The sequence below is a fragment of the Streptomyces sp. TRM70350 genome (assembly GCF_019219825.1).
Lineage (GTDB): Bacteria > Actinomycetota > Actinomycetes > Streptomycetales > Streptomycetaceae > Streptomyces.
Genome location: NZ_JAHUXH010000022.1, coordinates 1 through 115343 on the forward strand (window position 1 = coordinate 1; position 115343 = coordinate 115343).

93 protein-coding genes, 3 pseudogenes and 1 riboswitch (1 of these 97 running past the window's edge) are annotated in these 115343 nt (G+C 71.8%); of the genes and pseudogenes, 64 read left to right on the plus strand and 32 right to left on the minus strand.

Going from position 1 to position 115343, the window contains the following annotated elements; translation table 11 throughout:
- The 4 genes and pseudogenes from KWI83_RS26965 to KWI83_RS26980 all read left to right on the plus strand — a co-directional run.
- On the plus strand, window positions 1–583 hold a 583-nt coding region (locus tag KWI83_RS26965), incomplete at its 5' end, for an alpha-glucosidase C-terminal domain-containing protein (protein WP_218516985.1).
- 132 nt (window positions 584–715) lie between these two features.
- The gene (locus KWI83_RS26970) at window positions 716–2119 is read left to right on the plus strand and encodes a phosphotransferase (RefSeq protein WP_218516986.1); all 1404 of its coding nucleotides are present in this window, start codon (window positions 716–718) and stop codon (window positions 2117–2119) included.
- Between the two features lie 21 nt (window positions 2120–2140).
- The gene (glgB, locus tag KWI83_RS26975) at window positions 2141–5215 is read left to right on the plus strand and encodes a 1,4-alpha-glucan branching enzyme (RefSeq protein ID WP_218516987.1); all 3075 of its coding nucleotides are present in this window, start codon (window positions 2141–2143) and stop codon (window positions 5213–5215) included.
- 168 nt (window positions 5216–5383) lie between these two features.
- Window positions 5384–6131: pseudogene (locus KWI83_RS26980) on the plus strand (trans-aconitate 2-methyltransferase).
- A 5-nt stretch (window positions 6132–6136) separates the two neighbouring features.
- Here KWI83_RS26980 and KWI83_RS26985 read toward each other — a convergent pair.
- The 7 genes from KWI83_RS26985 to glgX form a co-directional block, all read right to left on the minus strand.
- Window positions 6137–6643: a DUF1990 family protein gene (locus KWI83_RS26985; protein ID WP_218516988.1), complete on the minus strand. Its 507-nt coding sequence runs from the start codon at window positions 6641–6643 to the stop codon at window positions 6137–6139.
- Between the two features lie 63 nt (window positions 6644–6706).
- Window positions 6707–8755, minus strand: a complete 2049-nt coding sequence (locus KWI83_RS26990; protein WP_374106387.1) for a M4 family metallopeptidase — start codon at window positions 8753–8755, stop codon at window positions 6707–6709.
- A 254-nt stretch (window positions 8756–9009) separates the two neighbouring features.
- Window positions 9010–10767, minus strand: coding sequence for an ABC transporter ATP-binding protein (locus tag KWI83_RS26995; RefSeq protein ID WP_218516990.1), 1758 nt, complete (start codon window positions 10765–10767; stop codon window positions 9010–9012).
- Window positions 10764–12482 (minus strand): ABC transporter ATP-binding protein, encoded by a 1719-nt coding sequence (locus tag KWI83_RS27000; protein WP_218516991.1) that lies wholly within the window; start codon window positions 12480–12482, stop codon window positions 10764–10766. The genes KWI83_RS26995 and KWI83_RS27000 overlap by 4 nt, the downstream gene beginning before the upstream one ends.
- Window positions 12483–12515: 33 nt before the next feature.
- Entirely contained in the window at window positions 12516–14381 is a 1866-nt protein-coding gene (locus KWI83_RS27005) for an ABC transporter ATP-binding protein (protein ID WP_218516992.1), read from the minus strand.
- Window positions 14378–16162, minus strand: coding sequence for an ABC transporter ATP-binding protein (locus KWI83_RS27010; protein ID WP_218516993.1), 1785 nt, complete (start codon window positions 16160–16162; stop codon window positions 14378–14380). Before KWI83_RS27010 ends, KWI83_RS27005 begins: the two co-directional genes overlap by 4 nt.
- A gap of 147 nt (window positions 16163–16309) precedes the next feature.
- Window positions 16310–18550, minus strand: a complete 2241-nt coding sequence (glgX, locus tag KWI83_RS27015) for a glycogen debranching protein GlgX (RefSeq protein WP_218516994.1) — start codon at window positions 18548–18550, stop codon at window positions 16310–16312.
- Window positions 18551–18700: 150 nt separating this feature from the next.
- Here glgX and KWI83_RS27020 point away from each other — a divergent pair, with 150 nt between their 5' ends.
- From KWI83_RS27020 to KWI83_RS27035, 4 genes are all read left to right on the plus strand, one after another.
- A complete protein-coding gene (locus tag KWI83_RS27020) occupies window positions 18701–19927 on the plus strand; it encodes an Ig-like domain-containing protein (protein WP_218516995.1) in 1227 nt (408 codons plus the stop codon).
- Window positions 19928–20110: 183 nt separating this feature from the next.
- Window positions 20111–21406: an Ig-like domain-containing protein gene (locus KWI83_RS27025; RefSeq protein ID WP_218516996.1), complete on the plus strand. Its 1296-nt coding sequence runs from the start codon at window positions 20111–20113 to the stop codon at window positions 21404–21406.
- Between the two features lie 75 nt (window positions 21407–21481).
- Window positions 21482–22249 carry an enoyl-CoA hydratase/isomerase family protein gene (locus KWI83_RS27030; RefSeq protein WP_218516997.1) on the plus strand — a complete coding sequence of 256 codons (768 nt, stop codon included), beginning with the start codon at window positions 21482–21484 and terminating at the stop codon, window positions 22247–22249.
- A 134-nt stretch (window positions 22250–22383) separates the two neighbouring features.
- Window positions 22384–22647, plus strand: coding sequence for a hypothetical protein (locus tag KWI83_RS27035; RefSeq protein ID WP_374106388.1), 264 nt, complete (start codon window positions 22384–22386; stop codon window positions 22645–22647).
- A 53-nt stretch (window positions 22648–22700) separates the two neighbouring features.
- Here the strand turns inward: KWI83_RS27035 and KWI83_RS27040 are convergent, their stop codons facing one another.
- Both KWI83_RS27040 and KWI83_RS27045 read right to left on the minus strand, forming a co-directional pair.
- Entirely contained in the window at window positions 22701–22913 is a 213-nt protein-coding gene (locus KWI83_RS27040; RefSeq protein ID WP_218517075.1) for an EF-hand domain-containing protein, read from the minus strand.
- Window positions 22914–22963: 50 nt separating this feature from the next.
- On the minus strand, window positions 22964–23878 hold the full coding sequence (locus KWI83_RS27045; protein ID WP_218516998.1) for a MerR family transcriptional regulator: 915 nt from the start codon (window positions 23876–23878) through the stop codon (window positions 22964–22966).
- Window positions 23879–23927: 49 nt separating this feature from the next.
- Between KWI83_RS27045 and KWI83_RS27050 the strand changes: the two genes are divergently transcribed.
- Window positions 23928–24494, plus strand: coding sequence for a GNAT family N-acetyltransferase (locus tag KWI83_RS27050; protein ID WP_308122201.1), 567 nt, complete (start codon window positions 23928–23930; stop codon window positions 24492–24494).
- Between the two features lie 281 nt (window positions 24495–24775).
- Here KWI83_RS27050 and KWI83_RS27055 read toward each other — a convergent pair whose 3' ends face one another.
- Window positions 24776–25279 carry an ATP-binding protein gene (locus KWI83_RS27055; protein ID WP_218516999.1) on the minus strand — a complete coding sequence of 168 codons (504 nt, stop codon included), beginning with the start codon at window positions 25277–25279 and terminating at the stop codon, window positions 24776–24778.
- A gap of 292 nt (window positions 25280–25571) precedes the next feature.
- Window positions 25572–27479 (minus strand): beta-N-acetylglucosaminidase domain-containing protein, encoded by a 1908-nt coding sequence (locus KWI83_RS27060; protein WP_218517000.1) that lies wholly within the window; start codon window positions 27477–27479, stop codon window positions 25572–25574.
- A 266-nt stretch (window positions 27480–27745) separates the two neighbouring features.
- Between KWI83_RS27060 and KWI83_RS27065 the strand changes: the two genes are divergently transcribed.
- The 6 genes from KWI83_RS27065 (at window position 27746) to KWI83_RS27090 (ending at window position 36210) form a co-directional block, all read left to right on the plus strand.
- Complete coding sequence (locus KWI83_RS27065; RefSeq protein ID WP_218517001.1) at window positions 27746–28633, plus strand: hypothetical protein; 888 nt, start codon at window positions 27746–27748, stop codon at window positions 28631–28633.
- Window positions 28630–30921: a hypothetical protein gene (locus KWI83_RS27070; RefSeq protein ID WP_218517002.1), complete on the plus strand. Its 2292-nt coding sequence runs from the start codon at window positions 28630–28632 to the stop codon at window positions 30919–30921. The genes KWI83_RS27065 and KWI83_RS27070 overlap by 4 nt, the downstream gene beginning before the upstream one ends.
- The gene (locus KWI83_RS27075) at window positions 30918–32675 is read left to right on the plus strand and encodes a hypothetical protein (protein WP_218517003.1); all 1758 of its coding nucleotides are present in this window, start codon (window positions 30918–30920) and stop codon (window positions 32673–32675) included. Before KWI83_RS27070 ends, KWI83_RS27075 begins: the two co-directional genes overlap by 4 nt.
- A gap of 67 nt (window positions 32676–32742) precedes the next feature.
- Window positions 32743–33420: a hypothetical protein gene (locus tag KWI83_RS27080; protein WP_256362875.1), complete on the plus strand. Its 678-nt coding sequence runs from the start codon at window positions 32743–32745 to the stop codon at window positions 33418–33420.
- Between the two features lies 1 nt (window position 33421).
- Window positions 33422–34561 (plus strand): protein phosphatase 2C domain-containing protein, encoded by a 1140-nt coding sequence (locus tag KWI83_RS27085; protein WP_218517005.1) that lies wholly within the window; start codon window positions 33422–33424, stop codon window positions 34559–34561.
- Complete coding sequence (locus KWI83_RS27090) at window positions 34558–36210, plus strand: hypothetical protein (RefSeq protein ID WP_218517006.1); 1653 nt, start codon at window positions 34558–34560, stop codon at window positions 36208–36210. The genes KWI83_RS27085 and KWI83_RS27090 overlap by 4 nt, the downstream gene beginning before the upstream one ends.
- 7 nt (window positions 36211–36217) lie before the next feature.
- On the opposite strand, the gene KWI83_RS27095 is transcribed toward KWI83_RS27090, so the two are convergent.
- The 7 genes from KWI83_RS27095 to gcvT form a co-directional block, all read right to left on the minus strand.
- Complete coding sequence (locus KWI83_RS27095; protein WP_218517007.1) at window positions 36218–36895, minus strand: Crp/Fnr family transcriptional regulator; 678 nt, start codon at window positions 36893–36895, stop codon at window positions 36218–36220.
- 2 nt (window positions 36896–36897) lie between these two features.
- Complete coding sequence (locus KWI83_RS27100) at window positions 36898–37395, minus strand: Pycsar system effector family protein (protein WP_218517008.1); 498 nt, start codon at window positions 37393–37395, stop codon at window positions 36898–36900.
- A gap of 15 nt (window positions 37396–37410) precedes the next feature.
- Complete coding sequence (locus tag KWI83_RS27105; protein WP_218517009.1) at window positions 37411–37968, minus strand: glycoside hydrolase family 25 protein; 558 nt, start codon at window positions 37966–37968, stop codon at window positions 37411–37413.
- 69 nt (window positions 37969–38037) lie between these two features.
- Window positions 38038–39405 carry an L-serine ammonia-lyase gene (locus KWI83_RS27110; RefSeq protein WP_218517010.1) on the minus strand — a complete coding sequence of 456 codons (1368 nt, stop codon included), beginning with the start codon at window positions 39403–39405 and terminating at the stop codon, window positions 38038–38040.
- A gap of 64 nt (window positions 39406–39469) precedes the next feature.
- Window positions 39470–40732, minus strand: a complete 1263-nt coding sequence (gene glyA, locus KWI83_RS27115) for a serine hydroxymethyltransferase (RefSeq protein WP_218517011.1) — start codon at window positions 40730–40732, stop codon at window positions 39470–39472.
- A gap of 14 nt (window positions 40733–40746) precedes the next feature.
- Entirely contained in the window at window positions 40747–41124 is a 378-nt protein-coding gene (gene gcvH / locus KWI83_RS27120; RefSeq protein ID WP_218517012.1) for a glycine cleavage system protein GcvH, read from the minus strand.
- A gap of 135 nt (window positions 41125–41259) precedes the next feature.
- Complete coding sequence (gcvT, locus tag KWI83_RS27125) at window positions 41260–42378, minus strand: glycine cleavage system aminomethyltransferase GcvT (protein WP_218517013.1); 1119 nt, start codon at window positions 42376–42378, stop codon at window positions 41260–41262.
- Window positions 42379–42530: 152 nt separating this feature from the next.
- Window positions 42531–42630, minus strand: a riboswitch (glycine riboswitch).
- Between the two features lie 241 nt (window positions 42631–42871).
- Between gcvT and KWI83_RS27130 the strand changes: the two genes are divergently transcribed.
- The 3 genes from KWI83_RS27130 (at window position 42872) to KWI83_RS27140 (ending at window position 45605) form a co-directional block, all read left to right on the plus strand.
- Entirely contained in the window at window positions 42872–43540 is a 669-nt protein-coding gene (locus tag KWI83_RS27130) for an AAA family ATPase (protein ID WP_218517014.1), read from the plus strand.
- 361 nt (window positions 43541–43901) lie between these two features.
- Window positions 43902–44681, plus strand: a complete 780-nt coding sequence (locus KWI83_RS27135) for an enhanced serine sensitivity protein SseB (protein ID WP_218517015.1) — start codon at window positions 43902–43904, stop codon at window positions 44679–44681.
- A gap of 138 nt (window positions 44682–44819) precedes the next feature.
- Window positions 44820–45605, plus strand: coding sequence for an enhanced serine sensitivity protein SseB C-terminal domain-containing protein (locus tag KWI83_RS27140; RefSeq protein WP_218517016.1), 786 nt, complete (start codon window positions 44820–44822; stop codon window positions 45603–45605).
- 111 nt (window positions 45606–45716) lie between these two features.
- On the opposite strand, the gene KWI83_RS27145 is transcribed toward KWI83_RS27140, so the two are convergent.
- Window positions 45717–45926, minus strand: a complete 210-nt coding sequence (locus KWI83_RS27145; RefSeq protein ID WP_218517017.1) for a hypothetical protein — start codon at window positions 45924–45926, stop codon at window positions 45717–45719.
- Between the two features lie 636 nt (window positions 45927–46562).
- Between KWI83_RS27145 and KWI83_RS27150 the strand changes: the two genes are divergently transcribed.
- From KWI83_RS27150 to KWI83_RS27180, 7 genes are all read left to right on the plus strand, one after another.
- Complete coding sequence (locus KWI83_RS27150) at window positions 46563–48230, plus strand: ABC transporter substrate-binding protein (protein ID WP_218517018.1); 1668 nt, start codon at window positions 46563–46565, stop codon at window positions 48228–48230.
- Between the two features lie 120 nt (window positions 48231–48350).
- Window positions 48351–49355, plus strand: a complete 1005-nt coding sequence (locus tag KWI83_RS27155; protein WP_218517019.1) for an ABC transporter permease — start codon at window positions 48351–48353, stop codon at window positions 49353–49355.
- Between the two features lies 1 nt (window position 49356).
- Entirely contained in the window at window positions 49357–50313 is a 957-nt protein-coding gene (locus tag KWI83_RS27160) for an ABC transporter permease (protein WP_218517020.1), read from the plus strand.
- Between the two features lie 6 nt (window positions 50314–50319).
- On the plus strand, window positions 50320–51324 hold the full coding sequence (locus KWI83_RS27165) for an ABC transporter ATP-binding protein (protein WP_218517021.1): 1005 nt from the start codon (window positions 50320–50322) through the stop codon (window positions 51322–51324).
- Entirely contained in the window at window positions 51321–52460 is a 1140-nt protein-coding gene (locus KWI83_RS27170; RefSeq protein ID WP_218517022.1) for an ABC transporter ATP-binding protein, read from the plus strand. The genes KWI83_RS27165 and KWI83_RS27170 overlap by 4 nt, the downstream gene beginning before the upstream one ends.
- A gap of 94 nt (window positions 52461–52554) precedes the next feature.
- A complete protein-coding gene (locus tag KWI83_RS27175) occupies window positions 52555–53250 on the plus strand; it encodes a trimeric intracellular cation channel family protein (RefSeq protein ID WP_218517023.1) in 696 nt (231 codons plus the stop codon).
- A 25-nt stretch (window positions 53251–53275) separates the two neighbouring features.
- The gene (locus KWI83_RS27180; RefSeq protein ID WP_218517024.1) at window positions 53276–54121 is read left to right on the plus strand and encodes a thioesterase family protein; all 846 of its coding nucleotides are present in this window, start codon (window positions 53276–53278) and stop codon (window positions 54119–54121) included.
- Between the two features lie 23 nt (window positions 54122–54144).
- Here the strand turns inward: KWI83_RS27180 and KWI83_RS27185 are convergent, their stop codons facing one another.
- Window positions 54145–54768: a TetR family transcriptional regulator gene (locus KWI83_RS27185; protein ID WP_218517025.1), complete on the minus strand. Its 624-nt coding sequence runs from the start codon at window positions 54766–54768 to the stop codon at window positions 54145–54147.
- Window positions 54769–54884: 116 nt separating this feature from the next.
- Here KWI83_RS27185 and KWI83_RS27190 point away from each other — a divergent pair, with 116 nt between their 5' ends.
- The 3 genes from KWI83_RS27190 to KWI83_RS27200 all read left to right on the plus strand — a co-directional run bounded on the left by KWI83_RS27190 (window position 54885) and on the right by KWI83_RS27200 (window position 56608).
- Entirely contained in the window at window positions 54885–55052 is a 168-nt protein-coding gene (locus tag KWI83_RS27190) for a hypothetical protein (RefSeq protein ID WP_167529661.1), read from the plus strand.
- A 16-nt stretch (window positions 55053–55068) separates the two neighbouring features.
- Window positions 55069–55335: a DUF4190 domain-containing protein gene (locus KWI83_RS27195; protein WP_218517026.1), complete on the plus strand. Its 267-nt coding sequence runs from the start codon at window positions 55069–55071 to the stop codon at window positions 55333–55335.
- A gap of 109 nt (window positions 55336–55444) precedes the next feature.
- On the plus strand, window positions 55445–56608 hold the full coding sequence (locus KWI83_RS27200; RefSeq protein ID WP_218517027.1) for a cysteine desulfurase family protein: 1164 nt from the start codon (window positions 55445–55447) through the stop codon (window positions 56606–56608).
- A 7-nt stretch (window positions 56609–56615) separates the two neighbouring features.
- Here the strand turns inward: KWI83_RS27200 and KWI83_RS27205 are convergent, their stop codons facing one another.
- Complete coding sequence (locus KWI83_RS27205; RefSeq protein WP_218517028.1) at window positions 56616–57284, minus strand: N-acetylmuramoyl-L-alanine amidase; 669 nt, start codon at window positions 57282–57284, stop codon at window positions 56616–56618.
- Between the two features lie 60 nt (window positions 57285–57344).
- Here KWI83_RS27205 and mnmA point away from each other — a divergent pair, with 60 nt between their 5' ends.
- A complete protein-coding gene (gene mnmA, locus KWI83_RS27210; RefSeq protein WP_218517029.1) occupies window positions 57345–58475 on the plus strand; it encodes a tRNA 2-thiouridine(34) synthase MnmA in 1131 nt (376 codons plus the stop codon).
- A 10-nt stretch (window positions 58476–58485) separates the two neighbouring features.
- Here the strand turns inward: mnmA and KWI83_RS27215 are convergent, their stop codons facing one another.
- Window positions 58486–58821, minus strand: coding sequence for a DUF427 domain-containing protein (locus KWI83_RS27215; RefSeq protein ID WP_218517030.1), 336 nt, complete (start codon window positions 58819–58821; stop codon window positions 58486–58488).
- Window positions 58822–58872: 51 nt separating this feature from the next.
- On the opposite strand from KWI83_RS27215, the gene KWI83_RS27220 reads away from it, so the two are divergent.
- From KWI83_RS27220 to gatB, 9 genes are all read left to right on the plus strand, one after another.
- Window positions 58873–59412: a TIGR00730 family Rossman fold protein gene (locus tag KWI83_RS27220; protein ID WP_218517031.1), complete on the plus strand. Its 540-nt coding sequence runs from the start codon at window positions 58873–58875 to the stop codon at window positions 59410–59412.
- A 21-nt stretch (window positions 59413–59433) separates the two neighbouring features.
- Window positions 59434–60132 (plus strand): SDR family oxidoreductase, encoded by a 699-nt coding sequence (locus tag KWI83_RS27225; RefSeq protein WP_218517032.1) that lies wholly within the window; start codon window positions 59434–59436, stop codon window positions 60130–60132.
- Between the two features lie 184 nt (window positions 60133–60316).
- Window positions 60317–61273, plus strand: coding sequence for a methionine synthase (locus KWI83_RS27230; protein ID WP_374106390.1), 957 nt, complete (start codon window positions 60317–60319; stop codon window positions 61271–61273).
- A 15-nt stretch (window positions 61274–61288) separates the two neighbouring features.
- Window positions 61289–63484, plus strand: coding sequence for an NAD-dependent DNA ligase LigA (gene ligA, locus KWI83_RS27235; protein ID WP_218517034.1), 2196 nt, complete (start codon window positions 61289–61291; stop codon window positions 63482–63484).
- 259 nt (window positions 63485–63743) lie between these two features.
- On the plus strand, window positions 63744–65978 hold the full coding sequence (locus tag KWI83_RS27240; RefSeq protein ID WP_218517035.1) for a bifunctional diguanylate cyclase/phosphodiesterase: 2235 nt from the start codon (window positions 63744–63746) through the stop codon (window positions 65976–65978).
- Between the two features lie 220 nt (window positions 65979–66198).
- Entirely contained in the window at window positions 66199–66495 is a 297-nt protein-coding gene (gatC, locus tag KWI83_RS27245; protein WP_004925108.1) for an Asp-tRNA(Asn)/Glu-tRNA(Gln) amidotransferase subunit GatC, read from the plus strand.
- Window positions 66496–66500: 5 nt separating this feature from the next.
- Window positions 66501–67997 carry an Asp-tRNA(Asn)/Glu-tRNA(Gln) amidotransferase subunit GatA gene (gene gatA, locus KWI83_RS27250; RefSeq protein ID WP_218517036.1) on the plus strand — a complete coding sequence of 499 codons (1497 nt, stop codon included), beginning with the start codon at window positions 66501–66503 and terminating at the stop codon, window positions 67995–67997.
- Complete coding sequence (locus KWI83_RS27255) at window positions 67994–68233, plus strand: hypothetical protein (protein ID WP_196459077.1); 240 nt, start codon at window positions 67994–67996, stop codon at window positions 68231–68233. Before gatA ends, KWI83_RS27255 begins: the two co-directional genes overlap by 4 nt.
- Before the next feature lie 15 nt (window positions 68234–68248).
- On the plus strand, window positions 68249–69763 hold the full coding sequence (gene gatB, locus KWI83_RS27260) for an Asp-tRNA(Asn)/Glu-tRNA(Gln) amidotransferase subunit GatB (protein WP_218517037.1): 1515 nt from the start codon (window positions 68249–68251) through the stop codon (window positions 69761–69763).
- A gap of 48 nt (window positions 69764–69811) precedes the next feature.
- On the opposite strand, the gene KWI83_RS27265 is transcribed toward gatB, so the two are convergent.
- Complete coding sequence (locus tag KWI83_RS27265) at window positions 69812–70591, minus strand: cyclopropane-fatty-acyl-phospholipid synthase family protein (RefSeq protein WP_218517038.1); 780 nt, start codon at window positions 70589–70591, stop codon at window positions 69812–69814.
- 74 nt (window positions 70592–70665) lie between these two features.
- Here KWI83_RS27265 and KWI83_RS27270 point away from each other — a divergent pair, with 74 nt between their 5' ends.
- From KWI83_RS27270 to KWI83_RS27300, 7 genes are all read left to right on the plus strand, one after another.
- A complete protein-coding gene (locus KWI83_RS27270) occupies window positions 70666–70935 on the plus strand; it encodes a hypothetical protein (protein WP_218517039.1) in 270 nt (89 codons plus the stop codon).
- A gap of 193 nt (window positions 70936–71128) precedes the next feature.
- Window positions 71129–73387: an MMPL family transporter gene (locus KWI83_RS27275; RefSeq protein WP_218517040.1), complete on the plus strand. Its 2259-nt coding sequence runs from the start codon at window positions 71129–71131 to the stop codon at window positions 73385–73387.
- Window positions 73365–73940, plus strand: a complete 576-nt coding sequence (locus tag KWI83_RS27280) for a GNAT family N-acetyltransferase (protein ID WP_218517041.1) — start codon at window positions 73365–73367, stop codon at window positions 73938–73940. Before KWI83_RS27275 ends, KWI83_RS27280 begins: the two co-directional genes overlap by 23 nt.
- Before the next feature lie 35 nt (window positions 73941–73975).
- Entirely contained in the window at window positions 73976–74542 is a 567-nt protein-coding gene (locus KWI83_RS27285; protein ID WP_218517042.1) for a hypothetical protein, read from the plus strand.
- Between the two features lie 1036 nt (window positions 74543–75578).
- Window positions 75579–75764: a hypothetical protein gene (locus tag KWI83_RS27290; RefSeq protein ID WP_218517043.1), complete on the plus strand. Its 186-nt coding sequence runs from the start codon at window positions 75579–75581 to the stop codon at window positions 75762–75764.
- A gap of 80 nt (window positions 75765–75844) precedes the next feature.
- Entirely contained in the window at window positions 75845–78886 is a 3042-nt protein-coding gene (locus KWI83_RS27295) for a helix-turn-helix transcriptional regulator (protein WP_218517044.1), read from the plus strand.
- A 37-nt stretch (window positions 78887–78923) separates the two neighbouring features.
- Window positions 78924–79130 carry a DUF6191 domain-containing protein gene (locus KWI83_RS27300; protein ID WP_218517045.1) on the plus strand — a complete coding sequence of 69 codons (207 nt, stop codon included), beginning with the start codon at window positions 78924–78926 and terminating at the stop codon, window positions 79128–79130.
- A gap of 46 nt (window positions 79131–79176) precedes the next feature.
- Here the strand turns inward: KWI83_RS27300 and KWI83_RS27305 are convergent, their stop codons facing one another.
- Together KWI83_RS27305 and KWI83_RS27310 are read right to left on the minus strand one after the other, a co-directional pair.
- Entirely contained in the window at window positions 79177–80379 is a 1203-nt protein-coding gene (locus KWI83_RS27305; RefSeq protein ID WP_218517046.1) for a sorbosone dehydrogenase family protein, read from the minus strand.
- A 102-nt stretch (window positions 80380–80481) separates the two neighbouring features.
- A complete protein-coding gene (locus tag KWI83_RS27310; protein ID WP_218517047.1) occupies window positions 80482–81480 on the minus strand; it encodes an aldo/keto reductase in 999 nt (332 codons plus the stop codon).
- 76 nt (window positions 81481–81556) lie between these two features.
- Here KWI83_RS27310 and KWI83_RS27315 point away from each other — a divergent pair, with 76 nt between their 5' ends.
- The 6 genes from KWI83_RS27315 (at window position 81557) to serA (ending at window position 91599) form a co-directional block, all read left to right on the plus strand.
- Window positions 81557–82507: a 2-hydroxyacid dehydrogenase gene (locus KWI83_RS27315; RefSeq protein ID WP_218517048.1), complete on the plus strand. Its 951-nt coding sequence runs from the start codon at window positions 81557–81559 to the stop codon at window positions 82505–82507.
- A gap of 417 nt (window positions 82508–82924) precedes the next feature.
- Complete coding sequence (locus KWI83_RS27320) at window positions 82925–85954, plus strand: bifunctional diguanylate cyclase/phosphodiesterase (RefSeq protein ID WP_218517049.1); 3030 nt, start codon at window positions 82925–82927, stop codon at window positions 85952–85954.
- 243 nt (window positions 85955–86197) lie between these two features.
- Window positions 86198–88045: an acetolactate synthase large subunit gene (locus tag KWI83_RS27325; protein WP_218517050.1), complete on the plus strand. Its 1848-nt coding sequence runs from the start codon at window positions 86198–86200 to the stop codon at window positions 88043–88045.
- Window positions 88046–88067: 22 nt separating this feature from the next.
- The gene (gene ilvN / locus KWI83_RS27330; protein WP_166002432.1) at window positions 88068–88592 is read left to right on the plus strand and encodes an acetolactate synthase small subunit; all 525 of its coding nucleotides are present in this window, start codon (window positions 88068–88070) and stop codon (window positions 88590–88592) included.
- A 120-nt stretch (window positions 88593–88712) separates the two neighbouring features.
- The gene (ilvC, locus tag KWI83_RS27335) at window positions 88713–89711 is read left to right on the plus strand and encodes a ketol-acid reductoisomerase (protein ID WP_218517051.1); all 999 of its coding nucleotides are present in this window, start codon (window positions 88713–88715) and stop codon (window positions 89709–89711) included.
- Between the two features lie 298 nt (window positions 89712–90009).
- On the plus strand, window positions 90010–91599 hold the full coding sequence (gene serA / locus KWI83_RS27340) for a phosphoglycerate dehydrogenase (protein ID WP_218517052.1): 1590 nt from the start codon (window positions 90010–90012) through the stop codon (window positions 91597–91599).
- A 170-nt stretch (window positions 91600–91769) separates the two neighbouring features.
- Here the strand turns inward: serA and KWI83_RS27345 are convergent, their stop codons facing one another.
- The 6 genes and pseudogenes from KWI83_RS27345 to KWI83_RS27365 all read right to left on the minus strand — a co-directional run bounded on the left by KWI83_RS27345 (window position 91770) and on the right by KWI83_RS27365 (window position 98230).
- On the minus strand, window positions 91770–92459 hold the full coding sequence (locus KWI83_RS27345) for a dipeptide/oligopeptide/nickel ABC transporter ATP-binding protein (protein ID WP_256362877.1): 690 nt from the start codon (window positions 92457–92459) through the stop codon (window positions 91770–91772).
- Window positions 92456–93409, minus strand: coding sequence for an ABC transporter ATP-binding protein (locus KWI83_RS27350; RefSeq protein ID WP_218517053.1), 954 nt, complete (start codon window positions 93407–93409; stop codon window positions 92456–92458). Before KWI83_RS27350 ends, KWI83_RS27345 begins: the two co-directional genes overlap by 4 nt.
- Window positions 93399–95162, minus strand: coding sequence for an ABC transporter permease subunit (locus KWI83_RS27355; protein WP_218517054.1), 1764 nt, complete (start codon window positions 95160–95162; stop codon window positions 93399–93401). The genes KWI83_RS27350 and KWI83_RS27355 overlap by 11 nt, the downstream gene beginning before the upstream one ends.
- On the minus strand, window positions 95159–96655 hold the full coding sequence (locus KWI83_RS27360) for an ABC transporter substrate-binding protein (protein ID WP_218517055.1): 1497 nt from the start codon (window positions 96653–96655) through the stop codon (window positions 95159–95161). The genes KWI83_RS27355 and KWI83_RS27360 overlap by 4 nt, the downstream gene beginning before the upstream one ends.
- A gap of 98 nt (window positions 96656–96753) precedes the next feature.
- Window positions 96754–97023 (minus strand): annotated as a pseudogene (locus KWI83_RS39075) (MFS transporter); the annotation flags it as partial.
- A gap of 28 nt (window positions 97024–97051) precedes the next feature.
- A complete protein-coding gene (locus KWI83_RS27365; protein WP_218517056.1) occupies window positions 97052–98230 on the minus strand; it encodes a helix-turn-helix domain-containing protein in 1179 nt (392 codons plus the stop codon).
- Window positions 98231–98394: 164 nt separating this feature from the next.
- On the opposite strand from KWI83_RS27365, the gene KWI83_RS27370 reads away from it, so the two are divergent.
- From KWI83_RS27370 to KWI83_RS27400, 8 genes and pseudogenes are all read left to right on the plus strand, one after another.
- Window positions 98395–99321 (plus strand): proline dehydrogenase family protein, encoded by a 927-nt coding sequence (locus tag KWI83_RS27370; protein ID WP_218517057.1) that lies wholly within the window; start codon window positions 98395–98397, stop codon window positions 99319–99321.
- Window positions 99322–99358: 37 nt separating this feature from the next.
- The gene (gene pruA, locus KWI83_RS27375) at window positions 99359–100990 is read left to right on the plus strand and encodes an L-glutamate gamma-semialdehyde dehydrogenase (protein ID WP_218517058.1); all 1632 of its coding nucleotides are present in this window, start codon (window positions 99359–99361) and stop codon (window positions 100988–100990) included.
- Window positions 100987–101127 (plus strand): annotated as a pseudogene (locus KWI83_RS40420) (hypothetical protein); the annotation flags it as partial. The gene pruA and the pseudogene KWI83_RS40420, both read left to right, overlap by 4 nt.
- Window positions 101128–101490: 363 nt before the next feature.
- Entirely contained in the window at window positions 101491–102024 is a 534-nt protein-coding gene (locus KWI83_RS27385; RefSeq protein ID WP_218517059.1) for a GNAT family N-acetyltransferase, read from the plus strand.
- A 249-nt stretch (window positions 102025–102273) separates the two neighbouring features.
- Window positions 102274–102405, plus strand: coding sequence for a hypothetical protein (locus tag KWI83_RS39080; RefSeq protein WP_256362880.1), 132 nt, complete (start codon window positions 102274–102276; stop codon window positions 102403–102405).
- A 208-nt stretch (window positions 102406–102613) separates the two neighbouring features.
- A complete protein-coding gene (locus KWI83_RS27390; RefSeq protein WP_218517060.1) occupies window positions 102614–103657 on the plus strand; it encodes a 3-isopropylmalate dehydrogenase in 1044 nt (347 codons plus the stop codon).
- Between the two features lie 249 nt (window positions 103658–103906).
- On the plus strand, window positions 103907–104995 hold the full coding sequence (locus KWI83_RS27395) for a branched-chain amino acid aminotransferase (RefSeq protein ID WP_218517061.1): 1089 nt from the start codon (window positions 103907–103909) through the stop codon (window positions 104993–104995).
- A 173-nt stretch (window positions 104996–105168) separates the two neighbouring features.
- Window positions 105169–108081 (plus strand): SpoIIE family protein phosphatase, encoded by a 2913-nt coding sequence (locus KWI83_RS27400; RefSeq protein ID WP_256362881.1) that lies wholly within the window; start codon window positions 105169–105171, stop codon window positions 108079–108081.
- Here the strand turns inward: KWI83_RS27400 and KWI83_RS27405 are convergent, their stop codons facing one another.
- Entirely contained in the window at window positions 108082–109512 is a 1431-nt protein-coding gene (locus KWI83_RS27405; protein ID WP_218517063.1) for a cytosine permease, read from the minus strand.
- 131 nt (window positions 109513–109643) lie between these two features.
- On the opposite strand from KWI83_RS27405, the gene ureA reads away from it, so the two are divergent.
- The 5 genes from ureA to cimA form a co-directional block, all read left to right on the plus strand.
- Entirely contained in the window at window positions 109644–110348 is a 705-nt protein-coding gene (gene ureA, locus KWI83_RS27410) for an urease subunit gamma (RefSeq protein WP_218517064.1), read from the plus strand.
- Window positions 110345–112057 carry an urease subunit alpha gene (locus KWI83_RS27415; protein ID WP_218517065.1) on the plus strand — a complete coding sequence of 571 codons (1713 nt, stop codon included), beginning with the start codon at window positions 110345–110347 and terminating at the stop codon, window positions 112055–112057. The genes ureA and KWI83_RS27415 overlap by 4 nt, the downstream gene beginning before the upstream one ends.
- An 8-nt stretch (window positions 112058–112065) precedes the next feature.
- Entirely contained in the window at window positions 112066–113106 is a 1041-nt protein-coding gene (locus KWI83_RS27420; RefSeq protein WP_308122205.1) for an agmatine deiminase family protein, read from the plus strand.
- A gap of 11 nt (window positions 113107–113117) precedes the next feature.
- Window positions 113118–113729, plus strand: a complete 612-nt coding sequence (locus KWI83_RS27425) for a TetR/AcrR family transcriptional regulator (RefSeq protein WP_218517066.1) — start codon at window positions 113118–113120, stop codon at window positions 113727–113729.
- Window positions 113730–114065: 336 nt separating this feature from the next.
- Window positions 114066–115343: the 5' portion of a citramalate synthase gene (gene cimA, locus KWI83_RS27430; protein WP_218517067.1), read on the plus strand. 327 nt of this gene lie beyond the right edge of the window; only the first 1278 of its 1605 coding nucleotides appear in the window; it begins with the start codon at window positions 114066–114068; its stop codon lies beyond the right edge, outside the window.

Here is a 115343-nt window from a genome sequence, read left to right on the forward strand (position 1 = left end):
CAACCAGATCGAACTGTTCACCGCCCTGCTGCTGTCGCTCCCCGGGAGCCCGATCCTCTACTACGGCGACGAGATCGGCATGGGCGACAACATCTGGCTCGGCGACCGCGACGCCGTCCGCACGCCGATGCAGTGGACCCCGGACCGCAACGCGGGCTTCTCGTCCTGCGACCCGGGCCGCCTGTTCCTTCCGGCCATCATGGACCCGGTCTACGGCTACCAGGTCACCAACGTCGAGGCGTCCATGGCGTCACCCTCGTCGCTGCTGCACTGGACCCGCCGGATGATCGAGATCCGCAAGCAGAACCCCGCCTTCGGACTCGGCTCGTACACCGAACTCCCGTCCTCCAACCCGGCCGTACTGGCGTTCCTGCGGGAGCACGGCGACGACCTCGTGCTGTGCGTGAACAACTTCTCCCGCTTCCCGCAGCCGACCGAACTCGACCTGCGCGCCTTCAGCCGACGCCACCCCGTCGAGCTGATCGGCGGGGTCCGCTTCCCGGCCATCGGTGAACTGCCGTACCTGCTCACCCTGGCGGGGCACGGCTTCTACTGGTTCCGGCTCCGCAAGGACGCCGCCTAGAACGTCCGGGGCGGGGCGGTTTCTCCCGTCCCGCCCGGGGCACGCATCAGTAACACCCCGTCCGCCCGCGTGAGCCGACACCGGCTGACCGCGCCCCGTAGGCGAACCGGAGAAGGGGAAAGGACGCACGCCATGTCGGAAGCCGTCATCCGCCCCGCCACGACGACCAGCCCCGGCCTCCTCGCGTCGCTGGATCCGCTGCTGCGGGACTGGCTGCCACGCCAGCGCTGGTTCGCCGGCAAAGGACGTCCGGTCACCGGATTCTCGCTGGTGGCGGCCACCGAACTGCTCCCGGTCGGCGGCAAGCTGGGCCTGTACCACCTCCTCGTCCAGGTTTACCAGCCGCCCACGCCGGTCCACGGCACGGGCGCCGCCCCGGCTCCCGGCGACTGCTACCAGCTCCTCGTAGGCGTGCGCGAGGCCCTGCCTCCCCGGCTGGCACCCGCACTGATCGGCCACGTCACCGAGGGCCCGCTCGCCGGACACACGGTCTACGAAGCCCTGTACGACCCCCGGCCCGCCGAAGTACTCCTCGAAGCACTGCGCACCCGGGCCCGCATCGGCGGCCTCCGCTTCGAACGCGACCCGCACCAGGAGATCCGGCCCGGCCTGCTGAGCCGCGCGGTGACCGCCGAGCAGTCCAACTCCTCGGTCATATACGGAGATACGTTCATCCTGAAGGTGCTCCGCCGCATCGTCCCCGGCGTCAACCCCGACCTGGAGCTGCCGCTCGCGCTGGCCCGCGAGGGCTGCCCCCGGGTGCCCGCGCCGACGGCGTGGCTGGGGGCGGAGCTGGCCGGGCAGTCGTACGTCCTCGGTGTCCTCCAGCCCTACGTCCAGGGCGCCACCGACGGCTGGGAGCTGGCCCTGCGCGAGCTGGCCAAGGGCGAGGACTTCGGCGCCGAGGCGCGGGCCCTCGGCCGGGCCACCGCCGAGGTGCACACGGCGCTGGCCCGCGCCCTGCCGACCGTCACCCTCGGCCACACCCAGCTGCGCTCCATGGTCGACGGCATGATCGGACGCCTCGACCTCGCCGCACAGGCGGTGCCCGCGCTGCGGCCGTACGTCCCCGGGCTGCGCTCCGCGTTCGAGGCGCTCGCCGACCTGGCCTCCGAGGGGCAGACCTGGACCGCCCAGCGGATCCACGGCGATCTGCACCTCGGGCAGTGCCTGCGCTCACCGGCCGGCGAGTGGTCGCTGATCGACTTCGAGGGCGAACCGGCCCGGCCGCTCGCCGAACGCCGGATGCCGCAGCCGGCCGTGCGGGACATCGCCGGGATGCTGCGCTCCTTCGACTACGCGGCCCACTCCGTGCAGCCGACGGTGGCGGGCTGGGCGGAGCACTGCCGGGCCGCGTACTGCACCGGATACGCCGAGATATCCGGGCGCGATCCGCGAACCGACCCGGTGCTGTTGCGTGCCCATGAGACCGACAAGGCCGTTTACGAGGTCGTCTACGAGGCCCGGCACCGCCCCGACTGGCTCCCCGTGCCGCTGTCGGCGATACGGCGCCTCGCCTCGAACCAACCGACCTGACCCTCCCAGGAGGCTCCGCCCGTGACCCCCCGTACCACCACCTCCTCCAGCGGCTCCGACCCGAACGTGACGGCCGAGGACACCACGGCCCACGAGGAGAAGGCCGCCGTACCGAAACAGGCGACCCCACCCGAGGAGACGGCCGCGCCGAGGCCGACGGCTGCCGCGGAGAAGGCCGTCGCTACTGCCGTCGCGAAGGAGGCCACGGCACAGACGGCTGCCGCGGAGACGGCCATCGCGGAGACGGCGGCCGCACAGACGGCTGCCGCGGAGACGGCCGCGGCACAGACGGCTGCCGCGGAGACAGCCACCGCGGAGACAGCCACCGGGAAGAAGGCCACCGCCAAGAAGGCCGTCGCCAAGAAGGCCGTCGCCAAGAAGGCCGTCGCCAAGAAGGCCGTCGCCAAGAAGGCGGCCGCGAAGAAGACGGCGGTGCAGACGGCTGCCACGAAGAAAGCCCCGGCGCAGACGGCTGCCGCCAAGAAGGCGCCAGCCAAGAAGGCGACCGGCGAGAAGGCGACCGGCGAGACGGCTGTGGCGAAGAAGGCCACCGCGAAGAAGGCCACCGCGAAGAAGGCCACCGCGAAGAAGGCCACCGCGAAGAAAGCCACCGCGAAGAAGACGGTTGCGAAGAAGGCCGCGGCGCAGACGGCAGCGGCCAAGACAGCAGCCGCCAAGGAGACAACGGGCTCGAAGAAGGCCACGTCCGCGAAGAAGACCGCGCCCGCCAAGAAGACGACGGCGGCCAAGAAGACGACGGTGGCCAAGAAGACCCCAGCCGCCAAGGCCCCAGCCGCCAAGACCACCGCACCCAAGGCCACCGCACCCAAGACGACGGCCGCCAAGAAGACGGTCGTCAAAAAGGCCGCCCCCCAACCCCCCGTCGCCCCCGCCGTACCCGCCGTCTCCCCTGCCCTCGACCCCGTCGACCGCGACCGCCTGCTCACGGGCACCCACCACGACCCGCACTCCGTCCTCGGCGCACACCCGGCGCCGGACGGCGGCGGCGTGATCTTCCGTGTCTTCCGCCCCTACGCCCTCTCCGTCACCGTCGTGGCCGACGACCGGCGCGCCGAGCTGCACGACGACGGCGACGGCTTCTTCTCCGGGCTGCTGCCGCTCACCGAGGTCCCCGAGTACCGGCTCAGCGTGGCGTACGAGGGCACCGTCCTGGACACCGAGGACCCGTACCGCTTCCTGCCCACCCTCGGCGACCTCGACCTGCACCTGATCGGCGAGGGTCGGCACGAGCAGCTGTGGCGGGCGCTGGGCGCGGAGCCGATGACGCACCAGGGCGTGACCGGCACCCGCTTCACGGTGTGGGCGCCGAACGCGCGCGGCGTGAGCCTGGCCGGTGGCTTCAACTACTGGGACGGCACGGGCTTCCCGATGCGTTCACTGGGCGGCACCGGCGTCTGGGAGATCTTCGTGCCCGGCATCGGCGAGGGTGAGCTGTACAAGTTCGAGATCACTCGCCCCGACGGTTCGAAGACCCTGCGCGCGGACCCGCTGGCCCGCCGCACCCAGGCTCCGCCGGACACCTCGTCCATCGTGCACGCCTCGCACTACGAGTGGGGCGACGCGGCGTGGCTGGCGCGCCGGGGGGAGATCCCCGTGCACGAGGCCCCGCTCTCCGTCTACGAGGTCCACCTCCCGTCCTGGCGGCCCGGATTGACGTATCGTCAGCTCGCCGATCAGCTCCCGGCGTATGTCAAGGACCTCGGCTTCACGCACGTAGAGCTGATGCCGGTCGCCGAGCATCCCTTCGGCGGTTCCTGGGGCTACCAGGTCACCGGCTTCTACGCGCCCACGGCCCGCCTCGGCACCCCGGACGACTTCAAGTACTTCGTCGACGCCTGTCACCGCGCGGGCATCGGCGTCCTCATGGACTGGGTCCCGGCCCACTTCCCCAGGGACGACTGGGCGCTGGCCGAGTTCGACGGGCGTCCGCTGTACGAGCACGAGGACCCGCTGCGCGCCGCGCACCCCGACTGGGGCACGCTGGAGTTCGACTTCGGCCGCAAGGAGGTCCGCAACTTCCTGGTCGCCAACGCCCTCTACTGGTGCGAGGAGTTCCACATCGACGGCCTGCGGGTGGACGCGGTCGCCTCGATGCTCTACCTCGACTACTCGCGTGAGCCGGGCCAGTGGACGCCGAACGAGCACGGCGGCCGGGAGAACCTGGACGCGGTGGCGTTCCTCCAGGAGATGAACGCGACCGTCTACCGGCGGAACCCCGGCGTGGTGACCATCGCCGAGGAGTCCACGGCCTGGGACGGCGTCACGCGCGCCACCCACCACAAGGGCCCGAGCGGCTTCGGTGGCCTCGGCTTCGGCCTGAAGTGGAACATGGGCTGGATGCACGACTCGCTGCAGTACATGGCGCACGAGCCGATCCACCGCAAGTACCACCACCACGAGATGACGTTCTCGATGGTGTACGCGTACAGCGAGAACTACGTCCTGCCGATCTCCCACGACGAGGTGGTGCACGGCAAGCGGTCGCTGGTGTCGAAGATGCCGGGCGACTGGTGGCAGCAACGCGCCAACCACCGCGCGTACCTGGGGTTCATGTGGGCCCACCCGGGCAAGCAGCTCCTCTTCATGGGTCAGGAGTTCGCGCAGGGCGCGGAGTGGTCCGAGGCGCACGGCCCGGACTGGTGGCTGCTCGACCCGGAGTACGGTGCCGAGGCCGACCACCGCGGCGTCCGCGACCTGGTCCGCGACCTCAACACCGTCTACCGCCACACCCCCGCCCTCTGGCAACGCGACACCCATCCGGAGGGCTTCCAGTGGATCGTCGGCGACGCGGCCGACGACAACGTCCTGGCCTTCCTCCGCTACGACGCCACGGGCACCCCGCTCCTCGCGATCAGCAACTTCTCCCCGGTGGTCCGCCACGACTACCGCGTGGGCGTCCCCGACGACATCCCGGCCTGGCACGAGACCCTGAACACGGACGCCACCCGCTACGGCGGCAGCGACGTGACGAACCCCGACCCGCTCAAACCGGAGGCAATGCCCTGGCACGGCCGCCCGGCCAGCATCCGCCTGACCCTGCCGCCGCTGGCGACGGTGTGGCTGCGGCCGTCGTAGAGGGGCACGCCTCTCGGCCGACTGAGCCGGGTGGTGGTGCGCATAGGCCCGGGGTGTGGGGGTGGTGTGCTTGTGCCGTGACCGCCAGGCATGATCCGGGCGCACAAGCAAGCGCCCCCAGCTGCGGGGCGCTTGATGCGAGCCTTGGATGGGACTGCGAAGCCTCATGTGACCAGCCCCAGCACGGAAGCCGAGCACGTGGAAGCCACAAACCTCCTGTACCGCGATCCGGCACTTTACGACATGGTCCAGTCCGACAGCACGGGCGCCGGAATGTGCCGGACCCTGATCGAGCTGCACCGGCCGGACGCGCGGACTCTGGTCGACTTCGGATGCGGTACCAGCAGGGACCTGGAGATTTTGGCCAAGCGCTTCGACTGCATCGGCGTGGACCTCCAGCCCGGCATGGTCGACCACGCCCACCAGGCCCGGCCGGGACTGGACATCCGCACCGGCGACATGCGCACCGTACGACTCGGCAAGCGCATGGACGTGGTGACCTGCGTGGGCAACAGCCTCGCCTACGTGCACGACAACGAGGAGATCAGCCAGGTCTTCGCCACCTTCGCGGCCCACGCCCGGCCCGGCGCGCTGCTCGTACTGTGTTTTCCCGTCGCCCCCATCACCCGGACCCAGCCGACCCATCGCCACGGTCGACACCCCCGACGGACCCGCGACCGTCACCATCCGGCACGAGTGGGACCTGCGGACCCAGATCAACACCGTGTACCGGCACTGGGTGCTCTCCTCGGGCGACGAGGCCCAGGACGAGATCCGCAGGCGCGTCCTGTTCCCCCGCGAACTTGAGCGCTACGCACAGTGCGCAGACTTCGAGGTCCTGGACATGCTCGACGGCACAGGGACAGAACTCACCGGCCCAGCCGCGTACACGGCGGCCCGATACACCCGGCGGTGACCGGGTCAGTCGTCGAGCGGCGCGCACAGGCGGCGCAACGTCGTGCCGCACCTGCGCGCATACGCCGCCTGCACCCCCCGAGTCACCGCCCCGCCCGCCCGCGCGTACCACTTCGCGCCCCGGCTGAACGCCGACACCGTCAGCCAGACCGTGCCGTCCCCCGTCCGCTCCACCACGAACGCCTCCTCGCCGCACTCGGGGTGGCCGGTCAGTGTGCCGTACGCCCAGCCCGCGCGGCGGTATTCGGACAGCGTCCAGACGACGCGGCAGGGGGCCTTGATCAGGCCGGCGAGGGTGACGGTGACGTCGACGCCGGGAGCGGCGCGGTCGGCGGTGGCCTCGATGCCGACGCCCATCGCGCGATGCACCTCCCAGGTGCACAGGGCCTCGGCGGCCCGGTGGAACACCCGCTCGCCCTCGCCGATCCGGGTCCGCACGTGCAGGGGGTGGAAGCCGGGCGGGCAGAAGCCCGTCTCGCGGGTCGCGCCGACATCCTCGTACGTGAACGACATGCGCCAAGAGTAGGGCGGCACCCGGCGTCGCCTTCCCGCCGGGTGCCGCCGTCACCAACGTGCTTACGGGAACGTCAGTTTCCAGCTGTTGATGTAGCCGGTGTCGTACCGTGCCTGGTCCTGCACCCGCAACCGCCAGGTGCCGTTGGCGGTTTCGGAGGAGGCGTTGACCGTGTAGGTCGTCTGCACGTTGTCCGCCGAGTCCGAGGAGCTGAAGTTCTTCAGGCGGTACGCCGTCCCGTCCGGGGCCAGCAGATCGATCACCAGGTCACCGCGCCAGGTGTGGATGATGTCCACGCCCACCCGGAGGTTCGCCGGGGCGTTGCCCGCCCGTCCGGACACGGCGATCGACGAGGTCACGGCCGCACCGTTGTCCGGGATCGACACGTCGGTGGTGTTCTCGAAGGACGTACCGTCGCCCCCGCCGGGGCGCGAACCGACCGCGACGCCCGCCCAGGCGTCCTGCACCGCCTTGTACTCGGCGCTGGTGGTGCCGTACAGCTCACCGGCGACCGCCAGTGTGCCGGTGCGGGCGCCCGCGTAGTTGGTGGTGGACGTGAACTTCGTGGTGAGCGCCTTGAACCAGATCTGCTCCGCCTTCGCCCGGCCGATCCCGGTGACCGGAAGCCCGTCCGCGGTCGGCGAGTTGTAGCTGACGCCGTTGATGACCTTGGCGCCGCTGCCCTCGCTCAGCAGGTAGAAGAAGTGGTTCGCGGGACCGGACGAGTAGTGCACGTCGATCGAGCCGATGCCCGAGTACCAGTTGTCCTTCGACGCGCCGTCCTTGCTGGGCTGGTCCATGTACCTGAGCGGCGTGCCGTCGCCGTTGATGTCGATCTCCTCGCCGATGAGGTAGTCACCGACGTCGGAGGAGTTGTTCGCGTAGAACTCGACGGCCGCGCCGATGATGTCGGAGGTCGCCTCGTTCAGGCCGCCCGACTCACCGCTGTAGACCAGGCCCGCGGTGGCCGAGGTCAGGCCGTGGGTCATCTCGTGCGCGGCCACGTCGATCGAGACGAGCGGGTTGGCGTTGCCCGCGCCGTCGCCGTACGTCATGCAGAAGCAGCTGTCGGACCAGAAGGCGTTGACGTAGTTGTTGCCGTAGTGGACCCGGGAGTAGGCGGCCACGCCGTCGCCGCGGATGCCGTTGCGGCCGTGCACGTTCTTGTAGTAGTCCCAGGTCAGCGCCGCCCCGTAATGGGCGTCGGCGGCGGCGGACTCCAGGTTGGACGGGCTGCCGTTGCCCCAGACGTCGTCCGGGCCGGAGAACAGCGTGCCGGTGCCGGAGGTGCCGCGGTTCAGGTTGTACGTGCGGTGGTTGCCGCGCGCTCCGTCGGTGAGGTTGTACGTCGAGCCGGACTGGGTCGTGGTGAGCGGGACCGTGCCGCTGTACACCGTGTGCCCGGTGCCGTTCTTGACGGCCTGCCACTCGTACAGCTTCTCGCCGGTGGTGGCGTCGGTGACGACGTGCAGTTCCTGCGGGGTGCCGTCGTGCTGGAGGCCGCCGACGACCGTCTCGTAGGCGAGCGTGGGCTTGCCGCTCGCGGCCCAGACGACCTTGCGGGGCTCGCGGCTGACGTCCGGGCTCTTGGCGTCCTCGGCGCGGGCGACGCCGAGCGCCTGCCGCTCCGCCGCCGCGGGGGCGACGGCCGGCTGCAGCGAGGGCACCTTGATGGTGGCGCGGGTCGCCTTGGTGACGGCCTCGGTACGGCCGTCCTTCGCCGTCTCGACGACCAGGTCGCCGCCGAGGACCGGCAGACCGGCGTACGTCCGCTCGTAGCGGGTGTGGATCGTGCCGTCGGCGTCCTTGACGACGTCCCGGACCAGGAGCTTCTCCTGGGCGCCCAGGCTCAGCTCCCGTGCCGTGTCCGCCTTCCCGGCGTCCGCCTCGCGGATCAGCGCCGCGCGCTGGGCCGGGGTGAGTTTCACGGGCAGGGCGCCCGGGTCGGCCTGGGCCGCCGCCGACGGTGCCTTCTCCGGGGCGGCGGTCGCGGCGCCGGACTGCACGGCGGCGGCGAGGAACGCGGCGACGCCGACCAGGGCGACGGCCGCTGCGCGGGGGGTGCGTCTGTGGGAGGAACCGTTGCTCGATGAGGAACTGCTGCTCAACACTGACTCCTTCTGCGTGGCCGCGGATCGCGCGGCCAGGGGAGATCCGGAAACGGCGAGGGGGCCGTCCGGGCAGAACGCGAAACCAGGTGCACGCGGCCACGGGAACAACACAGCGGTGTGGACGTGGGGTTGCTGTGGAGTGGCCGTGAGAAGCGTGACACCGTGGGCGTGGACTGTCAGGAGCGCGTCAAAATTTTGGCCGGAAATCGTTCGTTGTCCGGGAGTTCGTGTTCGGTATACGAACAGGACGCCCGTTACCCGGCGGGCTCCCCGTGCCACGTCCGCCACAGCCGTGCGTACGCCCCGTCCGCCGCCACCAGCTCCTCGCGCGTGCCGAGTTCGGTGATCCGCCCGGACTCCATCACCGCCACCCGGTCCGCGTCGTGCGCGGTGTGCAGCCGGTGCGCGATGGCGATGACCGTACGGCCCTTCAGTACGGCGGCCAGGGCGCGCTCGGTGTGCCGGGCGGTCGTCGGGGCGAGCAGGGCGGTGGCCTCGTCGAGGATCAGGGTGTGCGGGTCGGCCAGGACGACGCGGGCGAGGGCCAGTTGCTGGGCCTGTGAGCCGTCGGTGCGGCACGCCCCCGTACCCAGCTCGGTGTCGAGACCGTCGGGGAGTTCACGTACCCAGGCGTCGGCGCCGACCGCGGTGAGCGCGGTCCACACCTGCTCGTCCGTGGCGGCCGGTTCGGCGATCAGGAGGTTGTCGCGGACCGTGCCGAGGAAGACGTGGTGCTCCTGCGTCACCAGCACGACCTGGCGGCGCAGCCGCTCCGGCCCCAGACCGGCGACCGGCACCCCGCCCACCGTCACACTGCCCGCGCCCGGCGTGTCGACACCGGCCAGCAGCCTGCTCAACGTGGACTTGCCCGCGCCGGACGGGCCGACCACCGCGAGCCGCTCCCCGGGCCGGATCGTCAGGTCGACGCCGCGCAGGACCTCGCCGCCCCGGTCGTAGGCATAGCGGACGCCGGTCACGTCGATGCGGTCGTCGGCCGGGTCGGGGGAGTCGGCCGGAGCCGTCCGGGGCGCCAGCGCGAGCCCCTCCACGCGGGCGAAGGAGGCGTTGCTCATCTGCAACTGCTCGATGCGGACCAGGATCACGTCCAGCGGCTCGGTGACCTGCCGCAGATACAGCGCGGCCGCCACCACCGCACCCAGGGTCACCGTCCCCCGCTCGTGCAGAAGGCCCCCGACCAGCAGCACGGCCACCACCGGGAAGGCGTACGCGAAGTCCGCGGCCGGGAAGAACACGCTGCGCAGCCGCAGAGTGTGGAGCCGGGTGCGCCGGGCCTCCGCCAGCGCGTCCCGGCTCGCCGCGATCCGGCGCTCCCGGAGCCCGAACGCCTCGATGGTGCGGGCACCGGCCGCCGTGGCCGCGAGGACCTCGGCGACGTCCGAGGTGGCCGCGCCCTCGGCGAGGTAGGCGGAGCGCGCCCGGCGCAGGTACCAGCGCAGCGGGAACCAGATGCCGAGCCAGCCCAGCAGGGCGCAAGCGCCCAGCAGCGGGTCCAGCGCGACGACCGCGCCGAACAGGAACAGCACCTGCAACGAGGCGATGAGCAGCTCGGGACCGGCGTCCCGCAACGTGGTTCCGACGGCGGTGACGTCGGCGGTGCCCCGCGCCGTCAGATCCCCGGTCCCGGCCCGCTCCACCACCGACGCGGGCAGCGACAGCGCCCGGTCGACGAACCCCTCCCGGATCCGTGCCAGCGTCCGCTCCCCGAACCGGTGCCCGGCGTACCGCGCCCACCGCGACAGCAGCAACTGCGCCAGCGCGCACCCTACGAGCGCGAGCGCCAGCCGGTCGACGACCTCGACGCCGCCGCCCGCCCGGACCTCGTTGATGATCAGCCCCAGCAGCCACGGCCCCGCCAGCCCGACCCCGGCCGCGAGCGCGTTCAGGGCCACCACGGCGGCGAACGCCCGCCCGTCGACCCGGATCAGCCCCGCCATGGCCCGGCGCACCTCGGCGGGCCCGGCGATGGGCAACTGGCCCGGCTGCCCGCTCATCGCACCGCCTCCGCCGTGTCGGCATCCGCGTCGCGCGCCACCAGCGCCCGGTACCCGGGCGCGTACGCCAGCAGCCCCTCATGGGTCCCACTGGCCGCGACCTTGCCCTCGACCAGGAAGTACACCGTGTCCGCCCGGTCCAGCACCAGCGGCGAGGTGGTGGTGACGACGGTCGTACGGCCCGTGCGCGCCTTGCGCATCCGCTGCGCCACCGCCGCCTCGGTGTGCGCGTCGAGCGCGGACGTCGGCTCCACGGCGAGCAGCACCTCGGGGTCGGCCAGCAGCGCCCGCACCAGCCGTACCCGCTGCTGCTGACCGCCGGAGAGGTTGCGCCCCTGGGCGTCGATCCGTGAGTCCAGCCCGTCCGGCAGGCCCCGCACGATGTCGTCGGCCACGGCGGCGTGCACGGCCCGCGCCACGGCCGTGTCGTCAGCGTCGGTCCGCCCGCGGACCACGTCCCGCAGGGTCCCGGCGAACAGGTCGGCCTCGTGGTCCGCGACCAGGATCCGCTCCCGCACCCGCGCGAGCGCGATCTCGTCCAGCCGGACGCCACCCCAGGTCGCGTCCGACGGCGCGTACCGCCCGAGCCGGTCGACGACCTCCGCCGCGTCACCGGGCCGCTCGCACGCGAGCGCGGTCAGCCGCCCGGGCAGCACCCGCACGCCCGACGCCGGGTCGTGCAGCACGGACGGCTCGGCCGGGGCGTCGTACGCCCCGCCGTCGTCCAGCGGGTCGAGCCGCAGGAACCGTACGACCCGGCGCGCGGCCACCAGCCCCCGGCTGACCTGCTGGCCGAACTCCAGGAAGTACGCCACCGGCACCACCAGCACCGCGACATAGCCGTAGACGGACACCAACTCGCCCACGGTGATCTCCCCCTGGGCCACCAGCCGGGCCGCGAGCCAGGTCACCACGGCCAGGAACACCGTCGGCAGGCCCAGGCCCAGCGCCTGGATCCAACTGGTCACCGCGCCGACCCGGTACCCCTCCGCGCGCAGCCGCCCCGAGTCGCGCCGGAAGGCCTCGGCGACCAGTTCCTTGCCGCCGAGCCCGCCCAGCACGCGCAGCCCGCCCGCCAGGTCGCCGATGCGCGCGGTCAGCGCACCCTGCCGTTCCCGGTAGGTGGTCTCCGTGCCCTGCAGACGGCCCATCAGCGGCCCGACCAGGACGCCGATCACCGGCACGCCCAGCAGCACCACGGCGGCCAGCAGCGGGGACACCGCGAGCAGCAGCGCGGCGACGACGGCGTACCCGACGACCGCGCCGACGCCGGGGCCGATCACGGTCAGGGAGGTGGCGATGGTCTGCACATCGCCCACGCCGATCGTGACGACCTCCCCGGCGGCGACCTGCCGACGCAGCGAGGCACCGAGCCGGACCGCCTGCCCGACCACCACCTTGACCGTGCGGAAGTTGGCGTCCATCCGCACCCGGGTCATCGTGCGGTGCCGGGCGATGTTCAGCCAGGCGTCGAGCGCCCCGGCCGCCAGCACGGCCGCCGCCCAGCCGAGCAGCGCCGCCCGGTCACCGGGTTCCAGACCGTCGTCGACCGCTCGGGCCAGCAGATACGGCACCACCGCGGGCAGCGCCAGCGACACGATCCCCAGCACCGCCCCCGCGGCCGACCGGCCCGGCTGGCTGCGCACCAGCCACCACAGATAGCGGGCGGGGCTTCGGCTGTCGGGCGTGCCGGGATCCTCGTACGCGTCGATCATCGCTCCCCGTTCCCCGGTCCTCGTCAACCGTGCTCACGCCAGACTGTCCCGCCACGCCCGGTGCAGCCCCGCGAACCGCCCCGTGCCCGCGATGAGTTCGGCCGGGCTGCCGTCCTCCACGATCCGGCCGTGCTCCATCACCAGCACCCGGTCCGCGATCTCCACCGTGGACAGCCGGTGCGCGATCACGACGGCGGTACGGCCCTTCAGTACGGTCGCCATCGCCCGCTGCACGGCCCGCTCACCCGGGATGTCCAGCGAGCTGGTCGCCTCGTCGAGGATCAGCACCGCCGGGTCCGCGAGCAACGCCCGTGCGAAGGCGACGAGTTGACGCTGACCGGCCGAGATACGGCCGCCCCGCTTGCGCACGTCCGTGTCGTACCCCTCGGGCAGCGCCGCGACGAAGCCGTGCGCGCCGATCGCCTTCGCGGCGCCCTCGATCTCCTCGCGGCTGGCGTCCGGCCGCCCGATGGCGATGTTCTCGGCGACCGTGCCGGAGAACAGGAACGACTCCTGCGTCACCATCACCACCCCGCGCCGCAGCTCGGGCACGGCCAGCTCGCGCAGGTCCACCCCGTCGAGCAGCACCCGCCCGTCGGTCGGGTCGTAGAAGCGGGCCAGCAGCTTCGCGAGCGTCGACTTGCCCGCGCCCGTGGAGCCGACCACCGCGACCGTCTGCCCGGCCGGGATCGTGAGGTCGAAGCGGGGCAGCACCTCGCCGCCGGTGCGGTAGGCGAAGCGCACGCCGTCGAAGACGACCTCGCGGCCGGGGTGTTCGGAGGCCAGGGGCGGGAGCTCCTTGGGTGCCGACGGCTCGGGCACCGACGGCGTCTGGGCCAGCAGCCCGGCGATCTTCTCCAGGGAGGCCGCCGCCGACTGGTAGGAGTTGAGGAACATGCCGAAGCGGTCGATCGGGTCGTACATCCGGCGCAGATACAGCACCGCCGCCGCGAGCACGCCGAGCGCGAGCGTGCCGTCCGCGACGCGGTACGCGCCCCACAGCACGATCAGCGCGACCGCCGTGTTGCCGACGATCCGCGAGCAGACGACATAGCGGGCCATCTCCAGCAGCGCGTCGCCGTTCGTCCGCTCGTGCCGCCGGTTCAGCACGCGGAACTCCGCGTCGTTGGCGGCCTCCCGGCGGAACGCGCGCACCGGGCGGATGCCGTTCATCGTCTCCACGAACTTCACGATCACCGCGGCGATCGCGGTCGACCGCGTCGTGTACACCCGCCGCGCCCGCCGCCGGTACAGCCGTACGAACCACCACAGCGGCCCGAACGACGCCACCGCCACCGCGCCCAGGCCCAGATCGAGCCAGAGCAGGATCGCCGCGACGTACACGCAGGACAGGATGACCATCACGAGCTCCTGCAGGCCCTCCTCCAGCAGCTCGCGCAGCGACTCGACGTCCGTGGTGGAGCGGGAGATCAGGCGGCCGCTCGTATATCGCTCGTGGAAGTCGACGCTCAGCGCCTGCGCGTGGCGGAAGATCCGGCCGCGCAGATCCAGGAGCACGTCCTGGCTGACCCGGGCGGAGGTGACGACGAAGGCGTACTGGAGCCCGCCGGAGGCGCCCGCGCACAGCAGATAGCCGACCGCCACCGCGATCAGCGGGCCGCTGTCGTGGGCGCGGAACGCGGGTACGGCGTTGTCGATGGCGTACGCCACCAGCAGCGGGCCCGCCTGCACGGCCGCCTGCTGCAGAAGCAGCAGGAGCGTGGTCAGGGCGACCCGGGCCTTCATCGGCGCGAGCAGGGAGCGCAGCAGGGCCCCGGTGGCGCCGGGCGGGGCGGGCAGGACGTCCTTGTCGAACGGGTCGTCGGCCGTGCCCGGCTGCTGCGGCTCCTGCGGCTCGTCGTCGGCGACCGGGACGGGGGTGGATGTGGACGCGGTCATCGGGCTGCCTCCAGTTCCGTCCCGGACATCAGATGGGCGTACTCGGCGTTGTCACGCAGCAGTTCGTGGTGCGTGCCGACGGCGGCGATCCGGCCGCCGGACAGCAGGGCGACCCGGTCGGCGAGCAGCACCGTCGACGGGCGGTGCGCCACGATCAGGGCGGTGGTGTCGGCGAGCACGTCCCGCAGCGCCGCCTCCACGGCGGCCTCGGTGTGCACGTCCAGCGCGGACAGCGGGTCGTCCAGGACCAGGAACTCCGGCCGTCCTACGACCGCCCTGGCCAGCGCCAGCCGCTGCCGCTGACCGCCGGACAGGCTCAGCCCCTGCTCACCGACCTGGGTGTCCGTGCCCTGCGGCAACGCGTGCGCGAAGTCGGCCTGGGCGACGGCCAGGGCGCGGTTCACCTCGGCCGTCCCGGCCTCGTCGGCGGCGCCCATGAGGACGTTCTCCCCGACGCTCGCCGAGAACAGCGTCGGCTCCTCGAAGGCGACGGCGACCTTGGCGCGCAGCTCCTGGCGGGACATGGTGGCGATGTCGACACCGTCGAGCGTGATCCGCCCCGAGGTCACCTCGTGCAGCCGGGGGATGAGCGCGGTGAGAGTGGTCTTGCCGCTGCCGGTCGCGCCGACGAGCGCCATGGACTCGCCGGGGCGGATGTGCAGGTCGATGTGCTCGAGGACGGGCGGGGAGTCCGCCGGGGCGTCGGGGTAGCGGAAGCCGACGGCGTGGAAGCGAATTCCCCGGTCCGGGCCGCCCTTGGAGACGCGCGTCGGCGCGGTGGCCGTCTCCGGTTCCGCGTCCATCACCTCGAAGTACCGCTCCGTCGCCGTCGCCGCCTCCTGGCTCATCGCCAGCAGGAAGCCGATCGAGTCGACCGGCCAGCGCAGGGCCAGTGCCGTGGACAGGAAGGCCACCAGCGTGCCCGCCGACAGATCCCCGTCCGCCACCCGCACGGACCCCAGCACCAGCGCCGCCCCGATGGCCACCTCGGGCAACGTGACGATGACGGTCAGGATCGTCGCCAGCAGCCGCGCCTTGCGCAGCTCCGTCCCCCGCAGCGTCCGCGACAGCTCCCAGAACGCCCGCGCCTGACTGCGATGCCGACCGAACCCCTTGACGATCCGGATGCCGAGCACGCCCTCCTCGACGACCGTCGTCAGATCACCGACCTGGTCCTGCGCGCGCCGCGCCACCTCGGCGTACCGCCTCTCGAAGACGAAGCAGCTGACGACCACCGGCACGGCGGGCCCCAGGATCACCAGACCCAGCGTCAGGTCCTGCACCAGCATGATGATCACGCCGACGAGGATCGTCACCCCGTTCACCAGCAGGAACGTCAATGGAAAGGCCAGGAACATCCGAAGGAGCATCAGATCGGTGGTCCCCCGGGACAGCAGCTGCCCCGACGCCCACCGGTCGTGGAACGCCACCGGAAGCCGCTGCAGATGCCGGTACAGATCCGCCCGCATCGCCGCCTCGACCCCGGCCAGCGGCCGCGCCACCAGCCACCGCCGCAGCCCGAACAGCAGCGCCTCGGCCAGCCCGAGCAGCAGCAGGAACAGCGCGCCGAGCCACACGCCCGCCGGATCCCGGTCGGCGACCGGCCCGTCCACGAGCCACTTCAGCACGAGCGGGATCACCAGCCCGGCGCAGGACGCGACGATCGCGACGAACGCGGCGGTGAACAGCCGGGCCCGCACCGGCCTGACGTAGGGCCACAGGCGCAGCAACGAGCGGACGGCGGAGCGGTCTCGGGTCGTGGTGGCACGTGTCGTGGGCATCAGGGGCGAGCCTACGGATTGCCACTGACAACGCCCACTGAGTTTCGGCCGGACCACGGTCCGCCGATGGTCCTACGACCTGCGTGTTCGAGGGGTCGTATGCCAAGCTCGGCGTCAAGGACCGGCGGCTGCGGCTGCCTCCGGGGCTCACCCCACCACCCGCAACAACAACACCGCCCGCGCCGGCACCGTCACCGCCGCCCCCGCCCGGTGCGTCACCCCCGGCGCCTCGGCCTGTTCCTCCCGTGAGGTGTCGACGACCACCTCGTACCGCTCCGCCCACGGCGGACCCGGCAGGACGAAGCTCACCGGGCGTTCCCCGGCGTGCAGGACGGCGAGGAAGCTGTCGTCGAGGATGGGCGCACCCCGCTCGTCCCGGCCCGGGATGTCCCGCCCGGACAGGTACATGCCGACCGTCGCCGCGGGCGCGTACCAGTCCCGTTCCGTCATCTCCGTGCCCCGCGTGGTGAACCACGCCAGGTCCCGCAGCCCGTCCGCCGAGTGCGCCCGCCCGGAGAAGAACGCCCGGCGACGGAGCACCGGATGGCGGTGGCGCAGCTCGATCAGACGGGACGTCAGGTCGAACAGCGCCCGCCACCCCGGCTCGTCCAGGAGCCCCCAGTCGACCCAGCTGATCTCGTTGTCCTGGCAGTACGCGTTGTTGTTGCCGCGCTGGGTGCGCCCCAGCTCGTCGCCCGCGACCAGCATCGGCACGCCCGTCGACAGCAGCAGCGTCGTCAGCAGGTTCCGCAGCTGGCGCCTGCGCAGAGCCCGGACGCGCTCGTCGTCGGTCTCGCCCTCCGCCCCGCAGTTCCAGGCCCGGTTGTCGTCCGTGCCGTCCCGGTTGCCCTCGCCGTTCGCCTCGTTGTGCTTGCGCTCGTACGACACGAGGTCCCGGAGCGTGAAACCGTCGTGCGCGGTGATGAAGTTGACCGAGGCGTACGGCCGTCGCCCGCCCCAGGCGTAGAGGTCGCTGGACCCCGACAGCCGGTAGCCCATCTCCCGTACGTCCGGCAGCGCGTGCCGCCAGAAGTCGCGGACGGCGTTGCGGTAGCGGTCGTTCCACTCCGTCCACAGCGGTGGGAAGGCGCCCACCTGGTAGCCGCCGGAGCCGACGTCCCACGGCTCGGCGATCAGCTTCACCCGGCGCAGCACCGGGTCCTGCGCGATGACGGCGAGGAACGGCGAGAGCATGTCGACGTCGTGCATGGAGCGGGCCAGCGCCGCCGCCAGGTCGAAGCGGAAGCCGTCCACGCCCATCTCCGTCACCCAGTAGCGCAGCGAGTCCGTGATCAGGCGCAGCACGTGCGGCTGGACGACGTGCAGGGTGTTGCCGCAGCCGGTGTAGTCGGCGTACCGGCGGGCGTCGGCCTGGAGCCGGTAGTAGCCGCGGTTGTCGATGCCCTTCAGGGACAGCGTCGGGCCCAGTTCGCCCGCCTCCGCGGTGTGGTTGTAGACGACGTCGAGGATGACCTCGATGCCCGCCGCGTGCAGGGCCCGCACCATCCGCTTGAACTCGCCGACCTGCTGCCCGCGCGTGCCGGACGCGGCGTACGCGGCGTGCGGGGCGAAGTAGCCGATGGAGTTGTAGCCCCAGTAGTTCCTCAGGCCGCGGCGCAGCAGATGGTCCTCGTGCGCGAACTGGTGTACGGGCAGCAGCTCGACGGCCGTGACACCCAGTTTCGTGAGGTGCTCGATCGCCGCCGGGTGGGCCAGGCCCGCGTACGTGCCCCGCAGCTCCTCGGGGATCTGGGGGTGCAGCATGGTGAAGCCGCGCACGTGCAGTTCGTAGATCACCGAGTCCGCCCACGGCGTCTTCGGGCGCCGGTCGTCCGCCCAGTCGTCGTCATCGTGGACGACGACCCCCTTGGGGACGTACGGCGCCGAGTCGCGTTCGTCGCGCACGGTGTCCGCGACCTGCTGCTGGGGCCAGTCCCGGACGTGCCCGTAGACCTCCGGCGGCAGGCTGAAGTCGCCGTCCACCGCGCGCGCGTACGGGTCGAGCAGCAGCTTCGCCGGGTTCCAGCGGCCGCCGGTCCACGGGTCCCAGCGGCCGTGCACCCGATAGCCGTAGCGCTGCCCCGGCATGACGCCCGGCACGAAGCCGTGCCAGATCTCATGGGTCAGCTCGGTCAGGCGATGCCGCCGTTCCGTGCCGTCCTCGTCGAACAGGCACAGCTCGACCGCCTCCGCCCCGCCCGCCCACAGCGCGAAGTTGGTCCCCGCCACCCCGTCCGGGCCGACCCGGAACCGGGCCCCCAGCGGTGTCGGCGCACCCGGCCACACCGGCACCGCGGCGGCCGGCGCGGCGCGCGGCGCGCCGTTCAACGCGGTGGCCGGGCGTCCGCCCTGCCCGGCCACCGTCTCCTGCTCGGCTGCGCTGGACACCTGTCAGCCTCCCGCGGCTCGTGGCGACGACGTCGGCCGGCGCACGGCGTCCCTCCGCGGAGCCCGGCCCGTCGTCCTCCCCACTGTTCTGCCCAGAGCTTGGCTCGCACTCACGTTTCCCCAGGGCGGGCCCGGTCGTTGGACACGTTTGTGAGGCACGTACATGGGCGCGCGCGGCGCGCGGGGGCCGCACTGGCCGCCCTACTGACATGGGCAGTACTACTGGCCGGGGCCACCGGCTGCACCACCGACCGAGTGAGCGGGCTCGGCGCGCTCGGCAAACCCCGGTCCCCCGAGGACGTCATCGAGGTCGCGCCGGACGACGGCAGCAAGGGCGTCCACCCCTACGAGACGCTGTCCGTACGGGTGTCCAGTGGGCGTCTGGAGTCGGTACGGGTCGTCAAGTCCCAGGACGCCCAGAAACTGCCGGTGCCCGGCCGGATCTCCGCGGACGGCCGGCGCTGGGAACCCGACGACACGAAGCTGGCGCTGGCCGCCGAATACACCGTCGACGCGGTGGCCGTGGACGGCGACGGTCGCCGCGCCGCCCGGCACACCACCTTCACCACGCATGTCCCCGAGGAGCGCTTCATCGGGTACGTCACCCCGGAGAACCGCTCGGTGGTCGGCACCGGCATGATCGTCAGCCTGAAGTTCAACCGGGAGATCGCCGACCGCGCGGCCGTCGAACGGGCCGTACGCGTCACCGCGAAACCCGCCGTCGAGATCCGCCCGCACTGGTTCGGCCGGGACCGGCTCGACTTCCGACCCGAGCACTACTGGAAACCCGGCACCGAGGTCACCGTCGACCTGCGGCTCAGGGACGTCGAGGGCGCACCCGGCGTCTACGGGCTGCAGTACAAGACGGTCGCCTTCACCGTCGGCCGCAGCCAGGTCTCCCTGGTCGACGCGGCGAAGCACACCATGGAGGTGCGCCGGGACGGCGAACTGCTCGGCACGGTGCCGATCACCGCGGGCGCGCCCAAGACCCCGACGTACAACGGGAAGATGGTGGTCACCGACATGTACGAGGTGACCCGGATGAACGGCAGCACGGTCGGCTTCGGCGGTGAGTACGACATCCCGGATGTCCCGCACGCCATGCGCCTCACCGAGTCCGGCACCTTCCTGCACGGCAACTACTGGGCGTCGGCCACTGCCTTCGGCGAGACCAACGTCAGTCACGGGTGCATCGGGCTGCGGGACGAGAAGGGCGGCAGCTCTCAGACGCCGGCGGGCTGGTTCTTCGACCGCACTCTGGTCGGGGACGTCGTCGAGGTCGTCCACAGCGATGACAAAAAGGTCGCTCCCGACAACGGGCTCGGAGGCTGGAACATGGGGTGGAACGAGTGGAAAGCGGGCAGTGCTCTGAAGTGACCCTGCCGGGGGGTGGGGCGGCCATGGCGGCCGGTCGGTGTTGGGACTGAACAGTGACAATCGTGCGGCCTCGACCGCGCCGATCATGTGGTTAATATGCGCCGAGCGCGCGGGACGCGCAGGGGAGCGGGCCCGAGGGGGTCCGATCGGGGCCCGGTCCGGGGCCCGTTGAGGGGAGACAAGTTGAACGTGCGACCGATATCGGGGGCGTCGGTTGACGCGCGCGCGAGTGAGCCGGAGGGCCGGAGGCGAACGAGCCGAAAGAGGGGCGGGCGCGGACGCAAGGGGCGGGCGCTGGTCGCGGGCGTACTGCTGCTGGCCGTCACCGCGTGCGGTGGCGGCTCGGACTCCGGATCGGGCTCGGGAGCCGGGTCCGCGGACGGCAAGGGCAAGAGGTCGGCCACGGCGCAGAGCAAGCAGTCCGAGGCAGCCGTGGCCATAGCCCCCAAGGACGGCGCGAAGTCCGTCGACACCAGCGGGGCCCTGAAGGTCACCGCCGCCAGGGGCAAGCTGACCGAGGTCGTCGTCAAGGACGCCAAGGGCACCGAGATCGCCGGTGAGATATCCAAGGACGGCGCCACCTGGACGCCGTCCACCCACCTGGCCGCGTCCACCAAGTACCAGGTGCACGCGGTCGCGAAGGACTCCGCCGGGCGCGAGGCCGCCGAGTCCGCGAGCTTCACCACCCTGACGCCGCAGAACACGTTCATCGGCTACTTCACCCCCGAGGACGGCTCCACCGTCGGCGTCGGAATGCCCTTCTCCCTCAACTTCACCCGGGGCATCACCAACCCCGAACAGGTCGAGAAGGCCATCGAGATCAGGACCGAACCGGCCGTCGAGGTCGAGGGCCACTGGTTCGGCAACGACCGGCTCGACTTCCGGCCCGAGAAGTACTGGAAGGCCGGCACCAAGGTCACCGTCAAGCTCAACCTCAACGGCGTCGAGGGCCGCCCCGGCGTCTACGGCGAGCAGGCCAAGACCGTCTCCTTCACCATCGGCCGCAACCAGGTCTCCGTCGTCGACGCCAAGAAGCTCACGATGAAGGTCATGCGGGACGGCAAGGTCATCAAGACCATTCCGGTCACCACCGGCAAGCCCGGCATGGAGACCTGGAACGGCCAGATGGTCATCAGCGAGAAGCACGTGGTGACCCGGATGAACGGCGAGACCGTCGGCTACGGCGGCGAGTACGACATCAAGGACGTCCCGCACGCCATGCGCCTGACCACCTCCGGCACCTTCCTGCACGGCAACTACTGGGCCGGCGGCGCCTTCGGCAACTACAACGCCAGCCACGGCTGCATCGGCCTGCGCGACGTGCGCGGCGGCTGGGACAAGGACGCACCGGGCGCGTGGTTCTTCAACAACTCGCTGATCGGCGACGTGGTCGTGGTGAAGAACTCCAACGACCGGACCGTGGCCCCGAACAACGGGCTCAACGGCTGGAACATGTCGTGGGAGAAGTGGAAGGCGTGAGCCTCTGACGAGGACGGGCCCGGTGTGACCGACCGCACCGGCCCGGTCGCCGTTAGTCCCCGTTAACCTGCTGGCATGACCGTGAATCTCGAAGTCGCCGAGGGCGTCGGCACCCTTCGCCTCGACCGCCCGCCCATGAACGCGCTGGACATCGCCACGCAGGACCGGCTGAAGGAACTCGCCGAGGAGGCCACGCGCCGCGACGACGTGCGCGCGGTCGTCGTCTACGGCGGCGAGAAGGTGTTCGCGGCCGGCGCGGACATCAAGGAGATGCAGGCCATGGACCACACGGCGATGGTCCTGCGCGCCCGCGCCCTGCAGGACTCCTTCACGGCGGTGGCGCGCATCCCCAAGCCGGTGGTGGCGGCCGTGACGGGGTACGCGCTCGGCGGCGGCTGCGAACTGGCGCTGTGCGCGGACTACCGCGTCGCCGCCGACAACGCCAAGCTGGGCCAGCCGGAGATCCTGCTCGGCCTGATCCCGGGCGCGGGCGGCACCCAGCGGCTGGCCCGGCTGATCGGCCCGTCCAAGGCCAAGGACCTGATCTTCACCGGCCGGATGGTGAAGGCCGACGAGGCGCTGACTCTGGGCCTGGTGGACCAGGTGGTCCCGGCGGCCGAGGTGTACGACACGGCGCACGCGTGGGCGGCGAAGCTGGCGCAGGGCCCGGCGCTCGCCCTGCGCGCGGCGAAGGAGTCGATCGACACGGGTCTGGAGACGGACATCGACACCGGTCTCGCCGTCGAACGGAACTGGTTCGCGGGCCTGTTCGCCACGGAGGACCGTGAGCGGGGGATGCGCAGCTTCGTGGACGAGGGGCCGGGCAAGGCCAAGTTCCTGTAACTACACCGTCACCGAAGTGACGGGCTCGCACAACGGGCATCACTGGCGGTGATGCTGCGTTGGCCTGGTCGGTGTGCCCGCACTCCTTGTACGCGATGAACCGCCCGAGCTGGTGGAACGCCCAGGAGTGCAGGGTGGCCCGTTGGGGCTTGCGCTGGTGGGAACGCCAGCGGCATGGCTCGGGGCATCTGACGGGCTGGGCGGCCGCGCTCGCCGCCCCGGCCGTCGCGGCAGCCCTGCGTGCCGTCCACGCCGACCCGGCCCGCCCCTGGACCGTCGAGGAACTCGGCGCCACCGGCGGCCTCTCGCGCGCGGCCTTCACCCGCCACTTCACGGCCCTGGCCGGCGAGCCCCCGCTCGGCTGTCTCACGGGGCAGTACCGGCGACAGGCTTCCTGACCGCACGCCGAAAGGACGCCCCTCGTCCGGTGAGAGGCGCCCTTCGGTGCGTGTCACTTGTTCAGGTGCGCCCAGAACTCGTCGAACGACAGGAGCTTGTCGCCGTCGAGGTCGCGGCTGGCGATGATGGCCTCGGCGACCGCCTCGGTGACGTTCCAGTCGCCGCCCTGCGCCAGAGCGGTCTTGAACTCCTTGGCGGTGATCTGCCCGTCACCGTCCGTGTCGATCCGCTCGAACTGCTTGCGCGCTTCCTCGATGTCCGCCACCGATCCGCCCCTCATCTCGTGCTCTTGCCGTCGTACTGACGCAGGTCAGATTAACTGCCCACGCGAGCCTCCAGCGCGGCGACCACCCACCCGAACTCCTCACGGTGCGCGGCGGCCGATTCCCGGCCCTTCACCACGGCGAGCAGTTCGCGGTAGCGGGCGACCCGGTCGTCGGCACTGGAGCGCAGGCGCTGGAGTACGTCGGCGGGGTCGGCGTCGCCGAGGAGGTCGCGCAGGACCTCCGCCGCCTCGGGCGACTCGGGGGCGATCCCGCGCTGCCGGGCCTCGGCGGCCAGCTGCACCAGCCGCCGCGCGAACCACATCGACGCCCCGGCGGGCACGTCCGGCCCTCGGTCGGCCGCGTTGAACTCGGCGACCTTGCGCATCCGCGCCCGGAATCGGGGATCCCGGAGCATCTCGGCCAGCTCCACCCAGGCGTCCACCTGTTCCGGCGTCGGTTGTTCCGGCAGGTCCACCGCCATGGTGCGCATCCGCTCCCGGATCACCGGATCCGCCGTGTCCAGTCCGTGGAACATCTCGTCCACGAACTCCTGCAGAATCCGGCCCCGTTCGGCGGCTGACAGCCGCGCCAGTCTGTTCATGAGCGTCATCTCCTCAGCGGTCGAGCCGCGTCGCGCCACGGTCGACAGCACCGCGCGGGTCACCTTCAGCGCCCTGATCTGCGCGTCCAGCGCCGCCACATGGGCGGCGGCCACCTCGGCGACCGTCGTCTCACCGGCCAGCACCCGGCGTACGTCGTCCAGGCCGAGGCCCAGCTCGCGCAGGGTGCGGGTCAGCTCCAGGCGGGCCACGGACGCGGCGTCGTACAGCCGGTAGCCGCCCGCGGAGCGGGCCACCGGGGGCAGGACGCTCTCGTCGGACCAGTAGCGGATGGTGCGGACGGTCAGTCCGGTGGCCCGGGCCAGCTCGCCGATGGTGAACAGACCGGTGCTGTCGTCGATCATGTCTGCGAGTCTGTGCCTTCCAGTGGGTGGAGACTCAAGGAGCACTGCGGTGGAGACCTTGCGGAACATTCTGGACACGGCGGCGCGGGGCGTCTTCCCACCGGCGGACGGCCGTACGACGGTGGTGCCCCAGCACTGCCCCCGGGACGCGGGCGTGATCGCCTTCACCGGGCACTCGGTCGTCTTCACGGACGAGGACCCCCTGTGGGTGTACGACACGTTGGGTGCCCTGGACTGTGACGCGCTCGCGGCGACGATGAACGCCCGCTTCCTCGCCGCTCTCATGGACCGCACGGGACGCACCACGGACACGATCGACGTGATGACGGTGGGCTCACCGCTGCCGGGTGAGCCGCCGCTCGCGCTGCGGGAGAACCGCGATCCCGCTCATCCGAGGGTCGTCAGCTCACGGCGGCGGCGCGACGAGGTCGGGGTGTGGGCCACCGACGGCGGTGTGCTGGTGCTGGGGCGCGGCATCGCGGGGCGGCTGGAGGCCGCTGTGGAGGTGGCGGAGGCGGTACGGCACCGGGGGCTGGGGCGGGCCCCGGCGCTGGCGGCACGGCACCTGGCCGGGGGCGAGCCGGTGTGGGCGGATTGCTCTCGCAGCCGCTCGTGATCTCGACCTTGGTTGTCTTGTCCACCGGGCAGGCGCCGACGAGGTACTTCCGGTCGATGCCGCCAGGGGCGTCGATGTAGTGGTTGTGGCCGGACTTCCACCAGTTCTTGTACAGGTCGTGGTCGTACGTCGTGGACACGGACGGAGCACAATTCCCGCCCTGTGGCGGCGGGTTGCTGATCATCACCGGTACGGCGGCGTGCCCGGCGAAGCGCCTTTACGCAGGCCGTCGCGGCCGGTCGCGCTCCCTATCGCCTCGCCTCAGCCCTCCGCAGGAGGCCCTAGCGGTCCACCACCCGCATCTCGAACCAGGTCGTCTTGCCGCGCGGCAGCAGGTCCACGCCCCAGCGGTCCGCGAGCTTGTCGACGAGGAACAGGCCCCGGCCGCTGACGTCCATCTCCTGGACCGGCATCAGACAGGGCAGCCCCCGGGAGGGGTCGCGGACCTCGACGCGGATCCAGCCCCGGGGCCGCCGCATCCGGAGGCCGAAGACACGGGCGCCGGTGTGACGTACGGCATTGCCGACCAGCTCCGAGACCAGTAGAACGACGTCCTCGGTCATCTTGGGGGACAGGCCCCACTGACGGAGCACGACGACCTGGGCGAGCCGGCGTGCCGTCGCGGCGGACTCGGGGCGGGACGGCAGCGGAACCTCCGCCTCCGTCGGATTGCCGCACAACTCCAGCGCCTTGAGCGCTCGTTCGTCCTCGGCCGTCGGCGACCAGCGCGCCGCGGTCGCACGGCCGCGTCCTTGCGGCTGTTCGATGCCCTCCAGCCCCGCCATGCCCCCATCATGGCCGCCCGGCGCGCCCTCCGGGGCCGTTCCCGCGGAATACGCTCCCCTCGGACCGTGGTTCCGGGCGCCCCGGTTGGCATATGCCGATGGCAGGTCGGAGGCGCCAACAGCCTCTCTGACCTGCGAAGAAGGGTCGGCTGGCGGCAATGGACGGACTCCCTCGACAAGACAGGCTTAAGGCTGCCTTAAGGCTTCCATAAACCGCCCCATCGAGGGAACCGGATCAGACATCGCGTCAATTGCAAGGCCGACGCGCATGTTTCAGAAAAGCGCCGCGGGTCTAGCCCAACGCCCGTGCCACGAACGCGTCCAGCACCCCCGCTCCCACCTCCACCGTCCTGGTACGGCCCTGCCAGTCGGTGACCGTGTGGGAGCGGGCGGTGTCGCGCAGGGCGCGGACCTGGGTGCGGGTTCCCGTGCCGTCCCGGAGGGCGAGTGCGGCCAGGGCCGCTCGGGCCCAGTCGTGGGTGGCGTCCAGCCAGGGGGCGGCGGAGGTGCGCAGCGCCGGTGGGACCGTGTCGCGGGCCGAGGCGAGGGTGGTGAGGTGGTCGCGCAGGGCGCCCTTCGCGTTCGGGGCGCCGCGCCGGTACGCCTCGATCAGCGCGGCCAGTTTCGGTGCCGGGGTGGTGTTGAGGCGGGAGGCGTGGTTGAGGTCGGCGAAGGCGCGCAGGGCGGTGAGGGCGCGGCGGTCGCCGGCGGCGAGCAGGTGCAGGCCCGCGTCGAGGGCGGCGGTGGGGCGGTAGGCGTCCGGGTGCCAGGCGTAGGCGGCGAGCGAGAAGAGGGCGGGGACGGACGCGGTGGCCTGGTTCATGGGGTTGGCGGTGATGCCCGCCACCGCGCCGGGGACGCCGGGGGCGCGGCCCTCGTAGGGGCCGAGGAGGAGGTTGCCCGGCGTGTAGTCGTTCACCGGGTAGTTGTCCCAGATCAGGATGGGGTGCGCGTAACGGCGGGCGGCCTCGCGGGCCTGGTCGGTGCGCAGGGTGGGGGAGACGACCAGGGGGCCCGTCCACATCACGGTGATGCCGGGGTCGAGGGCGGAGGCGAGGGTTGTCTTGTAGTCGGTGGCGCGGGTGCCGTCGTATTCCGTGGGGACCGTGATCAGGGGGGCGGCTTCCGGACGGGGGGTCAGGAAGTCGCGCTGGATGTCGTTCAGCAGGTCCGCCTGGGCGCGGGCCACCGCTGCCCGGCCATGGCCGTACGTCGTCCCGTCGGCGGCGCAGTTCCAGCGGGTGATGTCGATGTCGTCGAGCGGGACGGCGTACGAGCGCACCCCGATGTCCCAGAGCTGGCGGAACTTGCGCAGCAGGGCGGCGCGGTCGGCGGCGGAGGAGTAGCAGACGGACGGGCCGGGGGAGAGGGCGTAGACGAAGGAGACATGGCGGGCGGTGGCGCGTCGGGCCAGGGCGCGCAGGGCGGTCAGGCGTGACTCCGGGTACGGGTCGCGCCAGCGGGAGCGCAGGTAGGGGTCGTCCTTGGGGCTGTAGAGGTAGGTGTTGAGCTTCCAGCGGGCGGCGAAGTCGAGCTGGGCCAGGCGCTCTTGATGTGTCCAGGGGGTGCCGTAGAAGCCCTCGACGATGCCCCTCGTGGCGGTGGCGGGCCAGTCCCGGATGCGGACGGCGGGCAGGGTGGAGCGGGCGGTGGCCGCGCCCACGGGGCGGACCAGCTGGGCGAAGGTCTGAGCGGCGTGGAAGGCGCCGGTCCGGTCCGCTCCGGCGAGGACGACGCGGGGCGCGTCGTCGGCATGGCCGACGGCGAGGACGTAGCCGCCCTTGGGCAGGCCCTTCGGCGAACCGGCGTCCAGGTCCGCCACCGTCCCGTCGGTCACCACCAGCAGTTCGCCGGAGCGCGGTTCGTCGCCGATACGGATCTCGCGGGCGCCGCCCGCGCGCAGCGCCCGGACGAGGGTGTCGAGGGTGGCCGGGTCCGTCTGGCCTCCGGTGCGCACCGCCACGCTGCGGCCGATGGCGACCGAGCCCCGGTCGTCGCGCACGGCGCGCGGTGGGGGCCAGAGGGCGGGCACCGAGGTGCTGTTCTCGGCGTGCGGCCGGGCAGCGCCCCCGGCGGGCGGGGCTGCCCGCGTGCCGCCGTCGCCGCCGGTGCCGCCCGTGCAGTCGCGCAGCAGCAGGACGATCACCAGCCCGAGCGCGAAGCCCAGCAGTAGCGGTGGCGGGATGCGGAACGCGCGCACCAGGCCTCCCCCTCGCGCCGTCTACGTACGGTCAACTCGCCTGTGACCAACAGAGTATGACGATGTGGCAGTTGCTGGGCGGATGGGTTGCGTGAACCAGGCGGTGGGCATCGTAGAGGTCCGTGTGGTGTCTTGTCCGGATGCGCCGTGCGGAAGGGACACATGCGCCGCGTTGTGCGCCAGTTGGCGTAGACAGGCGCGCTCGCAGCTTTTATCCAGGTATTCGCGGGGCGGACGTGGCCCCGGCCGAGCACAGGAGGTCGCCGATGGTCGCGCCGGATCCCCTCAGCCACTGGATCGTTCTTCTCGACATCGAGGACTTCAGTCTGCGCGCGGAGACCGCCCAGGCGACGTTGCACGAAGAGCTGTACCACGTGGTCGAGTTCGCGCTGGCGCGCGCCGGTCTGGACCTCGACGGCTGCTCCGTGCAGGACCGCGGGGACGGGATGCTGATCCTGATCCCGATCGGCACCAGCCCCACCAGGCTGTTACGGGAACTGGTGCGGGGCCTGGAGGACGCGCTGGTCGAACACCGGGGCAAGTACAACGACGACCACCGCATGCGGCTGCGCGTCGGCCTGCACCAGGGGCTGGTGATCCAGCGCGGCCAGCGGTGGACCGGCACGGCCGTCAACGACCTGGCCCGGCTGGTGGACGCCGCCCCGGTCAAGCAGGTGCTCGCCCGGGCCACCCGGGCGCACCTGGTGGTGGTCGTCTCCGAGGAGATCCACCGGTCGGTGGTGCTGGGCCGCTACCCGGGCATCGACCCGGCGGCCTATCTGCCCGCCGACTTCGTCACCAAGCACGACGAGCCGCGCCGGGGCTGGGTCACCGTACCCGGCTATCCGGCGCCTCCCGGACTTCCCGCGGACCCGGGGGAGTCGCCACGTGACCGTGGGAGACACGGGGGAACACCCGGCACGGGCGGCGACGCGGGAGGAGCGGGCGGCGGCGCCGGCACGGGGAGCCCGGCACCGCCGCCCACGCTCTACGTCGAGGGCATGACGGGCGGGCAGCTGGCGGTCGGCGAGGGCGCGTTGGCTGTCGGGGGCGACTACGTGGAGGGGAACAAGAACGTCTACGGCCCTCCTCCGACGCCCAGTGCTGCGCCCGAAGTCCCCGCGCCCCGCCGCACCCCCGCGGACGGATCATGAGTACGCCTCCCGGACCCGCCCCCGCCGCCCCGTCGCCCGCCCCGCAGCCGGGGCCCGCGGCCGCGCCGAGGGGCGGTCAGCCCGCCCCAGCCGCATCCGGCGGGCCCGCACCGGGTGCCGGTGCGGGCGGTGATGGCCAGCCCCCGGCAGGGCCGCAGGCGCCCACCCCGGAAGCCCCCGGCGGCGGCAACAACGTCGGCGCCGGTGCCAGTGCCAGTGTCGCCACCGCCCGTACCGGCCAGGGCAGCCTGCGCGCCGGGCTGCTGCGCGAGGCCTGGACGCACATCGGCGGCGACCGGGTGCAGGGCGACAAGATCGTCATCCAGGCCCCGGGTGAGCGTGGGGTGGTCCTGCGTACGGTGGCCGCCGCCCTGGTGGAGACCGTCCGGCACACCTTCCAGGCGCCGCCCCGCTGGGACGACATCCAGGCCGACGCCTGGCAGCGCCGCTCGGTCGTGCTGCGCGGCCCCGGCGGCGCGGGCAAGACCGCGGCGGCCGTCCGGCTGCTGATCTCCGCCCAGGTGAAGGCCTGGTACCTGCTGGACTCGGTGGCCGAACTCGCCCGGCTGACCGAGCTGCGCGGGCTCGGCAGCGGCGCCGGTCTGCTGCTCGACCGCCCCCGCGACCTCGGCGAGCTGAGCGGCTCCCAACTGGCCGGACTGGAGGGCCTGCTGGAGGGGGCCGACGCCCGCCTGGTGCTGATCGCCGGGCCGGACGCCGAACTGGACCGCGGCGTCGGCGAGTACGTCCAGCGCGTCACCCGCCCGGACTCCCTGGACGCCGTACTCGCCGCCCATCTGGCCCACCGGCTCGGCGAGGCGGACGCCCAACGCGTCCTGGCCGCCGACGGCGTCGCCGACCTCACCGCGGAACTCCTGAGCGACGGGCCCGCCTGCCGTGACGCCGCCCGCCTCGCCGAGGTGCTCGCGCACGAGTACGGCGGTGGCGGCATCGAACCCGACCGGGTGCGCGCCCGGATGGACAGCTCCGGCGGCGAGGGACCGGAGGAGTGGTTCGAGGGGCTCGGCGACACCGGGCTGCGCACCCAGGCCATCGCCCTCGCCGTCCTCGGCGGGCTGCCGCAGGAGGACGTGGCGCTGGCCGCCGCCGCCCTGCTCGACCGGTTCCGCAGCGATCGAGGGGTCCTCGCAGCGAGCGTCGAGCGCGGCCCCGTACCGCTCAGACAGGACCCGTTCGCGCAGTCCCGGCGGCTGCTCGCCGAGAAGCTGCGCGCCCGTACCGTCTCCGCGGTCACCCGGGGCAGCTTCGGGTGGCTGCCCTGCACCGTCGCCGAGTACCGCAACCCCGACTACCCGCCCCGGATCATCCGGCACGTCTGGTCCGAGTACCGCATCCAGCAGGAACTCGTCGGCTGGCTGGCCGAGCTGGTCGACTCGCCCTCGCAGCAGGTGCGCAGCTTCGCCGGGACCGCGCTCGGCCTGATCGCCACCGAGTCCTTCGACCACATCGCCACCCAGGTGCTGCCCGGCTGGGTGCTGCACGAGGACAGCGGCTCCGCGCGCCGCGAGGCCATCGCCTACGCCCTGCGCGTGTGCGCCCGCGACCCGGCCCTGCGGCCCGGCGTGCACGCCCTCGTCAACGGCTGGTATCTCAGCGGCACCTGGGAGTTGCAGGCCGCCGCCGCCCGCGCGTACGGACTGTGCCTGGGCGGCGCCGACCTCGACACCGCCGTGCGCTGCCTCACCCGGCTCGGCACCGTCGACCACATCCAGGTCGCCATCGCCATCGGGGACGCCTTCGCCGACCTGGTGGAGGAGGACGTCGCCGCGCACGCCCCGCTGGTGCTGCGGGCCGTCGCCGAGATGGTGCACGAACCGCTCAGCCGTCCGGTCGGCCACCTGGTCTTCCTGATCCTCGCCGACGCCCTGGCCACCGAGGAACCCGCCGCCCCCGGCACCGCCCCGCGCTCCCGCCCCACCCTGCTGAAGCTGGCCGCTGCGGACCCGCCCGGCAGCGAACTGCGCCGCCTGCTCGGCTACCTGTGGTCCGAGGTGATCGGCGGAGAACTCTTCGGCGACGAGTCCGCCAACGTCCTGGAGGCCTGGGCCGCCCAGGCCGAGACCGACCCGCTGCTCCTCGACGACCTGCTCCGCGTCCTCGTCCAGGACGTGGCCGCGCGCAGTGCCCGCGTCGGCCGCCTCCTGCAGCGCTATGTCACGCGCTGGACCGAGCGTGACCGCTTCCGTCCCCTGCCCCGCGCCGCGGCGGTCCTCGGCAGCGCCCTGCGGCCGACCGCCGGACCCGCTCACTCTGGAGGTGCCCGGTGACCGAGCCGGTGTCGTTGATCGTCAGCACGCCGGTGCCCCGCATGGCCGTGGGGCCGACCAAGGCGACCGAACCCCATCTCGCCGTCGTCTACGCCACCGCGTCCGGCGAGGTGGCCTGCTTCGAGGGCCGCCCCATGAAGCCCTCGCAGCAGATGTTCTCCAAGTACCGCACCCGCTACGAGGTCGACATGCGCCCCTACCAGCGCTCCGCCGTCCTCGGCCGCAACCCGCTCGTCTCCCGGGACGGCGTGCACGCCTTCGAGGTGACCGTCGACTTCGCGTTCCGCATCGACGGCTGGAAGGGCGCCGAGGACTTCGTGCGCTCCGGCCTGCGCGACCCGCTGCCCGTCGTCCACGGCCACCTGGTCTCCCTCTTCCACGGCGCCGGCCAGCGCTTCGCCATCGAGGACTCCTTCGGCCTCCAGCACCACCTCAACCAGCTGTGCGCCCAGCCGGTCGTCTTCCAGGAAGGCATCAAGCTGTACGGCTGCCAGGTGCACGTCCGGCCCGACGCCAAGTCCCTGACCCACCTGGAGTCCCTCATCGAGGCCGGTCGGCGCGAGCACCTCGGCGCGGCCGAGCACATACCCAACAAGGGTGCCGTCGTCCGGCAGGCCGAGATCGAGGCCATCCAGCAGCGGGCCCAGATCGAGGCCACCGCCCGGCAGGCGGACGCGCTCGCCGACACCCTCACCACCAGCGACGGCCTGATCCGCCACTACCTGATCACCCACCCGCACGACGCGGCCGGCGCCTTCGAGATGCGCCGCCAGCTGGAGGAGGCCCGCGCGGCCACCGCCGAACTGCAGAACCAGCGCGCGCTCGGCCTGTTCCAGGTGATGGCCGAGAAGGGCCTGATACAGGCCGGTGACCTGGAACAGATGCGCCAGCAGCTCACCGGCACCGTCGGCCGCGCCACCGGCGGCGACGGCGCCCTCCCGCCCCTTGCCACCCCCCAGCTCACCGGCGCCCGCCCCTGGGACCCGCCCCAACTGCCCCCCGCCGACCAGACCCCGGCCCCTACCGGCCGCACCCCGACCCTCGTCTCACCCACCGTCGGCCCGTCCGCGCCGCCGGGACCGCTCACCCGGACCGCCGCCACCGCCCTGATCTACCTCGTCGTCGACGAGTCCCTCGACCGCGCCTGCCTCGACGAACTCCAGCGCGGACTGGACGCCCTGCACTCCGCCCTCGCCGACGCCCCGGACGTCTCCCGCGTCCTGCGGCTGGGCGTCCTCGGCATGGCCGCCACCACCGAACAGCGGCTGACCCTCGCCGAGGTCGGCCCCGGCACCCGTACCCCCCTCCTCGTGGGCCGGCGCGGGCTGTCGTACGGCCAGGCCTTCCGCACCCTGCGGCCGCTGATCGGACAGGACGTCACCGTCGTCAAGAACGACGGCGCGCAGGTGCTGCGGCCCCTCGTGTACTTCCTCACCGGCGGCGCGCCCGACGAGGGCGCCGCCTGGCGCGGCGACCACCACGACCTGACCGACACCGACCGCAACCGGGCGGCCCCGCACCTGATCGCGCTGGGCTTCGGCCGGGCCGAGGCGCAGGCCGTGCGGGGTGTGGCGACCCGCCCCGAGTTCGGTTTCATGGCCGCCCCGCACCAGGACGCCGCCTCCGCCGCGCACAGTTGTGCCGCCTTCCTGCGGGACAGCGTCGTCTCGTACGGGCAGCGCCTCGCGACCGGCGAGGCGAACTTCTCGATCAACCCGCCGGACGGCTTCCGGCGGGCCGAGGACGCGCTGTGACCCTCGGACATCCCACGACCAACGCATCCCACGCAGTCCCCCCTCGGAACAGAAACGGAAGACGATGATGGAAAGCAACCGGGGGCACTTGCTCCCCATCTACGTCCTCGCCGACGAGTCGGGCTCCATGGACGAGCACATCGACGACCTCAACGACGGCCTGCGCTCCCTGCACCAGGCGCTGCTCGGCGAGCCCATGGCCGCCGCCAAGGTGCGCTTCTCGGTGCTCGGCTTCTCCGACGACGTGATCGAACGCGTCCGCCTGGTCGACCTGCGCAGCGCGGCCGAGTTCCCGCGCCTGACCACCCGCGGCATGACCAGCTACCGGGCCGCGTTCGAGGACCTGATCAGCCGCATACCCGCCGACGTCAACCGCCTCAAGGCCGAGGGCTACCAGGTGCACCGGCCCGCGGTGTTCTTCCTCAGCGACGGCCTGCCCAACCACGGCGAGGACTGGCAGGACCCGCACCGCAGGCTCACCGACCGCAACACCACCCTGGGCGCGCCCAACATCATCGCCTGCGGGATCGTGGACGCCGACGCGCAGACGATCAGCCAGGTCGCCACCCGGCCGGAGTTCGGTTTCGTCGCGAACAAGGGCGTCGACGTGGGCGCGGCCATCGCCAAGTTCTGCACGGCGCTGACCAAGAGCGTGATCTCCTCGGGCCGTTCGCTGGGCTCGGCGTCCCCGCAGCTGGTGGTGGACAAGCCCGAGGGCTTCACCGTCGCGATCGATGTGATCTGACGTGCGGTTCCCCCATCGTCGCGCCCCCGACGAACCCACGCAGCAGACCGGCCCGGCGCCCGCGCCACCCCGCCCGGCCCCGCCCCTGCGCCCGCAACAGCCCGCGCAGGCCGGTGTCTACGACTGGCAGCAGGACACCGACTGGCAGCAGCAGCAGTTCCCGCCGCAGTCGCAGTCGCAGTCGCAGTCGCAGTCGCAGTCGCAGTCGCAGCCGCAGTCGCAGCCGCGGTCGGCGGCGCCGAAGAACATCGGCATGGACCTGTGGCGCCGGATGTCCCTCGACCAGGAGGAGGGCGCCGACTTCCCGCCCCGGCCGCCGACGGGTGGGCTGTCGTACCGCCCCGACACGGTGTGCGACGGCTGGTCGACGCACACGCTCGATCTCCGGCTGGCCTCGGTCCGCGGCCAGCAGCACCGCTGGGACGGCCGCCCACGCGAGGACGACGCGGCGGCGGCCTGGGACCCGAACACCGGCACCGTGGTGATCGCCGTCGCCGACGGGGTCTCCGACGCGCGCCAACCGCACATCGGCTCCCAACTGGCCTGCCGCAGCGCGGTCGACGAACTGCTCAAGCAGGTGCGCGAGGGCGGCGGCTTCGTCACGGACTGGCAGAAGCTGCTGTCCACGGTCCACTGGCAGCTGCGCGAACAGGCCGGCCGTCTGTTGCGCACCCCGGACGCCGGGGTGGCGGAGACAGCGGAACTGCTGGCCACCACGCTGGTCGCCGGGGTGGCCACGCCCACCCCGGAGGGCGTCCACGTCGCCCTGCTGTCGGTGGGCGACTCCGGGGTCTGGCAGATCAAGCACGAGGAGCTCTACCCGATGCTGGGCGGCAAGACGCCCGGCGCCGACGGGCTGCTCTCCTCGGCCGTGCAGCCCCTGCCGTACGTCCCCCGGGACTATCGCCCGCTGGAGTTCAGGCTGGAGCCGGGCAGCGTCCTGCTGGTCGGCACGGACGGCTTCGGCGACCCGGTCGGCGACGGGCGCGGCATGGTCGGCCGGCTCTTCGCCGACCAGCTGCGCCGCCCCGTACCGCCGCTGGGTTTCGCGCACCTGCTCGACTTCTCCCGGGAGACCTTCGACGACGACCGGACCCTGATCGCCCTGTGGCCCCGCGACCGCGAACGGACAGCGCCATGATGACGACGGTGTCCTGGGTCCGGCCCGACCAGCTCGGCGACTACACCGCGCGCTCCCTGGGCGCCGGCGGGCAGGGCAAGGTGTACGCCGTGCCCAGCCCGCCCGGCCGGTTCCAGGGCCAGTACCTCGCCTACAAGGAGTACCTGCCGGGAATCGCGTACGACGCCGACGTCCTGCACGACATGGTGGTGCTGCGCGACCTGCTGAGCCCGTCCGACCGCGCCCTGCTGGACAACCGGCTGACCTGGCCGTCCGCCATGGTCTACACGGGCCGGCCGCCGGAGCGGCTGCCGCCGTCGCAGAACGCCGGGATGCGCGTGGTCGGCTTTCTGATGCCGCGGGTGGCACCGGCGTACGAACTGCACAGCCCGAACCTGTCGGAGGTGAAGCTCCAGGCACTGGAGTTCCTGCTCAACGACGACGGCTACGCCGCCCGTATCGGCCTGCACGTCGACGACGGGCAGCGGCTGGCGCTGCTGCTCGATCTGGCGCGCACCCTGGACCGGCTGCACCGCAACGGGGTGACGGTGGGCGACCTGTCGCCGAAGAACATCCTGTTCACACTGATCGGCACGCCCAAGTGCCTGCTGATCGACTGCGACTCGATGCGGTGCCGGGGCCGGGACGTGATGTCGCAGGTGGAGACGACCGGCTGGGAGGTGCCGGAACCGGCGAAGGCCACGGCGGCCTCGGACTCCTGGAAGTTCGCCCTGGTCGCCGCGCGGGTGTTCAACCGCGACCACGACAGCACGGACCTGACGCCGCTGCGCGCCGTCTCCACCGAGCTGGCCAACCTCGCCTCGCGCGGCCAGACCCGGGACCCCGCGCGACGGCCCGCGATGGGCGAGTGGCTGACCGCGCTGGACCTGGCCCGGCACCGGATGGGCCGGCGCCCGTCGGCCGCGCCCGTCGGCAACCCGTACCAGCCGCCGCCCCCGGACCCCGAACCCCACCCGGACCCGGTCCCGTTCCAGGCACCGCAGCGGCCCCCGGCGACCTCCGGGACGGCCGGGGGCGGGCCGGCCAAGGCATTCGTGGCGCTGCTGCTGGTGATCGGGGGCCTGTGGGCCGCCGTGCAGTACGGGCCGGACCTCGTGAACTCGCTGACGTCGGGGTCGGGGGCGGCGACCGACAGCCCGTCCGTCCGGTCCGCCCCCGACACCGGCGGCACGTATCCGCCACCCGAGAACACGGCGGACGCGGAACCGGAACCGGAGTACCTGGCCGAGGCCCCCGGCGCGTCCGTGGACTACTCCCAGGCGTCCGACGCACCGCAGGCCCCGGAAGTGGCCGCCATGTTCGCCCACTTCTACGGCGCCATCAACACCAAGGACTACGACAAGGCGCTCGGCTACTACGACCCCGGCACCGCCACAGTGGACCTCGACTCCGCCGCAAGCCGCGACAAGTGGAAGGAGGTCATGGCCACCACGCAGGAGTCCGACATCGCCCTGACGGCCGTACGCGACTCCGGCGACTTCACCCTCGCCACGGTCAGCTTCCGCAGCCACCAGGACCCGGGGTACGGCCCCGCCGGCCACGAGAACAGCACCTGCACGGACTGGACGGTCACCTACCAACTGACCGGCACCGACGGCTACCGCATCTTCAAGGCACCCAAGGAGGGGGTGAGCCACTCCCCGTGCTGAGCCCGAGTCACCCGCCGAACGCCAGCCCCTTCAACTGGTCCACGGACCGCACCAACAGCGACTGACGTCCCGTCACCACCCAGCCCTGGGCACGCCACTGCTCCAGCACCCGGCTCACCGTGCGCCGGGAGGTGAGCAGCAGCCCGGCGAGGTCGTCCTGGGAGAGCGGGAGCCCGATCCGGTGGCCGGTGCCGTCGGGCTCCGGCTCGCCGCACCGCTCCACCAGGTCCAGCAGGAGGGCTGCGAGCCGGGCGGGCACCGGCTCGGTGATGCCGGTGCGCTGGGTGTCGGCCTCGCGCAGCCGCTGCGACAGCGTCTGCTCCAGCGCCGCCGCGATGGACGGCCGGGACCGGGCGTACCCGTGGAAGCGGGCCGCCGTCAGCTGCAGTACGCCGACCGCGGTGGCCGTGAGGAGCGACGCCGAGCGGCGCCGCCCCTCCAGACCGGCCTGCTCGCCCAGCAGTTCGCCCGGACCGCGCAGGGCGAGCAGCGCGCGGTAGCCCGCGTGCGACTGGGCGACCACCTTGATCCAGCCGCTCAGCAGTACGACCAGATGGTCCGAGTCCTCGCCCTGTGCCAGCAGCAGCCGGTCCGCCGGCAGCGACAGCCGGGTGCCCGAACGCTCCAGCAGGGTCCGGTCGGCGGGATCGAGCGCCTCCCAGAAGGAGGCGGGGCGGTGACCCATGGCTACCGGCCCAGCAGCCACGCGAGCACGACGACCACCACACCGGCGACGGCGAGCATCAGCGACTGCCGCACCCGCTGTTGCTTGGCCCATATGACCCGGCTCATGTCGACCAGCTGACGGCTCAGCGGAGCCAGCGCAGAGGTGTCGGCGAGTTTCTCGGCGAGCCGGTCGGGTTCCCAGTGCCGCAGATCCCCGAAGTACACGAAGTTCTGCCGCCAGTCGTGCCCCTGCGCCGTACCCAGCCGCGGACTGACGACGGAAACGGCCGCGAGCGCCGCCAGGCCCAGCAGCGCCGCACCCACCCAGAACAGCACGGTCGGAAACGCACCGTCCAGCTGCCCCAGCCGATGCCGGGACCCGGAGAACGCGATGATCGCACCCAACGCGGCCGACTCCAGTGTCAACGCGAACCCGGCCTTGGCGTCCACCTTGCCGGTCCAGTCGGTCAGCGCCGCATGAATCCGCCAGGCCGTCTCCACGGGATCCGTCTCCGCCATGCTTCCGCCCCCTGTTCAGTCGCCCCTGGCCCATGTCCGTAAGGCGTCCTTGCTCGCGAAGTCCGCGACATTCTTGTCGATCGGGTCGTCGGTGTACTGGTGAAACCGCCACTTCGCCTTGATGCGTGGCTTACCCGCGGTGACGTAGTCGGCGATCCACAGGCCGTCGCCTGCGTACGAGGTGGTGTCGACGTTCAGCCAGAAGTGGCGGTTTGCGTACAGCACCACCCGGTTGTTCGGCCGCAGCTCCTTCACCTTCCGGATGAACCGGTCCTTCTCCGCGTTGCCGGCGTGCGTCCCGGCGCCGGTGGTCTCCCAGTCGACGGCGAGGATGTCGCCGGCCCGCTCAGGGGCCCTGCTGACGAAGTACTCGGCCTGGGCGGTGAGGTTGCCCGGCCACAGGAAGTGGTAGAAGCCGACGACGAGCCCGGCGTCCCGGCCGCGCTCGGTCTGGGCGGCCAGCTTCGGGTTGACGTAGGTGCGGCCCTCCGTGGCCTTGACGAAGACGAAGGAGAGGCCGTCGGTGTCGTAGGTGGTGGACTGGTAGGAGCTGACGTCGATGCCGCGCAGCATGGGGGCTCCCGGACGTGACGGTGGGGGGACGGGAGTTGATGATTCCCCCGCGCGGCGCCGGTGACGCGATCAGCACTCGATGATGTTCACCGCCAGCCCGCCCCGGGCCGTCTCCTTGTACTTCACGCTCATGTCGGCGCCGGTGTCCTTCATCGTCTTGATGACCTTGTCCAGCGACACCTTGTGCGAGCCGTCGCCGCGCATCGCCATCCGTGCCGCCGTGACCGCCTTCACCGCGGCCATGCCGTTGCGTTCGATGCACGGGATCTGGACCAGGCCGCCCACGGGGTCGCAGGTGAGGCCGAGGTTGTGTTCCATGCCGATCTCGGCGGCGTTCTCGACCTGTTCGGGGCTGCCGCCGAGCACCTCGGCGAGGGCGCCCGCGGCCATCGAGCAGGCGGAGCCGACCTCGCCCTGGCAGCCGACCTCGGCGCCGGAGATGGAGGCGTTCTCCTTGAACAGCATGCCGATCGCGCCGGCCGCGAGCAGGAAGCGGACCACTCCGTCCTCGTCCGCGCCCGGCACGAAGTTGATGTAGTAGTGCAGGACCGCCGGGATGATGCCGGCCGCGCCGTTGGTGGGGGCGGTGACGACCCGGCCGCCGGCCGCGTTCTCCTCGTTCACCGCCATCGCGTAGAGCGTGATCCACTCCATGGCGAGGGCCTTCGGGTCGCCCTCCGAGCGCAGCTTGCGCGCGGTGTTGGCGGCGCGGCGGCGCACCTTCAGGCCGCCCGGCAGGATGCCCTCCCGGGTCATGCCGCGCCGCACGCACGCCTGCATCACCTGCCAGATGTCCAGCAGCCCGGCGCGGATCTCCTCCTCGGTGCGCCAGGCGCGCTCGTTCTCCAGCATCAGCGACGAGATCGACAGTCCCGTCTCCTTCGTCAGGCGCAGCAGCTCGTCGCCCGTGCGGAAGGGGTACTTCAGGACCGTGTCGTCCAGCTTGATGCGGTCCGCGCCGACCGCCTCCTCGTCGACGACGAATCCGCCGCCCACCGAGTAGTACGTCCTGGTCAGCAGCTCCGCCCCGGAGGCGTCGTACGCCCACAGGGTCATGCCGTTCGCGTGGTAGGGGAGGGCCTTACGGCGGTGGAGGATCAGGTCGGCGTCGAAGTCGAAGGCGATCTCCTGCTCGCCGAGGAGGCTCAGCCGGCCGGCGGCCCTGATCGCCTCCACCCGCTCGTCGGCGGTCTCCACGTCCACCGTGCGCGGCGAGTCCCCCTCCAGGCCGAGCAGCACCGCCTTGGGCGTGCCGTGCCCGTGTCCGGTCGCGCCCAGGGAGCCGTACAGCTCGACGCGCAGCGAGGCCACGGAGCCCAGCAACTCCTCGCCGCTCAGGCGGCGGGCGAACATACGGGCCGCGCGCATCGGGCCGACCGTGTGGGAGCTGGACGGGCCGATGCCGATCGAGAACAGGTCGAAGACCGAGATGGCCACGGTGACTCCTCAGGGCAGGGGTGGTGCGGTGGGCTCCACGCGGGTGTGGAGCCCACTGTCGGAACTATTTGCTCAGGCCGGGGTACAGCGGGTGCTTGTCGGCGAGCGCCTTGACCCGTGCTTTCAGCGCATCCGCCTCGTACGACGGCTTCAGCGCCTCGGCGATCACGTCCGCGACCTCGGCGAAGTCCTCGGCCGTGAAGCCGCGGGTGGCCAGCGCGGGCGTGCCGATCCGCAGCCCGGACGTCACCATCGGCGGGCGGGGGTCGTTCGGGATCGCGTTGCGGTTGACCGTGATGCCGACCTCGTGGAGCCGGTCCTCGGCCTGCTGGCCGTCCAGCTCGGAGTGGCGCAGGTCGACCAGGACCAGGTGGACGTCCGTGCCGCCGGAGAGGACGGATACGCCGTGCCGGGCGACGTCGTCCTTCACCAGCCGCTCGGCGAGCAGGCGCGCGCCTTCCAGGGTACGGCGCTGCCGCTCCTTGAAGTCCTCCGAGGCCGCGACCTTGAAGGCGACCGCCTTTGCGGCGATCACATGCTCCAGCGGGCCACCCTGCTGACCGGGGAAGACCGCGGAGTTGATCTTCTTCGCCAGTTCGGCCGTGGACAGGATCACACCGCCGCGCGGCCCGCCCAGCGTCTTGTGGGTGGTGGTGGTCACCACGTGGGCGTGCGGCACCGGGTTCGGGTGCAGCCCGGCGGCGACCAGACCGGCGAAGTGGGCCATGTCGACCATCAGGTACGCGCCGACCTCGTCCGCGATCCGCCGGAAGGCGGCGAAGTCCAGCTGCCGGGGGTAGGCCGACCAGCCTGCCACGATCAGCTTCGGCTTGTTCTCCTTGGCGAGGCGCTCCACCTCGGCCATGTCGACCAGGCCGTCCTCGCCGACGTGGTAGGCGACCACGGTGTAGAGCTTGCCGGAGAAGTTGATCTTCATGCCGTGGGTCAGGTGCCCGCCGTGCGCGAGGTTCAGACCCATGATCGTGTCGCCGGGCTTGAGCAGCGCGAACATCGCGGCCGCGTTGGCCTGCGCGCCCGAGTGCGGCTGCACGTTGGCGTGCTCGGCGCCGAACAGCTCCTTGACGCGGTCGATCGCGATCTGCTCGACCACGTCGACGTGCTCGCAGCCGCCGTAGTAGCGGCGGCCGGGGTAGCCCTCGGCGTACTTGTTGGTCAGCACCGAGCCCTGCGCCTCCATGACCGCGACCGGGGCGAAGTTCTCCGAGGCGATCATTTCGAGGGTGGACTGCTGGCGGTGCAGCTCGGCGTCGACGGCGGCCGCGACGGCCGGGTCGAGTTCGTGCAGGGGGGTGTTCAGGACGGACATGGGGCTACGACTCCTCAGCCGGCGGTGTGGGCGGCGTACTCGTCGGCGGAGAGCAGCTCGGCCGGCTCCTCGGCGATGCGCACCTTGAACAGCCAGCCGCCCTCGAAGGGCGCGGAGTTCACCAGGGACGGGTCGTTCACCACGTCCTCGTTGATCTCGGTGACCTCACCGGTGACCGGGGAGTACAGGTCGCTGACCGACTTGGTCGACTCCAGTTCGCCGCAGGTCTCGCCCGCGGTCACCTGGGAGCCCACCTCGGGGAGCTGGGCGAAGACGACATCGCCGAGCGCGTTCGCCGCGAACTCGGTGATGCCGACCGTCGCGACGCCGTCCTCGGCGGCCGACAGCCACTCGTGCTCCTTGCTGTAGCGCAGCTGCTGGGGGTTGCTCATGGCCTGGATTCTCCTGTACGGGGGTCGGTGCTGGTGGATGGAGGACTGCTGGAAACGTGCGTGAGCAGCGGAGATGCGCGCAGGGCCACGCACTGAGCGCTGTCAGTCCCTGCTTCTGGAGCTTGCTGTCAGTCTCTACTTCCGGCGCTTGTAGAACGGCAGCGCCACGACCTCGTACGGCTCGTGGGTGCCCCGGATGTCCACACCGACGCCCGGCGTGCCCGGCGCCGCGTGCGCGGGGTCGACGTAGGCCATGGCGATCGGCTTGCCCAGTGTGGGGGAGGGGGCGCCGGAGGTGACCTCCCCGATCACCTCGCCGCCGGCGACCACGGCGTACCCGGCGCGCGGCACCCGGCGGCCCTCGGCGACCAGGCCGACCAGGACGCGCGGCGGCTGGGAAGCGGCCCGCTCGGCGGCCTCGGCGAGCGCCTCGCGCCCCACGAAGTCGCCCTCCTTGTCGAACTTCACCACCCGGCCGAGCCCGGCGTCGAAGGGGGTGAGGGAGGTGGACAGTTCGTGCCCGTACAGCGGCATGCCCGCCTCCAGGCGCAGCGTGTCCCGGCAGGACAGCCCGCACGGGACCAGGCCGACGCCCGCGCCCGCCTCGGTCAGCGCCTCCCACAGGGCGACGGCGTGCTCCGGCTTCACGAACAGCTCGAAGCCGTCCTCGCCGGTGTACCCGGTGCGCGCGATCAGCGCCGGGACGCCCGCGACGGTGCCGGGCAGGCCGGCGTAGTACTTCAGGCCGTCGAGGTCGGCGTCGGTGAGCTGCTTGAGGATGCCGGGGGACTCGGGGCCCTGGACGGCGATCAGGGCGTAGGCGTCGCGGTCGTCGCGGACGGCGGCGTCGAACCCTTCCGCGCGCTCCGTCAGCGCGTCCAGGACGACCTGCGCGTTGCTCGCGTTGGCCACGACCATGTACTCGGCCTCGGCGAGCCGGTAGACGATCAGGTCGTCGAGGATGCCGCCGTCCGCCCGGCAGATCATGGTGTACCGGGCGCGGCCGACGCCGACCGAGGCGATGTTGCCGACGAGCGCGTAGTTCAGCAGCTGCGCCGCCTGCGGACCGGTGACGGTGATCTCACCCATGTGCGAGAGGTCGAACAGCCCGGCCTTCGTGCGCACCGCGAGGTGCTCGTCGCGCTCGGAACCGTAGCGCAGGGGCATGTCCCAGCCGGCGAAGTCGGTCATGGTCGCGCCCAGCGAGCGATGCAGGGCATCGAGCGCGGTACGACGGGGTGGGGTACTGCTCATCGGTCGGTCTCCCAAGGCATGACGGCGAGGTCGTTCCTCCCCATCTGTCATCGGAACCTGAGAGGTTCGCCATGACCGTCCGCGTGGAACGGTGGGCATGGCTTGCACCTTGGGTGGAGCCACTGCGGCAGCGGCCCGCTTTTCAGATGTGCCTCGCCCGCGCGGTAACGGGGCCTGAGAGATTCAAGGGAGGGACTTGCTCCTTCGGCGCCCCAGCCATGTCGTGCCTGGGGACTCTCCCGCGCGGATTCAAGCGGCCGGTATGCAGTTGGCGCGCACATCATTGCACGCATCGCTCCCGGGCGGCAGGGGGACCTTTCAGGGGTGGCACACATCGTCCACAGGGGATACACAGCGTCCACAGCCGGGCACAGTGTGCTGTGGCAGGGTTGTTGCGGGAAGCGGACGGAAACGCGAGACGTCGTGCATTACCTTCTCTTTACACTCGACGGGGACGGTAACTCGTGAACCGCCCCAGGGGAGGACGATCACGGTGAACAGGACCACGGCCTACGCGACCACCGCGGGCCTCGCAGTGCCCAAGCAGCCGACCGCCCCGGCCCGGGATGCGTGCGCCCCGCTGCCGTCCCCCGTGGTCCGCGACCTGCGCGACCGCGCGGGCCGCAGCCCGCACGCCCTGCTCTTCGGCCCGCACGACCTCGTCGTGATCACGGGCCTGCCGGGCAGCGGCAAGTCCACCCTGATGCGGCGGGCGGTCCGCGGCCGGCGCATCGACTCCCAGGACACCCGCGACCGCTGGGACCTCCGTACGCCGGACTGGCTGCCGTACGCGGTGTACCGCCCCCTCGTCCGCCTCGCGCACTACGCCGGACTGCGCCGCGCCCTGCGCACCGGCGAGGGCGTCGTCGTCCACGACTGCGGTACGCAGGCCTGGGTGCGCGCCTGGCTGGCCCGCGAGGCCCGCCGCCGCGGCGGCACCCTCCACCTGCTGCTGCTCGACGTCACCCCCGAGCAGGCCCTGGCCGGCCAGCGCGCCCGCGGCCGCGGCGTCTCGCGGTACGCGTTCCTGCGCCACCGCCGCGCCGCCGCCCGCCTGGTCCGCCGCGCCGAACGCGGTGACCTGCCCCACGGTTGCGGCGCCGCCCTCCTGCTCGACCGCGCGGCGGCGAACACACTCCGCAGAATCGGCTTCACGGGCTGACACCTACTCGCGGAGCGACGGCGGCCGGGCTGCGCCGGATCGGCGGCACGTGCTGAGCGCGGCGGCACGTGCCTTCGCTTCGCGGGCTGAGCGCCGCGGGCGGCGCCCTGTGCGGGACCGGCTGCATGGGCTGACCGTCGCGCGGATGGGCTGGGCTTCGCCGGGCTGATCGCCGTGGCGGTCGGGCTGCGCCGGATGGGCTGCGCGGGCCGGCGCCTGCTCGACCCGCGGCGGCGACCGGCTGAGCGCCGCGGTCGGTGCCCTGTGCGGGGCCGGTTGCGCGGGCTGGCGCAGCGGGCCGTGTGGGTGGCGGGTTAGCCTTTTCGGCCGGTGGTACTGGTACGGAGCAGGCGGTAGGCAGATGGACTTCCCGGGGGACATTCCGGCGCAGGCGCACCCCCATCCGCACGGCGGATGGCCCGGCAACGAGCTGGAGGAGGTGCTGTCGGCCTCCCTCGGCGTCCCGTCGGCCGGCGGCCGGATCGTCGAGGTGCTCGGCCGCAGCTTCGTGTGGGTGCCGCTGCCCAACGGCGGTGGCCCGCACAGCGGCCCCCTCGACCTGCCCAGCATGGAGATCGACGGCCAGGCCTACGTCCCCGTCTTCAGCTCCGAGGAGCAGTTCCGCCAGGTCGTCGGCTCCCACATGTCGTACACCATCGCCCCCGCCGTCGAGTTCGCCCGCGGCCTGCCCCCACAGGCGGGCATCGCGGTGAACCCGGGCGGCGTGGTCGGGGTCCCGCTGCCCCCGGCGGCCGTCGCCGAACTCAGCCGGGCCGGCCGCACCGCCCTGGACGGCCCCGCGAGCGGCGGCCGGGTCCGCCTGTTCGAGCCCGACTGGCAGGACGACCCGGTCGACTTCCTCACCGCGGCGGCCACGGAGTTCGAGGCGATCGGCGTCGTCACCACGGCCCGCCGCTGCCTGGCGGCGATCGAGACGGCGGACCCGGTGATGTTCGTGGGCGTCGAACTCTCCCAGTGGGAGGGCGACCTGCGCGCCGCCCCCCTGGACGCCCTCGGCCGCGCCCTGGGCAGGGTCCCGGTGAGGTGGCCGGTCAACCTGGTCCTGCTGGACGTGGCACAGGACCCGGTGGTCACGTGGCTGCGGGAGCGGGTGCGCCCCTTTTACCAACGGGGCCTGTAACGCCGTAGGGGCGCGGGGAACTGCGCGACAAGCCACGACGAATCCCGCACTCGCCGACGGACAATGAGTCCCGAGCCCTTGGGCGCATAAGCTGGTTCCGTACGCGGGGCGATCCTTGAACGAAGGGGCGGTACAGAGGTGAGCGCGAGCGGCACCGCCGCGGCCGGCCAGGTCGAGCACATGCTGCGCCAGGTGACGCCGGGGCGCTACGACGCCTACGAGGCACTCCTGCGCGCCCTCGCGACCCCCCACTCCGGCCAGGTCTGGATGCTGCTGTGGCACGGCCAGGCCGGCAGCCCCGACGCCCAGTACGGGAACATGGAGGTCGAGGGCTACGGCTACGCCCCCTGCGTCACCTCCGCCCAGGAACTCTCCGCCAGCGGCTGGAACCGCAGTTACGAGGTCGTCGACGGAGTCGACGTCGCCCGCACCCTCTACCCCGACCACTACGGCCTCTGGCTGAACCCGCACGCCCCCGGCGGCGGCGTCGGCATCCCCTGGCTGGACCTGCGCCGCATCGCCACCGGCCTCGACCGCCAGCCCGCCGGGCCCCTGCGGCTGTCCGAACCCGGCATCCAGATCCCGCAGTTCTACGCCCTGCTGTCGCAGAACGCCCACCGCACCCCGGCCGTCCGCTCCCTGCGCCGCGCCTGGGTCCAGCCCGCGCTCGGGGCGCCGTATCTCGCCATCGGTCTCGATGTGTACGACACCTCACCGCCAGCCGTGGACTCCGTACGCGCGATGATGCAGCAGTCGATCGGCGCGGTCCCGGACGGACTGCCGGTGTCGACGGTCGCGATGTCCGACGAGTACGACCCGGTCGCGATGTGGCTGCGCGCCAACGCCCGCCCGTTCTACGACCGCGAGGCCCATGCCGCCCCGGCATCGGCGGCCCGTGGATACGGTTATCCACCTTCCTACTGATCCCTACTGAAAAAGAGAAGCCGCTGCTCTCGGACTGCACACGTATGGGGAGGGAGTCCTCGGACTCCCTCCCCAAACACGTTTCAGATTGCTGCTGTCACCGATCCGATGCTACGGCTTGGGCGTGCAGCCGCCCGAATTCCTGGTCTGGCATTCGGAGAACATGGGATTGACGATTATGGAATTCAGAACCCCATAGTCCGTGAAGCCATAGTGCTTGGCCTTGACTTCCATGACGTTGGCCACCTTGACGCCCTTGGCGGTCTTCTTGGTCACCTCGTAACTGGTCTCGGCCTCTGCCTTGGCGATCCCCCAGTCCACGCTGCCCCCCTGACACGCTCCAGGCGGTCTGGCGAGATACCGTCGTGCTCATCTCGTACCGCAACTTTGCCTCGGAGCTGCTGGAGTTGTACTTTCCGGCCGTGGGGGCAATGGCCTTGTACGTGGCTGCGCCGAACTTCTCCACGGTGCAGAACGGATCGGTGCCACAGTTCAGCGGGCGGCCGTCCCCGCAGCGGCTGTCCCTTGGCCCGCGACCATCATGCCGGTCAGGAGAGCTGTGGCCGTGAATGTCGCGCCCGCATTGCGGATCCACTTTTCCTTCATGCTGATCCCCGTTTCTGTGTGGTGCGAGTTGCGAGTGCATGGCTGGAACGCGGCAGGTTGCCAATGGGGGAAAAGGGGTGAATGGGTGACTCCGCTACGCTGTGTGACTTGCGTCACTCGTCAGCTCGTTTCGTCGATGCGGCTGGAGTTGAGGCATGCACCAACTCGCTCCTGTGTCAGGCGAGTTAGCCACGCACATCCTTGATGTACCGGTAGCTTCCGGTTTATCGAGTGTTCAGATCTCAGGTATGTATCACCGCTATGCGGACTGTTCTCGTGCGCCGGTCTCGTCTGTAGTGTTCAGGCGGTCAACTATGCATTCCCCTCAGCGGAACCCGGAGTGGCCGACCTATGCGCATACTCAGATCCCGCGCCGCCAGGGCGATCACGGCCGCGTTGGCGGTTGGTCTGATCGCCACCGGCTGTGCCAGTGAGCGAGACAAGGAAGACTCGAACGGCAACAAGGACACGTTCGTGTTCGGCGCCCCGGGAGACCCCAGCTCGCTGGACCCGGCGCTCGCGAGCGACGGCGAGACCTTCCGGGTCACCCGCCAGGCCTTCGAGGCGCTGCTCGAACACGAGCCGGGCGGCAGCAAGCTCGTCGGCGGCCTCGCCGAGAGCTGGGAGAGCAACGACGCGGGCACGGTCTGGACCTTCAACCTCCGCAAGGGCGTGAAGTTCCACGACGGCGAGACGTTCAACGCCGCGGCCGTATGCGCCAACTACGACCACTGGTTCAACTGGACGGGCACCTACCAGTCCAGCGCGGTCTCCTACTACTGGCAGACCATCATGGGCGGCTTCGCGAAGAACGAGGACCCTGAGACGCCCGAGGCGAACTACAAGTCCTGCACCGCGAAGGACGAGAACACCGCCGTCATCGAGGTCAAGAAGCCCTCCGCGAACCTGCCGGGCGGCTTCTCCCTGAACGCCTTGGCGATCCACTCGCCCAAGGCGATCAAGGAGTACGAGAAGCAGGACGCGACCGCCAAGGGCGACGCCATCACGTACCCCAAGTACAGCCAGGAGGCCGGCACGGTCGCCGGCACCGGCCCGTACAGGATCACGAAGTGGAACAAGGGCAACAAGGAAGTCGCCCTTGAGCGCTTCGACGACTACTGGGGCGAGAAGGCCAAGGTCAAGAACCTGGTCATCCGCACCATCGACACCGAGGACGGCCGCCGTCAGGCGCTCCAGGCCGGTGACATCGACGGCTACGACCTGGTCGCCCCCGCCGACGTGAAGACCCTGGAGGGCGAGGGCTTCGAGGTCCCGACCCGTGGCGTCTTCAACCTCTTCTACCTCGGTATGACCCAGGAGAAGAACCCGGCGCTGAAGAAGAAGGAGGTCCGCCAGGCGATCGCGCACGCCCTCGACCGCGAGAACCTGGTCAAGACCCAGCTGCCCGAGGGCGGCAAGGTGGCCACGCAGTTCATGCCGGACACCGTCGACGGCTACTCGGACAAGGTCAAGACGTACGCGCACGACCCGGCCAAGGCCAAGCAGCTCCTCGCGGACGCCGGGGAGAGCGGCCTGCAGATCGAGTTCTGCTACCCGACCGAGGTCACCCGCCCGTACATGCCCGCTCCGCAGGACCTGTTCGAGCTGATGAAGTCCGACCTGGAAGAGGCCGGCATCAAGGTCACCCCCAAGCCCATGAAGTGGGCCCCGGACTACCTGGACGCCACCGAGTCCGGCAGCTGCGCCCTGCACATGCTGGGCTGGACCGGTGACTTCAACGACGGCTACAACTTCATCGGCACCTGGTTCGCCGAGTACGACAAGCAGTGGGGCTTCAAGAACCAGGAGGTGTTCGACGCGGTGAACGCCGGCTCGGAGGTGGCCGACCCCGCGGAGCGCGTCGCGGCGTACAAGAAGGCCAACGAGGTCATCATGGACTACCTGCCGGGTGTCCCGATCTCCTCCTCGCCGCCCGCGATCGCCTTCGGCAAGAACGTCAACCCGCCGAAGGTCTCCCCGCTGACCCAGGAGAACTTCGCGGAAGTCTCCTTCAAGTAAGCGGCACTCTCCTTCACGTAAGCATCAGACAGGCATGGCGCACGGTCCGTCCGGCTGCTGACCTCGGCGGCCGGGCGGACCTGTTCATGAAGGCACACACGTAAGAAAGGGGCATGCGGGGTGCTGCGTCTCGTCGTACGAAGACTGCTCCAACTCATTCCCACCCTGCTCGGCCTGTCGGTTCTGCTGTTCCTCTGGCTCAACCGGCTGCCCGGCGGACCCGCCTCAGCGATCCTGGGGGAGAGGGCCACCGAGGCCGAAGTCGCGCGCATCAACCGCGCGTTGGGGCTCGACCAGCCCCTGTACGTCCAGTACTGGCGCTTCCTCAAGCGGATCGCCGAACTCGACCTGGGCACCTCCGTCCAGACCGGACAGCCGGTCTGGGAGGAGTTCACGCTGCGCTTCCCCGCCACCGTCGAGTTGTCCGTCACCGCGATGCTCATCGCCGTGGCGGTCGGAGTCCCGCTCGGCTACTTCGCCGCCCGCAAGCGGGGCGGGTGGCTGGACGTCACGGCGGTCTCGGGTTCGCTCGTCGGGATCTGCGTCCCCGTCTTCTTCCTCGCCCTGATCCTCAAGGGCGTCTTCGCAGTCAACCTGGGCATCTTCCCCAGCTACGGCCGCCAGTCCACCGGTATCAACGCCACTGAGGTGACCGGCTTCGCCGTCCTGGACGGCATCCTCACCGGGGAGTTCGACGCCTCCTGGGACGCGATCACGCACCTGGTGCTGCCGGCCGTCACACTGGCTTCCATCCCGCTCGCCGTCATCGTGCGCATGACCCGCGCCAGCGTCCTGGAGGTGCTGGGGGAGGACTACATCCGCACCGCCGAGTCCAAGGGTCTGCGGCGCCGGGTGATCCGCGAGCGGCATGTGCTGCGCAACGCCATGCTGCCGGTGGTCACCGCCGTCGGCCTGCTCACCGGCTCGTTGCTGTCGGGAGCCGTTCTCACCGAGTCCGTGTTCTCCTTCGGCGGCATCGGCTCCTTCATCCGGACCGCGATCGACGGCCGTGACTACCCGGTGCTGGTCGGCTTCATCATGTTCATCGCGATCACATACGTCCTGATCAACCTGTTGGTGGACGTGGCGTACAGCCTCATCGACCCGAGAGTGCGGGTGCACTGACGTGAGCACCACCAAGACCGAGAAGATCCAGCGCCTCGCGGAGCTCACCGCACACAACGAGTCCACGACCGGCGCGAGTCTGTGGCGGGAAGCCTTCCGCCGGCTGAAGTCCAGCAAGATGGCGATCATCGGAGCAGCCATCATCGCTGTCTTCGTGATCCTCGCCGTCATCGGCCCATGGATCGCCCCTTACAGCCCGACGGCCCAGACGTGGCGCGGGGAAGTCCTGGTGAACGCGGGCCAGTTCGTCGGACCGCGCGCCGAGAACTGGCTCGGCCTGGACCACCTGGGCCGGGACATGTTCTCCCGCATGCTGGTCGGCGCCCGGCAGACCCTGCTCGTCGGTGTCGTGTCGACCCTCATCGGGCTCACGGTGGGCTTCCTCATCGGCGGCCTCTCGGGCGCCGCGGCCACGCTGGGCGGCGCCGCCGGCAAGCGCGTCGACTCCGTCGTCATGCGTATCACCGACATGATGCTGGCCCTGCCGTCGCTGCTGCTCGCCGTGTCCGTCGCGGCGGTCCTGGGCCAGTCCCTGACCACGGTGATGATCGCCGTGGGTGTGGTCCAGGTGCCGATCTTCGCCCGGCTGCTGCGCGGTTCGATGCTCGCCCAGGGCGGCACCGACTATGTACTGGCCGCCCGCGCCCTGGGCGTCCGCAGGCGGCGCATCGTCCTGACCCAGATCATGCCCAACTCGCTCAGCCCGGTGATCGTGCAGGCGACGCTGTCCCTCGCCACCGCGATCATCGAGGCGGCCGCCCTGTCCTACCTGGGTCTCGGCAATCCGGACCCGGCGGTTCCCGAGTGGGGTGTCATGCTGTCCCAGGCGCAGCGCTTCTTCGACAACGCGCCGATGATGGCGGTCTATCCGGCGGTCGGCATCATCATCACCGCCCTCGGCTTCACCCTGCTCGGCGAGGCCATGCGGGAAGCCCTCGACCCGAAGCTGCGAGGCTGAACCACCATGCCACTTCTCACAGTCGACGAACTGACCGTCACCTTCGGCGGACAGCACGGCCGCAAGGAGGCCCGAGCGGTCGACGGCGTCTCGTTCTCCGTCGACCAGGGCCAGGTCGTGGGGCTGGTCGGCGAATCCGGCTGCGGCAAGTCCGTCACCTCCCTGGCACTGATGGGGCTGCTGCCGCGCAAGGGCGTCCGGGTCGGCGGCCGTGCCGACTTCGACGGTTCCGACCTGCTCACCATGGACCGGGCCAAGCTGCGCGACCTGCGCGGCAGCCGCATCGCCATGATCTTCCAGGACCCGCTGTCGTCCCTGAACCCGGTCGTCCCCATCGGTATCCAGGTCACCGAGATCCTCCAGCGCCACCGCGGGCTCAAGGGCGAGGCCGCCCGCAAGGAGGCCGCCCACCTCCTGGACCGGGTCGGCATCCCCGACCCCACCCGGCGGCTCAAGGAGTACCCGCACCAGATGTCCGGCGGCATGCGCCAGCGCGCGCTGATCGCCATGGCGGTGGCCTGCGCGCCGAACCTGCTGATCGCCGACGAGCCCACCACGGCCCTCGACGTGACGATCCAGGCCCAGATCCTGGAACTCCTCAAGGAACTGGTGGACCAGGAGGGCACTGCCCTGCTGATGATCACCCACGACCTGGGCGTCGTGGCCGGGCTCTGCGACCAGGTCAACGTGCTCTACGCGGGCAAGGTCGTGGAATCCGCCGGTCGCCGGGAGCTGTTCGCCCACCCCACCCACCCCTACGCGCACGGACTGCTGGGCTCCATCCCGCGTCTGGACGCGCCGCGCGGCGAACCGCTGAACCCCGTGCGGGGCTCCATCAACGACCGGATCGCCTGGGCCGACGGCTGCGCCTTCGCCCCCCGCTGCGACCGCTACGAGCTGGACTGCCTGACCGGCACTCCCGAGCTCACCGAACCCCGCACGCCCGGTCACCAGGTGCGTTGCGTCCACCCCGTAGCCGAAGCCGCCCGGGCCGAGGAGGTCCCCGCATGAGCCTGCTTGAACTGGACGGCGTGAAAGTCCACTTCCCGGTCAAGAAGGGCATCCTCTTCGACCGCACCGTCGGCCACGTCCACGCGGTCGACGGAGTCTCGCTCAAGGTCGAGGCGGGCCAGACCTATGGCCTGGTCGGCGAGTCGGGCTGCGGCAAGACCACTCTCGGCCGGGCCGTGCTGCGCCTGGTGGACATCACCGAGGGCGAGGTCGTCCTCGACGGCACCGACCTGGCGAAGCTGCCCGCCGAGGAGATGCGGCGCTTCCGGCGCCGCCTCCAGATGGTCTTCCAGGACCCGCTGGGCTCCCTCAACCCCCGGCAGAACATCGAGTCGATCCTCACCGAGGGCATGCTCGCCCACGGCGTGGGCGGCGCCACGCAGGAGGAGCGCCGGGAGAAGATCAAGGCGATCCTGGCCAAGGTCGGTCTGCCGGCCAACGCCCTGTCGCGCTACCCGCACGAGTTCTCCGGCGGCCAGCGCCAGCGCATCGGCATCGCCCGCGCCCTGGTGCTGGAACCCGACGTGATCATCTGCGACGAGCCGGTCTCCGCGCTGGACGTGTCCATCCAGGCCCAGGTGATCAACCTGCTGGAGGAACTCCAGCAGGAACTGGGCCTGACCTACCTGGTGATCGCACACGACCTCGCCGTGGTCCGGCACATCTCCGACGTGATCGGCGTGATGTACCTGGGCGCCCTGGTGGAGGAGGCACCGAGCGACGCCCTCTACGCCGAGCCGCGCCACCCCTACACCAGGGCCCTGATGTCGGCGGTGCCCGTGCCCGACCCGGAGGTCGAGGACCGGCGTGAGCGCATCCTGCTCACCGGCGACCTGCCCTCCCCGGCCAACCCGCCCGCCGGGTGCCGCTTCCACACTCGCTGCCCGTGGGCGCAGGAGACCCTCTGCGCGACCGACCGGCCCGAACTCACCGATGTCGGCGGCGGACACCGGGTGGCCTGCCACTACGCCGCCGAGATCGCGGTCGGCACGCTGCGGCGGACCACCGGCGAGGTGGTACCGGCGACACGTGAGGAGATCGCGGACGGGCTCGCGTCGGAGGCGGCCGAGGACTCCGGGGAAGTGATGGTGCCGGAGCAGCCGGAGGCGGGGGACGAGGTGGGGAAGAGCCTGTAGCCGCGTAGGCGGGCCATGACTCGCAGGACACCGTCCTGCCCAGCCCCTGCCTTTTTTGTAAGGCGGGGGCTGCCGGACAGGTCAGAATGTCAGGGTGCTCCAGCAACTGTTCACCCCATCCGTTCAGCACACCCTCGACCTGATAGGCATCTTCGTCTTCGCGATCTCCGGCGCGCTGCTGGCCGTGCGCAAGAACTTCGACGTCTTCGGCATCGCCGTGCTCGCCGAGGCCACCGCGCTGGGCGGCGGGCTGTTCCGTGACCTGGTCATCGGCGCCGTACCGCCGGCCGCGTTCACGGACCTGGGGTACTTCCTCACCCCGCTGCTCGCCGCGCTCCTGGTCGTCTTCCTCCACCCGCACGTGGAGCGCATCCAGGCAGGCGTCAACGTCTTCGACGCGGCCGGCCTCGGCCTGTTCTGCGTCGCGGGCACCACCAAGGCGTACGAGTACGGACTCGGCCTGCACGCCTCCGCGGCCCTCGGCCTCGCCACGGCGGTCGGCGGCGGCGTGCTGCGGGACGTGCTCGCCAACGAGGTTCCGTCGCTGCTGCGCTGGGACCGCGATCTGTACGCCGTGCCCGCGATCGTCGGCGCCACGATGGTCGCCCTGTGCATCCGCTACGACGCCCTCACCCCGCTGACCAGCACCCTCGCCGCCGCCACCGCCTTCGTGCTGCGGCTGCTGGCGATGCGCTTCCACTGGCGGGCGCCACGGGCGTGGAACCGGCGCTCGACGGTCCGCGAGGAGGCGCCGCCGCCCCGGCAGCCCGCCACAAAAGCTACCGCTTAGTAGTTTGTTGTTGTACGGTACCGCCATGGCTCAGGCATCCCAGGCGACCATCGGCAACAGCGAGTTCGACCGCGACACCGCCGTCACCCGGCGCTCCGAGGGCGTCTACGACATCGACCTCTCCGCGGGCTGGACCATCATCAGTGCCGTCAACGGCGGCTACCTCCTGGCCGTCCTGGGCCGCGCCCTCGCCGACGCCCTGCCGCATCCCGACCCGTTCACGATCTCCGCGCACTACCTGACCGCGTCCCAGCCCGGCCCCGCGGTCGTCCGCACCGACGTCGTCCGCACCGGCCGCACCCTCTCCACCGGCCAGGCCTCGCTCTTCCAGTACGACGACCAGGGCCGCGAGATCGAACGGATCCGTGTCCTCGCCTCCTACGGCGACCTCGACTCCCTCCCGGGCGACGTCCGTACGACCGCGCGGCCGCCCGCGATGCCGCCGATCGACCAGTGCTTCGGCCCCGAGGACGGACCCGCCCCCGTCGACGGCAGCTCGGCGATCACCGAACGGCTGATGCTCAAGCTCGACCCGGCCACCCTGGGCTGGGCGCTGGGCTCGCCGTCCGGCAAGGGTGAGATGCGCGCGTGGTTCGGCCTCAAGGACGGCCGCGACGCCGACCCCTTCTCGCTCCTGCTCGCCGTGGACGCCCTGCCGCCCACCGCCTTCGAACTCGGCATCTCCGGCTGGGTGCCGACGGTCGAACTGACCGCGCATGTGCGCTGCCGCCCGGCGCCGGGCCCGCTGCGGGTCTCCATCACCACGCGCAACCTCGCCGGTGGGTTCCTGGAGGAGGACGCCGAGGTCTGGGACAGCGCGGACCGGCTGGTGGCGCAGTCCCGGCAACTGGCTCGGGTGCGGCTCGGGTGAGGTGCTCCTCGCCGCGCCCGTCGTCAGTCCAGCCAGTGTTCGCGGCCGATGCTGATCAGCCGTAGTCGGCGGGTCGCCAGCCGGGCGGCCCGCCGTTGCTCCTCCTCGGACCCCAGTGCCTCCAGGAAGAGCGAGGCCGTGACCAGCATCTGGTCGACGTACAGCCCCGCGAGCATCAGCAGATCGTCGTCGCTCCAGCCCTCGGCCGCGTGGTCCTTGGCCAGTTCGGCCTTCACTTCCTCGGTGAACAGGGCCAGTTGGCTGCGGATGGCCTCCCGCACCGGCTGGACCCCGCCGTGCTGCTCGCGTGCGATGAAACGGACGTGGGCGGGGTGGGCCCGCACATGGCCGCCGATCAACTCGACGGCGCGGGTGATGCGTTCGTCGCTGTCGCCGGTCGTGGACACGATCGTGCGGATGGTCGGGTGCAGGCTGCTCAACGTCTCCTCGACCAAGGCCACGCCCAGGTCCGCCGTGGAGCGGAAGTGCCGGTAGAAGGCGGTGGGGGCGACACCGACCGCACGGGTGACCTCACGCAGCCCCAGGCTGCTCAGGCTCTGCTCCTCCAGCAGCTCCAATGCGGCGTCCAGGAGCGCCTGCCGGGTCTTCTGCTTCTGTGCCTGCCGGATGCCGACGGTGTGACTCATACCATGCAGTTAACAACTGTTCTCTGCCATGGGAAAGTCATGGGGCGCGCTAGACTGGAAAGTCAGTGAACAAATGTAACTACACACGTTCACCGAACCAGAGGGGGACTCATCCCATGCTCTTCCTGGTCGCCGCGCTTCTGCTGCTCGGCGTGGTCATGGGCACCGTGGCCCACGCGCCGATCGGCTTCACCCTCGTCACCGCCGCCGTGATCGCCGCCTGGCTCGGCGTCTTCGCGCTCCGCGAGCGGCACGGCCGCAGGCGTCGGACGCCGACCCACTGACCGTCAGGAGCCCACCATGCAACTGACCGCACCGGCCAAGCGCCGCACCGGCATCCACGACACCGACGGCATGGCCGTCGCGTCCTTCGTCCTGGGCCTCCTGGGCCTGCTGGTCCTCAACATCTTCCTCGGCCCGATCGCCATCGCCCTGGCCACCATCGCCCTCTGGCGAGGCACCAACCGCCGCTTCCGCGCCTACCTGGGCCTCGGCCTGGGCGTCGCGGACCTCGTGGTCCTGGCGGCATTCATGCAGGCGGACAACACGATTTCGTGGAGTTTCTGAGGGCGACCACGAAGAGTCTGAGGGCGACCCGCGAAGAGATGGGGTGGGCGCCAACCCCGGCCCACCTCGAAACCGGCCAAGGACCGCCGCGCGTAGAATCGGCGTCACCATGGCATACCTCGACCACGCCGCGACCACCCCGATGCTCCCGGAGGCGGCAGAGGCGCTCACCGCCCACCTGCTCAGCACGGGCAACGCCTCCTCCCTCCACGCATCCGGCCGCCAGGCCCGCCGCACCGTCGAGGAAGCCCGCGAAACCCTCGCGGAAGCCCTCGGCGCCCGCCCCAGCGAGGTCGTCTTCACCTCCGGCGGCACCGAGGCCGACAACCTCGCCGTCAAGGGCCTGTACTGGTCCCGCCGCGCCGCCGACCCGGCCCGCACCCGGGTCCTCGCCAGCCCCGTCGAGCACCACGCCGTCCTGGACGCCGTCCACTGGCTCGGCGAACACGAGGGCGCCACCGTCGAGTACCTCCCGGTCGACTCCCACGGCCGGGTCCGCCCCGAGGCCCTGCGCGAGGCCATCGCCCGCAACCCCGACGATGTCGCCCTCGCCACCGTCATGTGGGCGAACAACGAGATCGGCACGGTCCTGCCGATCCGCGAACTCGCCGAGACCGCCGCCGAGTTCGACGTACCGCTGCACTCCGACGCCGTTCAGGCCTTCGGCCAGCTCCCGGTCGACTTCGCCGCCTCCGGCCTCGCCGCGATGACCGTCTCCGGCCACAAGATCGGCGGCCCGTACGGCATCGGCGCGCTGATCCTGGGCCGTGAGTACAGCCCCGTGCCCGTCCTGCACGGTGGCGGCCAGGAGCGCCACGTCCGCTCCGGCACCCTCGACGTCCCCGCCATCGCCTCCTTCGCGGTCGCCGGCCGGCACGCCGCCGAGCACCGTGAGTGGTTCGCCCGCGAGATCGGCGCCCTGCGCGACGACCTGATCGACGTGGTCCGTACGGCCGTGCCGGACGCGATCCTCGGCGGTGACCCGGTGCACCGCCTCCCGGCCAACGCCCACTTCACGTTCCCCGGCTGCGAGGGCGACTCCCTGCTGCTGCTCCTGGACGCCCAGGGCATCGAGTGCTCCACCGGCTCCGCCTGCACCGCCGGAGTCGCCCAGCCCAGCCACGTCCTGCTCGCCACCGGCACCGACCCGGACCTGGCCCGCGGCACCCTGCGCTTCTCCCTCGGCCACACCTCCACGGCGGCCGACGTCGAGGCGGTCGCCAAGGCCATCGGCCCGGCGGTGGAACGCGCCCGCGCGGCGGGACTCACCTAGGCCGCACCTAGGCCGTCGTAGCCGTACCCGCCTGTCGTACGAGCTTCATGTACCGGTCCCAGTCCCAGTGCTCCCCGGGATCGGTGTGGTCGGTGCCCGGCACCTCCACGTGCCCGATGATGTGCTCGCGGTCGACGGGTATGCCGTACCGCCCGCATATCCCCGCCGTGAGACGGGCGGACGCGGCGTACATCGCGTCCGTGAAGTCCTGCGGGCGGTCCACGAAGCCCGCGTGCTCGATGCCGACGCTGCGTTCGTTGTAGTCGCGGTTGCCCGCGTGGTACGCCACGTCCAGCTCGCGGATCATCTGCGCGATGTGGCCGTCCTTGCGGACGATGTAGTGCGAGGCCGCTCCGTGCCCCGGGTCCTGGAAGACCTTCACCGCGCTGTCGAAGCTGCCCTGGGTGACATGGATGATCACCATGTCGATCGTGTAGTCGTCCGGGCGGTCCGCCCGCCGCCAGTTCGCCGACGAGGCCGCCACCCAGCGCGCGCCCGTGTAGTCGACCGCCCCCTCCACCCGCGGCTTCTCCACCCCGGGCACCTGCCACCACAGCCGCGACAGCTCCTCGCGCGCCAGCACCGCGCCCGTGCCCACCGCCGCCGCGGCCCCGCCGATGATCAGCGCGCGCCGCCCGATCCGCCGGTCCTGGCCGCCGCCCCTCGTCTGCTCCATGTGATCGAGAACGGATACTCGCGGGCTCCGGTTCCCGCGCCCCCGTACCCTGGAAGGGTTATGACTGACACCCCGCAGCGCTCCCGCCCCCTCCGCGTCCTCGCCGCCATGTCCGGCGGTGTGGACTCCGCCGTCGCCGCCGCCCGCGCGGCCGAGGCGGGCCACGACGTGACCGGCGTCCACCTCGCGCTCTCCGCGAACCCGCAGTCGTTCCGCACGGGCGCGCGGGGCTGCTGCACGATCGAGGACTCCCGCGACGCCCGCCGCGCCGCCGACGTCATCGGCATCCCGTTCTACGTCTGGGACCTCGCCGACCGCTTCCGCGAGGACGTCGTCGAGGACTTCGTCGCCGAGTACGAGGCGGGCCGTACGCCCAACCCCTGCCTGCGCTGCAACGAGAAGATCAAGTTCGCCGCGCTGCTGGACAAGGCGCTGGCGCTGGGCTTCGACGCGGTCTGCACCGGGCACTACGCGAAGATCGTGACGCTGCCCGACGGCAGCCGCGAACTGCACCGCGCCTCCGACATGGCGAAGGACCAGTCGTACGTCCTCGGTGTGCTGGACGAGAAGCAGCTCGCCCACGCGATGTTCCCGCTCGGCGACACGGTCACCACCAAGGACGAGATCCGCGCCGAGGCCGAGCGGCGCGGCCTGGCGGTGGCCAAGAAGCCGGACTCGCACGACATCTGCTTCATCGCCGACGGCGACACACAGGGCTTCCTGGCGAACCGGCTCGGCCGGGCGGAGGGCGACATCGTCGACGAGTCCGGCACCAGGCTGGGCACGCACGACGGGGCGTACGGCTTCACCATCGGCCAGCGCAAGGGGCTCAGGATCGGCACCCCGGCGCCCGACGGCAAGCCGCGCTACGTCCTCGACATCTCGCCGGTGACCAACACGGTGACGGTGGGCCCCGCGTCCGCCCTGGACGTCAGCGCCCTCACCGCCGTCAAGCCCCGCTGGTGCGGTCTCGCCCCCACCGGCCCCGGCACCTACACCGCCCAGCTGCGCGCCCACGGCGGCGAGACCGAGGTGACCGCCGAACTGCTCGACGGCGACCTGCACGTGCGCTTCACCGAGCCCGTCCGGGGCGTGGCCCCGGGCCAGGCGATCGTCCTGTACGACGGCACGCGCGTGGTCGGCTCGGCGACGATCGCGTCGACCACACGCGCGACGGCGGGCGTGGCCTGAACCGACCGGCTCAGGCCACCTCAACCTCGTAGAAGCAGAGGTGGTCCTTGATCGCCGCCACGTCCGGCTTCGGTTCCGGGTAGGACCAGACGAGATCCGGCGCGTCCGGCAGCGACCAGTAGGACGCCGTGCCCTTGAACGGGCAGTACGTGTGTGTCTCCGACGGCGTCAGCAGGTCGAGCCGGACGTCCTGCGGCGGGATGTAGTAGCGCACGGGGCAGCCCGTCTCCCGCAGGACGAGGGGCCGGTCGCTCTCCGCCAGCACCTGCCCTCCGTGGACGACGCGCACGCGCTGCGTGCCCTGCTCGATGGTGATCGTGTGGCCTTGAGTGGTGTCCTGGGTCATGTCGGGAAAAGCACTCGCGGGCGCCCGGTTCTTCCCCCGTACGGTTGCCTCATGAACATCTGCGTCTTCCTCTCCGCCGCCGACCTCGACGACCGCTACACGCGCCCCGCGCGCGAGTTCGCGAAACTGCTGGGCAAGGGCGGGCACACGCTCGTGTGGGGCGGTTCCGACGTCGGGCTGATGAAGGTGGTGGCGGACGGCGTGCACGAGGCGGGCGGACGGCTCGTGGGCGTCTCCGTGGAGTTCCTGGCGGCCAAGGCACGCCAGGGCGTCGACGAGATGGTGATCGCTCGGGACCTCGCCGAGCGCAAGAAGCTGCTCCTGGAGAAGTCCGACGCCGTGGTGATCATGGTGGGCGGCACCGGCACGCTCGACGAGGCCACCGAGATCCTGGAGCTGAAGAAGCACGGCCACACCGACAAGCCCGTGGTGCTGCTGAACACCGCGGGCTTCTACGACGGCCTGAAGGAGCAGTTCCGCCGTATGGAGGACGAGGGCTTCCTGCCCCGGCCGCTGAGCGACCTGGTGTTCTTCGCGGAGGAGCCGGTGGGGGCGCTGGCGTACCTGGAGGAGAGCCGGGGCGTGGCGTGATCACACGTGGGTGATGCGAGCATGGCGGGCATGGCTACACATGTGATCACCGGGGCGGGTTCCGGCATCGGCGCGGCCGTGGCCCGCCGCCTGCACGCGCGCGGGGACGACGTCGTGCTGCACGCGCGCGACGCGGGCCGCGCGAAGGAACTGGCGGCCGAGTTCCCCGGGGCGAAGACCCTCGTCGGCGACCTGGCCGACCCCGACAAGCTCAGCTGGGCGCTGTCCCACCAGACGCTGCCGGACCGGGTGGACTCCCTGCTGCACATCGCCGGCGTGGTCGACCTGGGCCCCGTCGGCGAGCTCACCCCCAAGACCTGGCGTCACCAGCTCACCGTCAACCTCGTCGCCCCCGCGGAACTCACCCGTCTCTTTCTGCCCCAACTGCGCGCCGCCCGCGGCCACGTGGTGTTCGTGAACTCGGGCGCGGGGCTGAACGCCCACGCCGACTGGTCCGCGTACGCGGCTTCCAAGCACGGCCTGAAGGCCCTCGCCGACGCCCTGCGCCAGGAGGAGCACGCGAAGGGCGTCCGCGTCACCTCCGTCTACCCCGGCCGCACGGCGAGCCCCATGCAGGCCAAGGTGCACCAGCAGGAGGGCAAGCCGTACGACCCGGCGAAGTGGATCGACCCGGAGTCCGTCGCCACGACGATCCTGATGGCCCTGGACCTGCCGAGGGACGCGGAGGTGAACGACCTGACGGTGCGGCCGGGGCGGTGACGCGCGCGTCGTGACGTCGGCCGCGACCAGCCCGTCCGGCGATTCAGGACGAGGCCGTCAGGCCGGAGCGGGGGTGCGGGGGCGGCAGCCCCGGTCGGCGGTCGCGCCGGGGCCGGGCACGTAGGCTGCTGGGGTGAGTGAGCAAACCCAGTTTCGCTTCGGTGCCGCCACCGGCGTCGGATCCATGCCCGGCGGGGACGCCCGTGAGGCCGCCAAGACCGTCACCGGGTCCTTCGAGGACTTCCCGTTCCTGCCCGAGCTGCCCGCCCGCGGTCCCGGCGCCGACATGATCGGGCGGACCGCCGGGATGCTCGTCGAGCTGTACGCGCGCGTGGAGCCCAGTGGCTGGCGTTTCGGGGACCGGCCGGGCCGGGACACCAAGCGGGCGTGGGCGTGGCTCGGCGAGGACCTCGACGCGCTGGAGGAGTTCACGCAGGGGTACGAGGGCCCGCTGAAGGTGCAGGCCGTCGGGCCGTGGACGCTCGCCGCGGCCGTCGAGCTGAAGAACGGCGAGGCGGTTCTGTCCGACCCCGGCGCCTGCCGCGACCTCGCCGCCTCCCTCACCGAGGGCCTGCGCCTGCACCTCGCCGAGGTGCGGCGGCGTGTCCCCGGCGCCCGGCTCGTGCTCCAGCTCGATGAGCCCTCCCTCACCGCCGTACTGCGCGGCCGGGTGCGGACCGCCAGCGGCTACCGCACCCACCGCGCCGTCGACCGGCAGATCATCGAGGCCACGCTCCGGGACGTCGTCGCCGTGCACGAGGGCGGCCCGGTCGTGGTCCACTCCTGTGCCCCCGACGTCCCGTTCGCGCTGCTGCGCCGGGCCGGTGCCGCCGCCGTCTCCTTCGACTTCTCGCTTCTCACCGAGCGTGACGACGACGCGATCGGCGAGGCCGTGGAGGACGGCACCCGGCTGTTCGCCGGTGTCGTGCCGAGCACGGACGACCCATTGTCAGACCCTGCCGGTAGCGTCATGGGTGTCAGGACGCTGTGGCGCAGGCTGGGGCTGTCACCGGGGCTTCTTCCCGAGGCGGTCACGGTCACGCCGACGTGCGGACTCGCGGGCGCTTCCCCCGAGTACGCGCGGCGGGCCCTCGCCCACTGCGTCCGGGCGGCGAGATCCCTCGCGGACAACCCTGAGTAACGGGAGGACGACACGGTGGCCGGCGACAAGCAAGCGGAGTCCACAGCGGTACCCGCCGAGGCACGGGAGCGGCATGCGCAGCTCGCCGAGCAGGTCGAGGAGCACCGCTTCCGGTACTACGTGAAGGACGCTCCCGTCATCAGCGACGCGGAGTTCGACCAGCTCCTGCGCACCCTGGAGGAGCTGGAGGAGGAGCACCCGGAGCTGCGCACCCCGGACTCGCCGACCCAGAAGGTCGCCGGGTCCTACGAAACGGAGTTCTCGGCGGTCGAGCACCGCCAGCGCATGCTGTCCCTCGACAACACCTTCAACGACGACGAGCTCGCCGCGTGGGCCGACCGCATCGCCCGCGAACTGGGCGCGCAGGACTACCACTTCCTGTGCGAGCTGAAGGTCGACGGCCTCGCCGTCAACCTCACCTATGAGCACGGCCGCCTCACGCGCGCGGCGACCCGCGGCGACGGCCGCACCGGCGAGGACATCACCCCCAACGTCCGCACCATCGCCGAGATCCCGGACCGGCTGAAGGGCGACCGCGTCCCGGACCTGGTGGAGATCCGCGGCGAGGTCTACTTCCCGATGGAGAAGTTCGAGGAGCTCAACCGCCGCCTGGTGGAGGCCGGCGACAAGCCGTTCGCCAACCCGCGCAACGCGGCGGCCGGTTCCCTGCGCCAGAAGGACCCGCGCGTCACGGCCACCCGCCCGCTGCACATGGTGGTGCACGGCATCGGCGCCCTGGAGGGCTTCCAGGGCCTCACCCGCCTCTCCCAGGCCTACGACCTGCTCAAGGAGTGGGGCCTGCCCACCTCGCGGCACAACAAGGTGGTCGACGACCTCGAAGGCGTACGGGAGTTCATCGCGTACTACGGCGAGAACCGCCACTCCGTGGAGCACGAGATCGACGGCGTGGTGGTCAAGCTGGACGAGATCCGCCTGCAGGGCCGCCTCGGTTCGACGGCCCGCGCCCCGCGCTGGGCGATCGCGTACAAGTACGCGCCGGAGGAGGTCAACACCAAGCTCGTCAACATCCGCGTGGGCGTGGGCCGCACCGGCCGCGTCACGCCGTACGCGCAGGTCGAGCCGGTGACGGTGGCCGGCTCGGAGGTCGAGTTCGCCACCCTGCACAACCAGGACATCGTCAAGGCCAAGGGCGTCCTCATCGGCGACACGGTGGTGCTGCGCAAGGCCGGTGACGTCATCCCGGAGATCCTCGGCCCGGTCGTCGACCTGCGCGACGGCACCGAGCGCGAGTTCGTGATGCCGTCCGAGTGCCCCGAGTGCGGTACGGCGCTGAGGCCGATGAAGGAGGGCGACGTCGACCTGCGCTGCCCGAACTCCCGTACCTGCCCCGCACAACTGCGCGAACGGCTGTTCTATCTGGCGGGCCGCAAGGCGCTGGACATCGAGCACTTCGGCTATGTCGCCGCGGCCGCCCTCACCGGTCCGCTGGAGCCGAAGGAGCCGCCGCTGAAGGACGAGGGTGACCTGTTCGACCTCACCGTCGAGCAGCTGCTGCCCATCAAGGCCTACGTCCTCGACCAGGACAGCGGCCTGCCCAAGCGGGACCCGAAGACCGGCGAGGAGAAGATCGTCACGGTCTTCGCCAACCAGCAGGGCGAGCCCAAGAAGAACGCGCTCGCGATGCTGGAGAACATCGCGGCCGCCAAGCAGCGCCCGCTCGCCCGCATCCTGACCGGTCTGTCGATCCGTCATGTCGGCCCCGTGGCCGCCGAGGCGCTGGCCCGCGAGTTCCGCTCCATCGACCGCATCGAGCAGGCGACCGAGGAGGAGCTGGCCACCACCGACGGGGTCGGCCCCATCATCGCCGCCTCGCTCAAGGAGTGGTTCGCCGAGGACTGGCACCGCGAGATCATCCGCAAGTGGAAGGCCGCCGGCGTCCGGCTGGAGGAGGAGAGCACCGGCGAGGAAGAGGGCCCCCGCCCGCTCGAAGGTCTCACCGTCGTCGTCACCGGCACGCTCGAACACTTCACGCGGGACGGCGCGAAGGAGGCGCTGCAGAGCCGAGGCGCCAAGGTGACCGGATCGGTTTCGAAGAAGACGTCATTCGTCGTTGTGGGTGACAACCCCGGATCGAAATATGACAAGGCGATGCAGCTCAAGGTGCCGGTTCTGGACGAGGAGGGGTTCAACGTCCTTCTGGAGCAAGGGCCTGAGGCGGCGTCGGAGGTCGCGCTTCCGACCGGCGAGTAGCGGTTGAAGAACACCCGATCGGCGCATACCAGATGCATACGGGCGGCTGAGGCGCATTCGGGCAACCGTCGACGACCGCTGCCCGTGGAAGCCTTCTGCGGCCTACTGTTGAGGTGTGCACCTGCCGTGCCCAGCTGCGGTTGGGGCATTCCCTTGCTCTTGGCGAGCACGGGGAACGGTTTTCCAACGCGGTGCCGTTGATGGATGTCGGGCATCGGGCCGCGTGGCGTGGGCACCGCCGGCTGTGAGAGGGACGGGAATGGAACCGACCGAGAGCGCCGCCCCGTACTCACGGCTGCGCCGGATGGCCGGCGCCTGGCGAGGGGGCCTCCGTTCGGCCTGGCGTGCGAGTACCGCGACGCCGGGGGACCAGGACGCCGGGCAGCGCATCGTCCTGGACGGACGCGACGCCGCCGCCCTCACCGCCGGGCACGCCGCCGGACTGCCGGGAGTCGACGGCGAACGGCACCTGTCCTGGCCCGCGCTGCCCGCGGCGGTCGTCGCGGCCGCCGGGTTCACCCTCGGCGCCGGATTCCTGCGGGCGTTCACCGGCCACCACGCGCTCTTCCCGTCCGGCACGACCGGCTGGGCGCTGGCCGTGCTCACCGGCATCATCGTCGGCCACCTGGTCGCGCTCGGCCGCGCCCGCTGGTGGGGCGGCACCGGCTCCGGCGCCGCCCTCACCCTCGCCGTCCTGCTGCTGTACGGCTGGGTGGCCGCCGGGCTGGTCAGCCTCACCGTCGTCGTCCTGGTCGGCATAGCCCGGCGGCACCGCTGGCGGCAGGGCCTGCTGCACGGCGCGGTGGACGTCCTCGGCATCGGCGCCGGCGCCCTGCTGCTGGCCGCCTTCGACCGCCTGCCCTCCGTCGAGGACCCCTGGCACCCCGCCACCTGGAACCTCTACACCGCCACCGAGGTGATCCTGGTCGCGATCGCCTACCTCGCGGTCTCCCGCACCCTGCTGTGGTACCTGCACGCGCCCCGCCCCGGCGGACTGCCCACCATCGCCCGCACCGCCCTGGTCCGGCACGGCCTGGTCGCGGTCGCGCTGCTCGGCATCGCCCCCCTGATCTGCGTGGTCGCCGTCGCCAAGCCGATCCTGCTGCCGCTGTTCGCCATCCCCCTGATCGCCCTCGACTCCACCCTGTGGATAGCCCGCGCCCGCGCGGAGGAGCAGCTGCGCGATCCGCTCACCGGGCTGCCCAACCGCCAGTGGCTCCTGGAGCGCATCTGGACCGCACTGGACGACGCCGAGCGCATCGACGCCCGCGCCGCCCTGATGCTGATCGACCTCGACCGGTTCCGATCGGTCAATGACACCCTCGGTCATCTCGCCGGTGACCGGCTGCTGCTGCAGACCGCCGACCGGCTGCGGCTGGCCCTGCCGCGCGGGGCGGAGGCCGCCCGGCTCGGCGGCGACGAGTTCGCCGTCTTACTGCCGGTCGCCGACTCCACGACGTCCGCGACCCGAATCGCCCGCGGCCTCGTCACCGCGCTCAGCTCCCCGCTCGACCTCGACGGCCTCACCCTCGTGCTGGAGGCCAGCGCCGGGGTCGCCGTCTTCCCCGACCACGCCCTCGACGCCGAGGGACTGCTGCGCCGCGCGGACGTGGCGATGTACCAGGCGAAACGCGACCGCACGGGGGTGGAGGTGTACGAGTCCAAGCGGGACTCGAACACCCCGGACCGGCTCGGCCTCCTCGCCGACCTGCGCCGGGCGCTGGACGCGCACGAGGTCGAGCTGCACTACCAGCCGAAGGTGCGCTTCGACGGGCAGGTGGCCGGGCTGGAGGCGCTGGTGCGGTGGGTGCACCCGGAGCGCGGGAAGGTGCCGCCGGACGAGTTCATCGCGATCGCCGAGTCGTCCGGGCTGATGCCGCACCTGACGGAGTACGTGCTGGAGACGGCGCTCGGACAGGTGGCGCAGTGGCGGGCGCAGGGGCTGTTCGTGCCGGTCGCGGTGAACGTGTCCCCGCGTGACGTGCACACTCCCGGCTTCGCGGGCTCCGTCGCCGCCCGCCTGGCCCGGCACGGAGTGCCCGCGGGAGCGCTCCAACTGGAGATAACGGAACACGTGCTCCTGGAGGACCCGCAGCGGGCCGCCGACACCCTCGCCGGGCTGACCGGGCACGGCGTGAAGATGTCGCTGGACGACTTCGGCACCGGGTACTCCTCGCTCGTCCACCTCAAGCGGCTGCCGGTGAGCGAGCTGAAGATCGACCGTTCGTTCGTGGCACGGCTGGCGGTCGACGCGGAGGACGCGGAGATCGTGCGGTGCACCGTCGACCTCGCGCATTCGCTGGGGCTGCTCGTGGTCGCCGAGGGGGTCGAGGACGACGAGACGTGGGAGCGGCTGCGGGATCTGCGGTGCGATGCCGTGCAGGGGTGGCTGGTCGCCGCGGCGATGCCTCCCGAGGAGACGACTGCGTGGTTGCGGGCTCGGGGGGCTCGGGGGTGGCAGCGGCCGAAGGCCGCACTGCCTGCGGCCGACTAGATGTTGGGGAGTGCCGGGTACTGTCGTCGGTCGTCTGCCGCGCCGCGGGGGCCGAGCGCGCCCACGCGGCGGAGCCGCATATCGAACACAGCCCCGCGCCCCTTACTCGGCACTGCTGCGCCGTCTCTCACCAGACCACCGTTATCCGTTTCACGGGCACAGGCTCCCGCCCCATAGGATTGGCCCCAAACCACACACACTCACCCCAGAGGATCGCTGCATGCCTGGCATCACGCGCGAGGAGGTCGCCCACCTCGCCCGGCTGGCGCGTCTGGAGCTGAAGCCCGAAGAGCTCGACCACTTCGCCGGCCAGCTGGACGACATCATCGGCGCGGTCGCCCGCGTCAGCGAGGTCGCCGACCAAGACGTACCGCCGACCTCGCACCCGCTCCCGCTGACGAACGTCATGCGCCCGGACGAGGTCCGCCCGTCGCTCACCCCCGAGCAGGCGCTGTCCGGCGCCCCGGCCCAGGAGCAGCAGCGTTTCAAGGTGCCGCAGATCCTGGGGGAGGAGTAATCCGCATGACGGACGCAATCATCAAGCTCACCGCCGCCGAGATCGCCGCGAGGATCGCCTCCGGCGAGCTCACGGCCGTCGAGGTCACCGAGGCCCACCTGGCCCGTATCGAGGCCGTCGACGAGAAGGTGCACGCCTTCCTGCACGTCGACCGCGAGGGCGCCCTCGCGCAGGCCCGAGCCGTCGACGAGAAGCGGGCCAAGGGGGAGAAGCTCGGCCCGCTGGCCGGTGTTCCCCTCGCGCTCAAGGACATCTTCACCACCGAGGGCATCCCCACCACCGTGGGCTCCAAGATCCTTCAGGGGTGGATTCCGCCGTACGACGCCACCCTCACCCGGAAGCTGAAGGACGCCGACGTCGTCATCCTCGGCAAGACCAACATGGACGAGTTCGCCATGGGGTCCTCGACCGAGAACAGCGCGTACGGGCCCACCGGCAACCCCTGGGACCTCACCCGCATCCCCGGCGGCTCCGGCGGCGGCTCCTCCGCCGCGCTCGCCTCGTACCAGGCCCCGCTCGCCATCGGCACCGACACCGGCGGGTCCATCCGCCAGCCGGCCGCCGTCACCGGCACGGTCGGCGTGAAGCCGACGTACGGGGCCGTCTCGCGCTACGGCATGGTGGCGTTCTCGTCCTCCCTCGACCAGGGCGGGCCCTGCGCCCGTACGGTCCTGGACGCGGCCCTCCTGCACGAGGTGATCGCCGGGCACGACCCGCTCGACTCCACCTCCATCGACGCCCCGGTCCCGCCGGTCGTCGAGGCCGCCCGCAACGGCAGCGTCGAGGGCATGCGCGTCGGCGTCGTCAAGCAGTTCCGCGGCGAGGGCTACCAGGCCGGCGTCATCCAGCGGTTCGACGAGTCGGTCCGGCTGCTCAAGGAGCTGGGCGCGGAGATCGTCGAGCTGGACTGCCCGTCCTTCGACCTGGCGCTGTCGGCGTACTACCTGATCGCCCCGAGCGAGTGCTCCAGCAACCTGGCCCGCTTCGACGGCCTGCGCTACGGCCTGCGTACCGGCGACGACGGCTCGCACTCCGCCGAGGAGGTCACGTCCCTGACCCGCGAGGCCGGCTTCGGCCCCGAGGTCAAGCGGCGCATCATGCTCGGCACGTACGCCCTGTCGAGCGGCTACTACGACGCGTACTACGGCAGCGCCCAGAAGGTCCGTACGCTGATCAAGCAGGACTTCGACAAGGCGTTCGAGCAGATCGACGTGATCGTCTCGCCGACCACGCCCACCACCGCCTTCCCGATCGGTGAGCGTGCCGACGACCCGATGGCGATGTACCTCGCCGACCTGTGCACCATCCCGACCAACCTGGCGGGCAACGCGGCCATGTCCCTGCCCTGCGGCCTGGCCCCGGAGGACAACCTGCCGGTCGGCCTGCAGATCATCGCCCCGGCGATGCAGGACGACCGCCTGTACAAGGTGGGCGCCGCCGTCGAGGCCGCCTTCGTGGAAAAGTGGGGGCACCCGCTCCTGGAGGAGGCTCCGTCGCTGTGAGTGCACTGACCAAGGCCAAGGGCTTCAAGAAGTCGAAGTCCGGTACGTACCTGTCCATGGCCGCCACCGCGTTCGGCGCGATCGGCGTCGCCAAGCAGATCAAGAAGGCCCGCGCCGAGAACGACACGCTGCGGCTCGTCGACGCCGTCGTCACCGCCGCCGGCGTCGTCACCGGCCTCGCCATGCTCTACCGCGAGCTGAAGCGGCTGGGCGACGACGACGTCCTGCTGGGCTGAGAGGGAAGTTTCACCGTGACCACCACGACCGACCTGGTGTCGTACGAGGACGCGCTGGCGTCGTACGACCCCGTCATGGGCCTTGAGGTCCATGTCGAACTCGGCACCAAGACCAAGATGTTCTGCGGCTGTTCGACCGCGCTCGGCGCCGAACCGAACACCCAGACCTGTCCCGTCTGCCTCGGCCTGCCCGGCGCGCTCCCGGTCGTCAACGCGACCGGCGTCGAGTCCGCGATCAAGATCGGGCTCGCGCTGAACTGCGAGATCGCCGAGTGGTGCCGCTTCGCCCGGAAGAACTACTTCTATCCGGACATGCCGAAGAACTTCCAGACCTCCCAGTACGACGAGCCGATCGCCTTCAACGGCTACCTCGACGTACAGCTGGAGGACGGCGAGACCTTCCGCGTGGAGATCGAGCGCGCCCACATGGAGGAGGACACCGGCAAGTCCACGCACGTGGGTGGCGCGACGGGCCGGATCCACGGCGCCTCGCACTCGCTGCTGGACTACAACCGCGCCGGCATCCCGCTGATCGAGATCGTCACCAAGCCGATCGTCGGCGCGGGCGAGCGCGCGCCCGAGGTGGCGAAGGCGTACGTCCGTGAGCTGCGCGAGCTCATCCGCGCGCTCGGCGTGTCCGAGGCCCGCATGGAGATGGGCCAGATGCGCTGCGACGTGAACCTGTCGCTGATGCCCAAGGGCGCCGACAAGTTCGGCACCCGCTCCGAGACCAAGAACGTCAACTCCCTGCGCTCGGTGGAGCGTGCGGTGCGCTTCGAGATCCAGCGGCACGCGGCCGTGCTCGGCGACGGCGGCACGGTGGTCCAGGAGACGCGCCACTTCCACGAGGACACGGGCACGACGACGTCCGGTCGTACGAAGGAGGAGGCCGAGGACTACCGGTACTTCCCGGAGCCGGACCTGGTGCCCGTGGCCCCGTCCCGCGAGTGGGTCGAGCAGATCCGCGCCTCGCTGCCGGAGCTGCCGCTGGTGCGCCGCAACCGGCTCCGCGAGGAGTGGGGCATCTCCGCCACGGACATGCAGGCGATCCTCAACGCCGGTGCGCTCGCCCCGATCGTCGCCACGATCGACGCCGGTGCCGACGCGGCCTCCGCCCGCAAGTGGTGGATGGGTGAGCTGGCGCGTACGGCCAACGAGACGGGCATGTCCCTGGAGTTGCTGCCCATCACGCCCGAGCAGGTCGCCCGGGTGACCACCCTGGTCGCCGAGGGCTCCCTCAACGACAAGCTGGCGCGTCAGGTCATCGACGGCGTCCTCAAGGGCGAAGGCACCCCGGACGAGGTCGTCGACAAGCGCGGTCTGAAGGTCGTCTCCGACGAGGGCGCGCTCACCGCCGCCGTGGACGAGGCCATCGCCGGCAACCCGGGCATCGCGGACAAGATCCGCGGGGGCAAGGTGGCCGCGGCCGGCGCCCTGGTCGGCGCGGTCATGAAGGCGACCCGGGGCCAGGCCGACGCGGCCCGCGTCAAGGAGCTGATCCTTCAGAGGCTGGGCGTCAGCGAGGGCTGAGCACGAGCAAGGGGGGTGCACCGGTCACGGTGCACCCCCCTTGGTGTGTCACACCGGGCGCTGCCCCACCAGCCGTACGAAGCCCAGCGCGCGGCCCTCGTCCGCCCGCAGCATCTCGCCGACCCGGCGGGACATCGTGCGATGGAACTCCTCCGGGCTCTCCTCGGCGACCACGTCGCACCACAGCAGCCAGTCCCGCCAGCCGTCGTCCAGCCAGTCGGCGGACTCGACGTGGACGGCGCCGCCGCGGGTCCAGTGGCGTCGCCACCAGTCGGCGGAGTGGAAGCACCAGAAGTCGGGCTCCCACCATGGTGCGAGGTGCTCGGGCGGCTCGGTGCCGTCCGGTTCCTCCCGCAGCGCCGGTACGACGACACCGATCCGCCCGCCGGGCTTCAACAGCCGCGTCAGGGTGGGCAGATAGAGGTCGTCGGTGCCGAAGTACTGATACGCGTCGATGGACACGATCGCGTCGAACGTGCCCTCGCCGAACGGCAGGTCGTGCGCCTCCGCGTGCACCGGCAGCACCCGGTCGGCGACGCCCGCCGCGGCGAGCCGTTCGGCGTTCTCGTCGGGCTTGATCCACAGATCGGCGGCGGTGACCTGGACGTCGTACTCCCTCGCGAGGAAGACCGACGTGAGCGCGCGGCCGCAGCCCAGGTCGAGCACGCGCGCGCGTGGGGGCAGGGAATCGAGGCCGAGTGCGGGGGCCAGCCACTCCAGCAGCCACAGCGGGTGCGGGCCCATCTGGTGGTCGACGACCCAGCGCGCGTCGTACTGGCTGCTGCGCGGGTAGCGGTCGTTGGTGAGTCGCTCGGTGAGATCGGACATGGGGACTGTGCTTAGCAGCCGGTGGACAGGGGCCGCATCCGAATTCCCGGCGGGAGGCGCTACGCTCGCGCGCCATGAGCGAACGCGCTGATCCTGCGCAGGAGGCGCGGCGGGCCCGCTGGACCGCCGCCGGGACCGGTGGGCTGCTGGCGTGCGCGGGGCTGGCCGCGTCCGTGCTGCGGGCCACGGACGCCGAACCGGTGCTCGTACCGGCCGCCTATGCCCTCGGCGCGGCCGTCTGCGCGTGTGCGGCGGTGCTCGGGTCGCGGGGGCGCACCCGGCGGGCGCTGTGGCTGCTGGTGGGCGGGGCCATGGTGATGGCGTTCGGAGACCAGTTCGACTGACGGTCGACAGAGTTCACCCAATTGTCCTGTGAGCCGCCTCCCACTCCTGTGAATAAACCCACGAAGCGACCAAACGATCATTTCTCCCTGTAAGAGTGGCTGTGCATTGCTCATGCGTTCTTTGCGGGCCGTTCAGAACACGGACGACTGTTCCCGGTCAAAGATCCACACGGCATATCCTGGGAGCACGTCCGTGGCAGCCCTCGCCCGCTGGTGTGTGCGGAACCGCCTGACCGCCGTTCTCCTGTGGCTCCTCGCCTTCGGCGGGGTGGCCGCTGCCGCCACCGCGACCGGCACGGCGTACTCGAACGACTACCAGGTCCCGGGCACCGAGTCGGGGCGGGCCGGGCAGCTGCTGAAGGAGGGCTTCCCGGACCTGGGCGGCGCCGCGGGCACGGTCGTCTGGCACACCGAGACCGGCTCGGTCCGCGCCGCCGACGTCGAACAGACGATGACCCGTACCCTGCACGCCATCGCCCAACTGCCCGGCGTCGCCACCGTGGCGAGCCCGTACGACGGTCAGGGCGCGGGCCGGATCAGCGAGGACGGCCGTACCGCCTACGCCACCGTCGCCTTCCGCGACCAGGCCCAGGACATCGACGAGTCCGAGGTGTGGGCCGTCGTAAACACCGCCAAGGACGCCGAGGCCGACGGGCTCCGGGTGGAGCTGGGCGGCACCGCCGCCGGCCTCACCGACCCGTCCGGCGGGCATCTGGCCGAGGTCGTCGGCGTGGTGGTCGCCGCGGTCGTGCTGTTCCTCGCCTTCGGCTCGCTCGCCGCCTCCCTGCTGCCCATCGCCACCGCCCTGGTCGGCGTCGGCACCGCGTACGCCGGGATCGTGCTGCTCGGGCACGTCATGACCGTCGCCGACTTCGCGCCGATGCTGGGCATGCTGATCGGGCTCGGCGTCGGCATCGACTACGCGCTGTTCATCGTCACCCGCCACCGGCGCGGCCTGAAACGCGGCCTGGGCGTCACCGAGGCGGCCACCACGGCCGTCGCCACCACGGGACGTGCGGTGGTGTTCGCGGGTGCCACCGTTTGCATCGCGCTGCTGGGAATGCTGATACTCCGGCTCGGCTTCCTCAACGGCGTGGCCGTCGCGGCCTCGTTGACGGTCGTGCTCACCGTCGCGGCCTCCGTGACCCTGCTGCCCGCCCTGCTGTCCTTCGTCGGCATGCGCGCGCTCAGCCGCCGCGAACGCCGCCGCCTTCAGGAGCACGGTCCCGAACCCGAGCTGCCCACGGGATTCGCCGCCCGCTGGTCCGCCTTCGTCGAACGGCACCCCAAGAAGCTCGGCGCGGTCGCGCTCGCCGTCATCACGCTGCTCGCCCTGCCCACCCTCTCGCTCCGCCTCGGCACCTCCGACCAGGGCAACAACCCCGAGTCGACGACCACCAGGAAGGCCTACGACCTCCTCGCCGACGGCTTCGGACCCGGCGTCAACGGCCCCCTCACCCTCGTCACCGAGATCCGCGGCGCCGAGGACCGGCTCGCCGTCGACAGCCTCGGCGGCAGCCTGCGCGCCACCGAGGGCGTCGCCGCCGTGACACCGGTGACGTTCGACTCCGGCGGCCACATCGCGTACCTCACCGTCGTACCCGAGTCGTCCCCGCAGTCGGCGAGCACCAGTGACCTCGTCGACCGGCTGCGCACCGAGGTCCTGCCGCGCGCCGAGGCCGGCACCTCCCTCGACGTGCACGTCGGCGGGGTCACGGCCGCCTACGACGACTTCGCCGAGGTGATCCTCGACAAGCTGCCGCTGTTCGTCGGCGTGGTCATCGGCCTCGGCTGTGTGCTGCTGCTGCTCGCCTTCCGGTCCGTCGGCATCCCGCTGAAGGCCGCCGCGATGAACGTCGCAGCCGTCGCCGCCTCGTTCGGGGTGGTCGTCGCGATCTTCCAGTGGGGCTGGGGCAGCGAAGTGCTCGGCCTCGGCCGCGCGGGCCCGATCGAGCCCTTCCTCCCCGTGATCATGGTGTCGGTGCTCTTCGGGCTCTCCATGGACTACCAGGTCTTCCTGGTCAGCCGGATGTACGAGGAGTGGCTGGAGACCGGCGACAACCGGCGGGCCGTCCGGGTCGGCCTCGCCGAGACCAGCCGGGTGATCAACTGCGCCGCGGTCATCATGATCTCGGTCTTCCTCGCCTTCGTGCTCAGCGGCGACCGCGTGATAGCCCTGTTCGGCATCGCGCTCGCCGCCGCCGTCGCCCTCGACGCCTTCGTGCTCCGCACGCTGCTGGTGCCCGCCCTCATGCACCTGCTCGGTGCCGCCAACTGGTGGCTGCCCCGCTGGCTCGACCGGTACCTGCCGCGGATCAGCGTCGAGCCGCCCGAATCCCGCGCCGAGCAGGAAAATCTCAACGACGCCCATGCCGCACGTGAGAAGCTCACGGACGTCGTGGACGTACGGGAGAAAGAGCGGCGTTCGGATGTACGCGATATCCCTGGGTGACGACGGAGCCCGGCTGCGGCCCCTGGAGCCCTGGCACGCCGAGGAGTTCCTCGCCCACCTCCACCGCGGGCGGGACTTCATCACCCGGCACATCCCGTTCGGGTCCAAGGCCACCGACCTCGACTCCGCCCGGGCCCTGCTCCAGTCGTACGCCGACAGGCGCGCAGCCGACAGCGGCTCCCTGCACGGCGTCTGGCTGGACGGCAAGCTCGTCGGGGGTGTCCTCTTCCGCGTCTTCGACGCCGCCACCGGCGTCTGCGAGATCGGCTGCTGGCTGGAACCGGCGGCCACCGGACGAGGCCTCATCACGCGCGCGTCGCGCATCCTGATCGACTGGGCGTTCGACGAGCGCGGTATGCACCGGGTGGAGTGGCACGCGGCGTCCGACAACACGGCCAGCATCAACGTGGCACGCCGGCTGGGCATGACCCGGGAGGGCGTGCTGCGTGAGAGCTATCCCTGGCGGGGCGTGCGGCAGGACTACGAGATCTGGGCCGTGCTCGCGCCGGAGTGGGCGCGGACACGCGCGCGTGGCGCTCACAACGATCATTAAGGAACCTCTCAGACTCCGTCCGTACGGTGCGGGGCATGGCAACCAAGACTGTGGACGAGACCCCCGCCGAGACCGGCGCCGAGACCGGGGCGAAGACCGACGAGGACCGGGTCGAGGCGGCGGCGGACCCCACCGCCACGGAAGCCGACACCGGCACCGAGGACGGCGACGAGCAGCCCGAAGCGGCGCAGGCCGCACAGAGCGGCCCCACCGGGGTCGGCCAGGGCGCCGGCGCCGTCGTCGCCGTCGCGCTCGGCATCGTCTCGCTCACCGGCAGCTGGGTCGGCACCGTGGCCTCCGCGCGCGAGTCGCTGATCGGCCAGCTGCAGACCTCGCAGTCCTCCAGCGTCGCCACGATGGTCAAGGAGGGCTACGGCGACGCCTGGGCCGCCAACGCCCTGTGGGCCGGCGTGTTCGCGCTGGCCGCGCTGATCGTCGGCGTCGTGGTCCTGGCCCGCCCCGCGTTCGGCGCGCCCGGAAATCCGCAGGCGCCGTGGATCAAGTCGGTCGCCTGGGCCGGTGTCTCCCTCGGCGTGATCGGCCTGTTCCTGGCCGTCCTGAAGTACACCGGCGTCCTCCTGGGCCTGCCCGCCACCGGCTGAGCCGACGCGGACCACGAGGGGTCCCTGGACGTCCTGCGGTGCTGACGGACGTGCGGGGACCCATCGCTTGCGCGTCGGCGTGCAGCTCAGGAAGCGAGCACCGTGCGGCCCTCGGCGATGATGGCCGCCGGTTTCCTCGACCTCCTGCGGGGCGAGGGACGTCAGCGGCGGCCGGACCGGTCCGGCGTCGTGGCCCTCCAAGGTGACCGGGGCCCTCACCAGCGCCACCGCGTGGCCCGGAACCCGCTGGCGCAGCCGGACCAGGGGGTGGAAGAAGGCGCGCTGCAGGTACGCCCGCTGGCTCGCCTCGGCCGCGGACCGCCTGGCCAGGCCGAGGGCGCCGCCGACCCCGGCGTACACCGGGACGCGTCCCCCACCGCGTCGACGGCGGTCCGCACGACCGCGGTGAACTCATCCAGGTCCGGGGCATGGAACCCGCCGTGCCCCAGGCGACGAACACTCCGCCCGGGCCGGCGTCGAGGTCGACGTCACGCGTCCGGAGTCCGGCGTGCGGCGCGCGGTCGGCTCCCGGGACGTCCCGCAAGTTCTCCGGCGGGCAGCGTCAGCGCATCGGCATCGCCCGCGCACCGGCCCTGGACACCTCCCGCGCCACCCACGACCGGGAGATCCGGCTCAAGGGAGACATCCCCTCGCCCTGCTCTCCCGCACGGTCGGCATCGGCCCGGTGCCGGGGGCGTAGGCCGGGGCTTAGGAGATGTCCCGGTGAACCGGTGACCGTACTAAGGGGTCCTTGCACTATGCCCGCCCGGGGCGCGTGGTCTGGCACCGCACCTCGCCGCGTTGCCGAAACGCCCAGGTGGCTCCGCTACCAGGGCGCTCCGGCGCCTTGCGATGCACGGCACCAGACCACGCGACCTGATCGGACGCTCATAGTGCAAGGACCCCTAAGTGCCTTCTAAGGCCCCGCGCCTGCCGAAGATACGGAACTCTCCCGATGTGGCGAACCCTCCTCGGAAACGAAGGTGGAGGCATCGCAATGAGCGATACCGCCTACCGACCTCTCCCAGGAGAAGAGATGTACGAGTACGAGCTCCAGCAGATCCGTTCCGCCGAGCTGATCCGCCGGGCCGAGCACGAGCGGCTGGTCCGCGAAGCCATACGCAGCGGCCGCGCCGCCCGCCGGGAAGCAGCCGAACGCGCCGCCGCGAACGAGGCGCATACCCGCCGTCCACGACGGCACCGGTCCCCACGCACCGCGTGAGCGCGGCCGGGCCAAGGGACGGCGCGCGGGACGGACGCCACCGCGGGAAAACCGGTGCCGCGTTGTCAGACCCGCGTGCGATGCTCGGACTTGTGGAGACCAGGTCCGTCAGTCCCGTCTTCGTCGGCCGCGCCGAGGAGTTGGACACGCTGAACGACGCGCTCGCCCGCGCTGCCGCGGGCGAGCCGCAGGCGTTGCTCCTGGGCGGTGAGGCGGGCGTGGGAAAGACCCGGCTCGTCGAGGAGTTCAGCACCGCGGCGGCTCGCAAGGGCGCCGTCGTCGGGCTCGGCGGCTGTGTCGAGATCGGCGCCGACGGACTGCCCTTCGCCCCGTTCTCCACCGCACTGCGCGCCCTGCGCCGTGAACTGCCGGACGAACTGGCCGCCGCGGCCGCCGGGCAGGAGGCAGAACTGGCCCGGCTGCTCCCGGAGTTGGGCGACGCGGGCGCCCGCCGCCATGACGAGGAGGGCATGGCCCGCCTCTTCGAGCTGACCGCCCGCATGCTGGAGCGCGTCGCCGCCGACCGCACGGTCGTCGTCGCCCTGGAGGACCTGCACTGGGCCGACGCCTCCACCCGCCACCTCCTCGCCTACCTGTTCCGCACCCTGCGCACCGGCCGCCTGGTCGTCCTCGCCACCTACCGCTCCGACGACATCCACCGCCGCCACCCGCTGCGCCCGCTGCTCGCCGAACTCGACCGGCTCCGCACGGTCCGGCGCATCGAACTCCCCCGCTTCAACCGCGAGGAAGTGGCCCGCCAGATCGCCGGCATCCACGCCGCCGAACCCGACCCCACCCAGGTCGAGGCGATCTTCCAACGCTCCGACGGCAACGCCTTCTTCGTCGAGGAACTCGCCGTCGCGGCCCACGAGGGCTCCTGCACCGGCCTCACCGACTCCCTGCGCGACCTGCTCCTCGTCCGCGTCGAGGGCCTGCCCGAGAGCGCCCAGCGGGTCGCCCGGATCGTCGCCGAGGGCGGCTCCACCGTCGAGTACCGGCTGCTCGCCGCCGTCGCCGGGCTCGCCGAGGACGACCTCATCGAGGCGCTGCGCGCGGCCGTGAACGCCAACATCCTGCTCGCCGCCCCCACCGGCGACGGCTACCGCTTCCGGCACTCCCTGGTCCGCGAGGCCGTCGCCGACGACCTGCTGCCCGGCGAGCGCTCCCGTCTCAACCGCCGTTACGCCGAGGCCTTGGAGGCCGACCCGGGCCTCGTCCCCGCCGACCAGCGCGTGACCCGCCTGGCCAGCTACTGGTACCACGCCAACGACGCCGCCAAGGCCCTGCCCGCCGTCCTGGCCGCCTCGGTCGCCGCCCGCCGCCGCGACGCCTACTCCGAGCAACTGCGGCTGCTGGAACGCGCGATGGAGCTCTGGGACGCCGCCCCCGACGACGTACGCGCCGGGCTGCGCCCCGTCGACTACACCGCGTCGTACCCGCCTTGCGGCTGCGACCCGGCGACGACCCCGCTGCGCTACCTCGACCTGATGGCCGAGGCCGCCGTCGCCGGCCGCTTCTGCGGCGAACGCGAACGCGCCATGAAGATCATCCGGCGCGCGCTGAGCATCCTGGAGGACGAGAACGACCCGCTGCGCGCCGCCTGGTTCTGGACCCAGCGCTCCCGGCTGGTCCAGGCCCTCGCCCGGGGCGACGGCCGGCAGGAACTGGCCACCGCGCAGGAGCTGCTGCGCGGCCTGCCGCCCTCCGACGTGCACGCCGAGGTCCTCACCACCGTCGCCAACTGGTCGATGCTGCACCAGCCCGGCCCCGAGGCCCTCGCCGCCGCCGAACGAGCCGTGGAGTACGCGCGCATGGTCGGCACCCGCGAGATCGAACTGAACGCCCGCCTCACCCTCGGCGGCCTCACCGTCGACGCGGGCGACGCCGGGGCGGGGTTCGCCGAGATGTACGAGGTCAAGGAGCGGGCCCTGCAGGAGGGCTTCGCCTACGTCGCCGGACGCGCGTATGTGAACCTGCCCGCCGAACTCGAAGCCACCGGCCGCTCCCGGGAGGCCGCCCCGATCCTTGAGGAAGGCACCGCCTTCGCCCGGAAGATGGGCCTGCTCGACACCGAGGCCTGGGTGTGGGCCAACCTCTCCGAGTCGCTGTACAGCCTCGGCCGCTGGCAGGAGGCCGAACAGGCCGCGGCCAACGTGCTCCGGCGCGGCCAGAGCGCCAAGCCCCAGGGCTCCGGCGCCGTGCGCCTGGCCCATCTCGCCCTGAGCCGGGGCGATGTGGCCGAGGCGAGACGCCGCCTGGACGCCGCCCGCGCCGCGTTCGGCTCGCACGATCCCATGCCCCAGCAGTGGCTGCCGATGGCGACCCTCGCCGTCGGCATCGCCGCCGCGGAGGGCCGCATCCTCGACGCCCGCGCCGAACTCCACGCCGCCCTGGACGCCGGCGCCCCACCCGGCACCGAGCAGTACGGCTGGCCGCTGCTGCTGGCCGCCGCCACCGCCGAGGCCGACGCCCGCACCCTGCCCGCCGCCGAACAGGGCCGCGCCGAGGCTCTCGACCGCATCCTCACCGCCGTCAAGTCCCTCACCACGAAGGTCCCCATCTGGCTCGCCCACGAGCAGTGGGTCCGCGCCGAACTGCACCGCGCCGAGGGCCGCGACACCCCCGACACCTGGACCCCGGTCGTCACCGCCTTCGAGCAACTTCAGCGCCCCTACGACCTCGCCCGCGTCCGCCACCGCCTCGCCGAGGCCCTGCTCGCCACCGGCGCCACGGAGCACCGCGAGCGCGTCACAGAGCTGCTGCGCCTCGCCCACGCCGTCGCCGACCACCTCGGCGCCCGCCCCCTCGCCGATGCCGTCACCGTCCTCGCCCAGCGTGCCCGCCTCGCCCTGGCCCCGGCCCCCGCCCCGAAGCCCGTCGCCGACCCCGCCCAGGCCCTGGGCCTCACCACCCGCGAACGCGACGTCCTGCGCCTGGTCGCGGGCGGCCGCACCAACCGCCAGATCGCCGAGGAACTCTTCATCTCCCCGAAGACGGCCAGCGTCCACGTCTCCAACATCCTCGGCAAGCTCGGCGTCTCGGGGCGCGGCGAGGCGGCGGCGCTGGCGCATCGGCTGGGCCTGTTCCCGTCCGAAACCCTCAGCGCTCCAAAGGCAGGGTGAGGCTTACGCTGTAAAACAACCGGCCGAGGGAGGCCCCGTGTTCAACGTCTTCGAGGAACTGTTCGCACCCGGCCGCAAACACACCCGTGACGAACAGAACCGCCTGGAACTGACCCGCGAGGACGTCGGCGACGGCGACCCGGGCCGCGGCCCCATAGACCTCGCGTCCGGCAAGGTGGTGGTACGGCCACCCGAGCCGACCGGCGAAGAGGCCGGGCACGGCGAACGGCCGCACGCGCCATAATGACGGCAGCCCATGATGGAGGAGCCGTGTTGGCTCTGCCCGAGGCCTAGCTCACCTCCAGCTCCAGAATCCGGTCGTCCCCCTCATCCGGGGAACCCCGGCCGTCCGTCTCGCTCGTCACCAGCCACAGCTTGTCGCCGTCGGCCGCGAGGACCGTGCGCAGGCGGCCGTACTCGCCCTCCAGGAAGGCCTGGGGGTCGGCGGAGACCTCTGTGCCGTCCAGGGGGATGCGCCACAGGCGTTCGCCGCGCAGGCCCGCCATCCAGATGGAGCCCTCGGCGTAGGCGATACCGCTGGGGGAGGCCTCGTCGGTGCTCCACTGGGCTATCGGGTTGCGGTACGCGGAGTCGTCGGACCTGCCCTCCACCTCCGGCCAGCCGTAGTTGCCGCCCGGCTCGATCGCGTTCAGCTCGTCCCAGGTGTTCTGGCCGAACTCCGCGGCGAACAGGCGCTGTTTGCTGTCCCAGGCGAGGCCCTGCACATTGCGGTGGCCGTACGAGTACACCGTCGAGCCGGGGAACGGGTTGCCCGGGGCGGGCTCGCCGTCCGGGGTCATGCGCAGGATCTTGCCGCCGAGCGACTCCCTGTCCTGGGACAGACCCTCCTCGCCGGTCTCGCCCGTGCCCGCGTACAGCATCCCGTCCGGGCCGAAGGCGATCCGGCCGCCGTTGTGGATGAAGCCCTTGGGGATGCCCCGGAAGACCGTGTCGGGGGCGCCGAGCTGTTCGCCGGAGGGCTTCTGCTCGTCGTAGCGCATGCGGACGATGCGGTTGTCCGAGGCCGAGGTGAAGTACGCGTAGATCATGTGGTCCGAGGCGTAGTCCGGGGAGAGCGCGAGGCCCATCAGCCCGCCCTCGCCCGCCGGTGACACCCCGGGCACCTCGCCCAGCTCCGTATGCCTGCCCGTCTCCGTGTCGACGCGCGTGATCGTGCCCTCGTCGCGGGAGGAGACCAGCAGGTCGCCGTCGGGCAGCGCGGCCAGGCCCCAGGGGCTGTCGAGGCCCTCGGTGACCGTGCGCACGACCTCGACCGAGCCCTTGGCGGGCGGGGGCTCCTCGGCTGCCGCTCCGGAGGGCGACGACTGCGCCGTCGCACGACTCGATGTCGCCGTCCCGCCCCCCGGGGGGCTTGCCTCGCCGTCGGAGGAGCAGCCGGCCGTGAGCAGGAGGGTGGCCGCGGCCAGAACGGCCGTCACAGCTCGACGTTGCACGATCATGGTCCCTTCGACGCCGCGAGTTCTACTTGTCATACACCGCTCGCGCCCCACGGGTTCCCGATCACCGGAATCCCGAACCGAGGACGGACCCGACGAACCACGAAGCCCCAGGTCAGCCGCCTGTGAGAGAGACCCTCAATCCCAGGACCCCTGCGCCCCCGGCAACCCCGACACCTCCGCCAGATCCTCCGCCGTCAGGCGCACCCCCACCGCCCCGGCGTTCTCCGTCACCCACCGTTCCCGCTTGGCCCCCGGCACCGGCACCACGTTCCGCCCCTGGGCCAGCACCCACGCCAGGGCCACCTGGGCAGGCGTGACGTCCTCGCCGTGGCGGGCGGCGACGCGGCGCAGACCGGCCACTATCGGCTGGTTCGCGGCCATCATCTCGGCCGTGAAGCGCGGGTGGCGGGCCCGCATGTCGTCCGGCTCGAAGCCCTCGCCCGGCGTGAGTGTGCCGGTCAGGAAGCCGTTGCCGAGCGGCATCGCGGCCAGGAAGCCGATGCCGCGGGCCGCGCACCACGGCAGCAGCGCGTCCAGCGCCTCCGGCGACCACACCGACAACTCCGCCTCGACCGCGCTCACCGGAAAGACCTGCTGCACCCGCTGCAACTGCCGGATCGTCGCGTCGTGCAGCCGCGTCCCGGACCGGCGTCCGCCCCGCGCACCCACCGCGCACAACCCCAGCGCCCGCACCTTCCCGGCCCGCACGAGCTCCGCCATCGCGCCCCAGGTCTCCTCGACGGGGACCTCGGGGTCCGCGCGGTGGAGCTGGTAGAGGTCGATCACATCGGTCTGCAGCCGCCGCAGCGAGGCGTCGCAGGCCCGCTTCACATAGCCGGGGCGGCCGTTGGCCACGATGTGCTGCTCGCCCACCAGCAGTCCCACCTTGGTCGACACGAAGGCGTCGGAGCGCCGCTCCTTCAGCACCCGTCCCACCAGCAGCTCGTTGGTGAACGGGCCGTACATGTCGGCCGTGTCCAGCAGCGTCGAGCCCAGATCGAGCGCCCGGTGCACGGCCCTCAGCGATTCGTCGCCCCGCTGCCGCGACGTGCTGTACGCCCAGCTCATCGGCATGCACCCGAGTCCGACGGCCCCCACCGCGAGTGCCGCCGCGCCGATCGTCCTGCGCTCCACCTGCCCGTAACCCTCCCTCTCCAGGCCCTCCAACCTAACCCCCGCACCACACCGCACCTCACATAGCCTCATGACCATGACTGCTGACGTGTGGCTGCCCATCCCGCCGGAGGACATCGAGGGACTTCCGGACGGGCCGGAGTACCGCTTCTGGGACGGTGGAGAAACGTTCCCCGCGGACCCGGCCGACTGCTCCTTCTACGTCGTCCCCTACATGAAGCCGTCCGAGGTCGGTGTACGGCCGATGGCCCGGATGACCTCCGTGCAGGTCGTGCAGACGCTCTCCGCCGGAATCGATCATGTCGAACCGGGGCTGGGGCACCTTCCCCCGGGGGTGCGCCTGTGCAACGCGCGCGGGGTGCACGAGGCGAGCACGGCGGAGCTCACCCTCGCCCTGATCCTCGCCTCGCTGCGCGGGATCCCGGACTTCGTCCGGGCGCAGGACAAGGGCGAGTGGCTCGGCGGTTTCCGGCCGGCGCTCGCCGACAAGAACGTGCTCATCGTCGGGTACGGCTCGATCGGCGCGGCCATCGAGGACCGGCTCGCGCCCTTTGAGCTCGCGCGGGTGGCGCGCGTCGCGCGCTCAGAGCGCACCACGGCGCGCGGCCCCGTGCAACCGCTCACCGAACTGCCGGCCCTGCTCCCCGAGGCGGATGTCGTGATCCTTTCCACGCCGCTGACCGGAACCACCCGGGGGCTGGTGAACGACGAGTTCCTGGGCCGGATGAAGGACGGCGCGCTGCTGGTCAACGTCGCCCGCGGCCCCGTCGTGGACACCAAGGCGCTGCTCGCGGAGCTGGAGAGCGGCCGGATCACCGCGGCCCTCGACGTCACCGATCCGGAACCGCTGCCGCCGTCCCATCCCTTGTGGCAGGCGCCAGGTGTGCTGATCAGCCCCCATGTCGGCGGCCCCACGTCCGCGTTCCTGCCGCGCGCCAAGCGGCTGCTCGTGGACCAGTTGCATCGCTTCGTGAACCGGGAGCCGCTGCGCAACGTGATCCTTACGACGGGCGCGAGGGGTGCGTAGAACCGTCGGCGTGGCCGACGTCTGACCCGGTTCGGGCACCCTCCGCAACCGTCCGGACGCGGTCCGTGCCGCGTTCTCACTGGTGGTCACGGAGCGTAGAGAAGCTATGTCCCTGAGTGACGAGACTGGTGTATCGTCCCGACAGGGGCTGCGCCGCGTACCGTTCGGCGCCGGGGATGGAGATTTCAGACTGCGAGGGGGGCGACGGGCGATGCACGGCCTATGGACGAACGATCCGACGAGGCGGGGCCGCCGACGGCGGCCCTGGCGCACGGCCACGCGACGACGGGGCCACCACGCCAGTCACGGCGGGCACCACACCCATCCACACCGCAGGCACAGCAGCCGCAGGAAGCAGGCCCACTGCGCGCCCCGGGACCCTCGGGACCCGGGAGCGGTACGCACCGGGAGGGCCCGGTGAACGCGCCCTCGCCGACCACGACCCCCCTCGACCAGGCGCTGCGGCCGCAGCCCGCGCCGGGCGCCCTGCTGCCCCGGCCACCGGCGCCCCGCGGCGGGTCGAGCATGTACCGGCAACTGGTCCTGGCCCTGCTGTGCGCGGGCTACGCCGTCGGCTCCGCGGTCGGCTGGGGCTCGGACCGTCTCGCCCTGATCATGGGGGACTTCGGGCTGAGCGCCGCGGCCGGCGCGGCCGCCCTGTCGTGCTTCGTGTACGCGCACAGCCGCCGCGTCCGGTTCCGCTCCGCCTGGCTGCTGTTCGCCCTCTCCTCGACGATGGCCGCCCTGGGCAACGGCGTCTGGGGGTGGTACGAGGTCGTCCTGGGACAGCCCGTGCCCAGCCCCAGCTACGCAGACCTGTTCTTCCTGTGCTTCGCGCCGCCCGCCATCGTGGGCCTGCTGGTCCTCGCCAAGCGGCCGGTGACGAAGGCGGGCTGGGTCTGCCTCGCCCTGGACGCCTGGCTGATCGGCGGCTCCCTGGTCACCCTGTCGTGGAGCCTCGCGCTCGCCCAGGCGGCCAAGGGCGGCGGCGCCGGCGTCGCGCACACCGCGCTGTCGCTGGCGTACCCGCTGCTCGACATCGCCCTGGTCAGCATGGTGCTCGCGCTGCACTTCCGGCGCTCGGGCGCGAACCGCTCCGCGGTGAACACCGCGATCGGCGCGCTCGCCCTGACCGTGATGTGCGACGCCCTGTTCACCTCACCGCTGATGCACGACACCTACCACTCGGGGCAGCTGCTGGACGCGGGCTGGTTCGCCGGCTCGCTGCTGCTGGCGTACGCCCCCTGGGCCGCCCAGCGCCCCGGACAGCCCGCCGACGAGCCGCACACGCGCGTGGTGCACGAGCACGTGCCCGGGCAGCGCGGCAGCAGCCACCCGCACCCGCCCGCACAGCAGGGCGAGCGCAGCCGGTATCCCGCCACCCGGCCGCTCACCGGCTCGCTGGCCGCTCTCACGCCGTACCTCGCGGCCGCCGTCTGCACGCTGGGGATCCTCTACAACGTGCTCAACGGCCGCAGCGTCGACCGCGTGGTGCTGCTCACCGGCGGCACGGTCGTGCTCGCGCTGGTGGTGCGCCAGGGGATCATGCTGCTCGACAACATCACCCTCACCCAGGAACTGGCGCAGAAGGAGAACCACTTCCGCTCCCTGGTGCAGGGCTCCAGCGACGTCATCATGATCGCCGCGCCCAACGGCATCCTCCGGTACGTCTCCCCGGCCGCCGCCGGGGTCTACGGACGCCCCGCGGAGGAGCTGGTGGGGACCGAACTGGCCGAACTCATCCACCCGGAGGACCTGGGCCGCGTGGTGCACGAGGTGCGCCGCTTCCTCGCCGCCAGCCCCCTGGAGGAAGCCACCACGCGCATCGAGTGCCGTTTCCGGTCCGGCGAGGGCGGCTGGCTGAACGTCGAGTCGACCATCAACCGGCACCACGGCGGCCTGATCTTCAACAGCCGGGACGTGACCGAAAGAGTGCGCCTGCAGGCGCAGTTGCAGCACAACGCCGAGCACGACCCGCTCACCGACCTGCCCAACCGCGCGCTGTTCACCAAGCGCGTCCAGCAGGCCCTGTCCGGCCGCCGCAGCACCGACCGCGGTGCCGCCCTGCGGGGCACGGCCGTGCTCTTCATCGACCTGGACGGCTTCAAGGCCGTCAACGACACGATCGGGCACCAGGCCGGGGACGAACTGCTCGTCCAGGCCGCGCGCAGACTCCAGGAGGCGGTCCGCCAGGGCGACACCGCGTCCCGGCTCGGCGGCGACGAGTTCGCGGCCCTCATCGTCGGCGACGGCGCCCGGGACCGGGCCGCCCGCGAACGCAACATCCTGGAGCTCGCCGACCGCCTCAGGGCGACGCTGTCGCAGCCGTACCTCATCGACGGCAACGATGTCCGGGTCGCCGCGTCCATCGGCGTCGCCTTCGCCGAACCGGGCCTCGGCGCGGGCGAGTTGCTGCGCAACGCCGACCTCGCGATGTACCGGGCGAAGTCGGCCGGCAAGGGCCGGGTCGAGCTGTACAAGCCACAGATGCAGCAGGACGTCGTCCGCAAGGCGGAGCTGGCCACCCGGCTGCGGGCCGCGCTGCACGACGGCGAGTTCACCCTGCTGCACCAGCCGGTGGTGTGCCTTGAGGGCGGCCGGATCACATCGGTCACCGCGCAGGCGCGCTGGCGGTCGTCCCAGGGGGTGCTGTTCACGCCAGCGGAGTTCCTGCGCGTCGCCGAGGACAGCGACAAGACGGCCGAGCTGGACCGCTGGATGCTGGCCGAGGCCGTGGAACAGGCCGCCGAACGCGCCGCGACCGGACACGCCGTACCGGTCGCCGTGCGGATGGCCGCCCGCCGGCTGCTGGACCGGTCGATGCCCCTCGGCTCCGTCGAGGCGCTGCTGACCCGGCACGGGCTGCCGTCCGGGGCACTGATCATCGAGCTGTCCGACATCGATGCCAAGATCCCCCTGGACGACCTGGAGCGTCGCCTGGGCTCCCTCAAGCGGCTCGGTGTGCGTATCGCGCTCGACGGCTTCGGCAGCGGCTGCCCGGCCATCACGGCGCTCAGGCGACTCCCGCTGGACGTGCTGAAGCTCGACCGGGGCCTCGTCGAGGGCGTCGTCGAGTCCGCGCGGCTGCACAAGATCACCAGCGGGCTGCTGCGCATCGCCGGCGATCTCGGCCTGCAGTCCGTGGCGGACGGCGTGGATCTGCCCGAGCAGGTCGTCGCCCTGCGCGCGATGGGCTGTACGCACGGGCAGGGCATGGCCTTCTCCGGGCCCCTGGACGAGTACCGGCTGCGCCGGGTGCTCAGTTCCGGCCAATATCCGGTGCCACACGGACCGGCCGAGCCCGCCTTCGCGGGCGGCGGCGCGGGCACGTACTCCGGAGGGGCGACCACCGTCTTCAGAGGCGGCACGCAGGTCGCCACACCGGTGGGCACCCCCCTCGCCACCCCTCTGCGCTCACATAATGAGACTCCCGTCCCACCCACTTGACAGTGGGTGCGCGCCGGGGGGAGGGTCTGTGCCATGCGCACCCGAATTCTCGTACTTGGACAGCGCGTCGGCTGAGCTGGGACCCACCGGAGGACGATCCGGCAACCCCAGCGACCACACCGGCGCGCTCCCCTCGCTTGCCTTACGGCACGAGGGGTTTTTTGTTGCACAGGCACCTGCCGTACAGCAGTCGTACACCGCACAAACCTCGCAAAAACCCTCAGCATCGAGAAGAGAATGCCGATGACCGAGCAGGCCACCGGGGCCCATCACCCGCAGCCGCGGCCCCGATCCGGAGGACAGCAGTCCGCCCCCGAGCACGTCACGGGTGCGCAGTCCCTCATCCGCTCTCTCGAGGAGGTCGGCGCCGACACGGTATTCGGCATTCCCGGCGGCGCGATCCTTCCGGCGTACGACCCGCTGATGGACTCCGGCAAGGTCCGCCACGTCCTGGTGCGGCACGAGCAGGGCGCCGGCCACGCGGCCACCGGCTACGCGCAGGCCACCGGCAAGGTCGGCGTCTGCATGGCGACCTCCGGCCCCGGTGCCACCAACCTGGTCACGCCGATCGCCGACGCGCACATGGACTCCGTGCCGCTGGTCGCGATCACCGGCCAGGTCGCCTCCAAGGCGATCGGCACGGACGCCTTCCAGGAGGCGGACATCGTCGGCATCACCATGCCGATCACCAAGCACAACTTCCTGGTCACCAAGGCCGAGGACATCCCCCGGGTGATCGCGCAGGCGTTCCACATCGCCGCCACCGGCCGCCCCGGCCCGGTCCTGGTCGACATCGCCAAGGACGCCCTCCAGGCGAGGACCACGTTCTCCTGGCCGCCCACCATGGACCTGCCCGGCTACCGCCCGGTGACCAAACCGCACGCCAAGCAGATCCGCGAGGCCGCCAAGCTGATCACCTCCGCCAAGCGGCCGGTGCTGTACGTCGGCGGCGGAGTGATCAAGGCCAAGGCCACCGCCGAGCTGAAGGTCCTCGCCGAACTCACCGGAGCGCCCGTCACCACCACCCTGATGGCGCTCGGCGCGTTCCCCGACAGCCACCCGCTGCACGTGGGCATGCCCGGCATGCACGGCGCGGTCGCCGCCGTCACGGCCCTGCAGAAGGCCGATCTGATCGTCGCCCTCGGCGCCCGCTTCGACGACCGCGTCACCGGCAAGCTGGACAGCTTCGCCCCGTACGCCAGGATCGTGCACGCCGACATCGACCCGGCCGAGATCGGCAAGAACCGCGCCGCCGACGTGCCGATCGTCGGGGACGCCCGCGAGGTCATCGCCGATCTGATCCAGGCCGTGCAGAAGGAGCACAGCGAGGGCCACCGGGGCGACTACGAGGCCTGGTGGAAGGACCTCAACCGCTGGCGCGACACCTACCCGCTGGGCTACGACCAGCCCGAGGACGGTTCGCTCTCCCCGCAGCAGGTCATCGAGCGCATCGGCCGGCTGGCCCCCGAGGGCACGATCTTCGCGGCCGGCGTCGGCCAGCACCAGATGTGGGCCGCGCACTTCATCGAGTACGACAAGCCCGCCACCTGGCTCAACTCCGGCGGCGCCGGGACGATGGGGTACGCCGTCCCCGCCGCGATGGGCGCCAAGGCCGGTGTGCCCGAGCGCACCGTCTGGGCGATCGACGGCGACGGCTGCTTCCAGATGACCAACCAGGAGCTCACCACCTGCGCCCTGAACAACATCCCGATCAAGGTCGCCGTCATCAACAACGGCGCCCTCGGGATGGTCCGCCAGTGGCAGACCCTCTTCTACAACCAGCGGTACTCCAACACCGTGCTGCACTCCGGCCCCGACGACATCAACCCGCAGGCCCGCGGCACCCGCGTCCCCGACTTCGTGAAGCTGTCGGAGGCCATGGGCTGCTACGCCATCCGCTGCGAGGACCCGGCCGACCTCGACAAGGTCATCGAGGAGGCGAACTCGATCAACGACCGCCCGGTCGTGATCGACTTCATCGTCCACGAGGACGCGATGGTGTGGCCGATGGTCGCCGCCGGCACCTCCAACGACGAGATCATGGCCGCCCGGGACGTCCGCCCCGACTTCGGCGACAACGAAGACGACTGAGCGAGAGAGACGTAAAAAGACCATGTCCAAGCACACGCTCTCCGTCCTGGTGGAGAACACGCCGGGCATCCTGGCCCGGATCGCCGCCCTGTTCTCCCGCCGCGGCTTCAACATCGACTCGCTCGCGGTCGGCGTCACCGAGCACCCCGACATCTCCCGCATCACCATCGTGGTGAACGTCGAGGACCTGCCGCTGGAGCAGGTGACCAAGCAGCTCAACAAGCTGGTCAACGTGCTGAAGATCGTCGAGCTGGAGCCGTCGCAGGCCGTGCAGCGCGAACTCGTTCTGGTGAAGGTGCGCGCCGACAACGAGACGCGCTCCCAGATCGTCGAGATCGTCCAGCTGTTCCGCGCCAAGACCGTCGACGTCTCCCCGGAGGCCGTCACCATCGAGGCCACCGGCAGCAGCGACAAGCTGTCCGCCATGCTCAAGATGCTGGAGCCGTACGGCATCAAGGAACTGGTCCAGTCCGGCACGATCGCGATCGGACGCGGTGCGCGTTCGATCACGGACCGCTCGCTGCGCGCGCTGGACCGATCGGCGTAACGATGTGAAACGGGCGGTCCGTGCGACACGGGCCGCCCGGATGGCGAGACCCCGAACCTTCCCTTCCCCCCGCCGTCATACGGTGGGACGCAACAACTGCACTCCAAGGAGAGACCCAAAGTGGCCGAGCTGTTCTACGACGCCGACGCCGACCTGTCCATCATCCAGGGCCGCAAGGTCGCGGTCATCGGTTACGGCAGCCAGGGCCACGCCCACGCCCTGTCGCTGCGTGACTCGGGTGTCGACGTCCGCGTCGGTCTGCACGAGGGCTCCAAGTCCAAGGCCAAGGCCGAGGAGCAGGGCCTGCGCGTGGTCACCCCGGCGGAGGCAGCCGCCGAGGCCGACGTCATCATGATCCTCGTCCCGGACCCGATCCAGGCCCAGGTCTACGAGGAGCACATCGCCCCGAACCTGAAGGACGGCGACGCGCTGTTCTTCGGCCACGGCTTCAACATCCGCTTCGGCTTCATCAAGCCCCCGGCGGGTGTCGACGTCTGCATGGTCGCCCCCAAGGGACCGGGCCACCTGGTGCGCCGTCAGTACGAGGAGGGCCGCGGCGTTCCCTGCATCGCCGCCGTCGAGCAGGACGCCACGGGCAACGCCTTCGCGCTGGCCCTGTCGTACGCCAAGGGCATCGGCGGCACCCGCGCCGGTGTCATCAAGACGACGTTCACCGAGGAGACCGAGACCGACCTGTTCGGTGAGCAGGCCGTCCTCTGCGGTGGTACGGCCGCCCTGGTCAAGGCCGGTTTCGAGACGCTGACCGAGGCCGGGTACCAGCCGGAGATCGCGTACTTCGAGTGCCTGCACGAGCTGAAGCTGATCGTGGACCTCATGTACGAGGGCGGCCTGGAGAAGATGCGCTGGTCGATCTCCGAGACCGCCGAGTGGGGCGACTACGTCACCGGCCCGCGGATCATCACCGACGCCACCAAGGCCGAGATGAAGAAGGTCCTCGCCGAGATCCAGGACGGCTCCTTCGCGCGGAACTGGATGGACGAGTACCACGGCGGTCTGAAGAAGTACAACGAGTACAAGCAGCAGGACTCCGAGCACCTGCTGGAGACCACGGGCAAGGAGCTGCGCAAGCTGATGTCCTGGGTCAACGAGGAGGCGTAGGCCTCGGCCGACGGGGCCGGACGCACTGCTCCGGCCCCGTTGTCCAACCCGTCCAGCCACGGACGGGTGATCCTTCCGCAGAGGCGCAGGACGACCCCGGCAGCGCCACTACACTGCCGTATTACATACGCGTCAGGCCCACAGCGTCGTGCGTCTTCCACGCGGCCAAGCGACACCGAGGAATTTCAGGCACGCACCGAACGACGCGGAGGCGCACCCGAAATTCCCCGGCGCCGCTCCCCCTCCACCGCCTGCGGCCGTCGGGACGGCCGTCCGCATCGCACATGTGAGGACTCACGTGAGCTCGAAACCTGTCGTACTCATCGCTGAAGAGCTGTCGCCCGCGACCGTGGACGCGCTCGGCCCGGACTTCGAGATCCGGCACTGCAACGGCGCCGACCGAGCCGAACTGCTCCCCGCCATCGCCGACGTCGACGCGATCCTGATCCGCTCCGCCACCAAGGTCGACGCCGAGGCGATCGCCGCCGCGCACCAGCTCAAGGTCGTCGCGCGAGCCGGCGTCGGCCTGGACAACGTCGACGTCTCCGCCGCCACCAAGGCCGGCGTGATGGTCGTCAACGCCCCCACCTCGAACATCGTGACGGCCGCCGAGCTGGCCTGCGGTCTGATCCTCGCCACCGCCCGCAACATCCCGCAGGCCAACGCCGCGCTGAAGAACGGCGAGTGGAAGCGCAGCAAGTACACCGGCGTCGAGCTGGCCGAGAAGACCCTCGGCGTCGTCGGCCTCGGCCGGATCGGCGCCCTGGTCGCCCAGCGGATGTCCGCCTTCGGCATGAAGGTCGTCGCCTACGACCCCTACGTGCAGCCCGCGCGGGCCGCGCAGATGGGCGTCAAGGTGCTGTCGCTGGACGAGCTGCTGGAGGTCTCCGACTTCATCACCGTCCACCTGCCCAAGACCCCCGAGACGCTGGGCCTGATCGGCGCGGAGGCGCTGCGCAAGGTCAAGCCGAGCGTGCGGATCGTCAACGCCGCGCGCGGCGGGATCGTCGACGAGGAGGCGCTGTACTCGGCGCTGAAGGAGGGCCGGGTCGCCGGTGCCGGTCTCGACGTGTACGCCAAGGAGCCCTGCACCGACTCGCCGCTGTTCGAGTTCGACCAGGTCGTGTGCACCCCGCACCTCGGTGCCTCCACCGACGAGGCACAGGAGAAGGCCGGTATCGCCGTCGCCAAGTCCGTCCGCCTCGCGCTCGCCGGTGAGCTGGTCCCGGACGCGGTGAACGTCCAGGGCGGTGTCATCGCCGAGGACGTCAAGCCGGGTCTGCCGCTCGCCGAGCGGCTCGGCCGGATCTTCACCGCGCTCGCCGGTGAGGTGGCCGTGCGGCTGGACGTCGAGGTGTACGGCGAGATCACCCAGCACGATGTGAAGGTGCTGGAGCTGTCCGCGCTCAAGGGTGTCTTCGAGGACGTCGTCGACGAGACGGTGTCCTACGTCAACGCCCCGCTGTTCGCCCAGGAGCGTGGCGTCGAGGTGCGGCTGACCACCAGCTCGGAGTCGCCGGACCACCGCAACGTCGTGACCGTGCGCGGCACGCTCGGCGACGGCGAGGAGGTGTCGGTGTCCGGCACGCTCGCCGGTCCCAAGCACCTGCAGAAGATCGTCGCGGTCGGCGACTACGACGTGGACCTCGCGCTGGCCGACCACATGGTGGTCCTGCGGTACGAGGACCGGCCGGGAGTCGTCGGCACGGTGGGCCGGATCATCGGCGAGGCCGGGATCAACATCGCCGGGATGCAGGTCGCTCGCGCGACGGCGGGAGGCGAGGCGTTGGCTGTGCTGACCGTCGATGACGCGGTGCCCACGGGAGTGCTCGCCGAGGTCGCCTCGGAGATCGGGGCGACGTCTGCTCGGGCGGTGAACCTCGTCTGAGGTTGCCGTCCCTGGGGGCTGCCGCCCCCAGACTCCCGCTTCGGCCCTGAACGGGCCTCGTCCTCGAACGCCGGACGGGCTGAGTCGATCGGCCCGTCCGGCGTTTCCTGTGCCCGCACCCGCCGTAGCGTCGCCGTCGCATCAGTGCCTCCGCCAGGTGATCGAGGCCGCTACCCGGAGATGACCCGCCCCTCGCGCATCTCGATCGCCCGGTCCGCGAAGTGGCGTACGACGGCCCGGTCGTGGCAGACGAAGAGGTAGCCGAGCCCGAGGTCGTCCTGGAGGTCGGCGAGCAGGTTCAGCACACCGGCCCGCACCGAGGGGTCGAGGGCGGAGACCGGCTCGTCGAGCACCAGCAGGCGCGGCTCGGAGGCCAGTGCGCGGGCGATTCCGGCGCGTTGGCACTGGCCGCCGGAGAGCTCGTGCGGGTGGCGGTCGCCGTACGAGGGGTCGAGGCCCACCCGGTCGAGGAGCTCGGCCACGCGGGCGGGGCCGTCGGTGTCGCTCCAGCGGCCCTGCACCTTCAGCGGTTCCGCCACCGCGTCCCGGATGCGGTGGCGGGGGCTCAACGACCCGTACGGGTCCTGGAAGACGGGCTGCATGCGCGGGCGGACCGGGCGCAGCTCGCGTTCGGTGAGGGTCGTCAACTCCCGGCCCTCGAAACGGACTTCGCCGCTGTGCGGGCGCCGCAGCTGGAGTACGGCCAGGGCCGTGGAGGACTTGCCGCAGCCGGACGGGCCGTTCAGGGCGAGGGTCTCGCCCGCGCCGACCGAGAAGGAGACCCGGTCCACGGCGGTGAAGTCGCCGTAGCGGACGACCAGTTCGCGAACGTCGAGGAGAGGGACCATGCGGGCGGTCATGCGGGTTGCGCCTCCTGGAACAGCTCGATCGTGACGTCCTCCGCGCGGTGGCAGGAGACGGTACGACCGTCCAGCGGGCGCGGCTGAGGCTCCTCGGCGCGGCAGCGTTCGGTGGCGAGCGGGCAGCGTGGGGCGAAGGCGCAGCCCCGGGGGAGGGCGCCCGGCGCGGGAGGGGTGCCGGGGAGGGTGGGCAGGCGGCGGCCGCGGGCGTACTGGGGGAGCGAGGCCAGCAGGCCCGCCGTGTAGGGGGCGCGGGGGCGGGTCAGTACGCCCGCCGCCGGACCGAGTTCGCTCTGCCGCCCGGCGTACATCACCAGGACCCGGTCCGCGTGCGCCCGTACCGCCTCCATGTCGTGCGTGACCAGCACCAGCGCGGCGCCGACCGCCTCACGCTGCTCGCCGAGCAGCCGCAGGACCTGCTCCTGGCGCTCGGCGTCGAGTGCGGTGGTGGGTTCGTCGGCCACGACGACGTCGGGTTCGTTGATCGTCGCCATGGCGATGACCGCGCGCTGCCGCATGCCGCCGGAGTACTCGTGCGGGTACGCGCGTGCCTTGCGGGCGGCGTCGGGGATGCCGACCCGGTCGAGCGCGGCCACGGCGAGGGCGCGGGCCTCCTTGCGGGTGACGCGGCGCACGGACCGTACGGCGGCGGCGAGTTGGTCGCCGACGGGATGCACGGGGGAGAGGGCGGAGAGGGCGTCCTGCGGGACCAGGGTGATGCGGCGGCCGCGGTCCGACGAGAGGTCCGGCCGGATCGTGCCGCTCGTCGTGGCCTCCCGCGGCAGCATGCCGAGCAGGGCCCGGGCGGTGAGGGACTTGCCCGCGCCCGACTCGCCGACGAGGGCGAGGACTTCGCGCGGGCGGACGTCGAAGGAGAGGCCGCGGACGGCCTCGACGCCGTGGAAGGCGATCCGCAGATCGCGTACCGAGAGCAGTGCGTCAGACGGCAACGGGGGTCTCCTTCACCGCGGGCTTCACCGCGGGCGTGAGCTTGCGGACCCGTCGGCTGTACGTGGCACCGGTCACTGCCAGCGCCGCCAGCAGCGCGAGGGCCACGGCCGGGGCGAGGGCGGCCCAGGGGGCGCGTTCCACATAGGCGCGGGACTCGTCGAGGAGCAGGCCCCATTCCGGTGCGGGCGGCTGGGCGCCGAGGCCCAGGAAGCCGAGGGAGGCCAGCGCGAGGGCGATGCCGGGCAGGCGCAGCAGGGCGTGCCGGGCGACGGGCGCGGCGACGGACGGCAGGACGTGCCGGGTGAGGATCCACCACGGCGTCGCCCCGATGGCCCGTTGGGCGGTGAGGAACGCCGACGCCCGCACCTCCTGCACCAGCGCCGCCGCGTGGGCGGCCAGCGGTGGCCAGGAGATCAGCGCGACGGCGACGGCCGCGCCGCCGGTGCCGGGTCCGGCGGCCGCGGCGACCAGGATGCCGACGATGACCGGGGGCAGGGCGTTGGCGATGTCGGCGGCGCCGGCCGCGATGCCGGGGAGGAAGCCGAGGGCCAGCCCCACCAGCAGCGACAGCAGGCATACGGCGGCTGCCGTGCCGACGGTCGAGGCGGCGCCGTGCCCGAGCCGGGCGAGGACGTCGCGGCCCAGGGCGTCGGTGCCCAGGGGGTGGGCCCAGGAGGGCGCGGCGAGGCGGGCTGCGGTGTTCACGGCGTACGGGTCGCGCAGCAGGCCCCAGCCGATGGCCACGGCAAGGACTGTGAACAGGGTCAACGGCACCGCCGGGTGTGTACGGACCGGTCGGGCCGGAGGGAGGGCGAGCCCGGCGTCACGCAGGGCCGGGCCCAGCAGGCGGCGCCGCAGAAGAGCGGCGACCGCCCCCGTGGCCAGGCCGAGCAGCAGCAACGCCAGGACCGAGCCCTGGAGCATCGGCAGATCCTGCGACTTGGCCGCGCCCAGCGCCGTACGGCCGATGCCCGGCACCGCGAACACCGTCTCCACCGCGACCGCGCCCCCGGTCAGCCCGACGGCCACCATCCCGAACTGCGGTACCAGCGGCGGCAGTGCGCGCTTGAGGGCGGCCCCGGAGATCCTCGCGCGGCTGACGCCCGCGCCCCGCCACAGCTCCACCCACCGCTCGTCGAGCACGGCGGGCAGCGCGTCCGCGACCAGTCGGCCGAGCAGACCGCCCGCCGGGACGCCGAGCGCGAGCGCGGGCAGGACCATGTTCTGCGGCCCCTCCCAGCCGGACGTGGGCAGCCACCCCAGCCACACCGCGCACACCAGCAACGCGACGGTGGCCAGCAGGAACTCGGGCACGGCGGCCAGCATCGCGGCGAATCCGCCGCCCGACCCCCGCCCCCGTACCAGCACCGGCGCCACCAGCGCGGCGGCCAGCAGCACCGCCACACCGAGTGCCGCGCCCATCAGGCCCAGCGACACCTGGAGGCCGGCGACGACGGACGGCAGGACGTCGGTCCCGGACACCCAGGAGGTGCCGAAGTCGCCGCGCAGCAGGTCCGAGAACCAACTCCCCAGCAGCGCGAGGGGACCGGCGTCCAGCCCGAGGTCCTCGCGGATCGCGGACAGGGCCTCCTCGGTCGCCTCCTGCTCGGCCGACCGGGCGCGCAGCACGGTGAGCGCCGGGTCCTTGTGCGAGAGCCAGGGCAGCAGGCCGACGGTGGCCAGGACGGCGACGAGACACACGAAGCGGGTCAGCCCGGCCGGGCTGACCGACTTCCTCGCCACTGCCTTCACTTGACGTACGTGTCGACCGTGACGAGCTCACGCTCGCTCGGGTCGTGGGCCGCGTCGACGACACCGGCGGCGTCGCCCTGGATCACCCGCTCGTGGAGCATCGGCACCGCCGCGTCCTTGGCGAGCACGGCGGCCTCGGCCTCGATGATCGCCTTGCGGCGGGCGTCGCCGACCGGCGTGTCGGCGGCCTTCTTCAGGGCCTTGTCGACCTCCTTGTCGGCGAACTGCGAGAGGTTGAAGCCGCCGTCGGAGGCGAAGTCGCTGTAGAGGTACGCGGCCGGGTCGCCGGAGTCGAGGACGGTGGCGCGCGAGAGGATGAACGCGTCGAACTTGCCCGCCATGGCGTCGGACTCGATGTTCGCGTACTCGCGGACGTCGAGCTTCACCTTGAACCCGGCCTTCTGGAGCTGCTGCTGCAGTGTGGCCGCGACCTCGGGCATCTCGGACCGGTCGGTGTACGTGCCGATGGTGATCGTCCTGCCGTTCGGTTCACCGGCCTCGGCGGCCCGTGTCACCGGCGTGCGCAGCTCGGACGCCCACGGCAGCGCCGGGCCCAGCAGCCCCTCGGCGACATCGGCGCGACCCTCGTACACGCCCTTGACGATCGACTCGGCGTCGATCGCCTCGCGGGCCGCCGCTCGCAGCGAGGCATCCTTGAAGACGCCCTTCTCGGTGTTGAGGTACAGCGTGTTGGTGCGCGGCATCGGGACCTCGGTGATCAGGTCCTGGTCGAGCACCGCGGCCTGCGAGACCGGTATCGCCTCGACGATGTCGGCCTCGCCGCTGCGCAGTGCGGCGGCGCGGGCGGTGCCGTCGGGCACGAACTTCACGTCGATGCCGGGGGCCTTGGCCTTCTTGCCCCAGTAGCCGTCGTAGCGGTCGAGGCTGGCGGAGACGGCGCCGTTGACCTTGGTCAGCTCGAAGGGGCCGGTGCCCGCGTCGACGGGGTTGACCGCCTTCCCCTTGTACGCCTTCGCTGCGAGGATCGACAGCTGCGGGGAGCTGAGGCGCTGCGGGACCAGGGGGTCCTCGACGGCGGTGGTGACGGTGACCTTGTCGCCGTCGGCCTTCGCGGTCAGGTCCACGCCGTCGAGGATGCGGGGCTTGGGGGAGGCCGTGGCGGCCTTGGTGAGGGAGTTGACGACGGCCTCGGCGGTGAGCTCGGTGCCGTCGTGGAAGGTGACGCCGTCGCGGATGGTGAAGGTCCAGCTCTTCCCGGACTGTGTCCACTCGGTGGCGAGTGCCGGCTGGGCGTTGCCCTCCGCGTCCAGCTTGACCAGCGTCTCGGCGGTCGACCAGCGGGAGAGCTTGAACGCGTCGTCGGACAGCGGGGACAGGCCCGAACGCGGGGGCTGCAGCATCGCCACGCGAATGCGCTTGCCCTCGCCGGAGGCGGAGGCGTCGTCGGAGCCGGCCGAGGAGAAGCAACCGGTGAGCAGGACGGAGGCCGCGGCGGCCGCGGTGAGGGAGAGGGGGCGGGCGGGGAGGCGCACGGGACACTCCGGGTAAGGGCAAGGTTAAAGGTTGATCGTTCGATGACCTTAACATGATGACAATCGTTTTCATTCACCCTCTCGTCGTTGTACCGGTCGACCACCAGGGCCGGCAGGGCCGCCACCAGGCAGACGGCGCTCAGCCCCATCCACACCACGTCGTACGAGCCGAACAGGTCACGGGCCGTGGCGCCGAGGAAGGCCGAGACGCCCGCGCCCAACTGGTGGGCGGAGGTGGCCCAGCCGAACACGATGGGGCCGTCGTCGCCGTACGCCCGCCGGCACAGGCCGATGACCGGGGGCACGGTCGCCACGTCGACGAGGCCGTGGACGACGGCGAAGACGACCATGGACGGGCGCACCGTCGAGGGGGCGCGGCATGTGGGGGTGCGATGCTCACAGCCGCGCCCCCTTCAGCGCCATGTGCAGCAGCAGCCGGTCCTCCCCGTCGTCCAGGTCGAGGCCCGTCAGCTGTTCCACCCGGGACAGCCGGTAGTACAGCGTCTGCCGGTGGATGCCCAGTTCGGCGGCGGTGCGGGCGGCCTGGCCCGCGCAGTCCAGGTAGATCTCGGCCGTGCGGGCCAGCTCGTGGTGGGTGGGGGAGAGCAGCGGGGCGACGGCGGGGTCGTGGGCCGTCTGCGGGGGGAGGGAGGTCAGCAGCCGGTACGGGCCGATGCGGGACCACTCGGCCACCGGCCCGAGGCGGGGTTCGGCCAGCGCCGCGCGGGCCGCGGCCGTCGCCTCCTGCCAGGCCGTGCCGAGGTCGGCGAGGCCGCTGAGCGGGTCGCCCACGCCGGCCCGGGCGTCCCCCTTGAGCAGCCGGTTCGCCGCTGTCAGTGCCGGGGTGCGTACGTCCGTGGAGCGCAGCCGGACCAGCACCGCCAGGCTCTGGCCGGTGGTACCCCAGGGGATCGTGCACAGGGCCGTCGTGTGCGGTACCGCCCGGGCCGACGGGGCGTCCTCCGGGTCCGCCGACGGCCACGGCGCCACGCACACCACCGCGTGCGGGCCCTCGCCGCGCGGGCCGAGGGCCGTGCGCAGGGCGGCCACCGCCATGTCCCGCTGCCAGCCGCGCTCCGCCGTCAGCACCGCCCGGAACTCCCGGGTGAGGTCGGCCCCGGCCTGCGCCTCGTCGGCGAGCAGCGCACCGATCCGGCCGGTCACCTCCATGGCGGCGGCCAGCTGGGCGTCCGTGGGCCCGGGCTCGCCGTCGAGCAGCCAGACGTAACCGAGGACGACCCCCCGATGCCGTACCGGAAGGCAGATCCGGCCCCGGTGCACCCCCGCCTCCGGAGTGCGGGGGATCCGGACCGGGCCGGTCGCCCGGGTGATGCCGAAGCTCTCGAACCAGGCGCGGACGGCGTCCGTGGAGCGGCGGGTCAGGATCGAGCGGGTGCGGACCGGGTCCAGCGCCGACGGATCGAGGTCGCCCTCGCTGTCGTAGGCGCCGAAGGCGATCAGCTCGAAGTCGCGGTTCTCCAGGGTCGCGGGGGCGCCGAGGAGCTCGGAGATCTCGTCGACCAGCTCCTGGTAGTCATCCCGGTATTCGGCCGTCACCCGGGCATTCTCTCCCATTTCCCTGGGGCCTTCATACATCTGTCTGAGATCTGCGGCACGGATGCGTGACAGCTGTCGATGGCCGACGATCGGAGGGATCCCTAGGTTTCACGGTGGTTCTCCGTACCGTCCCCGAATCGTCGGGTATCGGCCTTATGTTGGTTGTGTTCTGGAGGTGCCCCGTGCTGGGTCCCGTGATTCTCGCCGCGTCGCGCAGCGACCGGATGCGACGCCTGATGACGGCGGCCCCGGGGACGAAACAGGTCGTGGACCGCTTCATCCCGGGTGAGCGGGTGGACGACGTCGTCCCGATCATCGAGGCCCTCACCGGCCGGGGCCTGGAGCTGACGATGGACGTCGTCGGCGAGGACATCACCACCCGTGAGCAGGCCTGCGCCGCCCGGGACGCCTATCTGGAGCTGGTCGACCGGCTCAAGCCGCTGGAGCTGGGCGAGCGGGTCGAGATGTCGGTGAAGCTGTCGATGTTCGGGCAGGCGCTGGAAGGCGGCCACGAGCTGGCCCTCGCCAACGTCCGCCCGGTCGTCGAGGCCGCCGCCGAGATCGGTACGACGGTGACGCTGGACGCGGAGGACCACACCACCCTCGACTCGATGTTCGCCATCCACCAGGAGCTGCGGAAGGACTTCCCGCAGACCGGCTGCGTCATCCAGGCCTACCTCTTCCGCACCGAGGCCGACGCCCGCCGCCTCGCCGCGGACGGCAGCCGCGTACGGTTGGTGAAGGGGGCGTACAAGGAGCCCGCCGAGGTCGCCCACCAGCAGAAGCACGAGATCGACAAGGCATACGTCCGCGTCCTGCGGACCCTGATGGAGGGCGAGGGGTACCCGATGATCGGGTCCCACGACCCGCGCCTGATCGCCATCGCCCAGGAACTCGCCCGGCGCGCCGGGCGCAAGCCGGACGAGTACGAGTTCCAGATGCTGTACGGCATCCGGACCGAGGAGCAGCTGCGGCTCGCCGCCGAAGGTCACCGCATGCGCGTCTACACCGCGTACGGCACCGACTGGTACGGCTACTTCATGAGGAGGCTCGCGGAGAAGCCCGCCAACCTGCGGTTCTTCGTGCGCTCCATGGTCACCAAGAGCTGAGCCCGAAACACCCGCTCATTAAGGAGTTACGGAACACATGGACGCTGTGACCCAGGTCCCCACCCCCGTCAACGAGCCGGTGCACGGCTACGCCCCCGGCTCGCCCGAGCGTGCCCGGCTGGAGGTCAAGCTCAAGGAGGTGGCCGAGAACCCCATCGACCTGCCCTGCACCATCGGTGGTGAGAAGCGGATGGGCGGCGGCGAGGAGTTCAAGGTCGTACAGCCGCACAACCACAAGGCCGTGCTCGGTACGTACCGCAACGCCACCCAGCAGGACGCCCAGGACGCCATCGACGCGGCCCTGGCCGCTGCCCCGGCCTGGCGCGCGATGTCCTTCGACGACCGCGCGGCGATCATCCTGCGCGCCGCCGAGCTGCTGGCCGGTCCGTGGCGCGAGACCCTGGCCGCCTCCACCATGCTCGGCCAGTCCAAGACGGCCCAGCAGGCCGAGATCGACACCCCCTGCGAGCTGATCGACTTCTGGCGCTTCAACGTCGCCTACGCCCGCCAGATCCTGGCCGAGCAGCCCCCGGCCAACTCCCCGGGCGTCTGGAACCGCCTCGACCACCGTCCGCTGGAGGGCTTCGTCTACGCGATCACGCCGTTCAACTTCACGGCCATCGCGGGCAACCTGCCCACCGCGCCCGCGCTCATGGGCAACGTGGTGGTGTGGAAGCCGAGCCCGACGCAGACCCACGCCGCCGTGCTGCTGATGCGGCTGCTGGAGGAGGCCGGTCTGCCCAAGGGCGTCATCAACCTCGTCACCGGTGACGGCATCGAGGTCTCCAAGGTCGCCCTGGAGCACCGCGACCTCGCCGGTATCCACTTCACCGGCTCGACCAGGACCTTCAAGTACCTGTGGAAGACGGTCGGCGCCAACATCGACAAGTACCGCTCCTACCCGCGCATCGTCGGCGAGACCGGCGGCAAGGACTTCCTGGTCGCCCACCCGTCGGCCGACCGTGCGGTGCTGAAGACCGCGCTGACCCGCGGTGCCTTCGAGTACCAGGGCCAGAAGTGCAGCGCCACCTCCCGCGCGTACATCCCGGCGTCCATCTGGAACTCCGGCTTCAAGGAGGAGTTCGCCGCCGAGGTCGACTACCTCACCATGGGTGACGTCACCGACCTGTCGAACTTCATCGGCGCCGTGATCGACGAGCGCGCCTTCGCCAAGAACAAGGCCGCGATCGACCGGGCCAAGGAGGACCCGAGCTGCCGAATCGTCGCGGGCGGCTCGTACGACGACTCGGTCGGCTACTTCGTCCGCCCGACGGTCATCGAGTGCACCGACCCGGAGAACGAGGTCTTCACCACCGAGTACTTCGGCCCGATCCTCGCCGTGCACGTCTACGAGGACGAGACGTACGACGAGATGCTGACGCAGATGGAGTCGGTGTCGGACTACGCGCTGACCGGCTCGGTCATCGCCAGCGACCGTGCGGCCGCGGCGTACACCGCCGACAAGCTGCGCTACGCGGCCGGCAACTTCTACATCAACGACAAGTCGACCGGCGCCGTCGTCGGCCAGCAGCCCTTCGGCGGCGGCCGCGCGTCCGGCACCAACGACAAGGCGGGCGCCCCGCAGAACCTGATGCGCTGGACCCTGACCCGCGCGATCAAGGAGACGCTGGTCCCGCCGACCGACTACACCTACCCGCACATGGGCTGACATCCCGTCACCCCCCACGGGCCAGGGCGTCTTCCCCCGGGAGCCGCCCTGGCCCGCGCGTGTCCGGCTGCGTGGGCCCCTGGACGACGGCCCGCTTCGCGGCGGACCTGGACGCGGTACGCCGCCACTTCGCTCTGCGGCGCATGACCCTGCTGGGCCACTCCTGGGGCGCACGACTGGTGCTCGCCTATGCCTCGCCCACCCCGGCCGCGTGGACGCGCTGGTCCACGTCGTCGGCACGGGCATCGGCCCGGACACCGCCTGGCACCCCGCGTCCGGCGCGTGACCCTCCCGGACGCCGGTCACCTGCCCTGGGCCGAGGACCCAACGGGCTTTCGGCAGGCGGTACAGGGCGCTCTGGCGTAGCAGGCTGCCCTCGGAGAGGGCCGGGTCGTCGAAGTCGTCGGCAGGGTCGCGAGTCATGCCCAGGTGGCGCATCACGGGCCCGCGAACGGTCGTTGGAGACACAGCCACCGAATCGGCCCCGCGATACTTGCCCCATGACCACCCACACCGCCCACACCGCCGACCTCGCCCCCGACCAACTGCTCACCGTCCGGCGCTTTCTCCACGACGCCTTCGACGGCGACTTCGGAGACGCCGACTGGGACCACACGCTGGGCGGCATGCACGCCCTGGTGCACGACGAGCGCGGGCTCGCCGCACACGGGGCGGTCGTCATGCGCCGGGTGCGGCACGGGCAGCGGTGGCTTCGGGTCGGGTACGTCGAGGGGGTCGCCGTACGGCGCGATGCGCGGCGCACCGGGCTCGGCGGCCGGGTCATGGCCGCCCTGGAGGGGATCATCACCCGGGCCTACACCATGGGCGCCCTGTCCGCCAGCGACGACGGCGCCCGCCTGTACGAGGCCCGGGGCTGGCAGGCGTGGGGCGGCCGCGTCTGCGCGCTCGGCCCGGACGGGGTGATCCGCCTGCCCGAGGAGGAGGGCTCCACGTATGTGTGGCCCGCCCCCGGCGGGGTGGCCGATCCCGATGACGAACTGGTCTTCGACTGGCGCGACGGTGATGTGCTCTAGCGGAAACCCGCAGGTCACGCCCCTGTGACGCACTCCACCGTCTCAGATAGTAGGAAGTCCGAGTAATTGTGGAGACAGACCGTCCGTCCTCGCTTAGCTTTGTAGGAGCCGAACGTCTCGCTCGATCCAGCGAATGGCGGTCGTGAGCCGGGCCCCGTGCAGGCAACCCCTGCGGCACCGCTCCCCGCCCCACCCGGCGTCTCGAAACCCCCTGCCGCACTCCACGCTGTTCGAAGGAGTCGATTTCCCATGGCCGAGACGACCGTCCGCCGCCGAGTCCGTCACCTCTCCCGTACGAGCGAGTCCGACCGCAAGAACGCCGCCGCCGCCCTCCAGCGCGCCCTCGACCGCCGCGACAACGGCGGTGAGACCGGCCACTGAGCCACGCCGTACAGGGACCGTGACGGGACACCGAAGCCGGGAGCCGCACCCGACCGGGGTGCGGCGCGGACACCTCCCTCCGCGCCGCACCCCGGTGAACGTCCCCACGTGGGTCAACACCCGCCCCGCGTACGGATGGACGGCACAGGATATGTCCGTATCGCGGACAGTGCATGTCATCCCATGGGACGAGGAGTAGGGTGCCCGCATGTCTCGCAGCATCAATCTCGCAGTGATCCCCGGTGACGGCATCGGCCAGGAGGTCGTGACCGAAGGCCTGAAGGTCCTCTCCGCCGTCCTCCCGCAGGATGTGAAGCTGGAGACCAAGGAGTACGACTTCGGCGCCCGGCGCTACCACGCCACCGGTGAGACCCTCACCGACGCCGACCTCGACGCGCTGAAGAAGCACGACGCCATCCTGCTGGGCGCGATCGGCGACCCGAGCGTCCCCTCCGGCGTCCTGGAGCGCGGCTTCCTGCTCAAGCTCCGCTTCGCCTTCGACCACCACGTCAACCTGCGCCCGAGCAAGCTGCTCCCCGGTGTCGCCACCCCGCTCGCCGGTGAGCCGCAGATCGACTTCGTGGTCGTCCGCGAGGGCACCGAGGGCCCGTACACCGGCAACGGCGGCACCATCCGCAAGGGCACCGAGCACGAGGTCGCCACCGAGGTGTCCGTCAACACCGCCTACGGCGTCGAGCGCGTCGTCCGGGACGCCTTCGCCCGCGCCCAGGCCCGCCCGCGCAAGAAGATCGCCCTCATCCACAAGAACAACGTGCTGACCTTCGCGGGCCACCTGTGGACGAACATCTTCCACCGGGTGGCCGCGGAGTACCCGGAGGTCACCACCGAGTACATGCACGTCGACGCGGCGACCATCTACCTGGTCACCCAGCCCGAGCGGTTCGACGTCATCGTCACCGACAACCTCTTCGGCGACATCATCACCGACCTCGCCGCGGCCGTCTCCGGCGGCATCGGCGTCGCCGCGAGCGGGAACATCAACCCGTCCGGCGAGTTCCCCTCGATGTTCGAGCCCGTGCACGGTTCGGCGCCCGACATCGCCGGCCAGGGCAAGGCCGACCCCACCGCCACGGTCCTGTCCGTCGCCCTGCTGCTGCGCCACCTCGGATACGAGACGGAGGCCGCCCGGATCGAGGACGCGGTCTCCGCCGACCTCGCGGAGCGCACGGGCAAGCCCGCCCGCAGCACCTCCGAGATCGGCGACGCGCTCGCCGTACGAGTAGCCGGCTGACCCGCCGCGCACTCGAACCCTCGAAGCCGCCGGGTCATCGACAACCCGGCGGCTTCCCCATGTCTCCGCCGGGTGCGACCATCAACCCTGGGCCGCATTCACGCCGTTTTCCGTCCACGGCAACCTGCGCGCGATAATCGAACGCGGAGCCGCGGATTGTGGGAATGCTCGGACGTCCTAGCACTGGCCACTGGCAGTTCTGGCGTGAGCGCGGCCCGTCACTCAACAACCGGTGAAGGACAACCACTCATGACGACGCCCACGATCGAGCTCAAGCCCTCCGCCAACCCGCTCTCCGACGCGGAGCGCGAGGCGATCCTCGCGAGCCCCGGCTTCGGCCGCCACTTCACCGACCACATGGTCACCATCAAGTGGACCGAGGGCCGCGGCTGGCACGACGGACAGCTCGTCCCGTACGCGCCGATCTCCCTCGACCCGGCCACCAACGTCCTGCACTACGCGCAGGAGATCTTCGAGGGCCTGAAGGCCTACCGCCGCCCCGACGGCTCGGTCGCCACCTTCCGCCCCGACCAGAACGCCCTGCGCTTCCAGCGCTCCGCGCGCCGCCTCGCGATGCCCGAGCTGCCGGTCGAGACGTTCATCGAGGCCTGTGACGCGCTGGTGCAGCAGGACAAGGCGTGGGTCCCGGCGCACGGCGGCGAGGAGTCCCTCTACCTGCGCCCGTTCATGATCGCCACCGAGGTCGGGCTGGGTGTGAAGCCCGCGGGCGAGTACCTCTTCCTCGTCATCGCCTCCCCGGCCGGTGCCTACTTCCCGGGCGGCGTCAGGCCGGTCTCCATCTGGGTCTCCGAGGACCGCGTCCGCGCCGTCCCCGGCGGCATGGGTGACGCCAAGACCGGCGGCAACTACGCGGCCTCCCTGCTCGCCCAGGCCGAGGCCGCCGCCAAGGGCTGCGACCAGGTCTGCTACCTCGACGCGGTCGAGCACAAGTGGGTCGAGGAACTCGGCGGGATGAACCTGTACTTCGTGTACGGCAACAAGATCGTCACGCCGTCCCTCACCGGCTCCATCCTGGAGGGCGTCACCCGCGACAGCCTCCTGACCGTCGCCCGCGACCTCGGCTACCAGGCCGAGGAGGGCCGCGTCTCCGTCGACCAGTGGCAGCGCGACACCGAGAACGGCACCCTCACCGAAGTCTTCGCCTGTGGTACGGCCGCCGTGATCACGCCGGTCGGCACGGTCAAGCGCGCGACCGGCGAGTGGCAGCAGTCGGGCGGCGAGCCCGGCGAGGTCACCCTCCGCCTCCGCCGGGCCCTCCTCGACATCCAGCGCGGCACGGCCGAGGACAAGCACGGCTGGATGCACGAGCTGGCCTGAGCGCTCCGCCGGTGGTGCCGAACCGCGCCTCACCAGGCGCGGTTCGGCACCGTTATCTGGTTGTTATCCGGGTCGCAGCGGGCATAGGGTGAATGCGCCCGGAGGTCCCGCCCAGGTGGCGTGCCGAACGGCGGTACGCGACCCGAGCGGTCTGCGGTGAGGAAGTGATCCCGTTGTCCGTCGCCTGGGACGACATCGGCGGGCTCGTCGATGCCCACGAGCGGTTTCTCGCCGGTACGCTCGTCGAGTCCGCGGTCCGCGACACGGTGCTGAACTCCTGGAAGCGCTGCAGGTCCGCGGGGCTCGAACCGCACCAGCTGGTGATCCCCTATGCCCCGGACCTGGCACTGGACGAGCATTTCCTGCGCGCCGCCGAACCGGTCCTGAAGGGTCTGGCCGCCTCGCTCGCCAACGTGGGCATGGCCATCGCGCTCTGTGACGCGCAGGGCCGTATGGTCCAGCGCCTCGGCGGTGACCGGAAGCTGCGCGACAGCCTCGACGAGGTGCGGTTCGCCCCCGGTTTCGACGCCTCCGAACGGGTCGTGGGCACCAACGGCGTCGGCACGGCGCTGGCCGAGCGCGGTCCCGTCTTCGTGATCGGCCGTGAACACTTCGCCGACTGCCTGCAGCCCTTCGCCTGCGCGGGCGCGCCCGTGCGCGACCCCCTCAGCGGGCGCATCGAGGCGGTCCTCGACCTCACCTGCCTGCGCGACGACAACGACCCGACCATGCTGCGGCTGGTGCACGAGGCCGCCCGCGGCATCGAGGCGCGGTTGCTGGAACAGTCCACGCAGCGGGAACGGGCCCTGCTCGCCGCGTACCGGCGGGCCGGCCGCGCCGCCGGCCGATGGCCGGAGCAGCCCGCGGTCGCGGCGGCGATGCCGAGGGACGGCCATGACGCCGGTGGCCTCAGCCGGCTCGACCTCTCGGTCATGCGGGAGAAGGCGGAGGAACTCATCGCCTCGCCGCGGCGCACCCTCGACGAGGTGAAACTGTCCGACGGCCGGATCGCCACGCTGCTGCGCCGCCCGGTCATGGGCGCGGCGGGCGTGACGGGCGTGGTCGTCGAGGCCCGTATTCTCGGCGGCCCGCGACTGCGCATGACCGCACCGGCCACGGCGGCCGAGGCGGCGACGGGCGTGCCGACCGAACCGAGGTCGGTGGCCGAGGCACTTTTCGCGGCCCTGCCGACGCCGGCCACCACCCCGACCGTGGCCCGCCCGCCCGTGCCGCCGCCCGCCACCGAGGCCCGCTCGGAACCGGGCCGGGCCCTGTCCGACGAGGCCGCCTCGGAACCGGGCCGCGCCGTGACCGACCGGGACGGCAGCGGCGACGGCGACGGCGGCGGCCGGCTGGTCCTCGTCGGCGAGCCCGGCGTCGGCCGACTGGCCGTCCTGGCCCGCAGGCGCCTGGAGCTGCTGCACGACGCGAGCGTCCGGATCGGCACCACGCTGGACGTCACCCGCACCGCCGAGGAGCTGGCGGACGTGACCGTCCCCCACTTCGCCGACTTCGCCGCCGTCGACCTTCCCGACTCCGTGCTGCACGGCGACGAGCCCGGCCCCCTCGGAGCGGACACGCCGCTGCGCCGCGTCTCCCTGGGCGCCGTACACGAGGAGTCCCACCTCTACCGCGTCGGCGACACGGTCCGGTACGTGCCGTCCACACCGCAGGCCCGCAGTCTGGAGAGCAGGCAGTCCGTGCTCGAACCCGTCCTCGGTGCGGCCGACGGCTGGCTCGCCCAGGACCCGCCGCGGCTCGAACGGGTGCTCGCGGCCGGCATCCACTCCCTGATCACGGTCCCGCTCCGGGCACGGGGCGCCACCCTCGGCGTCGTGAGCTTCTACCGCTGCGAGAAGCCCGCCCCCTTCGAGGAGGACGACCTGTCCCTGGCGCAGGAGCTGGCCGGCCGCGCCGCCATCTGCATCGACAACGCCCGCCGGTACACGCGGGAGCACAACACCGCCCTCGCCCTGCAGCGCAGCCTGCTGCCGCGCGGCTGCCCCGAGCAGAGCGCCGTCGACGTCGCCTGCCGCTATCTGCCCGCTCAGGCCGGTGTGGGCGGCGACTGGTTCGACGTGATCCCGCTGTCCGGCGCCCGGGTCGCGCTGGTCGTCGGCGACGTGGTCGGACACGGGCTGCACGCCGCCGCCACCATGGGCCGGCTGCGCACCGCCGTGCACAACTTCTGTTCCCTGGACCTGCCGCCCGACGACCTCCTGACCCACCTCGACGACCTGGTGGGACGGCTCGACCGGGCCGAGGGCTGGGCGGTGGAGAGCACCCAGCCGGACTCCGGCATCGTCGGAGCCACCTGCCTGTACGCGGTCTACGACCCGGTGTCCCGGCGCTGCACCCTGACCCGCGCCGGGCACCCCCTGCCCGCAGTGGTCGGTCCGGACGGCACCGTCGAGTTCGTCGACCTGCCCTCGGGGCCGCCGCTCGGGCTCGGCGGGCTGCCCTTCGAGACCGTCGAACTCGAACTGGCCGAGGGCAGCCGGCTCGTGCTCTACACCGACGGCCTGATCGAGGACCGCTACCGGGACTACGACTCGGGCCTGAAGAAGCTCGCCGCCGTCCTGGCGCGGGCCGACGGGACGCCCGAGGACACCTGCGAGGCGGTCCTGGACGCGCTGCTGCCGTCCCGGGCCAGCGACGACGTGGCCCTGCTCGTCGCCCGCACCCACGCCCTGGGGCCCGAGCGGGTCGCGCAGTGGGAGCTGCCCAGCGATCCGGCGGTCGTCTCCCGTTCCCGCGCCGCGGTCACCGACCAGCTGTCCGCCTGGGGCCTGGACGACCTCGCCTTCACCACGGAACTGGTCGCCAGCGAACTGGTCACCAACGCCATCCGCCACGCCACCGGCCCGGTGCAGCTGCGGCTGCTCCGCGACCGCGCGCTGATCTGCGAGGTCTCCGACGGCAGCAGCACCTCGCCCCGGCTGCGCCGCGCCCGCACCGAGGACGAGGGCGGACGCGGGCTGTTCCTCGTCGCCCAGCTGACCGCGCGCTGGGGCACGCGCTACACCACCGACGGCAAGGTCATCTGGACGGAGCAGCCCCTGCCGACGGCCGGCCCGGAGCAGTAGCTACACCTCGGCAGTCGCCCGGGCCGCGCCGGAGTCCCCCTCCACGGCCGTCCTCGCGCGCACCGGGATCAGCAGATACGCCAGACCGCCCACCGCCCCCGACAGCAGGAAACTCACGTCCACCCCGCCGGTCAGGGCCAGCAGCGGCCCCTCGTACCACGGCAGCGCGACCGCCAGCACGCCGACCACCGCACCCAGCACCCACGACACGGCGGCCGGGAGGTTCCAGCCGCCCCGGTACCAGTACGCACCGCCCCGGGCCCGGCGGTTGTACACCTGGAGCGCCTCCGCGTCGTACACCCCGCCGCAGCGGACGAAGCCGATCAGGGTGATCACTGCCCACGGCGTGCCGATCGCCGTCAGCAGCAGGACGAACGACGTCATCGCGGTCTGCGCCTCCCAGGCGAAGTGCCCGGCGAAGACGCAGGCGGTGGCGAGGACCGCGACCGCGCAGGTGGCCCGGGCGCGGGAGGCGCGCGGCAGGATGGCGTCCAGGTCGAGGCCCATGGAGTAGAGCATCAGCCCGGCGTTGCCGACGGAGCCGGCGGAGGCGGCCAGCAGGAGCGGGATCAGGTACCAGGCCGGGGAGGCCGTGACCAGTGGCCCGGCGTAGTCCAGGGCGGCGCGGGCGGCGTACGCCGTGAAGGTGCCGAACAGCTGTGGGACCAGCAGGCCGAGCAGCAGGCCCAGCCAGGTCGCGTGCAGCACCCGGCGGGAGGAGTGGCGGGCCGGGGAGATGTAGCGGGTGTAGTCGCCGAGGAGCGTGATGAAGGCGATCGGGCCGGACAGACCCGCGGCCACCGTCGCCAGCACCCAGGTCGGCCAGAATCCGCCGAGCAGATAGCCGCCCGCCTCGGGCAGCGCGCCGGTGGTGAAGTCGGGTGCGTAGGCGACGAGTCCGAGGACCAGCAGCCCGGTCATGGCGATGGCGAGGACGCGGGACATGGCGAGCAGCACGCGGTAGCCGTAGACCGCGCCCGCGACGGTGGCGGCGGCGAGCAGCGCGTAGACCAGGCCGTACGACAGGTCGCTCGCGGGCAGGCCGACCAGCCGCTCCAGGACGCGCACCGTGACATCGCCGCCGATCCACACGGTCAGCGCGGTGTAGCCGAGGGCGAGCAGCAGCCCCACGATCGAGCCGACCAGGCGGCCGCGCACCCCGAACTGGGCGCCGGAGGACGTCGACAGGTTGGTGGCGGTGCGCAGGGAGATCAGGGCGAGCGGGGCGGTGACGGCCGTGCCGACGACCGTGCCGACCAGGATCGAGCTCACCGACGCCCACCAGTCCAGCCCGAAGGACGGCGGCAGCCAGCCGAAGACGATCACTCCGAGGCAGAGGTTGGAGCCGAGCAGGATCGAGACGAGGTCGCGGGGTGTGCTGGTGCGTTCCTCGTCGGGGATGGTGTCGACTCCGCGCTGTTCCATCGGCATGGTGGGTCTCCCTCGGTTAGAGTGACGTTCAATCTGAGGTGTCCAACCTCCTGTCGTCAACCCTTGGGCTGCGGCATTCCAATGTTTAGAGTGGTGCTCTAAAACGAGGAAAGGCAAGGAGGTGCCGCGCAGTGAGACTGACCCCCACGGAACGTGACCGGCTGCTGCTCTTCGGGGCTGCCGAACTGGCCCGGGCACGCAGGTCCCGCGGGCTGCGGCTGAACGTCCCGGAGGCGACCGCACTCATCGCGGACACCGTGTGCGAAGCCGCCCGGGACGGGGCCCGGCTCGCCGAGGCGATCCGGCGCGCCCGGTCGGTGCTCGGCCCGGACGACGTCCTGCCGGGCGTCGCCGACGTCGTGACCGAGGTGCACGTCGAGGCCGTCTTCGACGACGGCTCGCGGCTCGCGGTCGTGTCGGATCCCATCGGGGGCGGGCCGGGGGAGCGGGCGCCGGGCGCGCTGCTGCCCGGGCCGGAGCACGCCGAGCCCGAGGCGGTGGCGCGGCTGACGGTCACCAACACCGCCACCGTGCCCGTCTCCGTCACCTCCCACTTCCACTTCTTCGAGGCCAACCCGCGCCTGGACTTCGACCGGGCCGACGCCTACGGCATGCGCCTCGCCGTGCCCGCCGGGTCGTCCGTGCGCTTCGGTCCCGGCGAGACCGCCGAGGTGGGCCTCGTGCCGATCGGCGGCGACCGGATCGCGATCGGCTTCGCCGGTCTGGTCGACGGGCCGCTGGACGCGCCCGGCGCCCGCGAGGAGGCGCTGCGCCGCGCCGCCGCCTGCGGCTACCTCGGCGTGTCCGAAACAACCGACCAGGAGGTCGAGCGATGAGCCGCCCCGGAGGCCACCCCGCCGAAGCCCGCCGCCTCACCCCGTACGAGTACGCCGCCACCCACGGCCCCCGCGCCGGCGACCGCATCCGCCTCGGCGACTCCGGCCTGACGATCCGGGTGGAGTCCGACTCCCAGCGCTACGGCGACGAGTTCCTCGCCGGTTTCGGCAAGACCGCCCGCGACGGACTGCACCTCAAGGCCGCCGCCGTCCGGGACACCTGCGACGTCGTGATCAGCAACGTCGTCGTGATCGACGCGGTGCAGGGGATCCGCAAGGTCTCCATCGGCATCCGCGAGGGCCGGATCTGCTCGATCGGCCGGGCCGGGAACCCCGACACCCTCGACGGCGTCGACGTCGTGGTCGGCACCGGCACGTCGATCGTGTCCGGCGAGGGCCTCATCGCCACCGCCGGGGCCGTCGACACCCACGTCCACCTGCTGTCGCCGCGGGTCATGGAGGCCTCGCTGGCATCCGGGGTGACCACGATCATCGGGCAGGAGTTCGGGCCGGTGTGGGGGGTAGGGGTGAACTCCCCGTGGGCGCTGCGGCACGCGTTCAACGCCTTCGACGCCTGGCCGGTCAACATCGGCTTCCTGGGGCGGGGTTCGTCCTCGCACCAGGCGCCACTCGTCGAAGCCCTCGCCGAGGGCGGCGCCTGCGGCTTCAAGGTGCACGAGGACATGGGTGCGCACACACGTGCGTTGGACACCGCGCTCCGCGTCGCCGAGGAGCACGACGTCCAGGTCGCCCTGCACAGCGACGGCCTCAACGAGTGCCTCTCGGTGGAGGACACCCTGCGCGTCCTGGAGGGCCGCACCATCCACGCCTTCCACATCGAGGGCTGCGGGGGCGGACACGTCCCGAACGTGCTGAAGATGGCCGGGGTGCCCAACGTCATCGGCTCCTCCACCAACCCCACCCTGCCCTTCGGCCGGGACGCGGTCGCCGAGCACTACGGCATGATCGTCTCCGTCCACGACCTGAAGACCGACCTGCCCGGCGACGCCGCCATGGCCCGCGACCGCATCCGCGCCGGGACCATGGGCGCCGAGGACGTCCTGCACGACCTGGGCGCCATCGGCATCACCTCGTCCGACGCGCAGGGCATGGGCCGCGCGGGCGAGACGGTCCGCCGTACCTTCGCCATGGCCGGGAAGATGAAGGCCGAACTCGGCGCCCCCGACGCCGGTCACGACAACGAGCGCGTCCTGCGCTACCTGGCCAAGCTGACCATCAACCCCGCCATCGCGCACGGCCTCTCCCACGAGGTCGGCTCCATCGAGGTCGGCAAGCTCGCCGACCTCGTGCTGTGGCGCCCGGAGTTCTTCGGCGCCAAGCCGCAGCTGGTGCTCAAGGCCGGGTTCCCGGCGTACGGCGTGGTCGGCGACCCCAACGCGGCCACCGACACCTGCGAACCCCTCGTGCTGGGCCCGCAGTTCGGCGCGCACGGCGCGACCCCGGCCGACCTCTCGGTCGCGTTCGTCGCCCGCGCCGCGCTCGACCAGGGCCACGACACCATGCCGACCCGGCGCCGCAGGGTCGCCGTGCGCGGCACGCGCGGGATCGGCCCGGCCGAGCTGCGCCTCAACTCCCGTACCGGACAGGTCGACGTCGACCAGCGCACCGGACTGGTCACCCTCGACGGCGACCCGCTGCGCTCCGCTCCGGCCGAGTCCGTCTCCCTCAACCGTCTGTACTTCCTGTGAGGAACCCTGTGAGCACCCCCGCATCCGACGGCTTCCGCATGCCCGCCGAGTGGACCCCGCACGAGCGCACCTGGATGGCGTGGCCGGGCCCGAACCCCACCTTCGACGCCCCGCAGGACCTCGCCGCCGCCCGGAACGCCTGGGCCCGCGTCGCCCGCGCGATCCGCCGCTTCGAGCCGGTGACGGTGGTGTGCGGCCCCGGGCGGTCGGCGGACGCGAAAAGCCTCCTGGGCGACGGCATCGAGACGGTCGAACGCGACCTCGACGACGCGTGGATGCGGGACATCGGCCCCACGTTCCTGACCGACGGCAAGGGCGAACTGGCCGCCGTCGCCTGGACGTTCAACGGCTGGGGCGCCCGGGACTGGGCCCGCTGGGAGCACGACGCGAAGATCGCCGCGTACGTCTCGGACCTCGCGGGCGCGAAGACGTACGCCTCTCAGCTCGTCAACGAGGGCGGCGCGATCCATGTCGACGGCGAGGGCACGGTCCTGCTGACGGAGACGGTCCAGCTCGGACCCGAGCGCAACCCGGGCTGGACGCGCGAGGCGGTCGAGGACGAGATCCACGCCCACCTCGGCACCCGCAAGGCCATCTGGCTGCCTCGCGGTCTCACCGGCGACTACCCGCCGTACGGCTTCGGCACCCTGGGCCACGTCGACATCGTCGCCGCCTTCGCCCGCCCCGGCGTGGTCGTGGCCCATGCGCAACCGGACCCGGCGCACCCCGACCACGAGGTGACGCAGGAGGTCATCGGCATCCTGAAGGCGCAGACGGACGCGCGGGGCCGCCGCCTGGAGGTCGTCGAGGTGCCCGCCCCGACCGTCCTGGAGGCCGACGGTCACTGGGCCGACTACTCCTACATCAACCACTACCTGTGCAACGGCGGCGTGGTGCTCTGCGGTTTCGACGACCCGCGCGACGAGATCGCGGCAGGCATCTTCCGCCGCCTGTTCCCGGAGCGGACCGTGACGCTGGTGGACGCCCGTACGATCTTCGCGGGGGGTGGAGGCATCCACTGCATCACGCAACAGCAGCCGAAGACCTAGAGGAGTCACGGATGGCCGGTGCGGCCCGCGCGCGCAAGAACGCCCCGCCGCGCGAGGACGTCCTCGCCGCCGCCATGGAGATGATCGCCGAGCGCGGTCTGGAGAAGCTCACCATGGCGGCGCTGGGCCGTGCGGTGGGGATGAGCAGCGGCCATCTCCTGTACTACTTCCACAGCAAGGACGAGCTGCTGCTGCAGACCCTGGAGTGGAGCGAGGGGCGGCTGGGCGCCGCGCGTGGGCGGCTGCTCAGCGGTGGCGGTGGCGCGCGGGAACGGCTCGACGCGTACGTCGACCTGTACGTCCCCGACGGTCATCGCGACCCGCACTGGACGCTCTGGCTGGAGGTCTGGAACCGCTCGCAGAACGCCGACGACGACGCCCGCGCCCGGCAGGCCGCCATCGAGGGCGCCTGGCACCGCGATCTGGTCGCCCTGATCGCGGAGGGGGTGTCGCGGGGGGAGTTCCACCGCGTCGACGCCGACCGCTTCGCCGCCCGGTTGCGGGCGTTGCTCGACGGGTTCTCCATCCATGTGGCGATCGGGCTGCGGGGAACCGACCGGGCGCAGATCCTGGACCACGTACGGGAGTTCCTGGACGACGCGCTGGTACGGGGCGACGCGTAGCCGCCTGGGCCGCGAGCGTGACGGTGGGACTACCGCCCGCATCCTGAGACGCCCGTGAGACCGGAGGCGGCTTGTGCCAGACTGCCCCCGTGCTCTCGTTCGCCACGATGATTATTGGCAGCAGGCGCGCCGGTCCGCAGTGACCGCCACGTACGACCAGGTACGGGCGGCCACCGTCGTCCTCGACCCGCGCGCAGACCTCTCGCACCCGCGAGGGGTTTTTCGCATTTCTGGCCCACCCTCAGCCGGGAGCTCAGCGCGCGAGGGATCATAGGGGACGGTGGAGCCGGTCATTCCGGTACAGACCGAGATCCATACCTCAGGAGCCTTCAGACCATGACGGAAACCAGCGAGCTCGACGACTCGTTCCACGTCTTCGACACCACCCTGCGAGACGGCGCCCAGCGGGAGGGCATCAACCTCACCGTCGCGGACAAGCTGGCCATCGCACGGCACCTGGACGACTTCGGCGTGGGCTTCATCGAGGGCGGCTGGCCGGGCGCCAACCCGCGGGACACCGAGTTCTTCGCCCGCGCCCAGCAGGAGATCCAGTTCCGCCACGCCCAGCTGGTCGCGTTCGGCGCCACCCGCCGCGCCGGGGCGAAGGCGAGCGAGGACCCGCAGGTCAAGGCGCTCCTGGAGTCCGGCGCCCCGGTGATCACCCTGGTCGCCAAGTCGCACGACCGGCACGTCGAACTCGCCCTGCGCACCACCCTGGACGAGAACCTGCGGATGGTCCGCGACACGGTGTCCTACCTGAGGGAGCAGGGCCGCCGCGTCTTCGTGGACTGCGAGCACTTCTTCGACGGCTACCGCGCCAACCCGGAGTACGCGAAAGCCGTCGTCCGTACGGCATCGGAGGCCGGCGCCGACGTCGTCGTCCTCTGCGACACCAACGGCGGCATGCTCCCGGCCCAGGTCCACGCGGTCGTCGCCACGGTCCTCGCCGACACCGGCGCCCGCCTCGGCATCCACGCCCAGGACGACACCGGCTGCGCGGTCGCCAACACCCTCGCCGCGGTCGACGCGGGCGCGACCCACGTCCAGTGCACGGCGAACGGCTACGGCGAGCGCGTCGGCAACGCCAACCTGTTCCCCGTGGTCGCCGCCCTGGAACTGAAGTACGGCAAGAAGGTCCTCCCCGAGGGCCACCTCCGCGAGATGACCCGCATCTCGCACGCGATCGCCGAGGTCGTCAACCTCACCCCCTCCACCCACCAGCCCTACGTCGGCGTCTCCGCCTTCGCGCACAAAGCGGGGCTGCACGCCTCCGCCATCAAGGTCGACCCGGACCTGTACCAGCACATCGACCCCGAGCGGGTCGGCAACACCATGCGGATGCTGGTCTCCGACATGGCGGGCCGCGCCTCGGTCGAGCTCAAGGGCAAGGAACTCGGCATCGACCTGGGCGGCGACCGCGAGCTGGTCGGCCGGGTCGTGGAGCGGGTGAAGGAACGCGAGCTCAAGGGCTACACGTACGAGGCGGCGGACGCCTCCTTCGAACTGCTGCTCCGCGCCGAGGTCGAGGGCAGGCCGCTCAAGTACTTCGACGTCGAGTCCTGGCGGGCGATCGTCGAGGACCGCCCCGACGGCAGCCACGCCAACGAGGCCACG

Excerpts from the sequence above, each read along its gene's own strand:
- KWI83_RS27265 (WP_218517038.1), bottom strand. The coding sequence starts at position 70,591 with ATGTCCGATCTCACCGAGCGACTCACCAACGACCGCTACCCGCGCAGC.
- KWI83_RS27325 (WP_218517050.1), top strand. The coding sequence starts at position 86,198 with ATGACCGAGCAGGCCACCGGGGCCCATCACCCGCAGCCGCGGCCCCGA.
- KWI83_RS27165 (WP_218517021.1), top strand. The coding sequence starts at position 50,320 with ATGCCACTTCTCACAGTCGACGAACTGACCGTCACCTTCGGCGGACAG.
- KWI83_RS27150 (WP_218517018.1), top strand. The coding sequence starts at position 46,563 with ATGCGCATACTCAGATCCCGCGCCGCCAGGGCGATCACGGCCGCGTTG.
- KWI83_RS27315 (WP_218517048.1), top strand. The coding sequence starts at position 81,557 with ATGACTGCTGACGTGTGGCTGCCCATCCCGCCGGAGGACATCGAGGGA.
- KWI83_RS27135 (WP_218517015.1), top strand. The coding sequence starts at position 43,902 with ATGGACTTCCCGGGGGACATTCCGGCGCAGGCGCACCCCCATCCGCAC.
- KWI83_RS27200 (WP_218517027.1), top strand. The coding sequence starts at position 55,445 with ATGGCATACCTCGACCACGCCGCGACCACCCCGATGCTCCCGGAGGCG.
- KWI83_RS27105 (WP_218517009.1), bottom strand. The coding sequence starts at position 37,968 with ATGCTGCGCGGCATCGACGTCAGCTCCTACCAGTCCACCACCTACGAC.
- KWI83_RS27290 (WP_218517043.1), top strand. The coding sequence starts at position 75,579 with ATGTACGAGTACGAGCTCCAGCAGATCCGTTCCGCCGAGCTGATCCGC.
- KWI83_RS26985 (WP_218516988.1), bottom strand. The coding sequence starts at position 6,643 with ATGTCGTTCACGTACGAGGATGTCGGCGCGACCCGCGAGACGGGCTTC.
- KWI83_RS39080 (WP_256362880.1), top strand. The coding sequence starts at position 102,274 with ATGGCCGAGACGACCGTCCGCCGCCGAGTCCGTCACCTCTCCCGTACG.
- KWI83_RS27215 (WP_218517030.1), bottom strand. The coding sequence starts at position 58,821 with ATGACCCAGGACACCACTCAAGGCCACACGATCACCATCGAGCAGGGC.
- KWI83_RS27365 (WP_218517056.1), bottom strand. The coding sequence starts at position 98,230 with ATGGGAGAGAATGCCCGGGTGACGGCCGAATACCGGGATGACTACCAG.
- KWI83_RS27270 (WP_218517039.1), top strand. The coding sequence starts at position 70,666 with ATGAGCGAACGCGCTGATCCTGCGCAGGAGGCGCGGCGGGCCCGCTGG.
- gcvH (WP_218517012.1), bottom strand. The coding sequence starts at position 41,124 with ATGAGCAACCCCCAGCAGCTGCGCTACAGCAAGGAGCACGAGTGGCTG.
- KWI83_RS27100 (WP_218517008.1), bottom strand. The coding sequence starts at position 37,395 with ATGGCGGAGACGGATCCCGTGGAGACGGCCTGGCGGATTCATGCGGCG.
- KWI83_RS27425 (WP_218517066.1), top strand. The coding sequence starts at position 113,118 with ATGGCCGGTGCGGCCCGCGCGCGCAAGAACGCCCCGCCGCGCGAGGAC.
- KWI83_RS27010 (WP_218516993.1), bottom strand. The coding sequence starts at position 16,162 with ATGCCCACGACACGTGCCACCACGACCCGAGACCGCTCCGCCGTCCGC.
- KWI83_RS27240 (WP_218517035.1), top strand. The coding sequence starts at position 63,744 with ATGGAACCGACCGAGAGCGCCGCCCCGTACTCACGGCTGCGCCGGATG.
- KWI83_RS27065 (WP_218517001.1), top strand. The coding sequence starts at position 27,746 with ATGGTCGCGCCGGATCCCCTCAGCCACTGGATCGTTCTTCTCGACATC.
- KWI83_RS27395 (WP_218517061.1), top strand. The coding sequence starts at position 103,907 with ATGACGACGCCCACGATCGAGCTCAAGCCCTCCGCCAACCCGCTCTCC.
- KWI83_RS26970 (WP_218516986.1), top strand. The coding sequence starts at position 716 with ATGTCGGAAGCCGTCATCCGCCCCGCCACGACGACCAGCCCCGGCCTC.
- KWI83_RS27415 (WP_218517065.1), top strand. The coding sequence starts at position 110,345 with ATGAGCCGCCCCGGAGGCCACCCCGCCGAAGCCCGCCGCCTCACCCCG.
- KWI83_RS26995 (WP_218516990.1), bottom strand. The coding sequence starts at position 10,767 with ATGAGCGGGCAGCCGGGCCAGTTGCCCATCGCCGGGCCCGCCGAGGTG.
- KWI83_RS27190 (WP_167529661.1), top strand. The coding sequence starts at position 54,885 with ATGCTCTTCCTGGTCGCCGCGCTTCTGCTGCTCGGCGTGGTCATGGGC.
- gatA (WP_218517036.1), top strand. The coding sequence starts at position 66,501 with ATGACGGACGCAATCATCAAGCTCACCGCCGCCGAGATCGCCGCGAGG.
- KWI83_RS27045 (WP_218516998.1), bottom strand. The coding sequence starts at position 23,878 with ATGATCGACGACAGCACCGGTCTGTTCACCATCGGCGAGCTGGCCCGG.
- KWI83_RS27070 (WP_218517002.1), top strand. The coding sequence starts at position 28,630 with ATGAGTACGCCTCCCGGACCCGCCCCCGCCGCCCCGTCGCCCGCCCCG.
- glyA (WP_218517011.1), bottom strand. The coding sequence starts at position 40,732 with ATGTCCGTCCTGAACACCCCCCTGCACGAACTCGACCCGGCCGTCGCG.
- gcvT (WP_218517013.1), bottom strand. The coding sequence starts at position 42,378 with ATGAGCAGTACCCCACCCCGTCGTACCGCGCTCGATGCCCTGCATCGC.
- gatC (WP_004925108.1), top strand. The coding sequence starts at position 66,199 with ATGCCTGGCATCACGCGCGAGGAGGTCGCCCACCTCGCCCGGCTGGCG.
- KWI83_RS27390 (WP_218517060.1), top strand. The coding sequence starts at position 102,614 with ATGTCTCGCAGCATCAATCTCGCAGTGATCCCCGGTGACGGCATCGGC.
- KWI83_RS27095 (WP_218517007.1), bottom strand. The coding sequence starts at position 36,895 with ATGGGTCACCGCCCCGCCTCCTTCTGGGAGGCGCTCGATCCCGCCGAC.
- KWI83_RS27170 (WP_218517022.1), top strand. The coding sequence starts at position 51,321 with ATGAGCCTGCTTGAACTGGACGGCGTGAAAGTCCACTTCCCGGTCAAG.
- KWI83_RS27220 (WP_218517031.1), top strand. The coding sequence starts at position 58,873 with ATGAACATCTGCGTCTTCCTCTCCGCCGCCGACCTCGACGACCGCTAC.
- KWI83_RS27295 (WP_218517044.1), top strand. The coding sequence starts at position 75,845 with ATGCTCGGACTTGTGGAGACCAGGTCCGTCAGTCCCGTCTTCGTCGGC.
- KWI83_RS27180 (WP_218517024.1), top strand. The coding sequence starts at position 53,276 with ATGGCTCAGGCATCCCAGGCGACCATCGGCAACAGCGAGTTCGACCGC.
- KWI83_RS27030 (WP_218516997.1), top strand. The coding sequence starts at position 21,482 with ATGACCGTGAATCTCGAAGTCGCCGAGGGCGTCGGCACCCTTCGCCTC.
- KWI83_RS27205 (WP_218517028.1), bottom strand. The coding sequence starts at position 57,284 with ATGGAGCAGACGAGGGGCGGCGGCCAGGACCGGCGGATCGGGCGGCGC.
- KWI83_RS27185 (WP_218517025.1), bottom strand. The coding sequence starts at position 54,768 with ATGAGTCACACCGTCGGCATCCGGCAGGCACAGAAGCAGAAGACCCGG.
- KWI83_RS27280 (WP_218517041.1), top strand. The coding sequence starts at position 73,365 with ATGTACGCGATATCCCTGGGTGACGACGGAGCCCGGCTGCGGCCCCTG.
- ilvN (WP_166002432.1), top strand. The coding sequence starts at position 88,068 with ATGTCCAAGCACACGCTCTCCGTCCTGGTGGAGAACACGCCGGGCATC.
- KWI83_RS27230 (WP_374106390.1), top strand. The coding sequence starts at position 60,317 with ATGCCCGGCGGGGACGCCCGTGAGGCCGCCAAGACCGTCACCGGGTCC.
- KWI83_RS27005 (WP_218516992.1), bottom strand. The coding sequence starts at position 14,381 with ATGACCGCGTCCACATCCACCCCCGTCCCGGTCGCCGACGACGAGCCG.
- KWI83_RS27195 (WP_218517026.1), top strand. The coding sequence starts at position 55,069 with ATGCAACTGACCGCACCGGCCAAGCGCCGCACCGGCATCCACGACACC.
- KWI83_RS27225 (WP_218517032.1), top strand. The coding sequence starts at position 59,434 with ATGGCGGGCATGGCTACACATGTGATCACCGGGGCGGGTTCCGGCATC.
- KWI83_RS27385 (WP_218517059.1), top strand. The coding sequence starts at position 101,491 with ATGACCACCCACACCGCCCACACCGCCGACCTCGCCCCCGACCAACTG.
- KWI83_RS27055 (WP_218516999.1), bottom strand. The coding sequence starts at position 25,279 with ATGGCGGGGCTGGAGGGCATCGAACAGCCGCAAGGACGCGGCCGTGCG.
- KWI83_RS27305 (WP_218517046.1), bottom strand. The coding sequence starts at position 80,379 with ATGACAAGTAGAACTCGCGGCGTCGAAGGGACCATGATCGTGCAACGT.
- pruA (WP_218517058.1), top strand. The coding sequence starts at position 99,359 with ATGGACGCTGTGACCCAGGTCCCCACCCCCGTCAACGAGCCGGTGCAC.
- KWI83_RS27080 (WP_256362875.1), top strand. The coding sequence starts at position 32,743 with ATGGAAAGCAACCGGGGGCACTTGCTCCCCATCTACGTCCTCGCCGAC.
- KWI83_RS27285 (WP_218517042.1), top strand. The coding sequence starts at position 73,976 with ATGGCAACCAAGACTGTGGACGAGACCCCCGCCGAGACCGGCGCCGAG.
- KWI83_RS27000 (WP_218516991.1), bottom strand. The coding sequence starts at position 12,482 with ATGATCGACGCGTACGAGGATCCCGGCACGCCCGACAGCCGAAGCCCC.
- KWI83_RS27405 (WP_218517063.1), bottom strand. The coding sequence starts at position 109,512 with ATGCCGATGGAACAGCGCGGAGTCGACACCATCCCCGACGAGGAACGC.
- KWI83_RS27345 (WP_256362877.1), bottom strand. The coding sequence starts at position 92,459 with ATGACCGCCCGCATGGTCCCTCTCCTCGACGTTCGCGAACTGGTCGTC.
- KWI83_RS27090 (WP_218517006.1), top strand. The coding sequence starts at position 34,558 with ATGATGACGACGGTGTCCTGGGTCCGGCCCGACCAGCTCGGCGACTAC.
- mnmA (WP_218517029.1), top strand. The coding sequence starts at position 57,345 with ATGACTGACACCCCGCAGCGCTCCCGCCCCCTCCGCGTCCTCGCCGCC.